Here is a 115,343-nt window from a genome sequence, read left to right on the forward strand (position 1 = left end):
ACCTCAAAACTGAGAAGCTGTATATAAATAAGTGTAGGTCAAAAGAAGAACTAGAAGAAGCTCTTGAGGATTACATTTACCATTACAATTACAAACGCAGACAAAAGAAACTAAAGAAACGCGCGCCGATAGAATATCGACACGCGCTCACTGCTTAGCTTTTTATGTTGTCTACTTGACAGGGACAAGACCAACTCGCCTGAGTTTTTTTTGTAATTATTACACTTGAGGTTCGTCACTGACTTTGCGTTTTTCTTTAACAGTATGAATAACGCCTTTTTCTTTCAGTTCCTTGCCTTTCCATACTGCCCAAATCTGTGCTGCAAGGAAAATGGAAGAATAAGTACCTGCTATTAAACCAATAAGAAGTGCAAACGAGAAGTTTCTGATTGATTCACTTCCAAACACGAGCAGAGCAACAACTGTAAATACAACTGTTAAAACAGTATTTACAGAGCGGCCAAGTGTTTGGCGCAGACTTTTGTTTACAACATCCGCAATATCTTCAAATGACTTGAGCTTTTTCTTTTTCTGCATATTCTCACGCATCCGGTCGAAGGTTACAATTGTATCATTTATGGAGTAACCGACCACTGTCAGAATCGCTGCAATGAAGGTAATATCCACTTCAAGTCGTGTAAAGCTAAATACTGCGATAATAAAGAAGGCATCATGCATAAGTGCAAGGACTGCAGGAATGGCCATTTTTATTTCAAAACGGATGGTTACATAGATAACAATGCCGATAGAGGCAATTGCCAATGCAATCAGCGCATTTTTAGCAAGCTCCTTCCCAACAGTAGGGGAAACCGTACTGACATTTGGATCTGCACCGAATGTCTCATGGAAATGAGTTTTCAAATCGGCGATTTCATTTTTTGTCATTACACCTTTTAATCTTGCAACACCGATTTCTTTATTATCACCAGAAATGACAATATCATCAGTCTCTAATCCTACAGCTGATAATTCATTTTGGAGCTCTTCTTTCGTTAAAGGTTTATCAGCCAGCTGCTCGATGCGCGTACCGCTTGCAAAATCAATTCCGAGGTTCAGCCTGAATATGGATACAATGATAATTCCCACTGCAATTAATACAGCAGATAGAATGAAAAACTTCCTTCTGTGCCCTACAAAATCAAACTTATCGAATTTGGTTGGCAAATCAAGCGTATCGTAATTTTCAGCAATATTTTTAATCTCGCTTTTCTTAACTCCAAACCAGCCTGGTTTTTTATCAAGAAATTTACTATGGACCCACAGTCCCATAAGAAGCCTTGTGCCGTAAACAGCAGTAAGAAAGCTGGCGAGGATGCTTATAATAAGCATGGTTGCAAATCCCTTTACAGAGCTTGTCCCATACATGAATAATACGGCTGCTGCTAAAATCGTTGTGATATTCGCATCAAAAATTGTGGAAAGTGAGTTTTTCTCCCCGGCCTGAAAAGCAGATTTAATTGATCTGCCCACTTTCATTTCCTCCCGGACTCTCTCGTAGGTAATGATATTCGCATCAACAGCCATACCAACCCCGAGAATCAGTGCGGCGATGCCAGGCAGCGTCAATACACCATTCATCCAATCAAATATTAGTAATATCAGATAAATATAAAATGATAATGTGAGTGTCGCAATAAATCCAGGGAAACGATATACAGCAATCATGTAAATAAAGATTACCAATACCCCTATTATTCCCGCAAGTATGGTCGTTTCCATTGCCTGCTCACCGAATTTCGCACCTACCGAAGTTGAATACACTTCATCGAGCTCCACAGGAAGGGATCCTGCATTCAATAAATCCGCCAGTGTTTTTGCTTCTTCAATTGTAAAGTTCCCAACAATGGATACGGTATCCTGATTAAAGATTTGGCTTACCTGTGGAGCAGATAAGTATTTGGGATCTTGTTTTGCTGCCTCGGCCTGGAAAGAATCCTGGCCCTCTTCAAAATCTAGCCAAATGACAAGCAAATTATTGGGCGCACCCATATTGACTATTTTTTGAGTTACATCTTTAAATTTGGCGGCACTTTTTAGCTTCAATGAAACACTCGGTTTTCCATTTTCATCAAATGTCTGTTTTGCGCCATTTTGAGCAAGGTCTGAACCGTCCATCATCAACTGATCATTTACATCTCTAAATGATAAGTTAGCTTCTGTAGACAAGATTTCCCTTGCTTTATTCTGATCTGTTACACCAGCAAGCTGAACACGGACCCGTTTATCTCCCTCAATCTGAATATTCGGCTCACTGACTCCAAGAACATTGATCCGCCTGTCCAGTGCTTCAGCAGTACTTGCAAGGACCTCTTTATTTACCTTCTGGCCATCTTTTGGTGTGACTTCATAGAGAACCTCAAATCCGCCCTGCAAATCAAGTCCAAGCTTAATATTTTTTAAGATGTTGTTCGTCGTTGCTCCAGCCAGGCTTCCCAGTAATAAAACAATCAGGAAAAAAGCAACGATACGGCTGCGCTTTACCATTCTGAATAAATCCTCCTTAGCTATCGCCCGCTATCAGATATAACAGGCACCCCATCAGCGGCGTGATGCATTATTTACCAAACCTTCAGGCTGCATGACTTATAGGTATGCCTGCCCGTTAATAAAGACTGATGTTTGAACCACTAGTTCCTAAATTTCATTCTATGTATGACGATGACATGAAAAAAAGACCATTTACTACGCTTTTCATTATGAAACAGATTGTAAAACCTGTCAATTTGTCTTAAATGATGTTAAACAAGATGAAAACTGGAAATGTCTAGTTACTTTAATAATTTTCTGCGCTCTTCTTCATTCTCTAATGAAAATTCAGCTTCTTTAAAAGCCTCCATGGTAGCATAGTGAATGTATTCACTCACTTTTACCTCCATTACTTCTTCCACAATTTCGAATAGCCTGACATTTTCTTTTGGTTTTTTCCACTTTTTCATTGTCAGATATCCCCAGAGCTCCTGTTCAGACACTTTTTTATATCCCAGAAGCCGAAATTCATCCAATTTGCTTTCCAATGCAGGTTTTACCGTAGTGCGAAAATAATCATATTCATGGCCGATTTTCATATTCAGCCGCCTCCCCGCCATTAATAACATGGAAATTATGATAGCTTGTCATGCTTTGTCCTCTATCTTGCATATAGATAATTGTATATGATATTACCCATTTTGAGAAGGCAGGGAGTTGAATGTCCAAATTTCTGAAAGGTACCATGATCCTGCTCGCTGCAGGGCTTGTGACCAGGGTCCTTGGCTTTATTAACAGAATTGTCATTGCCCGATTTATTGGAGAAGAAGGTGTTGGCCTTTATATGATGGCCTTTCCCACCATGATTCTTGTAGTCACCATCACACAGCTTGGGCTGCCGGTTGCTATTTCTAAAAATGTAGCCGAGGCAGAGGCAAGAGGCGATACAGCAAAAATAAAGAAAATATTAATCGTTTCCTTAGCGACGACCATCTCGCTTTCCATTGTTTTCACTCCCGCTTTAATTCTGCTTGCTCCATTATTATCAGAGACACTCTTTACTGATAACCGGACCCATTTGCCTTTAATGGCAATTGCTCCAATTGTGCCAATCATTGCAGTTTCCTCTGTTATTCGGGGTTATTTTCAGGGCAGACAGAACATGAAGCCTGCTGCCTATTCCCAGATGATTGAGCAGATAGTCCGAATCAGTCTGATTGCTTTAATGACTAAGGCATTCCTGCCATATGGAATTGAATATGCGGCTGCTGGCGCCATGCTGGCAGCAGTCATCGGGGAGCTTGCATCTTTACTTTATTTGATGACCACATTTAAGCTTAAAAAGAAGTTCAGAGTCAGGAATCAATTTTTTAAATATGTGTCTTCCGGAAAAAGTACATTTAACGAATTGATGACCGTTGCTCTTCCAACGACAGGAAGCAGAATGATCGGTTCTGTCGCCTGGTTTTTTGAACCGATCGTAGTAGCGCAGAGCTTGGCACTTGCAGGTGTGGCAGCAGCTGCGGCTACGAAGCAGTATGGTGCTCTTACGGGCTTTGCCATGCCTCTTCTAATGCTGCCATCGTTTATTACTTATTCTCTGTCAACTTCTCTTGTTCCCGCTATAAGCGAGGCAAATTCCCAAAATAATATGCGGCTGATCGAATACCGGCTTCAGCAGGCCCTTCGTTTCGCATTCATAACCGGGGGCCTGGCAGTGGTGGTTCTTTACATCCTTTCCGACCTGTTGATGGAAGTGATGTATGGCTCCTCAAGCGGCTCTCATTTTATTAAACTGATGGCTCCGTTTTTCCTGTTTTATTATTATCAGGGACCTCTTCAGGCAACTTTACAGGCATTGAATCTTGCCCGGGCTGCCATGATTAACAGCTTGATTGGAGCAGTTGTAAAGACGGCCGTTATCTTTCTCCTTGCCAGCCAGCCTGCATTTGGGATAAATGGCGTTGCGATGGGGATATTGACAGGCACAGTCCTGGTGACAATGCTTCACTTCGCAACCGTTCTGAAAGCTATTTCTTTTACTTTTTTCATAAGGGATTATCTAAAAACGTTTATAGCAATGATTGTATCAGGAGGCTTAGGGTTATGGACGCTAAAAGACATCCTTGCCCCAGACATGAATACAGCATTAAGGGTTATTTTGATATCCACAGTTATCACAATTGTCTATATCATCCTTTTATTAATCTTAAAGCTTATTAGAAAGAATGACTTAATTCGTATTCCAGGTATAGGCAAAATGATATCCAGACTGGCATTTAAATAATGTTTAACAGGTCAGCCGGGGCTGAGCTGACCTTGTTATTTTCTTTCATCAAATAGATCCACATAAAATTGGCCATTTTCATAACTGCAGAATGAAATATCGGATATCTCTTTATACCCCTCTTTTCGAAGTTCCTGACGCAGCCAAAAGTCACTTTTATTTATCGTTTCAAGATTCGTTTTCTGAATCGTGCCATCTATAATTAAAGGGATTGTAATCCCCCCATCTTTACTGTCTTTTCTTTCAAACACTGACAGCGTACCGGAGGATTCAAGGATGGCAAACTCCACATCAGAGATTTTTGCAATATCTTTTTCTCTCAGCTGCAGGAGAAGGTCATCAAAGTTATACCGCTGCTTCCTCATGGCATTTTCATCTATTTTTCCTTTATTAATAATAATAGTCGGCTTGCCATCAACTACATCCCTGAATGTTTTGCTTTTCAGGGAGAATATAGCCAATACAATTTGTACAACCATCAAGAGGAGCATGGGAAGCACATTTTTTAAAATATTTGAATCCGGAGTTTCTATCGCGACAACTGCAAGTTCGGCAATCATGATATAGACGACCAGATCCAGGATGCTTAGTTCTCCAATTTCCCTTTTGCCCATCAATCTAAAAATGAGAAGAATGACTGCATACAAAAATAAGGTTCTTACAACGATGATTAGATATTCTTCCACTTCAACAGCACTCCTTTTGATGCAATCCTTTCTATTCTTCCGCATATTGGAACTTTTATGAGTATATGTGATTCTTCTTTGAACAATTTCGATTCTATTTTTTCATTGTCTGAATATGCTTGTACTAAGGAAAAGGCTGGCTGCCTCAACTCAAAGGTCGAAAGCTGTTCCTGTTCACTCATTAAGAAGGGAGATGGTCCATATAGAAGAATCAAAGAACTTTGGAAGCGCTGTACTTTATGGTATTATTGCGATTTTTGCCATTGCCGTTGCCGGCAGTCTCATTTTTTCACTGCTCCTGAGGTTTACATCATTGCAGGAGTCATCCTTGCAGTATATTATTACTGCTGTTTCATTCATTTCTCTATTTGCAGGCGGGTTCATTTCCGGAGGCAAAGGGAAGCAAAAAGGCTGGCTGCTCGGCGGCTTAACCGGCCTTGTGTACTCAATCGTTATTTTCCTTTTTCAATATTTGGGACATGACAGTTTATTTAATATGGAACAAATGATATACCACACCTGTTTCACACTTACGGCAATGATGGGCGGTATATTGGGAGTGAACCTTAACACCAAAAGAACCGCATAAAAAAGAAGGTCCTGCTCAGGACCTTCTTTTTTTGATATTAAGGATATTAAGCTTTTGCTAATGCATCGCCAGTTGCCTGCGTTACTTCGCGGATCGCTGCACGATCGTATGTAAGACGACTTCCGTCACCACATTTAATAACCACTTTGTCTTCGTCGATAGCATCAACGAATCCGTGAAGGCCGCCGATTGTAACAACCTTATCTCCCTTTTTCAAATCACTCTGCATTTGCTGAACTGCCTTTTGGCGTTTCTGCTGCGGACGAATTAACAGGAAATAGAATAAAACAAACATCAGCAATAATGGTCCTAATGTTCCTAAAAGCTCCATAGTTTTCCCCCCTTTCAAAGATCAGCCCGATTTAAGGAAAAATCCCCTAAAATGAGCTCAATTTTTTATGATTAAAAGTTCTTCGCGTTAGGTTTATTAAAGCCATACCTTTCGAAAAACTCTTCTCTAAAGTCTCCCAGGCGATCTTCCCTAATAGCCTGTCTAACCTGCTCCATTAATTTTAACAGAAAATAAAGATTATGGTAAGTTGTAAGTCTGATTCCAAATGTTTCATCACAGCGGATTAAATGCCTGATGTAAGCACGGCTGTAGTTTCGGCATGTGTAGCAATCGCAATTCTCATCTATAGGGCCAAAATCTCTTGCAAATTTTGCATTTTTAACAACCAGCCGGCCATTGCTAGTCATTAATGTTCCGTTCCTAGCAATCCTGGTAGGAAGAACACAGTCAAACATATCGATTCCTCTGATCGAACCATCAATCAAAGAATCCGGGGATCCTACTCCCATAAGGTATCTCGGCTTATCAGACGGCATTAGCGGAGTTGTAAATTCAAGCACACGGTTCATAACATCCTTCGGCTCGCCTACCGATAATCCGCCTACAGCATACCCCGGGAAATCAAGAGATGTTAAGTCTCTCGCGCTCTGTTTGCGCAGCTCCTCATATTCTCCGCCCTGTATAATACCAAAGAGCCCCTGATCATTCGGGCGCTTGTGAGCATTTAAGCAGCGCTCAGCCCATCGGGAAGTCCTTTCAACTGACTTCTTCATATATTCAAAAGAAGCTGGATAAGGCGGGCACTCATCAAATGCCATCATAATATCAGAACCAAGCGAATTTTGAATATTCATTGCTTTTTCAGGAGATAAAAACAGCTTGTCACCATTCAAATGGTTTCTGAAATGAACGCCTTCTTCTTCAATTTTGCGGAATTCGCTCAGGCTGAACACCTGAAACCCGCCGGAATCTGTCAGAATGGCCCGGTCCCAATTCATAAACTTATGCAAGCCGCCTGCTTCTTCCACAATTTCATGACCTGGGCGAAGCCAAAGATGATAAGTATTGCTCAGAATAATGCCCGCTCCCATTTCCACCAATTCTTCCGGGGACATGGTTTTTACTGTAGCGAGGGTTCCTACGGGCATGAACACAGGTGTTTCAAAAGATCCATGCGGCGTATGAACCCGGCCCAAACGCGCACCTGTTTGCTTACATGTTTTTATTAATTCATAACGAATTGCAGTCAAGTTGCAGTTCTCCTTCCATTTAATAGCACATTATTCCTGCCCGGGATAGGCAGAATAATATTACAAAATGAGCATAGCATCTCCAAAGCTGAAGAACCGGTATCGCTCCTCAACTGCCTGATTATAGGCATTCAGGACGTTCCCACGTTCTGCCAATGCACTCACAAGCATAATTAAAGTTGATTTAGGCAGGTGGAAATTCGTAATCATGCCATCAATCGCTTTAAAATCATAGCCTGGATAAATGAAAATATCAGTCCAGCCGCTTGCTTCCTCAAAACGGCCATTATGAGCAGAAGCAATAGTTTCTAACGTCCTCGTGGAAGTAGTCCCCACACTGATGATTCTTCCTCCCTGCTCACGCACTTCATTTAATAGACGTGCAGTTCCTTCAGTTACCTGATAAAATTCAGCATGCATTTCATGCTCATCTAAATCCTCCACACTAACAGGCCTGAAAGTTCCAAGTCCAACATGCAGAGTAATAAAAGCAATATGCACACCCATTTCTTTTAATTCTTCAAGAAGCTGTTCAGTAAAATGCAGTCCTGCTGTCGGAGCTGCAGCAGAACCTCGCTCACGGGCAAACACAGTCTGATAACGGTCCCGATCATCAAGTTGCTCCTTAATATAAGGAGGCAAAGGCATTTCTCCCAGTTGTTCAAGCACCTCATAAAATATCCCGTCGTATCTGAACTCAAGCAACCTGCCGCCATGATCTGAGGTTCCAGTGCAGACAGCAGTCAATTTGCCGTCCCCAAAAGTTATTTCAGTTCCTTCTTTTACTCTTTTGGCTGGTTTAATCAGCGTTTCCCAGGTATCCCCTTCAAGCTGTTTAAGAAGCAGCACCTCTATTTTTGCACCAGTGCCCGTCTTTTCTCCAAACAGTCTCGCAGGAAGAACCTTTGTGTCATTTAATACAAGACAATCTCCTGCTTGAAGGTAATTCTTAATATTTTTAAAAACACTATGCTGAATATCCCCGGTGTTTTTATCAAGAACCATCAGCCTGCTGCTTGTCCGATCAACCAAAGGCGTCTGTGCAATTAATTCTTCAGGCAAATGAAAATCAAACCAATCTACTTTCATGATGTCACCCTTCTGTTATTCATATAGACTACCGGAACCTGCCAATAAAATAAAAGATGGCAGAGAGAATAATGCTCATCAAAATCGATGTAACGACTGGAAAATAAAAAGTCGTATTGCCTTTCTTGATCACTATATCCCCAGGCAGCTTGCCAATATTAATAAACTGGCTCATAAACCCTATGGCAAAAATGATCGCACCAATGACCATCAGCCACTTTGATATGCCGCTCAATCAGCAGGCACCTCCATTTGAAAATGGCGGTACACGAGGTCTGTTACAATTCTTCCTCTTGGTGTCCGCTGAAGAAACCCAATCTGCAATAAATAGGGTTCATACACATCTTCAATCGTATGCGCTTCTTCTCCAATGGTCGCCGCAATGGTTTCAAGGCCTACAGGTCCGCCGCGAAATTTTTCGATTATCCCTCTTAATAATTTATGGTCAATATGATCAAGGCCTAAACGGTCAACCTGCAAAAGCTCAAGAGCCTCCTTGGCAAGTGTTTCATCAATTTGGCCATCTGCTTTGACCTGAGCAAAATCCCTGACTCTCCGGAGGAGTCTGTTTGCAATTCTAGGCGTGCCTCTTGACCTTCTCGCCACTTCAATAGCTGCTTTTTGATCTATTCCTGTATCCAGCACCTCAGCTGTACGCACAACAATATTCGTCAGCTGCTCTTCTGTGTAGTATTCAAGCCTGCTTAGTACGCCAAACCTGTCTCTTAACGGAGCTGATAGCGATCCTGCCCTTGTTGTCGCGCCAACCAGTGTAAAAGGCGGCAAATCCAGCCTTACTGATCTGGCACTTGGCCCTTTACCGATCACAATATCCAGACAGAAGTCTTCCATTGCCGGATAAAGAACTTCTTCTATAGACCGGGGCAAGCGATGAATTTCATCAATAAACAGTACGTCACCCGGTTCCAATGCTGTCAGGATCGCAGCCAAATCACCTGGCCTTTCAATTGCAGGGCCTGCAGTAGTTCTGATATTTACGCTCATTTCATTGGCAATAATAGCAGCCAGAGTGGTCTTACCCAAACCCGGCGGCCCATATAGAAGGACATGATCCAAGGTTTCCTCGCGAATTCTTGCAGCTTTAATAAAGATCTCGAGGTTCTCCTTTACTTTATCCTGGCCAATATACTGCTTTAATGTCTGCGGGCGCAGACTCTGTTCAAATGAAAGATCCTGAAAATCAGCTTCACCGGATATTATCCGCTCTTCCATACTTAATCACCTTCTTAATTCAGCATAAAACGAAACGGCCTTCTCCAACGAATTATAGTTTTAAAAGCTTTTGCAGCGCCTTCTTTATGTATTGATCCGTTGTAAGCTTTTCCTTTTTCAGTTCAGGCGTAATCTTTTTAAGTTCCTTTTCTGAATAGCCCAGCACTTTTAGTGCAAGCAAGGCTTCTTCTAAATCTCCTGCAGGCCCGCTCTCAGCCTGAATTCTATCCTCTGAAAACAGATTAGGGAAGAAGTCAGGGACAATATCGGGAAGCTTCCCTTTCAGATCGAGAATCATTTGTCTTGCTGTTTTCTTTCCGACTCCAGGAAACTTAACGAGGAAAGCTTCATCTTCATTTTCAATCGCCTGTACCACCTGTTCAGGTTCCCCAGAAGCAAGAATTGCAAGAGCTCCCTTCGGCCCAATACCTGTAACATTGAGCAGTCTGGTAAACAGCGTCTTCTCCTCACGAGTCTGAAAGCCGTACAATGCCATAATATCTTCCCGTACATAATGATACGTGAATATCCTGACTTCCTGTCCGAACTCCGGTGTATAGCTAAATGGGTTAGGCGTTAAAATCTGGTATCCAATTCCATTGTTTTCAATAACTACATATTCAGGTCCAATAAAATCGAGCCTGCCTCTTACAAATTCAAACAATGCCTTTCTCTCCTCATGATTCAACTGTACCTCATTGTACCATAAACTATTTTGGCACAAAGCATAAAATGCTGAAGAACCTTTTAAAGGAAACGTGTTCTAGGCATCCTCTTGTTCCTTCCTTAGTGCACCTTTCAAATCATCCCTGACACTTGTACTGCTCATCTCCACACTGGAGCGATAAGCAGCACGGCAAATTACATGAGCAGAAATGGGTGCAGTAAGGAATACAAAAAATATTCCAAGCAGTAATCGAATACTGAAAAAATTGTCTGCAAACAGGAAGAACAGGAACGCTCCAAACAAAGTAAACAATACACCCAAAGTGGAACTTTTTGATGCAGCATGGGACCGGGTATACACATCCGGAAGCCTAATAATGCCGATTGCACTTAGAAAACTGAAAATGGTGCCTGTCAGTATTAGAATTGCAGCCACCATTTCACTTGAGACGTTTGCGTTCAATGACAACACCCCTTTCCATAAAGCGCGCAAAGGCAATAGTTCCTATAAAGGAAAGAATGCCAATTAATAAAATGACTTCCATGAAGGCATGCGTATTTAGTAACACCGAGAAAATGGCTACCGCTGAAATTAAATTAATACCCAAAAGATCCAATGCCTGTACCCTGTCAGGTGTCGTAGGCCCTATAACCAGCCGAAAAATTGTTGCCATCATTGAAAGCGCGAGAAATCCTAATGAGAGCATTAAAATAATTTCTATCATTTGCGGGTCACCTTCTTTATCGCCTTTTCAAACCGATCTTTTGATACTATGACAGATTCACTTGATTCCGGAATATCCATGGCATGAATATAAAACACTTTATTATCATGGGAGATTTCCACAACTACAGAACCGGGAGTCAGTGAAAGAAGCAGAGCAAGCAATGTTACTTCAAGCTCTCCTTCAAGCTCCGTATCAATTGTGAAAATCCCTGGTGTAATATTAATCCTTGGCCTTATTACCTGCCGGATTACAAGTATGCTTGAAGTAAACAGTTCCCAGATGAACACAAAAAACAATTTCAGGATGGCAACAAGAGATCTCAAATATAACGGAGCTTTGAAGAATTTCTCTAAAACGATCAAAACAATTATCCCCACCAGATAACCGCTGAAAAAGGATAATACGCTCCAGTCATCTTGAAGAAACATCCATAAAAAAGCTATAAATAGATTAATTAATACTTGAATGGGCAAATTCATAACCCCTTTCGAAGAAAAATCTGTTCATTCCCGGCACTAAGGTGCTGTCCGTCCTTCAAAGACAGCATGAATATAAAGCTCTGGATTCATTAAGGTTTTAACTGCCAGATCCGTATATACTGAGATTCCTTCAGCACCCAGGCCCAGCAGTATGGTCAGCAGGCTGAGACAGGCTATCGGAACCATTACCCCTTTCGTTGTACCTGACTCCATCTCTTCACTTAAATACGTTTCTCCCCAGAAACAATTCATGAAAATTTTAATGACAGAGTATAGGGCCATCAGACTGGTCATCAGACCTATCCCGCCCAGCCAGTAATAACCGGCTTCAAAAGTCCCATGTGTTATAAATACCTTGCCAAGGAAACCGCTTAAGGGAGGAATTCCTGCGAGGGACAAAGCAGCAATAAAAAACATCCATCCAAGATATGGATGATTACGGATAAGGCCGCTCATATCTTTTAATTTCCCAGTGCCTGTAAGACTGATTATTGTTCCGCCTAATAAGAAAATTAGCGCCTTAACAATAATGTCATGGATTATATAGTAGACAGAACCTGTTATACCTTCGATTGAAAAAGAGGCCAAACCAGCAATAATGAAACCAACGCCTATAATCACGTTATAAGCAAGTATGTTCTTAATATCCCAATGGGCAACAGCTCCAATCGCACCCATAATCATAGTTGCCGCTCCCAAAATGCCGATTAAGAGATGTGTAACTTGCGGCTCGTGGTAGAAAACCAGGGTAAATAAACGAAAAATCGCATATATGCCAACCTTTGTTAATAACGCAGCAAAAACCGCAGCCACAGCAGTTGGCGGTGCACTATATGAGCCTGGGAGCCAAAAGAATAGAAAGAGGGCAGCTTTCAGGCTGAATATGACCAGCAATAAAATAGATACTATGGTCAATAGCCCGCTCTGGCCCGTTTCTGCAACCCTCAATGAAAGGTGGGCAAAATTTAAGGTTCCTGTAATCGCATAAATATAGGCGATTGCTACGAGGAAAAGAAATGACGAAACAATATTGGTAAGTACATATTTAATGGACTCCCGAAGCTGCACCTTAGTGCCTCCCAATGAAATCAATACATAGGAAGAAATGAGCATAACTTCAAAACAGACAAACAGATTAAATAAGTCCCCGGTAATAAAAGAGCCATTTACTCCCGTAATCAGGAATAAAAATAAAGGATAGAAATAATGGCTCTCCCTTTCTTGCCCTATTGATCTGAAGGCGTAAAGCAAGCAGCAGAGAGATACAATACTTGTTATTAAAAGCAGCATGGAGGAAAACATATCAGCGACCATGCTTACCCCGAACGGGGGCTCCCAGCCGCCTAAATTCAGGGTCTGAATCCCATCGATTTTATTTTCGCCCATTAACAAGGCTGCAATGATCCCTGATGCAGATAATGCTGTGAGGCTTAAGATTTTATGAAGTTTTATATTCTTCCTAAAAATCACCATGACCATTCCTGTAATCAGAGGAATGATTATGGGCAAAATAATTAAATTATTCATCATGATTACCTCTCATTTGATCCGTATCGTCTGTGCCCAGCACTTTATATGCACGATAGCTCAACACTAAGAAAAGGGCTGTTGTTGCAAAATTAATAACAATCGCTGTTAATATAAGTGCCTGAGGCAGCGCATCGGTAAATGGAAGGTCCTGCAGCCCCAATAATGGAGGACCTCCCGTTTTCAACCCGCCCATCGTGAGAATAAGCAAATGAACACCATGACTGATAATGGATGTTCCCAGGATGATTCTAAGTAAACTCTTGGTTAAGATTAAATAGGTTCCTATAGCAAAAAACAGACCGACAAGCAGTGACATTAAAGTTTCCATTCTTAGTGATCATCACCTATACTCAGAATTATGGACATCGATGTCCCAATAACTGCCATCGCAACCCCAATATCGAAGAGCACTGCGGTAGCCAATTCAGTTTTCCCGAAAACCGGAATGTCGAAATAATTAAATGCCTGTGTTAGAAAAGGCGCCCCAAAAACAATGCCCCCTACTCCTGTAAATACAGCAATTAATACGCCAATTGCTGTGAGCACTTTAAAATCAACGGGAATGTTTTGGCGGACTGTTTCAATATCAAAAGCCAGAAACAGAAGCGTCAGAGCAGCTGAAAACCCTAAACCTCCGATGAATCCTCCGCCAGGGTTATGGTGTCCTGAGAAGAATAGGTTAATCGAAAAGGTAAAAATGATAACTACTGCAACCTTTATAACAGCATGCAAAATGATATCATTTGGTTCTTTCACTTCTATCCCTCCCCGATATTCTCAGTTTTACAAGTGTGTACACCCCTAAGGAAGCTATGCCAAGAACAAATATTTCAAGCATTGTATCTATTCCCCGGAAGTCTACAAGGATTGCATTAACGATGTTTCTTGCCCCTGCAAGTTCATATGAATTTTCATAATAATAGGCGATAGGCTCGAATAACCTCGTTCCATTAGCTGATAGTGCAAGAATCGCCACTATAGCCCCAACGCCAAGAGAAATCACTAAATTAGTCATTCTGAATTTCACTCTGACTGCTTCCCTCCGTATTTCGGGCAGATGGTAAAAACATAAAAGGAAAAGGGCAGTTGTTACTGTCTCAACCACCAGCTGCGTTAAAGCTAAATCCGGTGCGCGGAAAATGACAAAGAAAAGTGAAACAAGGTATCCAAGAGCTCCTACTGCTACTATAGCGGTCAGCCTTGATTTGGAAAATAGAACGGTTAAGGCTGCTGTTATCATACTAATGATCAGCACACCTTCATATATGCTGACTGGTGCATTATTACCGGCATCAAAGGCTGCTCCATCCAGGAACAACATAGAACCGCCAATAATAATAATCAGAAAAGTGAAGACATAAACAAAATAGTCACGTATAAAGCCTGTCATATAACTCTTTGTTAAAGTAAGGGACATATCTTCTATTTTTCCGAGCCCTTGATTATAGAAGTTATTGAAGGTCATGCTATACGGATAGATTGAATAAATGCCAATCCACTTTTTTAGATATAGATATAGAAAGGTCCCTGCTCCGACGACCCCTAAAGTCATAAATAATTCTGTATTCCAGCCATGCCAGGCACTGATCTTGATCTCAATTTCCCCTGGCTGAGAATAGGCAGGCAAAACGGCGCCCATTGCGGGCTTAAGAATGTATTGAGAAAGCACATTAGGAAAAAAGAAAATAATAATAACCAGGGAAGATAAAATAACTGGAGGCACTAACATTCCAACTGGTGCTTCGTGGGCTGCCTTTTCCAGTTTTTTCGGCTTATATTTCCCGGTAAAGGTCTTAAAGATCAGGATCATACAATAGATAAAAGTAAACACACTTGCTGCCCAAGCGATAACAGGGATAATAACACCTAAGGATTCCATGCTGAATATAGACATATCAGACGCATTCAATACAGCGGTAAAGAACATTTCTTTACTTAGAAATCCATTAAATGGAGGAAGGCCTGCCATTGAAAACCCGCCAATTATAGCCAGTGTAAAAGAAATAGGCATCAGGTGCATCAAACCGCCCAGCCTTCTAATATCCCTTGTTCCGGTTTCATGGTCAATTATTCCCACAACCATGAACAAACTTCCCTTAAACGTAGAGTGATTGATTAAATGAAAGATTGCAGCAAGCACGGCTGCTGCATACATTGACGCTTCATCACCTGTACCGTAATACAGGGACGCCGATCCCATGCCAAGCAGACTCATGATCAGCCCGAGCTGGCTGATGGTTGAGTAGGCTAATAAAGCCTTTAAGTCTGTTTGTTTTACCGCGGTAAGAGAACCATACAGCAATGTTATAAGTCCGGCACTGGTTACAAGCCAAAACCACTCCGGGGTACCTCCAAAAATTGGCGTCATACGCGCCACTAAGTATATTCCCGCCTTAACCATTGTTGCTGAGTGCAGATAAGCACTAATTGGCGTTGGAGCTTCCATTGCATCCGGAAGCCAAATGCTGAATGGGAATTGTGCTGATTTTGTGAACGCCCCAAGAAGAAGAAGAATCATTGCAGGCAAAAATAAGGAATGCTCATATATAGAGTCAGTCTGATTGATCATTTCACGAATGCTGTATGTTTCTGTCATCATTGACAGCATGATAAATCCGGCAAGCATGGCCAGTCCGCCAAAAATCGTTATATTCATTGATTTTTGTGCCCCATACCGCGACCTTTCCCTTTGATACCAATAAGCAATCAATAAGAAAGATGAAATGCTTGTCAATTCCCAAAAAACATATAAAACAAGAATGTTATCAGAGAAAACCAAGCCAAGCATGGCTCCCATAAATAACAGTAAATAAACATAAAAATTATGCAGCGATTCTTTCAGCTTTGACATGTAATAAATGGAATACAGCACCACCAATGCGCCGATTCCTGTAATAACCAAGCCAAAAACTAAGCTTAATCCATCAATATATGTTGTATAATTTATTCCATAACTTGGTATCCAGGGTACCGAAATAAGAATCGTTTCACCAGTTGAAATAATTGGAATATACATTAGTAAATACAGAAAAATGACTGAAGGCACACTAAGCACAAACCAGCCGGTATGTATGCGGGGTGCAAACACTCTATAAATAAACGGAACAATTATTGCAAATAAAAATGGAATTAAAATCATTATGTGAAGCCAAGACAAATATGTCCCCTCCCTTTTTAAGTTTTCCAGGTCACTTTACTGCTCTAAAATTTCAGGGTGTTTTAATTGGTCTTTTAGAGTATGCTCCCTTAATCATAAAACCATTACCGCAAAACTTGATTAAATTTCTTGAATGACATTGACTGTTCAGGTTGCATAAGCTATAGTCATACATAGTTTAAATTAAGAACAATTCTATTTACCACATCTATTCGAGGTGAGTTTACAGTGAAGAAACTAAATGGACGAATGGACGAAAGCATTCTTGTCTGCGTTTATTACGGCCCAAATGGTGAAAAGTTAATTCGCCGCGGATGCCAAATAGCAAGCATGCTTGATTGTCCTTTATATATTTTGACTATTGATCCAAAACCATTTGATGAAATGGATGCGGAGAAATCACATTACATTACAAGGTGGAAACAATTAGCCGATCACTTTAGTGCTGATGCCTTCATTCTGAAGGATAATGATAAGCGGCCAGTATCCAAAGTAATCACCGAAGTGGCAAGAGAAAAAGGCATTACACAAATTATTCTTGGCCAAACAGCTCAAAGCCGCTGGGAACAAATTGCAAAGGGGTCCATCATCAATACACTTCTCCGTGAAGTTCCATTTGTGGATCTTCATATTATTTCTGTGTCCCGCTACTTGAAAGATCAGGAGGGGCAATTTGAAAAAGGCGTCCGTGCATACCTCGTTAAGGATGGAAGCAACTATCGTGTGACTTTCAAACATACGAAGGATACTGAGTATGAAGGAATCTTCTTTAAAGATCAGGGTACTGACTTTAATAATGGGGTTTTTAAATTTATGAAAGACCAGGAGACACTTCAAGTTATCGTAACTGAAGACATTATATCTGACTTAACTAATGTTGATTTAGATGATTCCTTGAATGATGATGAATAATAATTACTTCCTCCTCTGCTGAAATGCGGAGGGGTTTTTTTTTTGCTTTCAAATCAGACTACAGATTAACATCCACCTTGATTAATTGCTTTTGACCTCTCTCAATTCCTAAATAACGCAATGTTTCTGCTGATGAATGGTGATTATATATGGACATAATGATTGATATGGCAATCCCTTTTCTGTAAGCATGGTAACCAAAGGTTTTACGGAGTGTGTGTGTACCGATTTTCCCCTCTATTCCCGCTTCCTTTGCAGCACTGTTTATGATCCGGTAAGCCTGCTGGCGGGTTATTGGCTGATTATTCTTTTTGGATTTAAAAAGAAAATCGCACTCAGTAAAATCATGCTGGGAAAAATATTTTCTTAATTCTTTTTTCACACTGTTATTTAAAAAATACGCTTTCTGTTGATTGTTATTTTTAGATACAGCATCAATGGTTAAATCATCAATATAAATAAATTCCTTTATTTCTTTCCCATCTGAAACATCACTGATTTTTAAAGAAAGCAGATCACTGACTCTAATGCCTGTATTTATACCTAATACAAACAGCAACAGATCCCGCTGCGATTGCCTCTTTAAAATCTCTTTGATTTTATTTATGCTTTTGATGTCCTTGATAGGATCAACATATTCCACTAGATTCCCTCCTGCATCTAATGTTACTTAATTATATGCTAACAGAAACTAAGTAACATTACAAACAAAACATATTCCTTTGTTGACAACAGAAACATGCAAGAGAAGTATGTTCCCTTGCATGTTTCACTGCTATTTCAATTCGCCTGCTTTTCACCGGCAGTATAGCTTTTAAAGGTTTCCAGGACTTCCACATATCGATCTTTCGAAATAATAGGTATGCCTTTTTTTAATTCTTCACATTTTGTGCCTTCTAATTTTCCTAAATCAATTTGAAAGAATGAATGAATAATATTAGTTTTTTCCGGCTTCCCATTGAAAATAGTAAGGGTCCCATCCTCTGTTATACCGAAGTACCCATTTGCTTTTAGTAGAGGTGATATATCATCCACTTCTCTTCGGAATACTATATAATCTATATCCATATCAACAAGCTGCCATTGATCATACTTAGCCCAGAAATCTTCAAGGGTCCATATGGTTTCCTCTATCGTTTCCTGGCTCACTTCCCCATCCAGATATTCCCTTTCCAAAATGACCTCTAACTTAAGCGGACTTTCAATTTGTTCCTCTGCTGCCTTAGCATATAAAGAAGTTCCGTTAAATAAAAAATTGAATGCGTCCATCTGGAAAAAGAGATAAAAGGAAGCAGCTCCTACTGCCAGCAAGCCCCATATGGTTCTCATGATCGATCACCTCGATTAAATAGTAACTTCTTCACTATCTGCCTGAGCCTGTTTTTCCCAGATCTTTATGATTAGTGTGGCCAAAATTTTCATGTTTATCCTGAAATAATTTTATATGTAAAAAGGGGCAAAGCTCAGTTGCTTTTACCCCTAATTCTGATACGTTATTTTTCCCTGCGGAATAAGTTTTTTAAATCCCAGTCAATTTGCTCTCTTGGACCGCCATCACGAAGATTATTATCAATGTTTCTTAAACGGCTGAAGGTTCCTTCGTCTGTTACCACCTTTGCAGATCTTCCCCGCAGATATGGCTCGACAGCTTTATGAATCGCTTCTTTAGTTTCTTCTTCCTTATCGTAATCAGTGAGGTCTACTGCAATCAAAACATTGCTACCATAGGTAACGGACCTGACATCTTCAACATTTGGAACAGATGCTGCAACGTCGCCGATTTTTTCAGCAAGCTCACCTTCATAAGCCTGATAATAGGAATTTTTAGCTTGTCGCGTATTATCATCGAGATGCCCATGATAATTTGCATCGCTATGGCTAAAACGATTATCTTTCATGAAAAAACTGCGATCTCTATCTGCAATAGGAATAGTAGGGTTTCCGGTATTTTCATTCCGGACTCTTCTGGCATTATTGTCCAACTCGTTATGGCGGGTGTTTTCCCCTTCGCCTCCAAGCGTATGATCCATCATTTCTGTCAGAGGTCCATCATTATCGGTTCCATCTTCCACCCGGGCATTGCCGCCGCGGCTTCCGTGTTTCTCATTCGAGTAATATCCCACTGGCTGGCCAATTTCGTTGCTCCGTTCAACACCTGCATCTTCGTTCGTTCCGCATCCTGTTAATCCCATTGATAAAATAGCAGCCATCGGCAATGCAAGCAGTTTCTTTTGCAAGCGAAAAACCCCCCTCGCTAATATTACAAGCTCTGAGCATTTCTGCTCTTATTTAGCTTGTGAGCGAAGAGAGGCTTTCATTCTGTCCATTTACGTCCAATTTTTTAATGAGCATTATTTGTTTTTGTCATCAGCAGCATATCTAAGATCTTTAATAAAACGCTGTCTTTCAGCAAATTGCCCTACAGTTAAGTCCAGTACAGGACGAATTTTCACGGAATCAAGGTACGTTTTGTCCCTTATTACACGATTCCATTCCCTGAAAATGTCAGTGGGAAATGCCAAAGCATGAAGAAAGCCCTTTTCTTCAAGATTGGATTTTAAGATAGGATATTTTCTCAAATCTTCAAAGGACCAATTCATATAAGGAAGGATGCGATTTGCATACTGCAGATAATCGGAATAGGGAGCCCCTATTGCTATTAAGTCAAAATCGAGCAAATATAAAGATTGATCTTTAACTCTGAGAAAATTATGATGTGCTACATCACCGTGCAGAATTACCTGCTTCCCAGGCTTAAAAAGCCAGGCTTCGTCTTCCATGCCTTTTAAGGACCAATCTGCCCATGCTAATAGCTCATTAATTATTTCTTTTTGGACAAAATATCTTACTACAGGGAGATTATTAAGAAAAAGGGTTGCTCTTTCTCTCCACTTGTCCGCCTGCCTATAAGCCGGCACAACCGTTTGATAGCGGCTGACCAGCTTTTCTGTAGTAACATGGAATTTTTTCAGCAGCTCAAGCCCTTCTAAACGATCTGTCTTCAGGTAATAAGTAAAAATTTCTTTTGAAGGCGGTAAATACTCCAAGCAGCCATAATAGGTCCTGTCAAAAAACAAAGGCGGTTCTTTGGCAACTTCGTAAAAGATATATGTTTTTGAAAATCCTTCCTTCATTAATGAAGAGGTGAATGCTTCCTGGAGCTTTAAACGGTGATAGGATGAAAACCCTTTTAGTATAAAGGACCTTTCCTGTGTCCTAAGCAAATAAACCTTCTTTCGAATTGGCCTTAATTCCTCAATTTTAAATGGCAGCTGATCCTGCAAATAGGAGAGGAGACGATTTTGAACTAAATCGTCTCCTGCATTATTAACCGTCGTATTCACTGCTTTCGTCTATGTTTCTTGGCATTCCAAAAGCCTCTCCGCCCATTGGGCCAAAACTCTGAGCGAAACCTGGTCCCGGACCATAGTCGAATCGCAGACCATACCCCTGCCCTGGACCAAATCCTGGTCCTGGTCCGTAGCCTCCAGGGGAAAATTGAGGTCCTCCGCAGCCGCAATCATCCGAAGCACCCATTACCGAGTTTGGCATCAATGGCTTTTGAGACATGCCTGGGGATTCTTCCATTCCCTGCACCTGTGGCATCTGGTGCGGCATCATTGCTCCTTGTACCTGCGGCATTTGGTGCGGCATCTGTGGCATCATCGCTCCCTGTACCTGCGGCATTTGGTGCGGCATCTGCGGCATCATCGCTCCCTGCACTTGTGGCATTTGGTGCGGCATCTGTGGCATCATTGCTCCCTGCACTTGTGGCATTTGGTGCGGCATCTGCGGCATCATTGCTCCCTGCACTTGTGGCATTTGGTGCGGCATCTGTGGCATCATCGCTCCCTGCACTTGTGGCATTTGGTGCGGCATCTGTGGCATCATCGCTCCCTGCACTTGTGGCATTTGGTGCGGCATCTGTGGCATCATTGCCCCTTGTACCTGCGGCATTTGATGCGGCATCTGCATTCCCATATCTTCTGCGCCCATCACACCCGTTGGCATTTGAGCCATTGGCATAAACGGAGAAGATTCATCATAATCCGGACTTTCTACTCCGGCCATCATACCCATATGCGGCATCTGCGGCATCATTGCTCCCTGCACTTGTGGCATCTGGTGCGGCATTTGCATTCCCATATCTTCTGCACCCATTACACCCTGTGGCATCTGATGAGGCATCTGCGGCATCATTGCTCCCTGTACCTGCGGCATCTGGTGCGGCATCTGCGGCATCATTGCTCCCTGTACCTGCGGCATCTGGTGCGGCATCTGCGGCATCATTGCTCCCTGCACCTGTGGCATCTGGTGCGGCATTTGCGGCATCATCGCTCCCTGCACCTGTGGGAATGGCATTTGCGGGTAACATGGATTATAAGGAAACATCGGCTGATATTGACCTCCTTGATGTGTATTATTAGATAATTCGCTTTCCGGCGATTCAGGGCTTTCTTGATTTGAAGAAGGCTTCACCTCCGGAAGGATATTAACTGGTTTAGGCGGGAGCTGGGGTTGCGGCTTAGATTCTGAAATTGGCAATGGTTTTTGCTGTGGTTTAGTTTCTGCAGGCTTCACTGGTTTTTCCTTTGCTTTAACCTCTTTTGCAGGCAGCGGTTTCTGCTGCTGCGGTTTAACCTCTTTCGCAGGCAGCGGCTTTTGCTGCTGCGGTTTAACCTCTTTTGCAGGCAGCGGCTTTTGCTGCGGTGCCGGCTGCTGAATATTCATCATGTAATAATTATTTATATCAATTTCCGGCATAATAGGTGTTGGCATTTTGGGCTTATAAGGTTTTTTTGGAACTTCCTTCGGTGCCGTTACTTTTGGCATTTCCTTTTTTGGTGCTTCAGCTTTCGGCATGGTAATAGGCTTCTCTTTGGTAATAGGCTGTTCTGCTTTTGGCATTTCCTTTTTGGCACCCAAATTTATTTTTGCTTCCGGTTTTCCTCCAATAGGAGCTTCTTTTTTTATAGAGCCTCCACTTGCAGGAACTTTTATTTTCATACCGGGCATAATCATATCAGGGTTGCTGAGCTGTGTATTCATCTTTTTCAGCTCTTCAAAATTCACGCCGTACTTTTTGGCAATCTTCCAAAGAGTATCCCCTTTCTGTACGATATGGATTTTCACTCTGAATTCCCTCCTATGCTTAAGGTGATGCTTCCATCTTTGATGGCTGGCCTTAGGTCCACATGATGTGAGTCACACAGAATTTGCCGCACGCGCGGCTTTCTCAGTCTGTGCCCTAATCAGCATTTCCGGGCATTTCATCCATTTATGTGAAAGGTGCAGATTAGTGCCCGTTAATCTCGATGAGTCCATATAGTGTATGAAGGATTGGGCAAATTGCTAACAATCTACACAAAAAGATATGCTTTTTTTCCGGGAATTATGATTCATCGCATCATGCAGATACCCGTCAAAGACAATGAGCAGTAAGGCAATAAAAAAATCCTCCTGCAGTGGAGAATTTTTTTATTTGGCTCTTTTCGTATAAATTGTTGTTTTTCGCTTATTAATGTTGTCCGTTGATTGCAGCGAGAGGATGCTCAGCGAACCACGGGGCGGGCGGTGAGCATCCTCGACGCTGCGCGTCTGTGGGGTCTCACTTGTCCCACTACTCCCGTAGGACGTTGAATAGGCTACCTTGAGTAAACACCGCACGAAGAAAATGCGAATGCATTTTCGAGGATCTCGCACCTTCCGCTCCAATCAACTCAGTAAATATATTATAAATAGCAACAAACTTTGCGAAAACAGCCTTTTATTTTGAAATAGCTGCCGTCAGTATTCAATTTTAGTGGCCTGCAGACTTTGCACTACATTTATGGACGTTCAAGCATTCTGTCAAGTGCCAGTTTAGCATACGCCGCCGTAGGCTCTTCAACCTGAACCAGATTTTGGCTTTCACCCTCCCCGATTGCTTCAAGAGACCAAACCAGATGCGGCAAATCAATTCGATTCATGGTCAGGCAAGGACACATATGAGGGTTAAGTGAGATAATTTTCTTATCCTGATGCAGTGCAATAATCCTTTTTACTAAATTCATCTCTGTACCGATTGCCCAAGAAGATCCAGGCTCTGAGTGTTCAATTGCATCGATTATAAAATTGGTTGACCCTGCCATATCGGAAAGCTCCACCACTTCTCTCCTGCATTCGGGATGAACTATGATTTTCATATCTGGATATTGTTCGCGGACTTCTTGGACATTTTGAATAGTAAAGTTTTCATGAACAGAACAATGGCCTTTCCAAAGAATCACTTTTATGTCCTCCAGATCCCCTTCATATTCCAGCTGATCTGTAATAGGGTTCCATACAGCCATTTCTCTAAGAGCTATTCCCAGGTTATAAGCAGTATTTCTTCCAAGATGCTGATCAGGCAGAAAAAGAATTCTCGGCTTCTGCTCAAAGGCCCAGCTCACCATTTTTTCAGCATTCGAAGAAGTAACTGTCGCTCCCCCGTGACGGCCAACAAAAGCCTTTATGGCCGCAGTAGAGTTTACATATGTTAGAGGAAGCATAGTGTCGCCAAACATATTCTGCAGCTTCGTCCAGGCTCTTTCTGTTTGGCTGATATCAGCCATATCAGCCATGGAACAGCCTGCTCGCATATCAGGCAAAATTACCTTTTGACGTGGAGATGTTAATATATCTGCTGTTTCAGCCATAAAGTGGACTCCACAAAATACAATATATTCTGCCTCTGTATTCTCCTGTGAAAGCTGGGCAAGCTTGAGTGAATCACCTGTAGCGTCCGCAAATTGGATGACCTCATCCTTCTGATAATGATGACCCGGAATGAAAAGCCTATTCCCAAATCTATTTTTTATCTCTCTTGCCCGGTCCTCCAGTTCCTTTACACTCATCAACCGATATTTTTCCGGAAGAATACTTGCTTGTTTTTCTGCTATTTGAAAAATATTCATTTTCTCCATACCCCTTTGTCAACAATTTATTCCACAATAACCTTCACACTTATATCAAGCGATTTCACAGAATGGGTAAGAAAGCCGAGAGAAATGAAATCAACCCCTGTATCGCTGTAAGCCTGCAGGTTATCGAGGGTTATTCCTCCGGAGGCTTCAGTCACTATCCCATTAGGTACGATACTGATCCACTCTTTTATCTCTCCCGGACTCCTGTTGTCAAACATGATTACATCAGCACCTGCTTCAACTGCTTCCAGTACTTGCTCTTTTGTTTCCGTTTCGACTTCGACTTTTACCATATGCCCAATTTTTGAACGCACTTCTTCCACAGCTTTCGCAATTGAGCCGGCAAAAGAAATATGGTTGTCTTTAATCATGACTGCATCATAGAGGCCATATCGATGATTAAATCCCCCTCCGGACCTGACTGCATATTTTTCAAACATTCTCAGGCCTGGAGTAGTTTTTCTTGTATCACAGATTTTTGTATGTGAACTGTCCAGAACCCGGACAGCCTCGCTTGTTTTTGTTGCTATTCCGCTCATTCTTTGGAGCAGATTCAAAATAACTCTTTCTCCTTTTAATAAATCCGATACTGGCCCTCGGACTTCAGCAAGGATTTGACCTTTCTCGATCCACTCTCCATCATTTACTTTTATATTGACTTTAGCCGCCGGGTTCAAGACCTTAAATCCTGACCTGACTATTTCTTCACCGCAAAAAATCCCATTGTCTTTTGCCAGAAAAACGACTTTTCCTGTCTGACCCTCTCCAAAAATAAGTTCACTAGTCAGGTCGCGGTCACCAATGTCCTCAAGAAAATATTGTTCAAGTTGCAATCGCAGCTTTAATTTGTTCATTTTCATCATTCCTTTCAGCTTTTCGGCAGTGAATAATCCTTTTTCCAAGCCATTCCGGGCTTTCGAAAGGATAATCCTGCCGGAAATGGCCACCCCGGCTCTCTGTTCGCCTTAATGCAGAGTCTGTGATCAGATAGGCTGCAATCAGCATAAAAGCCCGTGTTATTTCCTCTATTGATAAATGTTCAAGATCTGCTTTTATCCATTCTTAGCCAGGCCATCTGAGCGATAAGCCCTTCCTTTGTTTTGATAATCCCGGCATTTTTCATCATGTTCATTTTAACTTCTTCAATTGAAGGTAAATTTTCTTTATCTGACCACCTAAGTTCACGGTTATGAATTTGCTGTTCTTCAACAGGATCACTATAAGGCTGTTCATTAAGCCAAACCGCAAGCCGCTTGCCGCAATACAGCCCTTCCAGCAGGGAATTACTTGCAAGCCGATTAGCGCCATGTATGCCTGTGCAGGCAGCTTCACCAATCGCATACAGGCCAGGAATGCTGGTGCGACCCAATAAATCAGTCTTTATTCCTCCCATTAAAAAATGGCTTCCGGGAGAAACCGGAATTTTACCCGAACCTAAATCTACGCCGTTTTCTTCGCATATTTTTGTTATGGTCGGAAATCGGGATTTAAAGTTTTCGATTGAAGAGATATCCAGGAACACGGTTTTTCCTTTCTCCAGCGAATGATAAATGGCCTGTGACACTATATGTCTAGGAGCTAAATCCCCCTGTGGGTGAACACCTTCCATTACAAGGCTCCCGTCTTCTGTAATAAGACGGCCGCCCTCTCCCCTTACAGCTTCAGAGATCAGCCCCAGTGCTTTGCCGTTTTTATAGAGAAGTGTGGGGTGAAATTGTATGAACTCCATATCAGCTATCTCTGCCCCGGCTCTGTATGCTAAGGCAATCCCGTCTCCAGTTACGGTGTCGGCATTGGAAGTATATTCATACAGCTGGCCGCATCCCCCCGTAGCGAGCACAACATGTGAGGAAAAGAATCGATAAATGACACCAGCAGAATCTTTTCCTTTTAACCCTATACACCGGCCATCTTTTGCATTTATGAGCAATTGAAAAACAAGGATATCTTCTAAGATTCGAACGTTGGGATTTTGCTTCAACAGCATAAAATCAATGACTGTTTTCCCTGTGCTGTCTCCGCCTCCATGGACAATTCTATTTTCTGAATGAGCCCCTTCTCTTCCTAACGCAATGGATCCTTCAGAATCCAAATCAAACAGACATCCCTCCTGATTCAGCTCTTTTATAAGGGATGGCGCCTCATTGGTCAGGGACAGCACTGCTTCAGAATCATTATGAAACCTTCCTGCTTCGAGTGTATCCATGTAGTGTTTCGATGGGTGATCATTTTTTCCCATGGCAGCTGCAATGCCGCCCTGTGCCATATATGAGTTTCCATTTTTCACAGTCGACTTTGTGAGAATAATCACATTTAAGTCCTGGTGCAGCTTCTTTGCCAACTGCAGAGCGGCTACCCCGCTTCCAATAATTAAAACGTCGGCATTCATGTTTTTTACCTCCTGTTTTTACAGGCGTCTTGACACCTATATTTACACAGATTTAGAATTATGACAAGTGGTTTTCATAGTTTAAGAGGAACTTCTGACTTTTTGAACGATTTTATTAAGAAGAGAAAGCAGGTGGGGAACATTAAATATTTCGATTACGCAGCGACATGCCCGCTCGACCGAGAAGCGGCAAATGCCTATATAAAAGCCTCAACTGAATACTTTGGCAATTCCCGCAGCCTACATGATACCGGGAGCGCAGCAGAAGGGCTCCTTGAAAATTGCAGGCGGGAATTGGCGGGAATTTTAGGCGTTAAGAGTGAAGGAATCTATTTTACCAGCGGAGGTACGGAAAGCAATTTTCTTGCAATAGTTGCGCTGCTGTCTGCTTCTGAAAAATCAGGTAAACATATCATAACGGGACTCGCTGAACATTCATCCATTCATAGCGTTTTAGAGAAATTGCGTCTTGAGAAGGGCTATGAAATCACAAAAATTCCTTTTGGCTCAGATGGCCGTATAGACCTGAAAAAATTAAGTTCCGCCGTCAGGGATGATACCGTCTTAATTACCATACAGCATGGCAATTCTGAAATCGGCACATTGCAGCCTCTCCTTGAGATCAGCGGGATTTGCAGGGATAGACAAATATTGCTCCATAGTGATTGTGTCCATACGTTTGGAAAATCAGATTTAAAAGGAGTCGCCCACTTTACTGATAGCCTGTCCTTTTCTGCACATAAATTTTACGGGCCAAAAGGGGTCGGAGGGGTTTACTTAAAACCAGGCATGCGGTGGAGCTCCTTTATACCCGGAGTGTCACATGAAAATGGATTCAGGCCTGGCACCATAAATCTTCCAGGGATTGTTGGTATGACAGTGGCTGCCCAGAAAGCTTATGTAAATTTAAGCAAGCATAACGGCCACTTCCAAATGCTGCGGGAAGTTCTGCTGAAGGAACTTGAACCTGCACAGGAGAAATTCGTAATATATGATTTTACAGGCTCTTACCAGCTTCCCTCTACGTTGGGACTTAGGCTAAAAGGGGTGGAGGGTCAATACATCATGCTCGAATGCAATAGACTTGGATTTGCCATATCTACAGGAAGTGCATGCAGTACTAGCCAGCAAACTGTCTCTAAAACCCTGGAGGCACTGGGAGTTACAGATAAAAAAGGCAAAGAATTTATCAGGATCTCTTTCGGATGGAATACATCTGCTGAGGATGCAAAGGCATTGGGAGAAAAACTTGCTATCATGGCCAGGGAACTCGTACCCCTCTAATTTTTTCTTCTGCCGTTCCTTATGTTAGAATGAGACATTATCGGATTATAAGGGTGAGAAAATATGAATGAACAAAAAAAGGTGCTCGGAGAAGAGCGGAGGACCTTTCTGCTTCAGTTGCTGAAAGAAAGCGGACAGCCCATTACAGGAGGCGACCTTGCAGCAAAAACGAATGTAAGCAGACAGGTAATTGTTGGGGATATCACCCTTCTAAAAGCAAGAAAAGAGCCAATCATCGCCACAAGTCAGGGGTATATGTATCTTCATCAGGCCTCTCCCGCATCAGCAGCAGAGCGGGTCATTGCCTGTCATCATGACCCTGCTAGGACTGAAGAGGAATTGAATCTGCTTGTCGATCATGGAGTTACTGTAAAAGATGTAAGAATTGAACATCCCGTCTATGGTGACTTAACTGCATCGATTATGGTATCTACCCGCCAGGAAGTCAAGCAATTTATGGATAAAATCACGTCCACAAAGGCTTCTTTCTTATCAGAATTAACAGACGGCATACACCTCCATACTCTATCCGCAGCCTCCGAACGGAAACTCGATGAAGCTGAGAAAGTATTAAAAGAAGCAGGATTTCTTATTAACCTGGAATAGCTTTAAATACAAAAAGGACCCGGATATGTATTTGCCGGATCCTTTTTATTTATTCCTGCAGAACTCTGCTGTTCTTATTCCGAAGCTGAAAATACGGATAGCTGCCCAAAACCTTAACACTGCAGCCCAATGCCTCCAGTTCAGCAGCTGCCCCGGGGATCAAAACGTCATCCATTTTCATATCCACGTCAATGATAAAGAAATAATTTCCCAATCCTGTTTTCATCGGTCTTGATTCAATCTTAGTCAAGTTGAGCTTCCTCCAGGCAAATGCCGAAAGTACCTGATGAAGAGCACCTGACCTGTCTGCAGGCAGCGTCACCATAACAGTCGTCTTGTGCCCTGCAAATTCCTTACGGTCTTCGCTGATTGACAGTTCTTTATTGGCTAAAACAATGAACTTTGTATGGTTATAATCAAAATCATGGATATCTTCTTTGACGATCGCCAATCCATATACTTCTGCAGCTAATTCATTAGCTATGGCGCCTGCGCGCATGCCTGGATTATCTTTTACAAATTGAGCTGCCGCTGCTGTAGATGTAGTACTCTCACAAGGGATACCTTTCAGCTCTTTATGCAGAAATTTATGGCACTGAGCAATAGCATGGGAATGACTATAAACCACATCAGTTTTATCCCACTCCTTAACATGAACTGGATGAACCATAAAATGCTGGCGAATCGGAGCTGTCAGTTCCCCGATAATCGGAAATTCCACTTCATGGATTAAATAGTCCAATGTAATATTCACAGAGCCTTCCAATGCGTTCTCAAGAGGAACTACCGCCAACTCTATTTCATTCTCATTTAAAGCATCAAAACAGGCAGGTATCGTTGGGTAGGCAACGGCTGTCTCATTAGGGAACAAGCTCCTGGCTGCAATATCTGTAAAAGTGGCTCTAGGTCCTAAAAATCCTAACTTCACGGTAATTACCCCCTTCTTTATTCAGACTTATTTTAAATCACAGAAAATTCCCCTTATACTTCATTACTTTAACACATGTATGTGGTTTACAAAATAAAAAATGAAAAAAGGGCAGGGTACAGAGCACATTTTCTCATGCACCCGTTCCCAGCACCTCTACTTTTTCTACAAACTCCAATTTTCTAAGCCTTGCCAATAGTTCCTCAATCTCGATGCCCATTTCAGTTACATTCAGGGAAAGCGTAACATTTGCCCTTCCCTGAAGGGGAATGGTCTGATGTATTGTCAAGACGTTGCACCCCGACGAAGCCACAACGCCCAACAAATGAGATAAAGTCCCCGACCTGTCTTCCAGGTGAAAGAATAAAGTAATCAACCGTTCTTTGACAACAGTATGGAAAGGGAACACAGTGTCTCTATATTTATAAAAAGCACTTCTGCTCAAATCTACTTTTTGGACAGCATCCCAAACCGATTCGGCTTTTCCCCTTTCGATCATTTCCTTCGCATCCAATGTTTTCTTCATGGCTTCAGGCAAAACATCTTCACGAACCAAATAAAATTTCTTATCGAATCTATCTTTTCTCATTTCTCCACCCCGTCAATCGAGAAGGTTAGTCAATAAACTCGAATTCATAATCAAGCAGCTTAACGATATCACCGTCTTTTGCTCCTTTTTCACGAAGAGCATCATCCACACCCATCCCGCGCAGCTGTCTGGCAAACCTGCGGACAGATTCATCTCTTGAGAAGTCTGTCATTTTAAAGAGCTTCTCAATAGCATCGCCTGATACCACGAATACTCCTGCAGGGTCTCTCGTGATGACAAATTCAGTCTGCTCAGATTCATGCTTGTAAAGAACGCGGTGGACACCTGTATCTTCCTCTTCTTCATGTGACAGCGGGAATTCAGGGGTTTCTTCAACCTTATCTGCAACGGTAAATAATAAATCCCTTAATCCTTGTCTCGTTATTGCGGATATCGGGAAAATCGGATAATCTTCATCAAGCTGTTCCTTGAATTTTTTTAGATTTTCCTCTGCATCAGGCATATCCATTTTATTAGCCACAATAATTTGCGGCCTTTCTGTGAGACGCAGATTATATTCTTTTAATTCTTTATTGATCGTTAGATAGTCTTCATAAGGATCTCTGCCCTCAACAGCAGCCATATCGATAACATGAACAATAACCCTTGTTCTTTCAATATGCCGCAAAAACTGATGGCCAAGTCCTACTCCCGAATGGGCGCCTTCAATTAATCCAGGCAAGTCTGCCATTACAAAGCTTCGTCCATCTTCAGTCTCAACCATTCCCAGATTGGGAGCAATTGTCGTAAAGTGATATTCTGCAATCTTCGGTCTTGCTGATGATACAACTGACAGCAACGTCGATTTTCCCACGCTCGGGAAACCAACTAAACCAACATCAGCTAAAAGCTTAAGCTCCAGCACAACATCTCTTTCCTGGCCCGGTTCGCCGTGTTCGGACAATTCTGGAGCAGGATTAGCAGGAGTTGCAAATCGGGTGTTTCCTCTGCCTCCACGGCCCCCTTTTGCTATAACGGCTCTTTGACCGTGCTCAGTCAAATCTGCAATTACTTCCCCTGACTCGGCATCTGTTACAACTGTTCCCGGTGGTACTTTAACAATCATGTCCTTTGAGTTTCTTCCATGCTGGTTCTTGGACATGCCATGCTCACCGCGGGGAGCTTTAAAGTGGCGCTGATAACGGAAATCCATTAACGTGCGCAATCCTTCATTCACTTCAAAAATAACATTGGCACCCTTGCCGCCATCTCCGCCGGCCGGGCCTCCGTTCGGCACATATTTTTCACGGCGGAAAGCGACCATTCCGTTGCCCCCGTCCCCGCCTTTAACATAAACTTTGACTTGATCGACAAACATATATAAATTCCTCCCGTCTGCAGTATGTCCCGATCGTCTGGCATTCAGCCAGATTACCGGCACTGACCGGATCCGCTTCTTATACTTAAGAAGTGCCCAGCCTGCAGAGTTTCACACTTAGTATTGCTATTTTTGACAGAAATCACTCTCTGCCATTCGCAATGAATGGCACAAATAATTCCAGTGTAAGCTCCTCTTCAGCTAATTCCTGAACAGCAGCCGTTATGTCAGTGTTCTTCTTTTTAAAGAACTTCTCCAATTGATCCATATCTGTTAGTATTCCGCTAAAATCAAAAAAGAAACGAGCCCCTTCTTTTTCATGCCTGATGGATACAGATAAATGATTATCATGGTAGGGCTTTACTGATGAGTCCAAAATGGCCAAAAAAGAGCCTGTCCACTCAGAAAGGACAGAGTCATCCAACCGTCCGGCAATGGGATCATCGAGCACCTCATATTCAAGCTGAAGGTAGTGGTTCTCCCAATTATAAGTTAATAAAAGCGAAGCAAAACCAGGAAGATTCATATTCGAAAGTCTTGCCTCCTGCTGTGCTTCCACCACAATTTCATCTATGATTTCCTTAGCCCTGTCTGTCTTATTAAGGGAAAGGTTGCCTTTAATTAATTGTATTTTATTCAGCCAGTCATGCCGTGCATGACGCAGCACTTCAATCATATTCCAGTCTTTTTCCATATATGCACTCCTGTATGGTTATTAGGCTGTCAGAAGACTGTGCTTGCTGTAAGTATATCAAAAAACATAGGTACAGTAAGCAAATTTATGATAAATAAGAAAATATTGCTTATGCGATGAAGAACTGCAGTCTTCAGCCTGCTATAAATTCATCGGATAATATTTGAAGTGCACCAGCGGATTTTTTGCCAAAAAAAGAAAACCCTAACCTTGTGGGCTAGGGTTTTCTCGAAAAGGCTTACGCCTCTTGAGCTGCAGGATATACGCTCACTTGCTTGCGGTCACGTCCAAGACGCTCGAATTTAACAACACCGTCAACTTTCGCGAATAGTGTGTCATCGCCGCCTTTACCCACGTTTACACCTGGGTAGATCTTTGTACCGCGCTGACGGTACAGGATTGAGCCGCCAGTAACGAATTGTCCGTCCGCACGCTTAGCGCCCAGACGCTTAGAGATTGAATCACGGCCGTTCTTTGTAGAACCTACTCCCTTTTTAGAAGCGAACAACTGAAGATCTAATTTTAATAGCATTTATTCCACCTCCTGCTTTTTGAAGGTAATTTGTATATACTTTCCGTAGTCTTCTTCAATCGTCTGCAATGAAACCACCATGCCTTCAATCAGAAGCTGCACTTTCTCATTCATGTCTTCCTGAAGATCAGGAAGAACACAGCGGAGAAAACCTTCTCCATGGCTGATCTCTGGTGTCACGCCGGTTAGGGCATGGACAGCATTAATGGCCCCGATGGAAACGGCAGATACGCCTGCACAGACAATATCCTTGCCTCTGTTTGCAAAGAATGCATGACCGCTTATTTCAAACGAATGAATATTTCCGGAATCTTTACGAGTAATCGTTACTTCAATCATCTTAAATCGCCTGATTAAGCGTTGATTTTTTCAATCACAACTTTAGTGTAAGGCTGACGATGACCTTGCTTCTTACGATAGTTTTTCTTCGCTTTGTATTTGAATACAGTGATTTTCTTTTGACGGCCTTGTTTTTCAACTTTAGCTGTAACAGTAGCACCTTCAACTACAGGGCTTCCTACTTTTACGCTGTCTCCGCCAACGAAAAGAACCTTTCCAAAAGTAACTGTTTCGCCTGCTTCAGCGTTAAGCTTTTCGATGTAGATAGCTTGACCTTCTTCTACACGTAATTGCTTTCCGCCAGTTTCGATAATCGCGTACATGAACTGCACCTCCTCTTAGACTAAGACTCGCCATCCCAGGCGCCGACACGATATGCGGGCTTATGTACCTGTTCTGTGCGGTTGTAGCACGGGTGCGCTACAAACATAACATGAAAATACTATCATATAATGATTAATCATGTCAATAAGAATAATATGATTCTCTATGTTTGCACCTGAAAGTAACTCTTTTGCGTGCCTTTACAATTATAATGCTTATGGGGCAATTAGGGAAGTGGGAAATACTGCACTAGAAAAGCAGGCGGGTCGCTTAACCCAGCCTGCTTTGAACTATCCGAGCTCATTAGCACTGCCAAATTTCCGGATTTGATAAAATGGCTTGCTATTTTCCTTAATGGAAAAAATAATTTTCAAGCCAATGCTGTTTTCGATTCTTTTTTTATGGTCACCATTTTGCCCTGAGAATATCTCGGCTGTGTCTGTAGTGGTTTCGATCAGGACAGCTTCATGGTCATTGCCCCGATGTTCCCACAGTTCTCTTTCCAGCCTGAAGGCAATGGTCTCAGCGCTCAGCACTCTTCCGGTTCCCTCGCACACTTGACACCTTTCAGTAAGTGATTCGGATATGGCGGGTCTCGTTTTTTTACGGGTCATCTGAAGGATCCCAAGAGGGGAGAATCCAACAAGATTCGTTCGTCTTTCATCTTTTTTCAGCGCGTTTTCCATTGTGGCAAGAATTTGCTTCCTGTCGGATGCTTCTTTCATATCAATAAAATCGATTAGGATCATGCCGCCAATATCCCGGAGACAGATCTGCCTTGCAGCTTCTTCGGCCGCCATTTCATTGGTTTTTAGCACAGTGTCCCTACGGTCCTGTTTACCGGCGAACTTCCCTGTATTGACATCGATGACCGTTAAAGCTTCTGCTTCATCGAAAATAAGATATGCGCCATTATCAAGCCAGACAATTCGTTTCAGCGCTTTATCAATTTCAGCTTCAGCATTAAAAGCAGCGAGGATATTTTCCTTGCCCGTGTACAGCTGAATTGGCAGGCCTGTGTTTTTCATGAGCACATTCTTCAGTGATAAATCGTCCACGGCGATTTCACCGTCAGCCATTTTATTCGCCTCTTCGATAATTTCCTTAATAAAGGAATCCGCTTCATACACTTTTCCCGGCTTCTTTTTCATTTCCGCTTCCCTTAAAAGGTCCCAGTACTCAGCCCTGAGTTTTTCCAACTCATCCATAAGCTCATTCTCTTTCCTGCTGACGCAGGATGTTCTGAAAATCAGACCTTCATTCTCTTCTTTAGCTCGATAGCCAAATTGACGCCAGCCTTCTCTTGCTTTACTATCCTCAATTTTCTTGGAGACAGCAACATATCGGCCGTTTGGCATATAGATCAGTGATTCTCCTGAAAATTCAATTAAACCAGACAACCTTGGTCCTTTCGTGCCCGCAGCGTCCTTTTCAACTTGAACAAGTATTCTTTCTCCCTGATGAACAAAAGAAGAAATGCTCCTGTTTTCCTTTAAATGCAAATCCTCAGCAGAACAAACATAAGATGCCAGTTTGTCCCTGTGAAGGAATCCGCTTTGATCTTCACCTATCTCTACAAAAGCTGCATTCAACCCAGGCATTACCTTTGCAACGGTGCCTAAGTATATATCACCAACTGATGAACGATGCTTCGGCTGGTCAATAAATAGCTTTTCGACCCTATTATCTTTTAAAAGCACAAACCGTCGCTCTCTTGATGCATAATTTACAACTAACTTATTCAAAACGATTTCCTCACTTTAAAACATTATTTATTCATGTTAATGCAAATTTGCTCTTCAGTAAACATAAAGCAAATCACCTATTTTAGCTGTCAGCACTTTTTCTGCAAAGCATGCATGCAGCAGTTCATTTTCATCTAATGCACCCTTTTCTTTCCCGTCCTTTTCAACAATGATGGGGTGCTTGCATCCTCGCTGAAACCTTTCCAGCACGTCAATAACCAATTCTTCTTCCCGGACAACGATTGGCTTCAATGTCCGAAAGTCGCTGTGCTTCCCATAATACCTTTCGAGAAGAAAACGGATAAACACGAATCGGCTCTGCTTCCATTCATGATATAGCGAAAACACTAAAAAAGCGAGGATTACCCAAATATTCAAATTAACCGGAGAGGTCAGCAAAGTTAGTATAACGAAACTGATTAGACCCGCAGCCGAAATGAAAAGTGTTTTTCTGTGCGCTTCCGGAAATGCTTGATTAAGAGAAAGCCATAAGAAAACAAGTTTTCCTCCATCCAATGGCCAGACTGGGAGCAGGTTAAAAATTAATATCATTATATTAAATTGAATAAACAGATGAAACATATCAGCAGACAGCCAGGAAAACTCATAAAATAACAGCGCCGCCCCCATCATCCATATATGCTGAAGCGGCCCTGCTATAATGACTATAATCTCCTCTTTCAGCGGCCGGTTCCCGTGTTCATCCATTTCCGCTACACCTCCAAATGGCAGGAGGGCAATCTTTTTTATTCTCCAGGAATAAAGGGATGCAGCAACGGCATGCCCCATTTCATGAACAAATATAATCAGGAGCAGCATACATAATTCTATAAAATGGGCTGTCACAACAGACAGTCCGATAATCGCCCATAACAAAGGATGAATATGAATATGTGTGATTAACCCTGTTATTTTATTCAAATGGGATCACCTGGATCGGATCTATAAAATCATCATCTTTTTTAATCGCGAAATAAAAAGAGCCTTTTTCAGAATCGCCGGCGTCACCCGCCGTACCGATACCAGTTCCTTTTTCGACGTATTGATATAAATTCACATTAATTTCAGCCAAATTGCCATACCAGGACTCACTTTTATCACCATGCTGAATAATAACTGTATTTCCGAAACCATCCTTCTTTCCAGCGAACCGCACAAGCCCTTCACTCATTGCCTCAATGGAAGCTTCCTTTCCTGTTTCGATTGTTATTCTCTGTCCATTATCATCAAATTCTTCCAGTATCTTTGCAGAAGCAGGCAATGCATATTCGCTGTTTTCATCAGCATTCTTCTCATTGCTCTTTCCATCTGAAAATGGAAGCAGGGCAAGCGGTTTACCAAATTGCTCTTCATACCAGCCGGAAACTGCGGCGAATTGAAAATCCTTCTCCATGGCTGTCTTTACAAAATCTCTTGCAGGGTCAAAAGTCGCTGCCTGGTTTTTAAAAAGAATGGCAGCGACTAAAAAAATACAGGCAGAAGCAAGCAATTTGAAAAGAAATAGTTCCTTGCGAAATAAAGGGTGGTTTCCCTCTTCAATCTTACTCTCGTATGAGGGCAGCTTATTAAACCCGTACCGCTCTTCATCTTCTGTCCAAAGAACCGTTGAATCTTTCTTTTTCGAGAATCTTTCTTTCTCCTTTTTTCTCCGCTCGATTCTCTTGCGTATTTCATCCGCTCTTGAATTCATATCATCCCCACCATTTCTATATAACTCTATTTGTACAAGTTTATGAGTTGTCCAAATAGAGTATGACTTGAAGTGGTGTCCCTAATAAAAAAATAAACCGGAGATGGCTCCCCGGCTTTGGTTCAATAGATATTATTATTTTACTCCAAAGAACTTTTTCAGTTTTGAAAATACACCTTTATTCTCTTCTTCAAGAGGCTGAAGGGGTACAGCTTCACCAAGGATTCTGCGGGCGATATTACGGTAGGAAACCGAAGCTTTGCTGTTCGGGTTTAAAGCAATAGGCTCACCATGATTCGATGCCTTGATTACTTCATCATCATCTGCCACAATTCCAATTAAATCAATCGACAAATGCGCAGTTATTTCATCAACATCAAGCATATCGCCATTTTTCATCATATGGCTTCTAATTCTATTTATTATCAGTTTAGGAGCCTCTACATTTTCTTCTTTCTCAAGCAAGCCGATAATCCGGTCGGCATCACGCACAGCTGAAACTTCCGGAGTGGTTACAACAATTGCTTTATTTGCACCGGCCACCGCATTTTTATACCCCTGTTCTATTCCGGCAGGGCAGTCAATGACAATATAATCATAATCCTGCTTTAATTCATCGACCAGCTTTTTCATCTGTTCGGGTGTAACAGCCGTCTTATCACTTGTTTGAGCAGCAGGAAGCAAATACAGCAGATCTTCAAACCGTTTGTCTTTAACCACAGCCTGATGTATTTTACACCGGCCTTCCACGACATCGACCAGATCATAAATGATGCGGTTTTCTAGCCCCATTACCACGTCAAGATTTCGAAGGCCAATGTCTGTATCCACCAGGCACACTCGTTTTCCCTGAAGGGCCAGGGCAGTACCTACATTTGCGGAAGTGGTCGTTTTTCCGACTCCGCCTTTTCCGGACGTAATGACAATCGCTTCTCCCATCCTAGCTTCCCCCTTGCAATCTAGTTATATTAGGTCTCAGATGCATCAAAACTTGTAATCTATCTATCGTAATTTGATCATTTTCATCAATGTAAGCACATTCCATTTCCCGTTTTTCTTCCTCCTGATCATTATCAGGGGCACGGTTAATACAATTGCTGATTCTTAACTGAGCCGGCTTCATAAGCGAAGCTACCACCACTGCTTCATTGTTCCCATGGCATCCGGCATGTGCAATGCCTTTTAGAGCCCCCATCACAAAGATGTTCCCTCCTGCCATAACAGTGCCTCCTGGATTTACGTCTCCGATGAGAAGCAAATCACCAGGAGTTTCGAGAACCTGTCCCGAACGAATTACCTTCGCAACCGATACAATTTCGTTTTCTTCCTTCTGTTTTTCCGCTTCTTCTTTGGTAATGACATTGGAGCTTATAGACTCAACGATCAGGTTCTTCTTTTGCCTGATTAACTCCTTCACTTCTTCCTCCTGCTCTTCCGTGAGATAACGGTTGCCGACTTGTACCCTAACGGAAAGAAGCCGGTCTTCAACAGATCTGGAGTTTTCTGAAAGCTTTCTGTCAAGCTCTTTCTTCAGTTCTCCATAAGAGCAGGAATCATCAAGATGCAATGTCAGTCCATCCTTCGTGCCTTTTATAGTAACGTTTTGGTTTTTTTTCATTTCAAGATGTTCACCTCAATGATAAGAAAACACATTCGTGCTGATGCACTCTATTTTTTAGCAGGCTTTTACTTCAAATAAAGCCCATGGAGAGAATTTATTAAAAATATGTCGATTTTCTATATCCTTATTTATCCACAAAGGTAGAATTCGACAGAAACCTTCTAAATCCTTTTTTACTGAAGGCTCTTTTCGTATAAATTGTTGTTTTTAGCTTATCAATGTTGTCCGTTGATTGCAGTGAGAGGATGCTCAGCGAACCACGGGGCTCACCTGTCCCGCTACTCCCGTATAAGTCTCGCACCTTCCACTACAATCAACTCAGTAAATATAATATAAATAGCAACAAACTTTGCGAAAACAGCCTTCCTGAAACATTATTTATTTAAAAGAAACCGGAGTAATCCGGTTTCTTTCACTGCATTTTTTGAAGATTATTCGATTAAGCTATCTGCAAATTTTTCAGAAAGTCTTTTAAATGGGTAGACAGCTATAATAATAAAAATGGCATTCAATATCAGAGTAGGCAGGAGACGGGACGAAAGAAAGACTGCAAATGCCATATCTGTATGGTGAATTAGTAAGTTCATCTGATAAACACCGGCCTCAAGCAGAGTAATGCCCAATAGCACAATTATGGAAGCCACGGCCATATTCATATGAAGAATTCTCATTAGTTTGGTTGTAATAAAAGCAATGACCGGAAATAAAAACAAATAGATGCCGATAATTTCAACATACACAATATCAAAAAGCAGCCCGAACAATAGACTATAAAGAATTCCGTGCTTTTTTGAACCAAAAATAGTCAATAAAAGCAAGGCACCCATCAGAAAACGGGGAACTGATATTTTTCCGCTTCCTAATAAGTCATGCGGAGTTACTTGTACAAATATGCTCTCACCGATAAATATGGCCAGGAGTATGAGAGGAAGAAGGAATCTTCTCACAGTTCCTCCTCCTTCTCATCAACCATCTCCATTAAATCAGGCTGTAACGCACCTCTTTTAACGACCATTACATGTCCAATATCATAGAAGTCTGCTCCCGGCTTAACATATGCGGTCTGAGTCAGACCAAATTCATCTGGAACAACATCTACAACCTTCCCAATCGGAAGACTCTCAGGGAAAACACCGCCAAGACCTGATGTAATAACGTTTTGATCTTTTTTAACCTTAGCATCATAAGGAATTCTCTTAAGCAGAAGAAGACCTTTTTCTTTATCATAGCCTTCAATCAGACCGAAAAAGTTATTCTCGCCTGCCTGAATTTTAGCTGAAATGCGATTGGTGGGATCCATGGAGCTTAGAAGCTGAACCGTTGAAGTAAATGTGTTGCTGCTTTTTACTTTCCCAATCAGGCCTTTTGATGTAATAACAGCCATGTTGGGTTCAATCCCGGCATTTTTCCCCTTATTGATAATAAGCATTTCATGCCATCTGTCGGGATTTCTTCCTATTACAGTTGCCTGCTTTGGCTCAAACTCACTTAAAGAATCTTTCTTATCCAAAATCTCACGAAGTTCTGTATTATCCTTTTTTAGCCTCTGAACCTCAGACTCAAGTCTTGCAAGTTCATCCAGCCTTGTTTTTAGATCTTTATTTTCTTTATATGTATTTTGCAAGTCTTCAACATTTTCAAAGAATCCCGCCACATAATTCACAGGGCTGGAAACAGCATTTTGTATAAACCCGGTAGTATCTTTTAAAAATTGTTCAGGCCAGGTCAAATTTTCTCTATCCTTTAAAGAAAATCCAATCAATGCCACGAGAATAATAATGCTGACAAGCAAAATAATCAGGCGTTTGTTCAGAAAGAACTGTGGCATTCTTTACACCTCGAATAGTATTTTTTCAGGAAATCCTGCGCCATTTCGGCACTGCTCAACAAAATATAACATATATCTGTAAAGATATCATTTTATGCTCAATAAAAAACCAAATTTGAGCCCATACACTTGAGAGAAGTGAATGGGCTTTATTATTTTACTTATTCAGACTCTGTTACCGGGATTCTTTAGCTTTTGTTTTGAATAAATCGATATGGTCAAGCGCTTTTCCGGTCCCAATTGCAACACAGTCCAATGGATTTTCTGCAATAAGGACAGGCATTTTCGTTTCTTCGCTTATCACCTTGTCCAGATTGCGCAGAAGCGCTCCTCCGCCAGTCAGGACAATACCCCGGTCCATAATATCTGCTGCCAGTTCAGGAGGGGTTTTTTCAAGAGTATTTTTTACTGCATCCACAATAGCATATACTGTATCATTCAAAGCTTTTGAGATTTCTTCAGCAGTAATTTCAATTGTTTTTGGCAATCCTGTTAACAGATCGCGTCCGCGAATTTCCATGTTTTCGACGCCTTCCGGATCTCCCGCAGAGCCTACCTCCACTTTAATAGTTTCTGCTGTCCGGTCACCGATCATCAGATTGTAGTTTTTGCGGATATAATTTATAATCGCATCATCCATTTCATCACCCGCAATGCGGATCGATTGGCTTGTAACAATTCCTCCCAGAGAAATGATGGCTACTTCAGTAGTCCCTCCACCAATATCAACTACCATGCTTCCTGTAGGTTCCCAAACAGGAAGATTAGCTCCGATTGCTGCGGCGAACGGCTCTTCAATGGTATAAGCATCGCGGGCGCCTGCCTGGCGGGTTGCATCGACAACAGCGCGCTCTTCAACGGCTGTAATACCTGATGGTACACAAACCATTACATATGGCTTCCCTGAGAAGAAACTCTTATTTTTATTGGCTTGTTTAATATAATATTTCATCATGACAGCAGTGGTCTCATAATCGGCAATAACGCCATCCTTCATGGGACGCAGCGCAACAATATTGCCGGGAGTACGGCCGATCATATTTTTAGCGTCATTACCGACGGCAACAATATTTTTAGTATCTGTCTGCAGTGCTACTACTGACGGCTCTCTGACAACAATTCCTTTTCCTTTAACATAGACAAGTGTATTAGCTGTTCCTAAATCTATTCCAAGGTCTCTAGTACCGATTCCAAACATAAATGGTATCTCCCTTTCTGATACAAATTGCTCATTTTCCTAAGTAAGGTTTTTTAATGTAATTTTCTTTTATTTTTCTAGTACAATCCGCCTCCAAAAATGCAAGGCGTCTCAAAAATCATAACCAATATTATATCTTAACGTCAAACAAAAACATAGTGTTATAAATACCCTTTTTCCTTTAAACTGACAAATTTATTTTCACCGATGATCAGATGGTCTAGCACATCGATGCCGATTATTTTCCCGGACTCTGCCAGTCTTTTGGTTACTTCAATGTCTTCCCTGCTTGGAGTCGGGTCGCCGCTCGGATGATTATGAATACAGATGATGGACGCAGCCGATCTGCGAAATGCCTCCTTAAAGACCTCTCTTGGATGAACGATTGAAGCATTCAGGCTCCCAATAAAAATGGTCTGCTTATGAAGCACCTGATTTTTTGTATTTAAATAAAGGCATACAAAATGCTCCTGAGACAAAAATCGCATTTCATGCATGACATAATTTGCCCCATCCTCAGGCGAACGGATACTATATCTGTCATCATATGTGAGCTTTGAAATTCTACGGCCAATTTCAACTGCTGCCAGCACCTGAATTGCTTTAGCCGACCCTATTCCTTTAATGGCGGTTATTTCATCCAGGGATGCATCCTTTAACAGCCGAAGTCCTTCAAAATGGGTAAGAAGCCTATTGGCTAATTGCAGAACTGATTCATCTTTCGTGCCAGTTCGTAGTAATATTGCTATCAGTTCATGATTGGACAAGCTCTCTGGACCATTTTGGATAAAGCGCTCACGAGGGCGCTCATCCTGAGGAAAGTCTTTAATTAAAAGAGAATCTGTTTGCATATTGTCCTCCCTAAACTCTGGGCTCAGGGAGCTGAAGATGAATGAAGTATATTAAGGAAGCGAATATCCCGCTTTCCTCAGTTCACGAACCGTTCTGGAGACAGGAAGACCGACAACAGAGAAATAATCTCCGCTTATACTTTTCACAAGCATGCAGCCAATGCCTTGTATCCCATATGCCCCTGCCTTGTCAAAGGGTTCACCGGTGCCAATATAAGAGTTAATTTCTTCATCTGTTAACTCCCAGAACACCACATCAGTTTTTTCGTAAAATGTAATGGCATTATTTTCAGGTGTCAGGATAGATACACCTGTGTAAACAGAATGAATGGCTCCAGACAGATTTTTCAGCATAGTGAAGGCTTCCTTGCTGCTGTCTGGCTTTCCTAAAACAGTGCCGTCCTTAACAACAACTGTATCGGATCCAATAACATATGAATCAGGGTGCTTATTAAATACAGCCTTTGCCTTTCTATGGGCAAGCTCCTTCACGATCTCTCCTGGTGTCAGCACTGGATCAAAACTTTCATCGACATCACTGCTGGAGACTTCAAATTGCAAATGAAGATTTTCAAGAAGTTCTTTTCGCCGCGGGGAAGAAGAGGCTAAAATGAGGTTTTGCATGTAATCACCTTACCTTTATGTATCATATTGGGAGATACAGGTTAATCGTATCAAAAAATTGCCAGACAAACAATTTTAAAGAAGATATTTCGATAATTTCCTATCAAAAAATGACAAAAAGAAAGAGTCTGTCTAAATTTCCCGAACAGACTCCGCTTAATATGCGATATTTCCCAGAAAATATTCGAATCTTATAACCTTATGGCACAATATGCCGGGTCCTTACTGTCCTCCTGACTGAAGCAGTGACTGATAAGCGGCAAGAAACCCAAGCAGGTGCTCCTGAATTTTACCTGCTGATGCAGCATCACCTGACTTCTGGTAAGTTTCCAGTTGTTTTGAGGCATTCAATAGTTCTTCTCTAACCGAAATCAGGCTTTTATTTTTAATTTGATCCGCTTCCAGTTCATTTACTGTCTTTCTGTAGCTTTTTATTTTTTCAGCCGTTTCAGGAGTGATGGAACTGCCGAGAGTAGCACTGGCTGCACCTTCTGACAGGCTTTGATATAAAGCAGGAGCAATTTCAGCCAGTTTTTTCTCTTCCGCATTTACTCCTTCAATTGCTTTGCCTTCAAAGGTTACTTCTTTAGCAAATACATCAATTCCCTTGCTTTTAAGATCAGCTCCTATTTTCTTCGCCTCATCAAGGCTATCTGATACCCCTAAGAAAAGAAAAGTCTGCTCACCCATTGTTATGGATTGGCTATAAACCCCCTTTTGAGAGTTTGCATCCTCGATTTGCTGTGCTGCCTCGCTGTTTGAAAAAACGCCACCTTGAACTACATATGTTGCAATCGTTTCTAAACCTGCAGATCCTGCAGAAGTCTGCTGACTTGCTTCTGTCGGATTTTCATTGATTGGAGACGCCGTTGCTGTTTCAGCTGCCTGATCTGTAAATACAAGCTTCAGCATGATGAATCCGAAGCTTGTCCCAAGAAGGACCGCAAAAAAGACAGCGAGAAAAATGGATGTTAAGAATCCCTGCTTATTTCTTCCACGGAATTTCCCGGCAAGTGTACTCAGACCATTCTTAGCTGGTGATTTAGGAGGAGCTGCTATTTTATATTCCTTTATATCCGCATCTTCTGTTTCCTCAGGCAGAATCCAATCAAAGCTGTCATCCGCCTCTTTGCCGGCCGCTGTTTGTATGGAAGCAAAAAATTCAGTTTGATCCTGCTTTTTCTGTCTATCCAGCTGTCTCGGATCCCAGGGTTTTTCCTTCATATCTTCCTTTTTCTCCTGAAACGGACGGTCTTTGCCATTAATCTTTATCGTGATTGTTTTTTCGCTTTTAGGCTTGTCCACATCTTATCCTCCTTTCCGCACCGTTTCCTGAATTGTTTCCATCCTAACATAATGAAAAAAAAAAATAACAAGACTTTTGTCGTCTTGTTACGTAAGGATTTCGTCAAATTTTTCATAAGGATTTCCGGCTAATTCTCAGTAATGAATTCCAGATCCAATTTATTTATGGGAATACCTTCATTGCCATTTGAGTAGCATAAACTCCGCTTTTCTCCTCTAAAGCAAATAAAGGCTATCGATTTCCCGCTGACAACAGCATAGGTACTCTCCGAAGGCTGAAGCAGGTTTTTTGTATCAGGGTCCCTGATAGGTTCAATGAAGTCAGCATCAGCGAGCATTGAATATGTTACTTTTTCCGGCAGCATACTTCCACTGATGATTTCATTTCTTATATAAAGCTCCGCTGATTCCTTTAATGCAAGAGCATTTCCCACAAATGCCTGATCTTTCACCCTTTGAACGACATTATTAACTGAAATGATAGCAATTAAACAAATGATGCCCAATATGACTATGACAGCCAGCACTTCAATCAATGTAAATCCCTTATGGTTTAGTCTAGCAGCAGTTATCATATACTAGACCTCTCTTCGTTTTTGGTTAAGGTGTCTGATTATTCTCCTCAGCTTCCAGTTCAGAGAAGCTGCTTAATGGATTTTTTTTATTGGATATTCTCGGTGTATCCAAAGGTGGAAGCTCCTTCTGCAGCTCTGCCAATTCAGGGTAGTAATAGGCCGCTATCACCAATTCAAATTCAACCATCTGGACTTCCTGCATGACACTCACAATTTCATCAAAGCCCGTATATTTCAAGCTTTCCACCTTAAGGACCCTCTTTAAATTCAATAAATTCTTAATAAAACTTTCCATCTCAAAATAAGTATCTGCTTGCCCGTTTAGGACAATCGATATCTTTTTAATGCCATTTGGCAGCCTCTCTTCTATCAATGGATCTATTTCGGAGTTTTCTTTCGAATCCTCCGTTTCAGTCCTCTCCTTTTCAGAATTTTCTTCTTGAGACTGATTTTCTCCTTCTTTAGATAGGTCGATTTCTTCATCACTTTCAGTACCATTCATCTTCATTTCTATTATATTAACATCTGAAATAATTTCAGATTTTTCGATATCCAAAAGAAGCTGATCCAGAAGCCTTTTGACAGGAACCTGTTTTTGAAGCTCTACTGTGCTCAATACATTCTGCTCATTCAGCTGCTGAAGATTATTCTCGATAATGGATAATTGCTGAGTGGCCATTTGCAGCTCAGACTGCTTCCTGTCCATTTTTTCGTTCGCCGGCTTTATCAAGAGATAATAACTTCCAAATCCTATTCCCGATATAAAAATTAATGCAAGCAAAACATATACAAGCCGTTTCTTTGAAATTTCGCGGTTCACGGAGAATCAGCTCCTTCCTCTTGCTGAGCGGAGGAATCCTTCTCCTCTGTACCTTTTGTTTCATCCATATTGGCGGCCTCATTAAGCACTGCCGGGTTTATTCTTAATTCAAATTCTGCATAATACCTCGGCTGTATGTTTGCCTGTTTTCTAATTTCAGCAGATTCGTCTTTTAAGATGTCTGCAGTTTTAGCTTCGCTTATAATCGCTTCATCGACCCACGGCAATTCTGTCAGACTATGCAAATAATAGGCAGCCTCGCTTTTCGAGTCAAATTGGACAATCTGTTTGACCTTATCTTCTTCATCCAGCTCAAACTCAATTACGAATCCTCGTTCAGGCAGAAGCCTGGTGAACTGTTTCATAAGGAGGACCAATTCGAATGGCTGCTTTTCTGCCCATTCAATGGCAATTTTCAGCTCTTCTGCCGCATTGGAAGATTGGTAGTCTGCAAGTTTTGCCTGCTGAGCTTCAAGAATTCCATTTGTTTGGGTTATTCTCTTCTCAATTTGAAGAAGCTCAGTGTTTTTCTTTTCAACTGTTAAATATACAAACAAGAATGCAGCAATAAGCAAGACAACAATAAGACCTGAAATTATATAAATGTTTTTGGTTCTTTTTTCCCTTTGAGGAAGAAGATTAATGTCAACCTGCATACGCTATCCCTCTTTTAAGCCAAGTCCAATATTCACATGGAAAGCTGATTGCTTCAGCAGCTCATGCTGTCCGCTATTCAGGCAGTCCCGGAAAGAAACAACTGGCACTTCCATTCTGTTTTTTATATCCCTTTGAATCGTTTCAAGCCATGGGTGATCGCCAGTTACGATGATCCTGCTAATTTGCCGCTGTCCCTGATTTAATGAATACCGGTAAAAATTCATTACTTTTTCAATGTCATTGTAAATATCCAATAGGGGATGCAGCACTTCTTCTTCGTTGCCGCTGTATTCCAGCTTCTTTTCCCCGTTAGACATTGTTGCTGTTCCCCACTTGGTTAAGTCTGTCTCAATCGGAATGTTTCTCATAAATACAGGGATTTCGGATTCGAAAATGCTGCACACTGCTGAATTTAGGTCAATCTGAATGAGCATATTAGCTTCCGATTGCTGTTCTTCAAAATAGCTGCAATAAAGACGAAACACTGCGAGAGAAGAAATATCTGCAGCTGCGGGACGGAGTTTGGCATCCTCAAATAGTTCGGTATATTCCATAACAATTTCTTCAGGAGCAGCAAATAGCAGGATTTCGGATGAATCCTTCTGATTAGAACTTAGAACATGATAATCAAAAACAGGCTCTTCAAAAGGCAAATGTATACTGGAGCCGAGTTCCATATACAAATAGCCTTTAATCTCATCCTCCTGGACATCCTCCGGTATGATCAGCTTTCTCAAAACAATAAAAGGATCGGGTACAGTAAAATATACCTGCCTGTTTTTTATTTTCCACTCATTGACACATTCTTCAAGGATAAGAGCAAGTGTATCATAATCCAGGATCTTCCCATCCTTAATAATCCCTGGCGGCAGAAACCGTTCATCCCATTTTGCCAAATTCAAATCACGCTGACTTTTCATTTCTGCATAACGAATAACATGATCTTTGATAATTACATTTACATGCTTCTTTTTTCCGGGAAGATATCGTATTGCCATGAGGAAAAACTCCTTAATTATGTTAGATTTGCCTAGGGAAAAATAAGAGCCGGAATAGTCCAGCTCTTATTTCAAATTGTACTGCCTTTTATAGAAACGAATGAAAATACCATTCAATCAATTCACTACCGCAAAAATAAGCCAGTAAAGTCCCAATCCCAATGAATGGGCCAAAGGGAATAGGCTTGCCTTTTTGGACAATTCCTAAAATCATGCCAAGGCCACCAATGGCGGCACCAAATAATGTAGCAAGGAAGAATGAAAGCAAAACAAGCTTTGCGCCTAAAGCAATGCCAATGACGGCATACAGCTTGATATCTCCTCCGCCCATACCGCCTTTGCTGATGACAGCTATTAGAAGCAGAAGAAAGAAGCCTATTACTGCACCTGCGAAGCTGTCCCACCATGGGGAGAGCGGTATGAAAATGCGTTCTGCTATTAAGACAGCAGCAAAGAACAGCAAAATCTTATCTGGGATAATCATATATTTGAAATCTGATACAAACACAATGATTACAAGAGAAATTACCGTCCAGGCAATAAACAATTCAGCAGTCCAGCCCATTATCAGCGGTGCAGCAGCAAACAGGATTCCTGTCGAAAGCTCAACAGCCGGATACAAGGCTGAAACCGGCGCCTTGCAGCGCCGGCACTTTCCGCTCAGAAATATATACGATAAGACTGGAACAAGTTCCAAAGGTGATAAAGTATGATTACAGTGCGGGCAATGGGACCGCGGTAGTGACACAGACTGGTTTTGCGGAATTCTTAGGCCTGCTACGTTGTAGAAGGAGCCTAGAATGGTGCCTAAAAATAATAGAATAATATATATGCTCATTATTTATTATTCTGTGTCTTTTTCCTCAGGATCATTGCCACTGAATTGAAGTAATTCATCCTCGGTTACAGTATTACTATCATTTACTATAGTTGAACCTTCATGACCAACTAAAGAGTATGAAAATTTTCCACTAGTATCATTTTTTGTAACCTTAACAGTAAAAGATTTGTATTTCACTTTTTCTAAGTAAGATTTCAAATCATTAAAGGTTAAGTCTTGTGCTTTTGGATTTGTTGACACATATAATTTTGCTGCATTTACAATTTGTACTGCCTCTGCAACCTTAGCATCCTCTTTTGTCTTATTAATCAACCCACCAATACTAGGCACAGCAATCGCCGCAATAATCCCCAAAATAACAATAACCGCAAGCAATTCAATCAATGTTAAACCTTTTTGGTCATTAAGCCGTTTTCTTAAATTCTTAATCATCTTTTCTCTCCCTCTCAAACTAGTGGTTTATTTTACCTTTAATAGGACTATTATACTATATGCTCTATCTATGAACAGTCGAATTTTTTAATATTTTGTAAATTTTTATCCAACATGCTGAAAGATTTCAAACATCGGCACCATAATTGATGTGACTATAGTCCCAACAATGCTGGCCAGAAAGACAATCATGAGCGGTTCAATGAGTGATTTTAACCTGTCTGTGGCGCTTTCTACTTCTTTTTCGTAAAAGTCAGCTACCTTCCCGAGCATCGCATCCAGTGATCCGGACTCTTCCCCGATCGCAATCATTTGCGATACTAGCGGCGGGAAGACCCAGTGTTTCTTCATTGGTTCCGTCAAAGACTTTCCCTGCTCCAGTGAATCTCTAGATTTCGCAATCACTTTTGCCATTACCTCATTTTCGACAATGCTTTCGACAATGCTTAGAGCCTGCAGAATCGGCACAGAGCTGGAAAATAACGAGCTTAAGGTTCTAGTCATTCTAGCTATGGCTGCTTTCTGAAGAATCTTCCCAAATATCGGCATTCTCAGGAGGAAATAATCAAGATAATATCTACTGGCTTTATTGTTGCGAATAAACACAATTCCCATAAAGAAAGCCAAGAATAAAATGATGACAAACCACCAGTACTGCTGCATAAACTCACTGGAACTGAGAACAAATTGTGTAATGGCAGGGAGTTCCCCTCCGAAATCTTTAAACATTTCCACAAAGGTAGGCACAACGGAGACAAGCAAAAAGATAACTACTGCAATAGCAATTATGCCGACAGTTATAGGATAGGCAAGTGCTGATATGATTTTCTGCTTTGTGTAATGCTGCTTTTCAAAATGGACCGCAAGCCTTTCGAGCGTTTCGTCCATGTTTCCGCCTGCTTCTCCTGCTTTGATCATATTGACGAACATTCCGCTGAAGATTTTTTTATGCCTTGATGCAGCATCTGAAAGCGGAAGTCCATCACGCAAATCCTGTTCGACCGCTATTAATGCCCTCTTGAGTGCTTTGCTTTCAGTTTGCTTCGCAAGTATAGCGGTTGATTCTACAACTGTGACCCCCGCTTTCAGCAAGGTGGCAAACTGGCGCAGATAGATGACAAAGTCCTGGAGCTTGACCGGATTACCGATTGTTATTTCTTTTGTTAAAAACGTCTCCGCAACTTCCTGAATTTCCTGAACTCTAATACCGCTTTCCTTCAGCTGAAGCATGGCTTCCCTTTTAGAAACAGCTGTCACGATTCCAGTTTTCTTCCCTTTGCGGTCACGCCCGTTGTATTTATAGCGGGCCATGATGAGTCACCATTTCCTGTATGTATGGCAATGCTGATTCTTTGGCGATTTTTCCGCTCTCCAATAGAGAAGCAATACTTGTCTCGAGTGTATGCATTCCCTGAGCGCGTGACGTTTGCATCACATTGATGATCTGGTGGATCTTTTCATTTCTGATCAAGTTTCCCACAGCAGAATTATTCATTAGCACTTCTGTAGCTGCATGACGGCCCTTCCTGTCTGCGGTGAGAAAAAGCCGCTGCGATATAATCGACACTAATACAGAAGCTAGCTGTATTCTTATTTGCCCCTGCTGTGAAGGCGGAAATACATCGATAATTCGGTTAATCGTAGCTGGAGCACTTGAGGTATGCAGTGTGCCCAGCACCAAATGACCCGTTTCAGCCGCTGTTATGGCTGTTTGGATAGTTTCCAGGTCACGCATTTCCCCTACAAGTATCACATCCGGATCCTGACGCAAAGCAGCTCTTAATCCATTTGCGAAATGCTTTGTATCAAACCCAACCTCCCGCTGATCAATAATACAATTTCCATGCTTATGAAGATATTCAATCGGGTCCTCGAGCGTAATAATGTGCTTTCTCATCGTCTCGTTCATATAATGAATCATTGAAGCTAATGTCGTTGATTTTCCGCTTCCCGTCGGCCCTGTGACGAGGACCAGCCCCTGCGGCTTTTCCGCCACATTCTTTAAGACTGGAGGTAGCCCCAGTTCTTCTAAAGCAGGTATTCGTGTAGGAACAACACGGATAGCCAGTGAGATGCATGACCGCTGAAAATACACATTAACCCTGAAACGGGATAGCCCCGGTATTCCATAAGAAAAATCCAGCTCGCCATTCTCCTCAAATTTTTTCCATATGTTCTCAGGAATGATGGCTTTAGCCATACCCTCGGTATCTTCCGGACGCAAACTTTCTTTCCCATATTTTTTTAAATCACCATTAATCCGTATGACAGGAGGAACCCCAACAGTCAAATGCAGATCCGAAGCCTTCAGCTCATACGCCGCCCTCAACAGATAGTCAATTTTTATCTTCATACCGTACTCCTAATCAGGTATAGCTACCCGTAATACTTCTTCAGTAGTTGTAATCCCCTGTTTTACTTTTAGCAATCCATCATCAATAAGAAAAACTGTTTTATTTCTTATTGCGTAATCCCGGAGTTTTGTAAATGATTCACCATTCATAATGATTTTTCGCATCTCATCATTAATAACCAGCACTTCGTGAATGGCTATTCTACCTTTATATCCAGTCATATTGCAGGAGGAACAGCCTTTCCCCCGCACAACCTTCTCCAGTTTTATGCCTCGTTTTGCAAAAATCTCAATTTCCCGCTTAGCCGGCTGCTTCTCCTCGGAACAATCACGGCAGACTTTCCTTACGAGCCGCTGTGCCACGATTCCGCTCAAAGACGATGCAACAAGGAATGGTTCAACACCCATATCCAGAAGACGGGTGATGGAGCCTAATGAATCATTTGTGTGAAGGGTACTGAGCACAAGATGTCCAGTCAGTGATGCTCTAATGGAAACTTCCGCCGTTTCCCTATCCCGGATTTCCCCTACCATAATGATATTGGGATCCTGACGCAAAATGGCCCGCAAACCTTTTGCAAACGTCATCCCGACATTGGAATTTACTTGAATCTGATTAATTCCTTCAAGCTGATACTCAACGGGATCTTCAACCGTAATAATATTTACTTCTTCACTGTTCAGGCGATTTAAAGCTGCATATAAAGTAGAAGATTTTCCGGAACCGGTAGGACCGGTTATTAAAACAATGCCTGTAGGCTTTTCAACCATTTCTATAAATCTCTGAAGATTTAATTTATTGAAGCCAAGTTTATGGATATCATTCAATGCACTGCTTAAATCCAGCAAACGCAGCACAATTTTTTCGCCGTACACCGTGGGCAATGTGGAGACCCTCAAGTCAACAGGATGAAAATCAATATTAATCTTTATTCTTCCATCCTGTGGAATTCTGTGTTCAGTAATATCCAGATTGGACATGATTTTTATGCGGGCAGAAAGCACACTCTGCATATGCTTAGGAAGAACACGCTCCGTTCTTAGGACACCATCGATCCGGTATCTGATCAGCACCTTTGTTTCCTGGGGATCAAGATGGATATCACTTGCCTTTAAAGCAGCTGCACTGGCAATGATCTGATTGACAAGCCTGACGACAAGCGAATCTTCATCAGCCATCTGATTCTCTTCTGCTGCATCCAGATTCCCCGCTGTTCCCAGCAGTTCCTCAAACCCTTCATTCATATCGTAATATTTATTAATTGCCCTGAGAATGTCATCTTTGGTGGCGATGGCTGTTTCAATTTGAAAGCCTGTTGATAACCGCAAATCATCAATTGTGTAAAAGTCCATAGGATCTGCCATAGCGACAAAGAGCTTCTCTCCGTCTTTCTTTAATGGAATGAGGAGATTTCGCTTCGCCACATCTTTTGGCACAATGCTGAAAAGCTTTGTATCAAAGGGATAGCGATATAAACTGACATGGGGAATCCCAAGCTGAAATTCAAGAACCTCAATTAGCTGCTGTTCTGTAATAAATCCTTTTTGAAGCAAAACATCTCCGAGCTTTTGATTGGAATCCTTTTCTATTAAAGATGTTTGCAGCTGTTCCCCGGTGATAAGGCCGGCGTCAACCAGCAAATCTCCCAGTCTCTTGCGCATCTGCTTCATACCCACCACTGCCTTACCTTTTTATTTGACGGCTTCATCTTCCAGTCCCCAAAGATCTTCATCATGTTCATTTGCATTCTTACCGGTTCCTTTATTGCTGTCTGTTTCATTTTGCTTATTGTCAGGTTTCTGTTCAGCTGACAATTTTTCATCATCTGATTCTGATTTCTCATCCTCATTGCTTACACTGTTTTCAAACTCAATTTCCGCAGGATCAGCGTCCGCCTTATCTTTTTTAATAGCAAGACTGTATACGAGAACCTCATGTACTGGCGGATAGAAGTCTTCCGCTATTTTTTCGGTGTTTATTATTTTTCCAGCCTCGTCTAACTGATCGCGAAATACATTTATCAGGATGCCCTCTTTGCCTTCAGCTCCGATTCGTTTTTGTCCAAATGGCAGCTTGGCATCTATTTGAATAATCGTTTTCGGCTTAAAAGTCTGCTTATCTTTAAGAGAAGGCTGATACGTGTATATCGTCTTTGGCCCCTTAACAGAAACATACAAAAGCTTATCAAGCTGCTGAAAAGTAATCACATATTTATGATCATTTGGATTAGTAAAAATGAAATCCATTTGTTTCTCAAAGTCCACTCTGGCCTCAAAACCCGGTTCACTATATCCCGGAAGCAGCCTTCCTGTATGTCTTTCGGTAATCATAAAGTTAGTGCTCAGAAGAGCTTTATATAGAGCAGATGAGATGATGCTCATTTCGTCCGCCTCAAACTGCAGAACCCCTCTTTCTTCAGCCACATCAAGAAAAGAAATCTGCGAATGAGGAGCAACTTCGATACTGGCCTCATTGCCTTCCCACATATTGATAACGTTTTCTCTTCCGGAGATTTTAGCTGAAGATTCAGCAATCACCCCATCCTTAATAAGGTCTCCGGGTAAATAATTTTGCAGTTTTATCATATGATTGCCGCTTTTATGCAAGGATGCATACAACAGAAGGTCAGCTATAAGTGCCTCGCGGTCGAGGCCCTCTGCGTATAACTCCGGGAGTATTTCTAATAGAATAGCATCAAGCTTTTCTTCATCTATTTTTGCAATAAGCGGATTTTTTTTACCTGGCAGCGCCAGAGAGATACTTTGTTCTACATCAAATTGATAGAAAGACGCGATGTCCTTGACTTCTTTTGTTACTTCCTGAAATTGCATTGACAAAGCTGTTTTATTAACCCATTGGGCCAGTTTTTCAGATATATTAGATAACGCCCGGGACTTGTCCATACCTGTTACATCTTCATTTCCGATAAAAGTTCCGGAATCAAATTCGCTTTGATCAGAAAAAATCTTTCCGTATGCTGCAGTTCCAAAATATGAAAAGCTAAATAAAAACGAGGTACAGAGTGCCGTAATCAAAAACAGCTTAATAATCTGAGGATTCCTCACATTGAGCTTCCTCCTTCAATTATGCGTTCACATTCATTGACAGGTTTACAACAACATTGGGGCCTGCTTCTTGTGCCTTTTGTACATCCTGCTCGGATAAAACCCGGCCGTAAGGAAATAGTATATTTCCATTTAAGTCATATATATCTGCTTCTAATTCTTTGCCTACTAATAATTCCATTTGTTTGTTTTTTAATGATTGAAGGTGATCCATGTTTTCTCCTTCGCTTGTAAGAACTTCATTGCTCATTACAGGGTCCAGCAATGATACACTGTTTAGAAATCTTTCAGATGCGTCTTCTTTAACAATAAGGATATCCTTACCAAATGTTAAAATTTCTTCTGCAGTTAATACTGAAGAAGCATCTGTAAGCTGAATTTCAACACCCAGAATATTCCCTGTATCTTCATCTGTGTAAAACTCCGATGTTTCCCCCAATAATTGCCCTTTACGTGTCATCACCTTAGTTTGGGTAATACGAATCTTTTTGTTTACCAGCTGATTTGCAATTGGGATTTCATTTAAATCAATTACTGCACGGTCACTTTCCACTGTTACCGCGTATTCTCCAATACCAATAATTTTTTTAAATGGAATGGCCTTTACACTGACTTGCCAATCTTCGTGCTCGATTGTTAAAAAATCGATTGAACCTTTTTCAGGATTTATGACTAATGCTTTCACTGTCCCAATTTCCTGGCCTTCCTGAATAGAGATAATAGGCAGACCTGTAATTTCTGTGCTTTTTTTCATCTTAACATCACCTTATTTATAGTTTTTATCTTGGCTGGGCAGCATAGGTTTTCTGGATAAATCTGATTTCCTCAACAAGGACAGGATAAGCGGAAAATCTGTTTTCAAGACCTCCGGCAAATTCCACTAATTTATCAAACTCTTTATGAATGATATAGTGATCAAATAGTAATCTCGCAAATGTGTAATAATCAGAGGGCTGCATATTAGGGTTAAGGCACCCAATCATTAACATTTCGTAATTATCTTTATCCAGGTTATTCCGGGCCAGCTCAAGCTGTGGTGCAATCAGCTGGAACATCTGATTCTGGAATCCTGCTCTATTTTCCTGATCGGAAGCCTCCGCTTTCCCTTCCAAAGCCGTTTCCCGCTCATGTTCATCATCTATTTTGACTTCGGCTTCAGCAGTAGACGCTGCTTCATCAATATATAAGGAAGAGTCATTTTTACCTGAATTGAATTCATGTTCTCCAGCCGGATTTACAGATCTGGATTCATCTGAATCGTCAATCTGATTACGACTTTCAAAGTATTCTTCAAACACATTACCGGAACCCTTTATCTCATCTTGAACAGCCAGATCTCCTGTTCCATTTATTGCCACATCAGACTGAACAGCATTCTCTATTTCTTCATTCATCATATCTTCCAGTTCTGCCAGATAATCAATCTCCGGCATGGCTGGATCCAATGTGTTCTCCTCTGTATCTTTTACATCTATTTGCAGAGCATGATCCTCATACGCTCCTTCTAACAGCATAATCTCGATTTCATCCAAATTTAGATCATCATGATTATTTTCTTCTTCTGAAGGATCTGCAAAACTAGTTTCTTTAATTAAGTCAATACGACTATTCGTATCCTCTTCGCTGCTAAAATCTATTAAGTCTAATTCTGCAGGACCTTCTTCTGATTCGGGCTGTACCAGCGTACGCAAAACTGGTTTATCAGACTCCTCAGATGTACTTTTTTCATTCAAATTCTCATTTCCATTTACTGGTTCCATCTTGACTGTAGAGAAAGCACCTGTTTCTTCACCTGTATGAAATAATCCTGTGATTTTATTATTAGCCAGATAGGTACCTGTCAATAAAAGCAGCAAAAGAATAAGTGCTGCCTGCCATTCAGAAAACAATTCTTTTGCTGACAGCCCAAACATGCCCAGAAAAATGGTAACCACCATGACATACATTTTTCCTTTATTAGTTAAGCCCGAAGGAATGAAATAAACAGCAGGAATAATGAAAACTAACGATGCCAATGCGAAACCAAGGGTGACCATTCCACCGTTCCTTTCTTTTTAAGACTTAATACCTAAACTTTTCAAAAAATGAATAATTGGACCTATAAATACAAATATTTCTATTAATTATTGTATAATATAAATAGGTATTTTGAAAGAAGGAGTAGGCTATGAAATTAAAAAAAATATTTACTAGTTCAAAAGGCTTAACCCTTGTGGAAGTACTTGTTTCTCTAACGATATTAGGGATAGTTCTAATGGGAACCATGAAGTTTTTTTCTCAGGCATACACTTATAACCATATGAATGAAAAGAAAACGGCAGCTGTCAATGTTGCAAGAAATGCTTTAATGCATATTGAGAAAGAAAATTTTATAGAAGTAAGAGAAAAGTTTAGAAATAATAAAGAGGCTTCCCTGAATCTTTTAATTTGTGATAATGCTTATAAAATATTTTGGAATGGTGAACCTCCTGAACCAAGCTGCAGTCCAATTATAGTCAATAATATCGGTTACAATGTAACTATTAATTTACCGAAGAACGAAGATGCCAATACAAACGACTCCAAAGGGGAACACTCTTCCTTTTTTGTGCCCCTGGAAGCGAAAGTTTCATGGGAGATCAACGGAAAAGAAGAAAATACAAAAATAGAAGGAGAAATTAAAAGTGAAGATCTTCGATGAGCGCGGGGCCACTCTATATGAATTGCTTGCTGTCCTGGTAATCAGCAGCATTATTCTTCCGATTATTTATGGAGTATTCACTTCGGGGTACAAGCTCTACAATAAGATTGGCATTGAGGGCCAACTTAGGGATGATGCCGACTATGCAGCAACAATGATCATGAACACATTTTATTCTGTTCCTTTTGACTATGTCAGAGAATGCAGCGAAAAAAATTGCATTGAGCTGGTAAATTCATCAAGTACATCTTTAACTAAACAAGAGAAAGAACAGCAGACTTTTTATACCATAGTTCAAAATGCTGCGAATGAAGAGGAGCAGGTAATCAGGATTGAAATAACTGATTCTGATAATGACAGCAGACAGAAAGCAATCTCAATTGATAGCGCTGAGATTACTTCTGCAGCTGATTTCAGCGAATCTGCATTAGAAATCTCTTGTTATGAGTTTATTAATAAAAATGAGGAAGAATGTTCACAGGGGATGATTGATTTAATGCTAAAACTCGATCATGAAAGGCTTGAAGAAAAGTTAGAGCTTAATAGTAAGTTTGGATTTTAAGAGGTGATCATTTGCTGAAAAATGAGCGAGGCAATACCCTTATTACTGTTTTATTAATGTCGCTTATATTTACCGTATTGGGAATGAGTATTCTGGCAGCTTCTCTCGGAGGGGCCAAAAGAACAGAAACAAGGGAGAGTGATATCTCCATAACCTATGATTCTGTGAAGGTAATCGATCAAATGACCTCCGAATTGGCCGGAATACTGCGGAACCTTCCTCTTGAAGATTACCGGAGAAAGAACACTGAAGGAAAACTTTATGTACAGAGTAAATTTGATATAGACCTGAAGAATAAGCTGAAAGATGATTTAATCGCTCCTTATAGGACAAAGGAAAATATAAGCTGTTTGAATATTATTGACCTGTCAGGAAACAGTGCAAGCTTTATCGATTCTTCCGCACCTTGCATTGATGACATATCTGATTATGATACATTCAATATTGAAATGGGAAATGATTTCACAAGAGTATTAGATATTATTATAGTTACTAAAAATCCTGTTGAAACAGAAGGTAAGATTACACGGACTCTCAGAAAGAGGCTCATCCTGTCTCCCCTTCCTAGTTTTTTGAAATATGCTGCCGGCTCTTTTTCTGATAATAATGGCTCTGGGCTATTTTTAAATGGTTCAGCAAACTTTTCCGGGAATGTGTATGCTAACCGATTAACAATAAACGAAGATGCTGAATACGAATTGCGTAATGGAACCATAAAGAAACAAGATACGAATATGTCCTCAATTAATGGAGATTTATATAGTTCAACAGCGAACCTTCTTCCGCTGCTCAAAGAAAAATATTTCTATAAAGACCATGTACCAGAGCTTAAGCATGACAGCCAGTTTATTAATATCGATTTTGAAAAAACGATGAATGAAGAAGCCAATGAATTGCTATCATCGAATGGGATTCCTGCTTTCAGAACTGGAAATGGACGTACGTTTTCAGAAGAAATAAGGTCCGGAATTCTTTCTTCTTTCGCTATAAATATTGTGATTGCGGAACAAGTCAAAAAGCAATCCGGTCTTCCCGAAATTTTGCAGGAAATAGTCAATAATAATGAAGCGGATTTTAAAAGTTATCTTATAAACAAACTAGAAGATGCTTCCATGCTAAACGGCCTAATTCATGGAGATGTGGTGATTATGGCAGAGGAAACTTCTCTTGAATTGAATGAAAAGCTGATTGTTGATGGCGACCTTTATCTCGTGAATTTTGAGGATTTAACAATAAATGAAGATATATTAGTAACAGGGAGAACTCACCTTGTCAATTTTAACGGCAAGCTTGAGATCAATGATGATCTTCTTTCGGCGAAGGATATAATTATAGAGTCCTATGCTCATAATAATGGCGCACTTTCCAGTAAAGGCATTAAGGTCAAAGGGAATCTATTGTCAGGCAAAAACACAGCTATTAATGCTCTTAATACTTCGATTGAAATCACGGGAACCATAATCTCCAATGAATCATTTACAATAAATGGGGATGAAACCGGTGAGCCTTCAGAAAATGATCAGGTAATCTTTGATTCGGTTGTGTATGCAGGCAAGCGTGCAAATATATCGAATGTAAATATTTTAGGGTCGGAAAATAACACAAAACAGCTTGTTCTGATGGCTAAAGATGATCTGCTGCTCACACGCATAAATGAATTCGGCAATTTCGATCCTGATGAAGAGGATGGAATGCCATATATTCCTGAAGATGAAATAATAAAACCTTTAAAAGGATTTTTCTATACAGAAAAAGATGCAGAATTATATGGGGTAGGTTCGCTGTTTTATATCAATGGAGGCATTTTTGCTAAAGAAAAGCTGATAATTAACGCTATTCGCGGTGAAGCAGACTCCATCGAAAATCTTCCATCGAAATCATCACAGCTGGATAAGTATTCCCGTTTTATAGTGAACTACGATCAAAATGTACTTTTGCAGCGAATAGATACTCTTCCAATTGTACAACATCTTCAAATATTTTCTGATGAACTATTAATAGAATGAGAAAAAGGTGCTGACATGAGCACCTTTTTCTTTTACCATTTACCCTCTCCAGAAGGACCATCATCAGTTTGTTCATCCTCATTCACTACTTCAAATAGAGCTGAGGCTTTCGGCTGCTTTCCGTTTTTTTGTTTTTTTGCAGCTGCCGTTACCCTAGAGTATCCTATTTCCATACCCTCAATGTACCAATCAGATCCGTTTTGAACTGCTCGGACTTTATCAGGCATCTCAGAGAGTAATTCAACAATTTCCTGATCTGTGGCATTAAAAGGATTGAAGATCAGCAGTCCTTTTAATGCCATCCTGTCTCCCTTGGCAATTTTATATACGGCTTTATTAAACTTTATTTCATCTAAAGCAATATAAGGATCGGTTACCATCACTTTAATTTTCTGTTCAATATTTGAGCCGTCCCTGGTTCTGACAATTAAATACGTTTCACCCGCAGATTTTCCAAAAACTGAATAACTATCTGTTAACGCAGCTATAGAGGTATCTTCAATGAGCACCTCGAGTTCTTTATTGGATGCATCTGCTGGCGAGGTTTCCACTATAAAGGATATTGACTTTTCAACATTAACTTCAATTGGATCTGGAGCTACAGATATGCTTTCAATTCTTTTATTGACTGTAATTGTCTTTGAGATTCCATTTCCAATCGTGAATCCTCCAGTTGCTATAACCTTAATTGTATATGTTCCTGGAGCATCTATAAGTACACTATCATTAGCGTCAAAAGACTTCCATTCCTCTTTCTTTCCGTCTATCTCAACTTCGTAGTAATAAGTTACATCTTTACCTGCAACCAGTTTACTTAAGTTGAAGGATATCGGTTCGTATACAACATCCAAATGGGACAGGACCTTTCCTGTAACCTGGCCTTTCATCTCAAAATCTGGTTCAAAATAAAGCATTGCACTACTATCATCGCTGTATTCAATTTTAAGGCCCGATACTTGAGTTTCTGAAAGAAAATACAAATTCTTTGCAGGTTTATTCTTCAGACCATAATTATTCGGAAACTCCGTCTGGGTTAGTTTTCTGCCGTTATTATTTAAATCAATTTTGGAGATAATGCCTGACGCATCTCCGTCATAAGCAATATTGTTAAAACTATATAATCTCACCTTTGCATCAATTACTTGGCTGGAAGCAGCTATGCTGGTTGATTGAGGCTTATCCGGGAATCTGCTGTCAGTGTAAAACACTTGTGCACGCGGCATTGTTAGTCCATAGAAAGCTCTATCGGCTTTTAAGGCTATTTTTGCAGATAGATGATCCGGGATGAAAGCACCATTGTTATAGCTGGTTTGCTGATTTACCAAAGTAAGGACTGCATGCCTTTGACCATTAATTATTTCTTCTTTAACAGAAGGATCTGCAATGAGAATCCCATCTGGAAGAGGCTGTTTAATCACCACATTTCTGAGGCTGCCTTCCACTCTGCTATCCGGAATACCTGTCGGCTCCAAATTATACTTAATATTAAACTGGTTTGATTTTGTATTTGAATTCATTTCCTTGATTAAGTCACGTAAATCATTTTGCCCTTTTTCCAACAGCATGGTTCCTTTAAATGATGCCGGGGCATCATCTTTCACTTCAATTTGCAGTTCAGGATGGACTAATACTTGTTCTTTATTATTCAAATCCTTGTATTTTAACTTTATATTCTCTTTAAAAAGATACTTTCCCTCTTGCGCAAAATTTAGTGGAATACTGAAATCCAATTCGCTAATTATTTCTTTCCCAATATCATATTTGAAATTGACCTGTTTGGTTATAATGTTATTTTCAGTTAAAATGGCATTCGAGCCTTCCGCCAAAGAAACCTTTCCATTAAAGAGATTTAAATCAATTTGTATCTCTGCAGTAATTGAAGGTTTCAGAACACTGCTTGAAATTCGTTCAAGTATATCCCCAATATTTCCTGTGCCTGCCTGAATGGCTGTTTCTCCAGTATAGTCGGACATCTCGTTCAGGAAATTCATATCGATATCATTATCACTGCCAAATCCGATTGAATATAGCTTTATATTACTAGCAGTAAGTTTTTTTACTTCATCAATAATAGCTTTTCTAATAGAGGTTTGAGTCGATGCATAGTTTTCACTATTATCTTTCACAGTATAACTCCGATTATTATTATCTAGAAAATATTCATCGGCCAAGTATTGATAAGGGATATAAGGATAAAAGGTCCCATTTTTTGAATAGCCTTTCGTTAGAAGTTCTTCGATATAAGTTACCTCTTCTGTTACTTTATTTGTCTCGCAAAATATTAAGAAACAGGATTTTTTATTAAAAGTTCTTATTTGTTTATTCTTAGAATATGTAGGCACACCATCAGTCAGGAAGATAATATTATTATTCGCATTCCCGCCTTTTAAAAGCTCTTCCGCTTTTTTTATCGGGTCCTTATAATTTGTTCCATTGATTGCTGACAGAATCTTGACTTTTTCTTTTATCATTCCAAGATCATTTAGTGCATTTCCAGTTGGATAAAAGAATCCCTCTTGCTCGCTGATTTTTTTATTGAAGGGGATTAGATAGTATCGGTCTTTGGAATTTGCAGTCTCTAAAAAATGGTCGAGAGCATTTTTCATTGCGGCTTTAGCGCTGTCAAGTTTACCGGCATCATTCATTGAACCGGAAATATCCATAATAAAGACAATATCCATTGGTTCTCTATTACTATCTGACGCAGTTCCGCTTTGCTTTACTCTGAAGTCAAGATTAGCTGCTGCCGGCTTGCCGGCAGGTTTAACGATTATATTCTGGGATGGCTGAACGGTGAAGTTTAACTTGGCATTATTCAATTTAGATGCCATTGAAGGTTGTATAGATAGGGAGCATATAATAAGAGCGGTTAGTAAACTAAACAGCATTTTCTTTGCCATTATAGTTAATCCCTCCTTTACCAGTATTATGCATTACCTCAATTATACCAATTTACCTATAAAAACTATATATTTAATAGGTCTAAAGTTTTGTTTTTTAATAAAAAAATCCTTTTGGTATTCAAAAGGATTTCACTTAACATATTCCGCAACCTTATTCCTCCCAGCCTGCTTAGCTCCAACATATAACGCTCTGTCTGCATGGCGTATGAGGGCCAGAGAATCATCGGCATCTTCTGGTGCAGCAGCTACTCCAATAGAAGCGGTAATATAAACTTTTGTACTGCAGCTTCTTCCATCGATGGTCTGTTTGAGTATGAAAGGCCGATTGGCAATGATCTGTCTGATAAGCTCAGCCCAGCCTATTGCATCTTCCTTGCTGGTATCAGGCATTAGGACAATAAATTCCTCGCCGCCATATCGGGCAGCAATTCCAGCCGTATCAATCAGATTTATCAGCCGATCAGCCAGTTCGCAGAGGATTTCATTTCCGCTCTGATGTCCATACGTATCGTTCACTTTTTTAAAATGATCGATATCGAGTATGATGAGCGAGAGGAGATGCCTTGAACCGTTTTGCAATCTGCTGAATTCTTCATTCAGTTTCTCTTCTATATAGCGGTAATTAAATAGTTTCGTTAGCGCACAGCGCTCGCTTTTAGCTTTTGTTTCTTCATAGTGCCTGGCATTCTCAATGGCTATTGCAAAATGCGAACATAATATATCGACAATCATAAGCTGTGACTTTTCATATGCACTCTTTTTCGTGGATGAAAGCAGCAGAATCCCCAATATTTCATTACTTCGGACTATTGGAACACAAATGATGCTCTCCGCATCTTCCGGTAAAAATTCCTTAGCAATGTTTTTCCATTTCTTTTTCGAATGAAAAAGAACCGATTTTCTGGTCGCTAAAACTAATCCGCTGATTCCCTCATTTTTATTTGTTGGTATAAGATCATTAGGCTTAATCAGTTCATGCTCTTTACGGTAAAGGGAGTGAAGTTCACCATTGTCTTTGATATCAAGGATATAAGCATAATCAACAGGAACCATTTCGCTCAATTTCAAAATAAAAAGCTCCATAACCTCATTAACATCAAGGTGCTCGGCCATTTTATGACTAATTTCTGAGGCTTTTTGAAGGTAATCAATCACCTTCTCACTGGAGTAATAAAGATGAAGTATAATTGAGAGACTTACAAATGGCACACCTACAATCAGGAGTGCTAGAATTCCTACTTCAGCATAAAGAATGTAAAGGATAAGGCCAATCGGGAATGTTATGAGTGAAGTGACGGTTTCCCAAATCAGGTCTTTTTCCAGAAAGGAGACTCTCCTGCCGTACAATGCAGCCTGTATTACACTGATTAATATCTGATTTAGTGTAAAGTGAATGACCGGATAGGCGGCCGCAACCCAGAAATACTGGGGTTCAGCAATCAAATCTATGCCTGTTTTGCCTCCCATTGCAAAATAAGCCAGCCCGCTAAATAAAGAGACCGTAAAGAATAAAAGTGAGTTAAGCGGCAGACGGAACATCTGGTCTTTTTGTACTTTAAGCCTTATGAGAAGTACCAGGACACCCACCTGAACCATAATGATTTCAGCAAGAAGACCAAAGGTTAAAAATACAACCCATTGAATCAAAAAAATTGGTGTATTATTGACAACCATCGGCATGGAAGAAACGAGAAACATTAAAATAAAAAACGCAAACAAACTGATTCCCTGACCTGAAAGGTCGGGAGGGTAAAAATGATAGGTTAGCATGAAACCTGCGGGAAATAACCATATCCATAATAACCATATTGTTTTTTTGGCTCGTGAACTAACTATCTTTTTCCCCCTCCTCCAATTTAATTAGGAAAATAGTCTGATATTAGAAATATTTTATCAAATTTTCTAACTTTTGTCATTTTTTCATTGTCTGTTTTCCAAAAGTTTCAAAAGAGCTGGCTTCACTTCTGATAGGAAGTAAAGGGATCCGGTTATGACAAGGACGCTATTATTTTTACCTGATTCGCACACTTCTATCTTCAGTAGCTCTTTCCAATCTGTATTAAATAGTTTCCTGCTGTTTTCACTGAGATTATATAAATCTTCAGCTGATGCTGCTCTCGGAAAGTGAAATTCTGTAAAAATGATTGAGTCTGCTGCAGAGTCAAGCATTTTGATCATTTTATCAAGCTTTTTATCAGCCAGTGCAGCAAATATAATCTTTTTCCTTCGATCTCCAAAACGCTTATCCAGCTCAGCAGTTAAAGCAGATATCCCTTCTTCATTATGTGCCCCATCTATTACCACCAGCGGGTCATGAGACACAATTTCAAATCGGCCGGGCCAGAAGGCTGTTTTCAATCCGGCTTTTATGTGTTTCTCCTCAATAATGAAAGAATAAAACTTATTTAATAGCGCTGCTGCCATTACAGCCAGAGATGCATTTTCAGTCTGGTGTTTCCCGCTCATCCCTGTCTCAAGATCATGGAACTCCTGAAAGACTGTCTCCAGGGAAAAAAACTCACCCTTAACCAGGGATTTATGATCCGAAATAGCAAATTCCTTCTCCAGCTGATAAACCGGGGACTTTAAGCCTGAAGCTTTATCATGGATAACAGCGAGGGCTTCTTCCTGTTTGACAGCTGTAATAACACTGGTTCCAGGTTTAATGATTCCCGCTTTTTCGAAAGCGATTTTCTCATATGTATCCCCAAGTATGGCTGTATGATCGAGCCCGATACTTGTAATGATTGATAACATGGGATAGATGATGTTAGTGGAGTCATATCTGCCGCCAAGTCCCACTTCAAACAATACAAGATCCACAGGTTTTACATGACCAAAGTATTGAAAAGCCATGGCAGTAATAATTTCAAACTCAGTTGGGCCGCCAAGTTCTGTCTGTTCCAATTCAACAGCCAGCGGATATATATCATTGGCAAGCTGAACAAGATCTTCATCCCCAATTGGAGTTCCGTTAAGAGAGATACGTTCATTAAAATTCTCAAAATACGGTGATGTAAAGGTCCCGACCGAATAACCCGCCTCTTGAAGAATGAATCTTAAAAACGTAACTGTTGAGCCTTTTCCATTCGTTCCGCCAATATGAACAGACTTAATCCTTCTCTCGGGATGACCGAGTTTTTCCATCATCCATTCCATTCGCTGCAGTCCCGGCTTCATCCCCAGCCTCAGTCTTGAATGAATCCACTCCAATGCTTCTTCATAAGCAGTAAACATATATCTGCACCTCCGTTATACAGGAAGGAAGACGAATCCTTGATGTGGACCCGCCTTCCCAAACTTTAATTATTCTCCTTTTAGCTCTCTAATGCGAGCTTCTACAGCTGCTCTCTTCTCGCTGTAGTCTTGTTCTTTTGCTTTTTCTTCCTCAATTACTTTTTCCGGTGCTTTTTTAATAAAGCCTTCGTTTGAAAGTTTCTTTTGAACACGTTCTACTTCTTTATTTAATTTTTCCCATTCTTTCTGCAGTCTGGCCACTTCTTCTTCGATATTAATCAGGCCCTCAAGCGGTAGAATAATTTCTGCTCCAGTTACAACTGCTGTCATCGCCTTATCAGGTGTCTCAACCTCTAAAGCCAGCACAAGTTCCTCAGGGTTACAGAAGCGTTCAATATAGCCACGGTTATTTTCCAGTGTAGAAAGAATTTCCTGGTCTTTAACCTTTACCATCATTTTAATCTTCTTACTCATTGGAGTGTTTACTTCAGCACGGCTGTTGCGGACAGAACGGATGATTTCAACAAGCAGCTTCATTTCATTTGCAGCCTGATTGTCTGTGTATTCATCCTTTACTGCCGGCCACTGGGCAACCGTAATGGATTCACCTGAATGAGGAAGGTTCTGCCAGATTTCTTCCGTAATGAATGGCATAAATGGATGAAGCAGGCGCATTGTGTTATCTAGAACATATGCCAGGATGGAACGAGTTGTTTTCTTGGCAGCATCATCTTCACCATACAGCGGAAGCTTCGCCATTTCGATATACCAGTCGCAGAAATCATCCCAGATAAAGTTATACAGCACCCGGCCAACCTCTCCAAACTCATAGCGGTCAGACAATCTCGTAACAGTCTCGATTGTTTCATTCAAACGGGTTAATATCCACTTATCTGCAACAGATTTTTCACCGCTTAAATCAATTTCTTCGAATGTTAATCCATCCATATTCATTAAGGCAAAGCGAGATGCATTCCAGATTTTATTGGCAAAGTTCCAGGTTGCCTCTACCTTTTCCATACTGAAACGAAGATCCTGTCCCGGCGAACTTCCTGTAGAAAGGAAATAACGGAGTGAATCAGCACCATATTGGTCTATTACATCCATTGGATCAACGCCATTTCCAAGGGACTTACTCATCTTGCGTCCCTGTGAATCACGAACAAGACCATGAATTAATACATCCTGGAATGGACGCTCTCCAGTAAATTCGAGACCTTGGAAAATCATTCGTGATACCCAGAAGAAAATGATGTCATAACCTGTTACAAGAGCTGCTGTAGGATAGTATCTCTTAAAGTCAGCAGAGTCAGTATCCGGCCAGCCCATCGTTGAAAACGGCCATAATGCAGAACTAAACCATGTGTCTAATACATCTTTATCCTGTTCCCAGTTTTCACTATCTTCAGGAGCTTCATGACCTACGTAAACCTCACCGGTCTCCTTGTGATACCAGGCCGGAATCCGGTGTCCCCACCAAAGCTGGCGTGAAATACACCAGTCGCGGATATTTTCCATCCAGCGCAGATACGTTTTTTCAAATCGGTCCGGAACAAAGTTCACTTTTTCTTCTTTATTTTGAAGTGCGATGGCTTCATCTGCAAGAGGTTGCATTTTTACAAACCATTGTGTTGAAAGGTATGGTTCAACTACTGCACCGCTGCGCTCTGAATGGCCCACGGAATGCATATGCTCTTCAATTTTGAAAAGAACTCCTTCTTCCTGAAGATCCTTTACGATCTGCTTACGGCATTCAAAACGGTCCATACCCTGGTATTTACCTGCTCTCGTGTTCATCGTCCCGTCTTCATTCATGACAAGGATTCTTTCAAGATTGTGGCGGTTTCCGATTTCGAAATCATTTGGGTCATGAGCCGGTGTGATTTTTACTGCACCTGATCCGAAATCCATTTCTACATAGTCATCCGCTACAATCGGAATTTCCCTTCCTGTGATCGGCAATTTAACTGTCTTGCCGATTAAATGCTTATAGCGCTCGTCTTCCGGATGTACTGCAACAGCAGTATCCCCAAGCATCGTTTCAGGGCGAGTAGTGGCAATTTCGATATGTCCCGAACCGTCTGTCAGTGGATATCTCATATGGTAGAATGCGCCTTGAATATCCTTATATATAACTTCTATATCAGAAAGAGCTGTTTTCGTAGACGGATCCCAGTTGATGATGTACTCTCCGCGGTAAATTAGACCTTTATTATAAAGTGAAACGAAAACCTCTCTGATGGCTTTTGAAAGACCTTCATCCAAAGTAAAGCGTTCACGGCTGTAATCAAGCCCTAATCCAAGCTTTGACCATTGCTGGCGAATATGGCTGGCATATTCCTCTTTCCATTTCCATGTTTCTTCCACAAATTTTTCACGGCCCAGATCATAGCGGCTTTTTCCATCATTGCGAAGTTTTTCTTCAACCTTTGCCTGTGTGGCGATACCTGCATGGTCCATTCCTGGAAGCCACAAAACATCATAACCTTGCATACGCTTCATACGAGTGAGGATATCCTGCAGGGTCGTATCCCATGCATGGCCAAGATGAAGCTTTCCTGTTACGTTTGGAGGCGGGATTACAATTGTATATGGCTGCTTCGTTTCGTCATCTTTTGCTTCAAAGAATTTCCCTTCCAGCCACCAGTCATATCTACCCTTTTCAATCGCCAGCGGATCATATTTCGTCGGCATTGTTAATTCATTATTATCCATATGTCATTCTTCCTTTCTAAAAAGCAATCAGCAAAAATAAAAAACTCCACTCGCCATAAAAGGACGAATGGAGTTTGTTTCGCGGTACCACCTTTTTTTCAATCACAAAAGAAAAGCCCCACAGACAATTCCTATAGTGATTGACACTTATGCAGATAACGGATTTCCCGTCTTTTACTACTTGGCTTAAGCCTTTCGCAAAAGATGCTCTAGGGCGACCTTCCAACGGTTCTGCCTGGATAACCTTTCAGCTGCTGGTTTTCCTCTCTAAAAGGCAAATGGCCATTGTACTCTTCCCTGTCTTAGCATCGATATAAAGTTATTATATAAAATATACTACCGAAAAAAGACTGTTATAGTCAATAAGGATATCCCAGTTTTTTATATATTATTCACTGTCTCCATTGAAGTGAGGATCAATCTGCCTTTATTCATTGCCGGGTGCGTGAACGTTATAAGGGAAAAAAATGAAATTAGGCACTTTACGTAAAAAAAAATCATAGGATATATATAAGAACATTGGGAAATGGGGTATGCATAAATGAGAAGAAAATATAATCCATACACACTGCCTCCATGGTTAAGAACTTTCAGGAATATATGTGCACAATTCATTATCCCGTTCTGTGTGTTTCAAGGTATAAGAACCATATTATTGCCTACTACCTTCGATGTACTGCTGCTCTCGCTGTTCATTCTGATCGCTATCGCCTTTCACCTTCAATTGGTTTAGGAGCCCGCATTCTTCAGCTTTGGGCTCCTTCCTGTGTCTGAGCTTCTGCTTCTGCTGCCGCTTTTGCTTCCTGCTTTTGCCTTTCAATCTCATCAATTCTCATAACGGCATATTCAATGTTTTTTAAAAGCCAGTACTGCCTTTGCAGATGCTGAACCGCCTTTCGTTCTCCTCTCTTTCCTTCCCCTTTATAATATTGTTCGCAAGCTTTGATAATCGGACCCGGATGAGCAAAGTAGCTTAGAAACAGCAACATCTCGTCGTCCCTGAAGGGAAAGTATTTCATATAAGTATAAATCCATTCTACACACTCCTCCGATCTTTTTGGATATGTTTTCAGTGTCCTTGATAAGAACGGCAGTAAATCATGAAGCGGCGATCCCTGTCTTGCATTCTCGAAATTTGTGAAGTAGCCATATCCCCTATCATCGTATAAAAAATGTTCGGTGGAAACTTTTCCATGAATAATGACCGTACGTGCTTTTTCACTTTCCTTTGTTTTTTCATACCAATCCTTAAATTTGGTTGTGGAGAATTTCAGTGCCTGGCTGACATCATGGTAGTATAGGGAAAACATTAGCTCAAAAGGTGACATATACTCTTTTCTTTCGCAGGCCTCGATGAATCCTTCCAAAAACTCCTCTTCCTTCCCCCATTCCTGAAGGGTGTTTTCGTAATGTTCAGTACGGTCTTCTTTTTTTATAGGAACTTCCCGTGAGGACAATGTGTGTAGTCTTGCCAATTCCCTAATCATCTGCTGATGCCGCTCAAATCTGTCCTCCTTTTCTTCATTCGACATCCACGGCATTAAATAAAATAATTCATTTTGATGGAGCACCGCATATCTTCCGTCCACCGTTGGGTAAATAGGCACTATTCTGTTATAGCCTTTTTGAAAGAGTGTTTGTACATGCCTGATAAAATCTGCTCCACGTTGAGGCTTTATTTTCTTCAAAGCAAACACGCCTTTACTGCTGTAAATCTTCTGAACTCTCCCAAAATCCTCTACAAAATGCGGCTCTAATGAATAATGCTTTAAAATGGGAGAGACTTTCTGCAGCCGATTTTTTTCTTCCACCTTAACCACTCACTTTCCAAAATGAAAAAATATATTGCTGAAAACGAAAATAGCTGAGCGGGTTATCAATACCTGCTCAGCCTTTTAACCTTTTAATGGGCTACCGCAACAGGAATGTACAGCACTTGCCCTTCATAAATATCCTGATTAATCTCCAGATGATTCACCCTTAAAAGTTGCTGAGAAGGTATGTCATACCTTTCAGCAATAGCATCAATCGTATCGCCGTTCTGCACAATGCAAACCTTGAGTTTAACATGTTCTTCTGATTCTTCCTTGCGGGCAAAAAACTCAGTTAACGACATGCTTTTCTTTTTGGAGAGTTTCTTTTTCTTAGCTTCCTGTTCTGAAGAGGATGATTCCTCTGTTTCCTCACCAGTTTCCTGTGCAGCTGCCTTGACAGGCTTCTTTTCAAAAGAGGGGCTATCCGATTCCGGTGCTTCCGTCATTTGGAAAATTTCCTGTGCAGTTGGCGGTTTTTCCTCTTCACTTCGCTGAGAAGAGAAAGATACTTCGGGCGCAGTTTTCTGCGTCTGTTCTTCTTGTTGCTGCTCTTGAGTTACTTCAAGCGCGGCCGGCACTGCAGGTTTGATGACTTCCTGCTCATCGGCTTCAGGCTGCTTTCTTGCTTCTGCCTCAAATGGAATATATACCTCAGCTGTCTCCGTCTGCTCTTCCAGTTGTTCCTCTTCCCGTATATTTTCCTCGGCATCAACGATTACCTGTTCTGTGGATACCTGTTCCTCTCTTTCTTCCTCCTGTTCCTCTCTTTCTTCCTCCTGCTCCTGTTCTTCCTGCTGATAAGACGGCCATTCCTGCAGAATCGGCTCTTCTTCCTCTGTTTCCTCCACCGCTTCAGGAGATCTGTACAGAGGCTCTAAGTCCTCCATTTCAGGTTCTTCCTCCCACACTTGAACAGGCACATGCTGCTGATCACCATATAATCCTGTAATGGTTAAATTAGCTGTCAGCTTCATACAGCTTCTTTCCGGCAGAACGTAATCGAAGGACTCTACCGCAACGTCAATATCGTAAATACTTTGGATTCTATTATTAGGAATGGTGATATCGACAGGAAAGTAATGTTTGAATTCAAAAATTCCTTCTCCCCGTTCTTCAATTGTCTGAACGAACTTGGTTACTGTAAAATCCTCTTGTTCTTCCTCAGGTGCTTCTTCTTCGCTGCGTCTATACTCACCTGCCAGTTCCAATGCTCCCTGGATTGTTACATATTGATCGCTTTCCTGAATTGTTATATTGGGGTCTAACGAGATGGAAATCAGGTCTGATACTTCCTGTCCTTTTTGAAACCATACTGATTCTTCTAAAGAAAATCGTAAGCACGATGGATTCCCCTGAGACAAAGCGACTCCTCCCTTCGAATCTTTGTGTTTAATCACTATGTCATTAACAATCCTATGAAGGATGAGGGTACTTTATGATTAGAAAAATCACGCTTTAAGGGAACAAAAAACACTCATCCAAAATGATGAGTGTCAGGTTTTACTTATTTTAATTTGGAGAAAGCCTTCTCAGCAGCACTGATTGTTTTTTCGATATCCTCATCTGTGTGTGCAGTTGATAGGAAAAGACCTTCGAATTGGGATGGAGGCAGGAAGACTCCCTGGTTTGCCATTTCCCTATAATATTCCGCAAAAAATTCAAGGTTGGATGTTTTAGCTTTTTCATAGTTAGTAACGTCTTCATTTGTAAAGAAGATGCCAATCATGGATCCGGCACGGTTGATGGTATGCGGGATATCATATTTTTCAGCAGCTGCCTTAAGTCCTTCTTCCAGTCTGTCTGCTTTTCTTTCAAATTCTTTGTAGGAATCCGGTGTCAGCTGGCTTAAAGTCTCGAAACCTGCTGTCATGGCAAGAGGATTTCCTGATAATGTTCCTGCCTGGTAAATTGGACCGCTTGGTGCAATCTGCTTCATTATTTCAGCTTTTCCGCCATATGCACCGACTGGGAGACCGCCGCCAATAACTTTGCCAAGGCATGTAATGTCCGGTTTCACCCCAAAATAGCCCTGCGCACAATTGTAGCCAACGCGGAATCCGGTCATTACCTCATCAAAGATAAGCAGGGATCCGTTTTGCTCTGTAATTTCTCTTAAGCCTTCAAGGAAGCCCGGCTGAGGAGGAACGACTCCCATATTTCCAGCTACCGGCTCCACAATCACACCTGCAATATCATCTCCGAATTGCTCGAAAGCATATCTTACGCTTTCAAGATCATTGTAAGGAACTGTGATGGTGTTTTTAGCAACACCTTCAGGAACTCCCGGACTGTCAGGCAGTCCCAGAGTTGCTACACCGGAGCCCGCTTTTATTAAAAGCGAATCGCCGTGGCCGTGATAGCAGCCTTCAAATTTCATGATTTTATTTCGACTAGTGTATCCTCGTGCAAGTCTTAAAGCACTCATGGTAGCTTCTGTTCCGGAAGAAACCATCCTAACCACTTCGATTGAAGGAACGCGCTCAATAACAAGCTTGGCAAGCTCATTTTCAATTTCAGTTGGAGCTCCGAAGCTTGTCCCCATTTCAGCAACTTTCTTAATACCCTCGACCACACGTTCGTTTGTATGACCTAGAATTAAAGGGCCCCAGGACAAAACATAATCGATATATTCATTGCCATCGATATCGTAGATTTTTGATCCGTTTCCGCGTTCCATAAAAATGGGATCCATATTAACCGATTTAAAGGCACGTACAGGAGAGTTTACTCCTCCAGGCATCAATTCGCTTGCCTCTTTAAAAGCCTTTTTAGATTTTTCATAAGAGCGCATGTCATCCCTCTTTTCTATTTAATAAGGAGTTTCATTAACTAATGATCTGCAGTTTTATTCTTGTTCTTTAATCCACCTTGCCGCATCTTTGGCATGGTAAGTAATGATTAAATCACTTCCAGCACGCTTCATGCCTGTAAGCATTTCCATGACTATTTTTTGTTCATCTATCCAGCCGTTTTGTGCCGCAGCTTTAACCATTGAATATTCACCGCTTACATTATAAATCACAATTGGCAAATTGATGTTGTTCTTAACGTCCCGTACAATGTCCAAATAAGGCATTCCCGGCTTAACAATGAGGAAGTCTGCCCCTTCCATTAAATCAGATTCAGCTTCGCGCATGGCTTCCATTCGGTTGGCAGGATCCATCTGATACGCCTTCCGGTCGCCAAATTGCGGTGTACTGTCAGCTGCATCCCGGAAAGGGCCATAGAATGCAGATGAATATTTAACCGCATAAGACATAACAGGGATATCTTCAAATCCTGCTTCATCGAGACCTGCCCGAATGGCTGCTGTAAACCCATCCATCATATTGGATGGCGCAATAATGTCTGCTCCTGCTTTAGCCTGGCTTACAGCCGTCTGCACAAGCAGTTCCAGAGATGCATCATTCAGCACTTCCCCATTTTCAATTAAACCGCAGTGGCCATGATCGGTATACTCGCAAAGGCAAGTATCAGCAATAATGATAACTTCCGGAAATTTAGCTTTAATAAATCTTGTAGCTTCCTGTACGATTCCATGATCATGATAAGCCTGCTGCCCGCATGCATCTTTCTCTTTAGGAATTCCAAATAAAAGAACGGATTTTATACCAAGAGAAACGACTTCGTTCATCTCCTCTTCGAGATGATCCAGTGATAGGTTGAAGATGCCTGGCATTGAAGGTATTTCTCTTTTAATGCCTTCTCCTTCTGCCACAAAAATCGGATAAATTAAATCCTCTGTACGCAAGAAGTTTTCACGGATAAGCGCTCTCATATTCGCACTTTTACGAAGACGTCTATGCCTGTTAAATTGAAGATCCATTATATTCCCCTCCTGGTTTCTGCTAAGTATCTAATAATGCTCTTAAGCATGCTATGTACTGTATATTCTTCCGGAACTGCATGTACCTGCAGGCCATACGCCTCTGCACGTTCTTTTGTCACAGGACCTATGCAGCCCACCACACTGTCTTTTACAGCAGTCAGAAATCCAAGTTCCTTAACAGCCTCCATAAAATGATCCACTGTTGATGGACTGGTAAAAGGAAGAATGTCTAATCCTTTTCCTGAAAGCTGGTCTTTTAACAGATTGATGCTTTTACGCGGAAAAACAGTTTTATAAACAATAATTTCATCTACTCTTGCACCCTTTTCCGAGAGAGATGCTGCGATATAGCCACGTGCCAGATTTCCTTTAGGGATCAATATCTTCATCCCTTCTTCTACTAATGGCAAAAAATCCTCAACAAACCCTTCAGCAACATATTCTCCGGGTACAAAGTCCACCTTTAATCCCTTGTCAACAAGGAATTTTTTAGTATTCTCACCGATCACCGCTATTTTAGGGAAGGAGCTGCTCAGACTAAAATTATCAAAAAAAGCATCCACAGCAGTTTTGCTGGTGAATATCACCCAGTCATAAGTATGAATCTCCTTATGGGCCTGAACTAAAGCTTTATTCCATAATGGCTCGAAAGCAATCAGGGGGATCTCAACCGGCATCCCCCCATAGCTTCGTATAAGCGCTGAAAAGGACTGAGCCTGTTTTTTCCCTCTTGGCACCAGAACATTCATGCCTTCTAAAGGGGAAGTCCCTTTCATTGCCCGTCAAGCTCCTCTTTTACCCTGTCGATAAGTGCTTTAGCTCCCTGGCCGGTTAACTTAGCAGCCACCTTATCACCAAGTTCTTCAGGTTTTGAACCTTTTAGGGTCTCCTTATAAACCACTTTACCATCAGGAGAGCCTACGAGTCCTGTTAACTCCAATTCCCCTGTTTCATTCATTGTGGCAAACCCTGCAATCGGAACCTGGCAGCCGCCTTCCATCTTATGCAGGAACGCACGCTCTGCACGCACAGTCTGGTTCGTCTCAGGGCATGTGAATTTATCCAGCAATGCCCGAAGCTCCTTATCACTTTCACGGCACTCAATGGAAAGTGCTCCCTGGCCCACAGCCGGCACACAGATTTCCGGCTCCAGGAATTCAGTAACAACATCCGATGCCCAGCCCATCCTGGATAGACCTGCAGCCGCAAGAATAATCGCATCATATTCTTCTGTTTCCAGTTTGGATAATCGGGTATCTATGTTTCCTCTGATCCACTTAATCTCGAGATCCGGACGCTGCGCCAGAAGCTGCGCCCCTCTGCGCAGGCTGCTTGTTCCAATTACAGATCCCGGTTTTAGGTCATTCAGTTTGATATGCCCTTTTGAAATCAGTGCATCCCGATGGTCTTCTCTTTCCGGAATACTTCCAATAATCAAACCTTCCGGAAGAACAGCCGGCATATCCTTCATGCTATGTACAGCCATATCAATTTCCTCATCAAGCATGGCCTGTTCGATTTCCTTTACGAACAACCCCTTTCCTCCGACCTTTGAAAGGGTAACATCAAGAATTTTATCACCTTTTGTGACAATTTCCTTTACTTCAAACTCAAAGGATGGATCAATGTTTTTCAATTGGCTAATCACCCAGTTCGTCTGAGTTAATGCCAGCTTGCTTCGTCTTGAACCTACAATTATTTTTCTCATAACAGCCTCCTGCAATTATGTCTGGCAGCGAACATCCGCCTCCGCTTTTTTTTCCAGCTTCGGCTCCTAGCCCCTCGAGGTCATAAGCTGTTCTGCTCTGCGGCATACTGCGCCGCGGCCGCAGACCATCTTATGCTTGTCGGGGCTGCTCAGTCGCCTCCGCTTTTCTTTGTCCAGCTTCGGCTCCTAGCCCCTCGAGGTCATAAGCTGTTCTGCTCTGCGGCATACTGCGCCGCGGCCGCAGACCATCTTATGCTTGTCGGGGCTGCTCAGTCGCCTCCGCTTTTCTATGAATACCAAAAATGGAAAGATGAAAGTTTGCCGAATAAAAAGAAGTTAATTAATACAATTAAAAATGATGCCGAATTCCAGAGTGCTAATGATTTTCCATATAAGCCCTTTCCGACTTTCATATAGAGATAAATACTATATAAAGCCAGGACAATGAATGAACCGATTACCTTGGAATCATACCAGACCATATGCGGCAGCTTAATGTATGCCCACTGGATGCCTAAAATTAAACTTATCATCAGCATAGGTACACCAATTACATTTAATACATAAGACATATGTTCAAGCTTCGACAGATCCGTAATCCTGAGCAGCCTAGTTCCCCACTTTTTCCGTTTCAGCAAATCATATTGAATAAGATACAGCAATGAAAAAACGAAGGAAAGAGAGAACGCTCCATAAGAAAGGATCGCAACTGTTATATGAATCAGCAGCAGTTCAGATATGAGCTGCTGCGCTTTTACAGCCGAATCAATCTGCACAGGTGCGAATGTATGGATCGCCATTATGATGAAGCCAAGAACATTTGTAAAAAAGACGATAAAATCAACTCTGAGCAGCCTGTTAATTCCCAAGGAAAGAGTGATAAGCACCCAGGCATAAAAATACAGGCCCTCAAAAATGGTTAATACGGGAAATCTTCCTGTATTAATCATATAAAGTATTAGAAATAACGTTTGAAGCACCCATACAAATGCAAGTAACCAGAAGGCAACTCTATTCGCCTTCCGGTTATGATGAAGAAAATCAATAAAATATAACAAGACACATAAGGCATACAGAACCACCGTGAATTCATGCAGCCGCGTCATATAGATGTCAAACATGGACAGAACCCCTTTTATGATTGAAAGGAAGTCTGCTGTGATTGAGCGAATGCGTGCTTTGGTTTAGTTGCTGGGTGCACGTTCTGCTGATCTGAAACAAGTTCTTCTATATTAAAGATTTTTACAAATAAATCTAATGCCTGTTCGGAATCTTTCTGCCCAGCCATTTCTTTAGCTTGTAAAATAGGATCTTTTAATAGCTGATTAATAATGCTCTTTGTATGCTTGTTCAGCACTTTTTTATCACGATCACTCAAATGCGGCAGCTTTCTTTCAATGCTTGTCATTGTTTCACTCTGTATAGCCAATGCTTTCTCACGCAAGGCGGAAATGACCGGAACAACACCAAGCAGGTTCAGCCATTGCTTGAACTCAACAATCTCTCCTTCAATCATCAGCTGAATCTTTTCGACTGCCTTTTTACGCTCCTGAAGGTTCGCTTCAACAATGCCTTCAAGATCATCGATATCATATAGGAAAACACTGTCCAGGTCTGCGAGTTTCGGATCAAGGTCTCTTGGAACAGCAATATCAACCATAAATAGAGGCTTGCCTTTGCGCATTCTTTCTGCGTAAGCCATCATATCTTTTGTGACAACAAATTCTTTGGCCCCTGTAGAACTGATTAAAATATCAGCTTCAACAAGAGCACATTGAAGCTCATGCAGTGTTTTTGCCTGGCCCGCATAACGGCTTGCAAGATTCTGTGCTTTTTCAAATGTACGGTTAATAACCGTTACTTTGCTGGCTCCGTTGGCATGAAGATTCTGGATTGCCAGCTCACCCATTTTACCGGCTCCTAATATTAGAACATGTTTATTTTCAAGTGATCCAAAAATCTTCTTTGCCAGTTCCACAGCTGCATAGCTGACAGAGACTGCATTTGCCCCTATTTCCGTTTCGGAGTGTGCACGCTTAGCAATCGTTACTGCCTGCTTAAACAAGTGGTTAAATACAGTACCGGTTGAATTTTCCGATTGAGCTCCCAGAAAACTGGACCTTACCTGTCCTAAAATCTGTGTCTCTCCAAGGATCATGGAGTTTAGGCCGCATGCTACTTTGAATAGATGCTCTATGGCCCCATCCCCTTCATAAATGAATAGGAATGGCGAAAATTCATTCTGATCCATATTGAAATGTTCTGCCAAAAATTCCTTAATATAATAACGGCCAGTATGAAGCTGGTCCACAACTGCATAAATTTCGGTCCGATTGCAAGTAGACAGAATGACATTCTCTAAAATGCTTTTTTTGTCATTTAAAGTCCTCATTGCCTCGCCCAATTGTGAAGGATTAAAGGTTAGACGTTCACGGATTTCAACAGGGGCAGTTTTATAGTTAAGACCGACGACTAAGATATGCATTGAAATTGACACCCCCAGAATTATTGCCTAGTTCATTAATATTAATTATATCATTTCTATTTTTTCAATTAATGCTTAAATGTGAACAGATAATGAACACATATGATAATATATTTTAAACAGGAGCCTTATATATAGACAAATATACCCTTATGTAGAGTAACAAAAAAACTTGTCGGATTCAAGTGAACCTTATTGGAAGTGGTGTTTTTCATGAAAAATCAGCGTATATTTCCTGGAATTATTTTACTAGGATTTGGAGCCTACTTTTTTCTCCAGCAGAGTGGCTTTACTGCCTTACAGTCTTTTTATTCCTGGCCGACTCTTCTCATTATCGTCGGAGCAGCTTTTTTAATTCAGGGATATGGTGCAAGGGATTATGATTCCATATTGCCTGGGGTCATTTTAACCGGATTTGGCCTGCATTTTCATGTGGTGAACCGCCTTGAAATTTGGCCGGATCATATTGGTACATTCATTTTAATAATTGCTCTCGGCTTCCTCCTTCGTCATCAGAAAACAGGTGCAGGATTCTTCCAGGGTATCTTATTCTTAATTCTTGCCGCTTTGCTGCTGTTTTATGACAGAGTAGCTGAGTGGATGGGACTTCTTGAAAATGGAGTCTCGGATGTTTGGCAGTTTTGGCCAATCCTGTTAATGCTAATTGGATTGTATTTTTTATTATCAAAGAAAAAATAAAAGACAGGGATATTTTACTTTTCCCTGTCTTTTACCATTCAAACTGTTCAGAGAACCGAATCCAAAAAGTTTTTGGTCCTCTGCTCTTTTGGATTATTAAACAAATCCTCTGGATGTCCCACTTCTACAATTCTTCCGTCATGCATATAGACAGCCCAGTCTGCCACTTCTCTTGCAAAGCCCATTTCATGCGTGACGACAACCATTGTCATACCTTCGAGGGCCAGTTCCTTCATTGTGGAAAGCACTTCCCCCACCAGCTCCGGATCCAGTGCCGATGTTGGCTCATCAAAGAGCATGATATCAGGCTTCATAGCCAGTGCCCTTGCAATGGCTACACGCTGCTTTTGTCCGCCTGAAAGTTTTGATGGATACACATTCTCCTTGTCAGAAAGCCCAACTTTTTTTAATAGATCCTGGGCATCTTTTTTCACTTGGTCCTTAGGAAGCTTTTTCACATGCAAAGGTGCTTCCATCACATTTTCGAGAACAGTCATATGAGGAAATAAATGAAAATGCTGAAAGACCATTCCTACTTTTTCTCTTACTTTATTTAGGTCATGTGTTTCATTCTCAACCTTTTCACCCTCAAAAATGATATTGCCGCTATCCTTTAATTCAAGAAAGTTTAAGCATCGGAGCAGTGTGCTTTTTCCGGACCCGCTGGCACCAATCAGGCAAACAACATCACTTTCCTTCACTGTTATGTCAATATCTTTCAGGACATGGAGATCCCCGAATGATTTGTTCAATTTTTCTACCTTAATCATGTACGATTTACTCATTCCTCATCCCTCCTCAATCACTGCTTGCCATTCTTTTCTCAATCACATTTACAAGGATGGAGAAAATAAGCACAAGTACTAAATAGTAAACAGCTACGATCAGCAAATAGCTCATGTAGTCATATTCATTGGAACCATATGTTGTAGCCACGTTAAAGAGCTCGTACATACCGATGAAGGAAGCCAGTGAGGAATCCTTCAATGCAATAATAAACTGATTCCCAAGAGGCGGCATAGCCCGGCGGAATGCCTGAGGAAGAATGATTCTTCTCATCGCAAGGCCGGCAGTCATACCCAGTGAACGTCCTGCTTCCATTTGACCTTTGTCGATGGATTGAATGGAGCCCCTGAAGATTTCGGCTATATAGGCACCGTTGTGAAAAGCAAGTCCTAGGACAACCGACCAAAACTGTGAAATATCCAGCGCTGTCAATCCGAAATAGAATATAAATATCTGGACAACAAGAGGCGTTCCCCTTACAAGAAAGATATAGATATCTGCAATCCATTCAAGAACTTTCACTTTTGATATCTTTAAAAAGGCAAAAAACAACCCTATAAAAATAGCAATAAACACTGATACAATGGTTAATTGAAAGGTTAAGAGCATCCCCTTTAAAAATACGGGATATGTATCCATAAACTTTGTAAATAAATCCACAAAAATCCCCCTTCAGATGGCAATTTCAATTTGTGCCAAAAAAACAAAACAGGCGAATGTCTGATACACATCCGCCCGCAATGTTATTCCTTCTCAGGATCAACTGTTATATCTTCACCGATATATTTTTTGCTGATTTCTGTAAGTGTTCCATTCTCGCGAAGTGTTTTAAGAGCTTCATTAACTTTTTCGAGCAGCTCTTTATTATCCTTTGCAACTGCAATTGCCTGCTCACTACGGCCAAGCAGCTCCTTGCCTTCAATTTTTATTCCGGCGCCAATTGCTTCTTTGCCTGTAACAAAATCAGTAATAACAGCATCATGTTTTCCCTTGCTCAATGCTTCCAGGGCGACCACATCACTATCATAAAACTTAATGTTGTCTGTCACTTCCTCTGCATTCGAAGTATATGTGGATCCTTTTGATACTGCTATCTCCTTGCCTTCAAGCTCTGACAGTGTCTCAACCGTGCTATCCGGTCGCACATATATTTGCGGACCTGAATAGTAATATGGAGTTGAGAAATTGACTGCTTTCAAACGTTCCTCGGTAATGGTGTGGCTGGCTACCGCTGCATCAAAACGGCCTGATTTAACTCCCTCCACTATACCACCGAACTTAAATTTATTCTGAACCGGTTCAAGTCCGAGTTCTTTTGCTACAGCCTCTGCTACATCAATATCAAAGCCACTCATACTTCCATCATCATTTGTGTAACTAAAAGGTTTGAACTCTCCCGAAGCCGCATATGTAAATTTATCTTCGTCTACTAGATCCATTCCGCTTTTAGACGCTTCCTCTGATCCGCATGCAGCCAGGACCAATACAAAAGCAGCTGCCATGATTCCTTTTAACCAATGTCTCACTAGTATAAATTCCCCCTTCAGTATCTCTCTTTTTTATGTGCCCTTTAACTCTATCACTATTTATGAATATTCTCAAAATTCATATTTTGTGATAATTCATGAAATAAAGGTAAATAAGCACTTCTCATTAAGTGGTACTCTATAAACTCCAATATAACCCCTTTTTCTACCGTATCCTTTAAATTCCTTACCATTCGACAAAAATAATATACAGTTAATTCCAAAAGTATAGTGATATACAGGATATCTCAAATGCCCTTTTCTAGGATGAAAGACCCTAATGCAGAAAACAAAAAATCCCGCTGCAAACTGCGGGATTTTTTGTTTACATATAGCTTTTTAATGCCGACCAGGCCTGCTCTTTCCCATAGCCTGTTTCAGAAGAAAACATAATGATTTGATCATTCGGATCGATATCCAATGTTTCTTTCGTTATTTTCATATGCTTTTGCCACTTAGATTTCGGTATTTTATCCGCTTTAGTGGCAATCACCACACATGGAATTTCATAATGCTTTAAAAAGTTGTACATCATGACATCGTCTCTTGAAGGGGGATGGCGCAAATCAACAATCAGCACAACTGCTTTCAACTGCTCTCTGTTTGTTAAATATGTTTCTATCATCTTTCCCCAAGCTTCACGTTCCTTTTTGGATACCTTTGCATACCCGTAGCCCGGAACATCAACAAAGTGGAGCATTTCGTTAATAAGGTAAAAATTCAGGGTTTGTGTCTTCCCCGGCTTAGAGGATATTCTGGCAAGTCCTCTTCGATTAAGCATTTTATTAATGAATGAAGATTTGCCGACGTTCGAACGGCCTGCCAGGGCAAATTCGGGCAAATGACTTTCAGGATATTGATCAGGCTTAACAGCACTGATGACTATTTCTGAGCTAGTTACTTTCATGCTTGTGCACCGCCATTCAGGGCATGTTTCAAAACTTCGTCCACATGTGATACCAAAACGAAATCAAGTTCTTCCCTGATGCTTTCAGGGATATCTTCTATGTCTTTTTCATTATCTTTAGGGAGAATGATCTTTGTCAATCCTGCACGATGAGCGCTCAAAGATTTTTCTTTCAAGCCGCCAATAGGAAGCACCCGGCCTCTTAACGTAATTTCCCCTGTCATTCCCACCTCTTTACGGATGGGTTTTCCTGAAAGAGCAGAAACCAGGGCAGTTGTAATTGTTATTCCGGCAGATGGGCCGTCTTTCGGGACTGCACCTTCAGGAACATGAATATGAATGTCATGCTTTTCATGGAAATTCTCATCAATGCCAAGTTCTTTTGCTTTTGAACGAACATAACTGAATGCCGCTTGAGCAGACTCTTTCATCACATCCCCCAGCTTGCCTGTAAGAACGAGCTTTCCTTTTCCGGGAGAAAGGGAGACTTCAATTTGAAGGGTATCGCCGCCAACTGTTGTATAGGCAAGACCGGTGGCGACGCCAACCTGGTCTTCAAGCTCAGCCTGACCATAGCGGTATTTTGGCTTTCCAAGAAACTCTTCAGCATTTTTTGTGTTGACAATCACTTTCTTCTTTTCCCCGGATACGATAATTTTAGCCGTTTTTCTGCAGATAGTAGCCAGCTGGCGTTCCAAACCGCGGACTCCGGCCTCACGAGTATAATAGCGGACTACCTTCTGAAGTCCATCCTCGCGAATCTGAAGCTGGGATTTTGATAGACCATGCTCTTTAATTTGCTTAGGCAGCAAGTGGTCTTTAGCTATGTGGATCTTCTCCTGCTCCGTATAGCCTGCAATCGTGATAATTTCCATTCTGTCCAGCAGCGGGCCAGGAATTGTGCCAAGATTATTGGCTGTGGCTATGAACATGACCTTTGAAAGATCATAGGTTTCTTCAATGTAATGATCACTAAAATTATGGTTCTGCTCCGGGTCTAAAACTTCCAGCATCGCTGATGAAGGATCCCCGCGGAAATCAGAGGACATTTTGTCGATTTCATCAAGCAGGAATACAGGGTTAATCGTCCCTGCCTTTTTCATGCCCTGAATGATACGGCCAGGCATGGCACCAACATAAGTTCTTCTATGTCCGCGAATCTCAGACTCATCCCGGACTCCGCCAAGGGATACACGGACGAAATTGCGGTTCAGCGATGTTGCAATAGAACGCGCAAGACTTGTTTTACCGACACCTGGAGGCCCTGCCAGGCATAGGATTGGTCCTTTAAGGGAGTTCGTCAGCTTTTGCACTGCGAGGTATTCCAAAACCCGTTCTTTTACTTTTTCCAGGCCATAATGGTCTTCATTCAGGATTCTCTCGGCCCTCTGAATATCCAGGTCATCTTCTGTTGACTTCGACCAGGGCAATGTGACAAGCCACTCAATATAATTGCGGATAACCGCGCTTTCGGCTGAACTGGATGGAACTTTTTCATAGCGATCCAGTTCTTTTAATGCGGTAAGCTGCACATGCTCAGGCATGCCGGCGTTTTCAATCTTTTCGGTCAGCTCAGCGATTTCTCCTGTCTTGCCTTCCTTATCCCCAAGTTCTTTTTGGATTGCCTTCATCTGTTCACGCAGATAATATTCCTTCTGCGTGCGTTCCATTGATTTTTTCACACGCTGGCCAATCTTTTTCTCGAGGTTCAGAACTTCTTTTTCATTATGGATGATTTCAATAACCTGATTCATGCGCTCTTTTACATCAATGGTTTCAAGTATTTCCTGTTTTTCCTTCAGCTTTAAAGGCAAGTGGGAAGAAATGATATCTGCCATACGTCCCGGCTCTTCTATATCTGTTACAGAAGAATAAGTTTCAGCTGATATTTTCTTCGATACCTTTATGTATTGCTCAAAATATTCAAGCATTGTCCTCATCAATGCTTGATCTTCTACGTCCTTTTTCTCAGGATCCTCAAAAACCTTCACACTTACAGAATAATGTTCAGTTTCGTCCTGAAAATCAATGATTTCCGCTCTCTTAAGCCCTTCAACAAGAACACGGATTGTACCGTTTGGAAGCTTGAGCATCTGCTTGACACGTGTGAGCGTGCCCATTCCATATAGATCATCTTCTGATGGTTCATCTATAGATATATCCTTTTGTGTTGTTAAGAAAATTAAATGGTCATCTACCATTGCTTTTTCCAGAGCCTGAACCGATTTATCCCGGCCTACATCCAAATGCAAAACCATGGTCGGATAAACCAGCAAGCCCCGAAGCGGCAGGAGGGGGACGATGATTTCTTTCTTTTTCGCCATTCCATTGCACCTCCAAAATGCATCTTTTTAACCCCATTATTGCTAATAATTTCTTTGTACAATTCTATCGCATTTAAATAGCAGTGTCTATTAAAGAGAAAAAGCTGTAATTCAATGATATTCATTTATAATTACACTTTATCCTTCTTTACGCAAATAAAACTTCGGTTTGTAGCCTAAACTGCAAACCGAAGTTTCTGACCGCGATTAGCGGAGGCGTTTATACAGCGGGCTTTCAGCAACTGCAGACCGGGCCACACATTATATGCTTTCTTTTTTCTTTAATTCAATTGAAGCAGTTACAGCCTGCTCTTTGAGATACTCTTTGTGAAGGGATGCCTCAAATACCTCATTCAAATGAGATACCGGAATGATCTTAATTCCTGTTATCTCCTTTAAGATGGATTGCATATTTTCTTTTGGGATGATTACTGTCTTTGCTCCCGCTTTCTTGGCTGCCTTCACCTTTGGATAAACGCCACCTATTGGCTTGACATACCCATGAATGCTGATTTCCCCGGTCATGGCAACTGTATTGTCAACTGGCCTTTTATAAATGGCAGAATAAATACCTGTCGCCATGGCAATGCCTGCAGAAGGTCCGTCAATTGGAACTCCGCCAGGGAAGTTGACATGAATATCATATTCGTCGGCCGGAACGCCCATCGATCTCAGAACGGTAATAACATTTTCAATTGAACCCCTGGCCATACTTTTTCTCCGTATTGACTTTCCTTGACCGCCAATGCTTTCTTCTTCCACTATGCCTGTAATATTAATGCTGCCCTTTTCTTTTGCCGGAATCACAGTAACTTCAATATCAAGCAACGCGCCTGTGTTCGGCCCATATACCGCCAGACCGTTGACAAGACCTACAGCAGAATGGGAATTGATTTTTCTCTCCATTCTCGGTGAAAGCTGACTCGATTGGACAACCCACTCAATATCTTCATCTTTTATGTAATCACGGTCCTCAGTGATTGCCAAACCCGCAGAGATTTGAATCATATTTACCGCTTCCCGTCCATTTCTTGCATAATTAGCAAGAATGCCAAGGCCTTTTTCACTAACAGCGACATTGACCTTTGCAGCAGCCTTTCCAGCTACAGCTATGATCTCTTCTTCAGCTAATTCCCTGAAAAATACTTCCATGCATCTGGAGCGAATGGCTGGCGGAATTTCATTAGGAGTTCTGGTAGTTGCACCGATCAGGCGGAAGTCCGCAGGCAGGCCATTTTTAAAAATATCATGAATATGGGTTGGAATTTGAGTGTTTTCTTCATTATAATAAGCGCTTTCCAGAAAGACTTTCCGGTCTTCAAGCACCTTCAGGAGCTTGTTCATCTGAATAGGGTGAAGCTCGCCGATTTCATCAATAAAAAGCACACCGCCATGTGCATTTGTCACAGCACCCTGTTTAGGCTGCGGAATTCCCGCCTGTCCCATCGCCCCTGCCCCCTGATAGATAGGATCATGAACAGAACCTATCAGGGGATCCGCAATACCTCTTTCATCAAATCTCGCAGTAGTGGCATCCAGTTCGATAAAAACAGAAGCTGCCTTAAAGGGTGATTTTGCATTTTTCTTGGCTTCTTCCAGAACCAATCTGGCCGCAGCCGTTTTTCCCACACCCGGTGGACCATAAATAATAACATGCTGAGGATTGGGGCCGCACAATGCTGCTTTTAGAGATTTAATTCCATCTTCCTGCCCTACAATGTCAGCAAAACTGGAAGGACGAACTTTTTCTGATAAAGGTTCAGTTAATGAAATGGAACGCATCTTTTTTAATACATCCATTTCCTTCCTTGATTCACGGTCGATAGAAACTTTCTGTGTACGCTGGCTCCTAAGCAAATTCCAAAAATATAGCCCAATGACAATTCCAAAAAACAATTGGATAAATAAAGCGATCCCCGTCCAACTCATTGTGTTCCCTCCTGCATTATTGTTCTCGTTAATAATGCTAGTATCTCCCTGACTGAGTTGGAATAAACAAGGAATTCATTTAAAAGTAAGGTAAGAAAAAGGACCAGAAAGGTGCAAAAAAATGGCCATGCCCCGCCAGGGACTGGCCATTTTTTTTAATTACGCTGAAGTCTTGCGCTCTTCTTCTACGACTGTACCGTCCTCCAAAACAAGTTTGGGAGAACCGTTATCGATAACCGTTTCTTTCGTAATAATGCATTTTTTAATATCTTCGCGCGAAGGAAGATCAAACATTACATCCAGCATAATGCCTTCAATAATGGAGCGCAGTCCCCGGGCACCTGTTTTTCTTTCGATTGCTTTTTTAGCAATTTCCTCAAGTGCGCCTTCTTCGAACTCAAGCTCAACATCATCTAATTCAAGCATTTTCTGGTATTGTTTCACAAGTGCATTTTTAGGTTTAGTTAAAATCTCAATTAAAGCCGCTTCATCAAGCTGTGAAAGGCTTGCAATAACTGGAAGACGTCCAATAAATTCAGGAATTAATCCGAATTTCAGCAGGTCTTCAGGAAGCACTTTTGCAAGAAGATCCTTTGGCTCGATTTCTTTTTGATTCTGGTCGGAACCAAAGCCAATTACTTTTTGGCCTAAACGGCGTTTAATAATTTGCTCAATGCCATCGAAGGCTCCTCCGCAAATAAAAAGGATATTGGTCGTGTCAATCTGGATAAATTCCTGATGAGGATGCTTGCGACCGCCTTGTGGAGGTACGCTTGCAACTGTTCCTTCAAGAATTTTCAGCAGCGCCTGCTGCACACCTTCACCTGATACATCTCGAGTGATGGATGGATTTTCCGACTTACGTGCAACTTTATCAATCTCATCAATATAGATGATTCCTTTTTCGGCCTTTTCCACATCATAATCTGCTGCCTGAATAAGCTTTAGAAGGATATTTTCAACATCTTCCCCGACGTATCCGGCTTCAGTTAAAGATGTCGCATCTGCAATGGCAAATGGAACATTAAGAATACGCGCTAATGTCTGAGCCAGCAAGGTTTTACCGCTTCCAGTCGGCCCGATCATGGCAATATTACTTTTAGATAGTTCAACTTCATCAATTTTGCTGTTGGAATTGATGCGTTTATAGTGATTATATACTGCAACGGACAGCGATTTCTTCGCCTGCTCCTGGCCAATTACATATTCATCCAGAATATCGCGGATTTCAGCCGGTTTTGGAACATCTTTGAACTCCACTTCTTCTTCTGTTCCCAGTTCTTCTTCCACAATTTCAGTGCAAAGCTCAATGCATTCATCGCATATATATACTCCAGGCCCAGCAACAAGTTTGCGGACCTGATCCTGTGTCTTTCCACAGAAAGAACACTTCAATTGCCCTTTTTCATCATTAAATTTAAACAAATCCTTCACCCCTTGAAAAAACTTCAAAACGATATATAAAGCTTGCGAAATCACATGCAATTAGTTCTTTATTCAGCCATAGAAAGGTTAGTAGTTAGAGCGGACGATGTGCCATTGCAGTTGCAGACAGGCCTCTTTAATCACTCACTCTTTTGAAAAAATCAAAACCTTCAGCAGTTATGTATTGCATTGTAACACATTTTCACAGTGGACAGGAAATGATAACTCTTAAAACATTTCAATTATGTATGCATGCATGTGATGGGATTTCACAAAGATAAACCAGGCTGAATTTTATATGTACTTTCATAAGCTTAACCAAAAATGGCTAAATTAAGTCGGCCCTCTGGACCGATAATTAAATTATCTATTTATATGTATTTGTATTCCTGTCCATGTGCAATATGCTGTAAAACTTTTCACCAGACAAAAGGTACAAGGGAGGTTTTCATTATGTATAGTCTTGATGGTATAAAACAAGGCACGATAAACTCGCGCCTTGTTTATTACTACTTTTATTATGCAACAGTCTTGCTATTTTCCACAAGGAAATCTACTGCTTTTTTAATTTGAAGATCTGTTTTTAGACCTTCAAGGCTTCCAAGAGCTTGTGTGATCTGGTCAGCAGACATGTTGTACATTTCTGTCATTTTGTTCAGTTCTTCTGAAACTTCTTCATCGCTTACTTCGATGTTTTCAGCTTTTGCGATTGCTTCAAGAGTCAGGTTAACGCGAACGCGCTTTTCAGCTTCCTCTTTCATTTGCTCGCGTAATGCCGCTTCATCCTGTCCGGAGAACTGGAAGTATAGCTCAAGGTTCATGCCTTGCATTTGAAGACGCTGTTCGAACTCCTGCATCATGCGGTTAACTTCAGTATCAACCATTGCAGCCGGGATTTCCATTTCTGCATTAGCAGCTGCCGCTTCAACAACAGTGTCGCGGACATGGTGCTCAGCTTCATGCTTCTTGCTTTCCTCTAAGCGAGTTTTAATTTTTTCTTTTAATGCATCCAAAGTTTCAACTTCTTCGTCTGCATCTTTAGCAAACTCATCATCCAGCTCAGGAAGCTGTTTTGTTTTGATTTCATGTACAGTTACTTTGAAAGTTGCAGGCTTACCAGCTAGCTCAGCTGCATGGTATTCCTCTGGGAAAGAAACTTCAACATCCTTAGATTCTCCAGCAGCAGTACCAATCAGCTGCTCTTCAAATCCAGGGATGAATTGTCCTGAACCAAGTTCTAAAGAGTAGTTCTCAGCTTTTCCGCCTTCGAAAGCTTCACCATCAACGAATCCTTCAAAGTCCATAACAACTGTATCGCCGTTCTCAGCTTTGCCTTCTTCTTTAACAGCCAGCTCAGCTTGTCTTTCCTGAAGGGAAGTTAACTCATTGTTAACATCATCTTCTGTAACGCTTGTTTCAAGCGGTTTAACTTCAAGGCCTTTGTATTCGCCAAGCTTCACTTCAGGCTTAACAGTTACTGTAGCTTTAAAGATAAGGCTTTTGCCTTTTTCGATTTGCTCTACATCGATTTCAGGGCGATCAACAGGCTCAATGCCAGTTTCATCAATTGCATTAGCATATGCTTCCGGAAGAAGATAATCAACTGCATCTTGGTATAAAGACTCAACTCCGAAACGCTTTTCAAACATTCCTCGAGGCATTTTCCCTTTACGGAATCCAGGTACATTTACCTGCTTAACTACTTTTTTGAATGCAGCGTCCAAACCTTCGGTTACTTTCTCTGCATCTACTTCAATTGTAAGAACCCCGCGGTTCCCTTCTAACTTTTCAAATTTAGCAGACATACAATCATTTCCCTCCAAAAATCTATTATCATTTCATTCATGACAGAATGTTATGAATATCTCTTGTTTTTTCAAGCCATATCCATTTAAAAAAATGTATATATACACATAATACAACCATTATATTATAACATACACTCCCTGTCTTTCAACATTGAAGGCTAAATATTGGGATAAGAAATTTCTTCTATCTTTCTTATAAAGGCAAGAGCCTCTTCTATTTCCTCTTCAGGAGCATCATAAATATCACCCAGCATGCTTATCGAATTGTTTAAGCCATGATACTCATTTGAAAGCATATGGTATGCCGCAGCCCAGGACGCAGCATTCTCCGGCGGGACTTCATACGGATAAAGCAGGAAGAAGTGTCTTTCTGCAATGCTCTTTGTATTTTCAAATAGTACCGGATCTTCCTGTTCGAGCTCATTCTCCAGTTTATTGACTATCTTTAACAGCATGGGCTGCTGATGAACAGGTGGCAGTTCAGCAGGATTTACCAGCAGGCTCTTATCGAACTTCCGAATCGTTACATCTTTTTCATACCCGTGCTCAGAAAGTACATTTAACAGCATCGTTTTAAAAAAAGGATTCCCATCCTCCGCTTGCAAATAGGCTTTAATATCTTCGAGATAAGGCTTGATGTTATGTTCTGCCAGCTGTGCAGCAATCTTCATTTGTTCATGCTGATCCTGGTAGGAAAACAGGTTGAGTTTCTTTCTGTTAAATTCCTCCAGATCGGGTGCTTCGATCTCAGTTTCAGAAGGTGAAGCAGCCATTTTTCTGCTGAACTCAAGCATTCTGCCAAAATGCTCAAATTTCTCCTTCGGGATCTCCCTTTCTTCAAGCAAAACCTCGATCGTTGCTGCAATCTCCCTGTATTGGTGCAGCTGCACAAGGATCATTAAATAAAGATCCATTACTTGTATGTAATCCCCTATGCCTGTCTGGAGCATTTTATTGGCCAGTTCTTTTGCCTTTTCCAAAGCTCCGGCTTCATAATATGCCAAAACGAGCCCAATATGAACATCCGTATTCTCAGGCTCCATATCCAGAGCTTCTTCAAAGAACCGGATTGATTCTTTATACCTTTTCTGCTGAAAGGACTCAAGACCCTTTTCCAGCAGCCGTTTCTCAAGGCCGGGAAATAGAATGATTTTATTTTTTTGTTTTTTCTGTTCCCGCTTTCCCATGCTAATACCGCCTCAACTATTATTTTTGAAGTTAGTGTAGCATGAAATAGCTCAAAAACAAAAAGATTCATGGTTTAATGCCATGAATCTTTCATATGTGCCTACTGCACCGCAAACCGTTTTTCTTCGAAACTTAATATGCTGCTTTCCAATTGAAGAGTAATTTCAATTTCATCCCAGCCGTTTATCAGCATTTTTTTCCAGTATTCATTAATTGTGAATGATGCTGAAAAATTATATTCATCTTCAACTATTCCATTCTGCAAATCAACCTTCAAATCATACGGCGGTTTTTGGGCTCGTTCGAGCAAATATTCGACTGTTTCTGCCGGCAGAGTGATTGGCAGCAGTCCATTTTTCAAGCAATTTTGATGGAAGATGTCAGCAAACGAAGGTGCAATAATTACTTTGAAGCCATAATCCCCTAAAGCCCATGGCGCATGCTCCCGGGAAGATCCGCAGCCGAAATTTTCATTTGCGATAAGGATGGAAGCACCCTGATTTTCCATCTTATTCAGCTCAAACGCCGGGTTAGGCAGCCCTTCTTTCGTATATCTCCAGTCATAAAAAAGATATTTTCCAAATCCTGTTTTCTCAATTCTTTTTAGAAATTGCTTGGGAATTATCTGATCCGTATCCACATTGGCTCTATCCATTGCAGCTGCTTTTCCCTGAAGTGTTTTGAATCCGCTCATTTATTTCTCCTTCTTCTTAATGGACAGTCTCTGCACTTAGCAAAGCACCTACGTCCACAAAATGTCCGTATATAGCTGCCGCTGCCGCCATTAAAGGGCTGACAAGGTGCGTCCTGGCGCCTGACCCCTGTCTTCCTTCAAAATTACGGTTTGATGTCGACGCACAATGCTCGCCGTTTGGCACAATATCATTATTCATGCTCAAACACATGCTGCAGCCTGATTCCCTCCATTCAAACCCAGCCTGCTTAAAGATAAGGTCCAGCCCATCTGCCTCTGCCTGCTTCTTGACCTGCTGCGAGCCTGGTACAACAAGTGCGCGGACATTGGGGTGAACCTTTTTCCCTCTAATGACTTCAGCTGCAAGTTTCAGGTCTTCCAGACGGGAATTCGTGCAAGACCCGATAAAAACGTGCTGAATTTGAATGTCTTCAATTTTTTGCCCTTCCTGCAGTCCCATATACTCTAAAGCTCTTGATAATGATTTTTGTTCAAGGTCGTTTTTGCATTCCTCAAGTTTTGGAATTTGTTCATTCACCTTAGAAGTCATTGATGGATTTGTGCCCCAGCTGACCATAGGAGCAATATCTGCAGCATCAATTTGAATGGTTTTATCGTATTGCGCATCATGATCAGATACAAGCTCTCTCCAATTCCCGACTGCATTCGCAAATCCGTCTCCTTTTGGCGCATACTTTCTTCCTTGAAGATACTCAAACGTTTTTTCATCAGGACTCACAAGCCCTGCTTTTGCGCCTCCTTCAATGGACATATTGCAAATCGTCATTCTTTCTTCCATTGACATTTTTGCAATTGTATCGCCGCAATATTCAATAATATGGCCTGTGCCAAAACCAATTCCATTTTTAGCAATAATATAAAGGATGACATCTTTAGCAGTGACACCTTTTTTCAGCTCGCCGTTTATCTCAAGTTTTAATGTTTTAGGCTTGCTCTGCCATAACGTCTGAGTTGCCAGGACATGCTCAACTTCACTTGTGCCGATGCCAAAGGCTATTGATCCAAAAGCTCCATGGGTGGATGTATGGCTGTCCCCGCAAACAATTGTCATGCCTGGCTGAGTAAGCCCCAGCTCCGGCCCAATCACATGAACAATCCCCTGTTCAGGACTATCCAGCCCAGCAAGAGGGATGCCAAATTCCAGACAGTTTTTTTCCAAAGTGGTCATTTGGTTTAATGCAACAGGATCATTGATGACTTTTCGGTTATCAGTAGGAACATTATGATCAACTGTAGCAAACGTTTTATCCGGCCTTCTCACTTTCCTGCTTTTCATTCTTAAACCGGAAAATGCCTGAGGGGAAGTAACTTCATGTACTAAGTGGAGGTCTATGTACATCAAATCCGGCTTTCCTTCTTCCCTGTGGACTACATGCTTTTCCCAAATCTTATCTATTATTGATTTTCCCATTCTGTTCCACTCCTTTTTAAAAGAAACACGGCCGATGATGGCCGTGTCTCAAGTTTAAAATCAGCTGAACCAGTGCCCAGCAGTCAGCACTTATGCATAAGCACCCATAATATTGAGAATAGCCTCGTTATCCAAAAGGGTAGCCTTTACCTCTTCAATCATTTCAGAAGTAGTGACAACCTTTTTTCCAAATGAAAAGATATCTCTCGTACGATAGCCGGCTTCAAGAACTTGATTAACAGCATTCTCAACTGCTTCAGCTTCCTCTTCCATTCCGAAGGATAGACGGAGCATCATGGCTGCCGATAAAATCATGGCAATTGGATTAGCTGAATCCTTTCCTTGAATATCCGGTGCGGAACCATGAATAGGTTCGTATAAGTAAGGCCCGTTTTCCGAAATGCTGGCAGAAGGAAGCATTCCCAGAGAACCGGTCAATACAGAGGCTTCATCACTCAGAATATCACCGAACATATTTTCCGTTACGACAACATCAAATCTTTTCGGGTTTTTAATCATTTGCATAGCGGCATTATCAACAAGCATATGTTCAAGAACAACATCAGGATATTGCTTTGCAATGTCCTCTGCAACCTCTCTCCACATTCTGCTGGATTCCAGGACATTGGCCTTATCAACAGAAGTTACCTTGCCACGCCGCTTTCCTGCAAGTTCGAATGCCAGCTTAATGACACGGCGCATTTCTTCTTTTTGATAAAACAAAGTGTCCACTACAGCATCTTTTCCGTTTTGCTGTGTCCTTTCGCTTGGCTTTCCAAAATAGAGTCCGCCGGTTAATTCTCTGACCATCAGCATATCCACGCCTTCAATTACTTCATTTTTTAACGGAGACGTATCGGAAAGGCTTGAATAATATTGAGTTGGCCGCAAATTGGCATATAGATTTAATTCCTTGCGGATCATTAATAGACCCTTTTCCGGACGAAGGTGGGGAGGCTGCTGGTCCCATTTAGGTCCGCCAACCGCTCCCAGCATGACCGCATCGCTTTCTTTGCAAAGCTCCAGTGTTTCATTAGGTAGCGGAGTTCCGACTGCATCAATAGCAGAACCGCCGATTTTGCCATATGAAAATTGGAATTGATGTCCGAACCGTTCACCAACAGCCTGCAGGACTTCAATTGCACCCTTCACCACTTCTTTGCCGATCCCATCTCCTGGAAGTACTGCGATACGTTTTTTCATTTTTAATCCCTCCGTCTGATTTATTGTTTTATAGATTTTCTTCCTATTATAATTCTGCCGCACATTTGTTTTTGGGGGGAACGACAGTAGACTTTCCCCCTCTGTGATCCAAATCTCCCGCTTTAGATCAATTTACCTCTACCGCCTGCGCTTTTTCTTTCATATATATGACTCTATTAACGGCATTCAAGTAAGCTTTTGAGGAAGCCTCAAGCACATCCTGGGCCAAACCGCGGCCGCTTGTTTCCATTCCTTCATAGTTCAACTTTACATAAACCTGGGCTAAAGCGTCTCTCCCGGCCCCTACAGATTGGATACGGTAATCCAAAAGGTTAGCTGTTCCATTCAGGCATTTTTCCAATGTGTTATACAGCGCCTCTATGCTTCCTGCTCCAGTCCCTGCTTCCTGGACCACTTCGTTGTTTGACCCTGACAGAGTAACAGTTGCTGTTGGAACAGAGTTGGTGCCATACTGGATTTGGATTCCGATTAAATCATAGAATCGCTGCTCCTTGGAGAGCTTCTCTTCAAGTACGATGGCTGCAAGGTCGTCGTCTGTCATCTCTTTTTTGCGGTCGGCCAGATCTTTGAAAACTGTGAAAAGCCGGTTTGCTTCTTCATCTGCTACTTCAAGGCCCAGTTCACTCAGGCGGTTTTTAAATGCATGGCGCCCGGAATGTTTTCCAAGTACCATGGAATTGGATTGGAAACCGACTAGATCAGGGGAAATAATTTCATACGTTGATTTTTCCTTCAAGACCCCATCCTGGTGGATTCCAGATTCATGTGCAAAAGCATTCCTGCCAACAATTGCTTTGTTGGCTGGCACCACCATACCTGTCAGCTTGCTGATCAAGCTGCTCGTTCTGCTGATTTCCTGAAGATTCAGACGGGTGGAAGCCTGATAATGATCATTCCGGATATAAAGGGCCACCGCCAGCTCCTCAAGTGCCGCATTCCCGGCTCTCTCACCAATTCCATTAATCGTGCCCTCAATCTGTGTTGCCCCATTTTCTATAGCTGACAGTGAATTCGCTATGGCCATTCCCAAGTCATCATGGCAATGTGCTGACAAGGATACTTTATCAATAGAAGGAACATGATTTCTTAAATATTGAAAAATTTCACCGTATTCCTGTGGTGATGCGTATCCAACCGTATCAGGAATATTAATAATTCGTGCACCCGCCTGGATGACCTTTTCAATGATCTCTGCAAGAAAAGGTAGTTCTGTCCTGGTAGCATCCTCTGCAGACCATTGGACGATAGGGAATTTTGAAGCAGCATACTTAACAGTTTCAACTGCTGTTTCAACCACTTCTTCCTTTGTCTTCCTTAACTTATACTGCCTGTGGATTGGAGAGGTTGCCAGGAATGTATGTATCCTCGGCTCAGCTCCATCCTTTAAAGCTCCCCATGCAGCATCTATATCAGAGATAACTGCTCTTGCCAATCCTGTGACCGAGCAATTTTTAATCGTCTGGGCAATATTCTGTACGGATGCAAAATCCCCTTTCGACGCTGCAGGGAAGCCCGCCTCAATAATATCAACGTTCAAACGCTCCAGCTGCCTGGCGATTTCCAACTTTTCCGAAAAGTTAAGGTTTACACCAGCAGATTGCTCGCCATCTCTTAGTGTAGTATCAAATATTTTAATTATTGCCACTTACGACCACTTCTTTCTTCTTGCTGCTATTAACAAACGGCATCATTTTGCGGAGTTCTCTTCCCACCTGCTCGATTGGATGCTCATTCTCTCTCTGATTTACCGCATTGAATACCGGTCTATTTGCCTGGTTTTCCAAGATCCACCCTTTTGCAAAATTCCCTTCCTGGATATCTTTGAGCACCGCCTTCATTTCTTCTTTCACTCGTGCGTCAACTACCCGCGGACCGCTTACAAAATCTCCCCATTGAGCTGTATCTGAGATGGAATAGCGCATTCCTTCAAGACCGCCCTCATACATAAGGTCAACAATGAGTTTCAGTTCATGTAAACATTCAAAGTATGCCAGCTCCGGCTGATAGCCTGCTTCTGTCAGAGTCTCAAATCCTGCTTTCACCAAGGAAGTCAGTCCCCCGCACAGCACTGCCTGTTCACCAAACAAATCTGTCTCGGTTTCTTCCTTAAAAGTCGTTTCCAGAGCACCTGCACGAAGAGATCCAATGGCTTTAGCGTAAGCAAGAGCCAGGTCCTTCGCTTCCCCTGTAACATCCTGATGGACTGCAAACAGGGCAGGAACACCTGCATCCTGTTCATATGTTCTTCTGACTAAATGGCCAGGTCCTTTCGGTGCCACAAGCAGTACATCACACTCTTTTGGAGGTACGATCTGATTAAAATGAATATTAAATCCATGGGCAAACATTAATGCCTGGTTTGATAAATTAGGTTCGATTTCTTTCTTGTATACTTTTGGCTGCAATTCATCCGGCAATAGGATCATCACTACATCAGACTGCGCTGCTGCCTCACCGACCGGATATACTTGGAAACCGTCTTCTTCTGCTTTTTCCCATGACTTCCCTTTCCGAAGGCCGATGACAACCTCAACCCCGCTGTCCCTCATGTTTAACGCATGTGCATGTCCCTGGGATCCATATCCGATGACCGCTACCTTCTTCCCGTTTAAATACGCTGCATTAGCATCTCCGTTATAATACATTTTCGCCATGTTTTATCTCCCTCTCCGAATAAGTTTTTTATATTTATAATAGTTTATTTAAACGATAGAGTATGACTTGGACTGCTGGGAAGTACGCTGTGTTCCTCTAGGGAATGCCGTTGTTCCTGTCCTTGCAAGCTCTTTGATTCCATATGGTTTAATAAGTTCAATGAATGCTTCAACCTTATCAGATTCACCTGTAATCTGAACGGTCATGCTATCCTTGCTGACGTCTATCACAGATGCTCTGAAAGGTTCAATTAAAGAGTAAATCTCATTTCTTGTATATGGGACTGCCTGAACTTTAATAAGGGCAAGCTCTCTTGCGACAATTGACTGATCCGTGATATCCGTTACTTTTATCACATCGATTTGCTTATTCAGCTGTTTCGTAATTTGTTCACTGGCACTGGAGTCCTCAACATGGACCACACAAGTGATTCGCGACATCCCTTCATGTTCAGACAGGCCGACTGAAATGCTTTCAATATTAAAGTTTCTTTTAGAAAATAGATTAGTAATTCTGTTTAGAACACCCGGCCGATTCATCACAGTCAGGCATATGATTCGTTTCATGGTTTTACACCTGCCATTTCATGAAGTCCTTTTCCTGGTGCGATCATCGGATACACGTTTTCATCGGGATCCACCCTGAAATCGATAAGCACAGGTTCGCGGTTATGAAGCACTTCATCCAATACCTCTTCAGCCTCTTCTTCAGATTGGATGACATATCCTTTTATCCCATAGGCTTCAGCCAATTTCACAAAAGAAGGCTGTAACGGAATTTTACTGTGAGAGAAACGGGATTCATAAAAGATCTCCTGCCACTGCCGGACCATGCCTAGGGCCATATTATTGAAAATAATAATTTTTACCGGCAGATTCAGTTCCTGAATGATAGCAAGCTCCTGAGTTGACATTTGGAATCCTCCATCTCCGCAAATGGCGAGTACGCATGCTTCCGGGTTAGCCAGCTGAGCCCCGATGCTTGCCGGGAAACCAAATCCCATTGTTCCAAGTCCGCCTGATGTCACCCATCTATCTGCATTATTAAAGCGATAGTATTGGGCTGCCCACATTTGATGCTGTCCTACATCAGTTACGACGATGGCATCCCCTTCCGTCTTTGAATGAAGCATTTCCATGACTTTCTGGGGTTTCAGCTGTACGGATTCTTTATCATAGTAATATGGATATTCCTCCTGCCACCTCGAGATGGTTTCCATCCATTCTTTATGGGCAGGCGGCTTTCCATCCTGCAGAATCAGCTGCTCTAGAGCTTCTTTTGCATCCGCCACAATCGGGATGGACGTTGGAACGTTTTTGCCGATTTCAGCAGGGTCAATATCAATATGGGCGACTTTTGCATGTGGTGCAAAATGCTGTAAATTCCCAGTTAATCTGTCATCAAAACGGGCTCCAATATTAATCAGCAAATCGCATTCTGTAAGGCCCATATTGGCTGCATAACAGCCATGCATACCAGCCATACCAATGAATAATGGATGACTTGCAGGAAATCCGCCGAGGCCCAGAAGTGTGTGGATAACAGGTATTTGCTGCTGCTCCGCGTATTCTTTCAATTCTTTGGATGCTCTTCCATGAAGCACTCCGGCACCAGCCAGGATGACAGGCTTTTTCGATCTGCTGACTGCTTCAGTTAATTTTCTTATTTGAAGGTAATTTGGTTTTAATGTCGGCTGATACCCCGGCAGATTCACTTCCGTTTCTTTCTCGGGCTGATCTGAAACTCCTGCAGCAATGTCTTTGGGGATATCAATCAGCACTGGTCCTGGCCTGCCGGTTGAAGCTATATAAAAAGCTTCTTTAACGATTCTCGGAATATCTTCAATGCTGCGGACCTGATAATTGTATTTTGTAATAGGAGTGGTTATCCCCAGGATATCTGCCTCCTGAAAGGCGTCTGACCCAATGACTCCCGTTGCTACCTGGCCAGTAAATACAATCAGCGGAAGTGAATCCATCATTGCGTCTGCAAGACCGGTAACAATATTAGTGGCTCCTGGTCCTGAAGTGGCAATTACGACACCAGGCTTTCCCGATATACGGGCATACCCTTCAGCAGCATGAATTCCTCCCTGTTCATGACGCGGCAGCACATGAAGAATCTTTGAATGATACAGCTTGTCGTAAAGTGGAAGAACAGCTCCTCCAGGATAACCAAAAATCACTTCAACATTTTCTTTCTCCAAGGCTCTTAATAACAGATCAGCGCCGGTGACAGGATATGTCTCCGTTTTTGTTTCTGTTAAGGCAGCTTCCTGCAGCATTTGTTGATAACCTCCTCATGTTTTAATACTCCAATATAAAAAAGCCCTTCCACCCCTAAAGAAACCTAACGATTGTAGGTATAAGGGATGGAAAGGCTTTGATCACCTGTTCCACGGTACCACCCTGATTCACGCTTATGATGCGTGCACTCATGAACAGCGGATTTGCTGTTCGTTTTGATAACGGGTGAAGAACACCCGGCAGCCCCTAGTCGATTCACTTTCAGGACTGCGCTCAGAGGTGAGTTCATTTTAAGAGGGCATTACCGGTTTTCAGCAGATCCGGCTCTCTGGGAATGCCTTTCATAAAACTACTTATCCTCTTCTACGCTTTTCCTATTCTAAGATTTAACCTTAATACAATAACGCTTTAAATCATTGAATTGATAGATTAAAAAAAACCGAATTTCCATATAGTGAGATAGATTTCACTGGGATGAAGTTTATAGTTGCTTGTGTAAATTTCTTATATTGAGGACTATCTTACGCCCATTTTTATCAGCCGTCAACACCCTTTTTATGAATTATTTGATAATTTAGATTAATCTGTTTTTGTGAATCCGCTTACATTGTTGATATATTCACATTTCATATGACAAAAATTTTTTTATATTTTTTTAATAAGGGAGATAACAAGAGCTGATGAGGTTTATAGAGGGAATTTAAAAACAACTGGCAGGTTCCTGCAATTAAAAATTAAAAACAAAAAAACCCACCAAAAAGGTGAGTAAAAATTCGGTAAGATATGTAATGTTTCCAGATGTGTAAATGGCGTCCCAGGAGAGATTCGAACTCCCGACCGACGGCTTAGAAGGCCGTTGCTCTATCCGGCTGAGCTACTGGGACATTTTGAAATTATTTACGTGATTGAGATTTATTAACTCAACGACAAGATTTATTATATTAAACAAATGTTAAGAAGTCAACACTTTGTAAATTTTTTTTTATTTTTTGAGGGAAGACCGGGCTTCCCTCAATTATTATATTCCAATTAATCGCTTTTTACCAGTGAAAATCTTTGGGTCAGATCAGGAATCTTTCCATTGGAAAAGTCATACACATCCAGTGTAACATCTTTTCCCCTGTTTTCCAGTATGACATATGTCCTTTCATTTCTGCCTCTGGGGAGCCTTATGCTTCCAGGATTGATAAATAATATCCCCTCAGACATTTCAGCTCCCAGACTATGTGAATGGCCAAAACATACGATATCTGCCTTTAATTCACGAGCCCTGTATGACAGATTCATTAATGTGGACTTAACGGAATATTTATGACCGTGTGTGACGAAAAAGCGGAATTCTCCAGCCTCTTCTATTCTGTCCTCCGGAAAGTCTGCGTCAAAGTCACAATTTCCTCTTACTGCAGCGTAGCCCTTTAGTGATTCATCACCCGCTTGAAGCTCCGAATCTCCGCAGTGAATCATTAGATCCATATCAGGATGTGTATGACGAATTTGGCTGAGTTCAGAAGTTAATCCATGGCTATCGCTGACAATCAAAACTTTCATGAGTTTTCAGCTCCTGCCAAGAAAGAAGGCAGCAACTCCTCAAGCTTTTGAAGAGCATTCGCTCTGTGACTGATCTGGCTTTTTTCCTCAGGCATTAATTCAGCCATTGCTTTGCGTTTTTCTTCTGCAAAGAAAATAGGATCATAGCCAAATCCATTAGTCCCTCTTCTTTCTCTTAAAATATGCCCTTCACAAGTTCCTGCAACGGTTGCAGTCGTTTTACCGGGAGCAGCAATGGCAAGAGCGCAATAGAACCGTGCCCGCCGGTTGTGATCCGGAACTCCTTCGAGCTCACCGAGAACTTTGTCCATATTTTTCTGATCGTTTTTTTCCTCTCCTGCATAGCGGGCGGAATAGATGCCCGGCTTCCCTCCAAGCGCATCAATGATCAAGCCTGAATCATCTGCTATGACCATTCTTCCAAAAGCTTTGGACACGGCTTCCGCTTTAAGAATGGCATTCTCTTCAAACGTGCTGCCTGTCTCCTCAACGTCCTGAAAATCTGGATAATCCAGCAGGGTTTTCACCTCAAAACCAAGAGGCGTGAACATCCGCTCAAACTCTCTCGCTTTGCCTGCGTTGTTAGTAGCGATTATGACTTCCTGCATATTATGCCCTCCCCGCAACCTTGTCTCTTTTGCTTTGAATGCTTCCTGAGATATTCTCTCCCAATGCGGATTTCTGAAGTTCAAGCAGCTCTGATATCCCTTCCTGTGCGGCACTAAGCATTTCCTGCAGCTGCGCATAAGAAAAAGTCGCTTCTTCTCCAGTTCCCTGTAGCTCTACAAATTCCCCGCTGCCGGTCATAACGACATTCATATCCACTTCAGCAGAGGAATCTTCAATATAATTTAAATCTACAACAGCCTGCTTATCAGTAAGAATCCCCACGCTTGTGGCTGCAAGGAAGTCATTGATTGGATAGCTTGAAAGCTTCTTATTGCTGTAAAGCTTATCCATCGCCTGCGCCATTGCAATAAAGGCTCCTGTTATGGAAGCAGTCCGTGTCCCTCCATCCGCCTGTATTACGTCGCAATCAAGCCATACCGTTCTTTCGCCAAGTGCATCAAGGTCCACTACTGCGCGGAGTGCACGGCCGATCAGGCGCTGAATTTCCATTGTTCTCCCTGAAATTTTTCCTTTTGCTGATTCCCTGATGTTTCTCTGCTCTGTAGCTCGCGGAAGCATGGAATATTCAGCTGTTATCCATCCCTTCCCCTGTCCTCTCATAAAAGGAGGGACCCTTTCGTCAATGCTTGCTGTACAAATCACCTTTGTGTCTCCCACCGTAATGAGTACAGAGCCCTCAGGATGCTTTAAATAATCAGTTTCAATATGTATTGGCCTAAGCTGCTTTGGTTTACGTCCATCTGCGCGCATAAGCTGATTTCCCCCTTCATTTCCTTATACTGAACCTGGGCATTTGCCCAGTAATATTGGCATGCCTATTTTACCAACAAAGAAGAGGCGGCATTATATGCCAACCTCTTTTTCCCGTTACTATATAGTATAACAAAATCTAATATATTAAAAACTTCCTGTATTCACATTTTCAGGGCGTGTTACAGGCTCTGATAGTTTTTCCCCATCTTCATTAACAATCTCTGCTTTGCCATCCACAGTAACAGCCACGCTTTCGATGTCCTTTTGTTCAGTTAGGGAGAGGACAAGTGCATTCAGCAAATGCTTGGAGATCATTTTCTCTTCAAAGCTGCTGAACACATTTTCATTGAAGTTTAATGTAACTTTTCCTTCTACAATTTTAGGAGCTTCAAGCAACTCTACATCCGGAAGGAAATCTGTCACCAGATTGGAAGCATAGTTCGGCCCTTTAATCAATTCGGATACAACCGCTTCAACTTTATTGCCCACGTCGTTGCTTACACGCTTGGTAACGGGCACGTAATAATAATTTTCTTCATCCCCGCCCAGATAATAAACGGTTACCGGCTTTGTATTCGTGATATCTACTACTTCCGTTGTATCCATGTTTATTCCATTTGCTCTCGTTAAAGCCGAACTGACCGGAGTTCCATTCACTGGCATCTCTTTTAATTCATGTCCGTTTAATGTCAGCTTAACTTTATCAATGGAATCAAATTGTGTGAGTGTCCAGGTAACGGATTGAAGAATTTTCTTTTCATCTTCAGCTGCATATTCCTTAAATTCTTTTGAGAAATCGACGGTTGCCACTTTATCTTTAATATTTACAGAGACTTTAGTATCAGCCGGAAGGACTGCTCTGAAATTATTAGGAAGAAGCTCTGTAACAGGACCGTTCTCCACAAGGTACTCCAACGCCTGAGTAGCAACTGAGTTCGTTTTCGGTAGATCAATCGTCTGGGAAACAACATACCCATTTTTATCAATCAAGTAAAGCTCTGTTTTAAGATTTGCCGTAACACCCTCTTCATTTTCGGCTGTTTTTTTTCCTGTTGTTTCTTCAGCTACACTTTCGCCTTCATCGGTGTAAGATACTGCTTTTGGCGGATCGACCTTTTCTTTCCCTTGGCTTCCGAACAATCCGCAGCCTGATAACAATACAGATGAAACCAGCACAGCTGACACTATCGACGTTTTTTTATTTATAGACATACATAATCCCCCCTGAGACAGTTTGTACTACATGTATACGAGCCTATCTGTAATTTAGACCGTCTTTTGGGATAAAAGTGTGAATAGATTTTTGACAAATTTGGACAATCTAATATTCGACTGCCATAAAACATAGAAAAAAAGCCCCAATAAGGAGCTTCAATATTGCTTCTGCAGTTCGTCTTTTACCAGGACAGCTTTGATTTTAAAATAATCTATTTCATCCGGAAGTTCTTCTTTAATCGGCTTAAGCATATCCCTTCCAGTTTTTTCAGCTGCCTGTAAAATAAGCTTTTCTTCCATTTCATTGAAAATATCTGACCAGTCAATCGCATTCCCTTCTTTGATCGAGCGGAAAATATGCTCCTGAATCGTTATAGGGGAAAAGTTTCGCTTTTTGGCTATTTCCGTTATAGTATTTCCATTCTTATAATAATCAAAGGAAATCTGGTAGCTTGGACGGTCATCTTGTATTTCATCTGACATTGAAGGCGTATCCGCTGCAGGCATAGGGCGAATATTATGTTCTTCAGCAAATTCTTTGATTGCCTGAATAAAATATTCCCCATACTTATCAAATTTCATTTGCCCTACACCTTTAATATTTAACATCATGTCTTTGCTCACGGGAAAATAACGGCACATTTCTTTTAATGCGGTATCGGCAAATACAACAAAGGGAGGAACATTTTCTTCATCTGCAATCTTTTTCCTCAGCTTCCTCAGGATCTCAAAAAGTTCGATATTTTCATCTTCTTCCTGAACAGATACAGGGACACTAATTTTCATAGATAGTTTTTTCTGTCCTTTTAAGACAGGAATTGCATTTGCTGACAGCCTTACGGTCGGATATTTTCCATCTGTTAAAACCAGATAATCCTCAGCCAGCAGATAGTTGATCATCTCGGCAATCTCTTTTTCTTTGCGGTTTTTCATCAGCCCAAATGTGGAAAGTTTATTAAAATTAAGCTCGCGGATTCTTTTATTATTTGATCCTTTCAACACCTGTGCAGTCAAAGTAACGCCAAATCTTTCTTCCATCCGCTTAATGCACGAAAAAATCATTAAAGCTTCCTGAGTAATATCGATGCTTGTCCGTTCATCCAGACAGTTGCTGCATTTGCCGCAGAGGATAGGTTCGCCAGTCTCATCAAAATAATCAATGATATAGGATTGAAGGCATTTCTCTGTGTGGCAGTAATTAACCATATCCTTTAGCTTGCTGTATTCCTGCTCCATTTTCTGCGGATCCAGACTGCTCTCCTCAATCAAAAATTTCTGCAGCTGGATATCCTGAGGAGCAAACAGCAAATAACATATGCTATCCTCTCCATCTCTTCCTGCCCTTCCCGCTTCCTGATAATAAGCTTCAATGTTCCGCGGAAGATTATAGTGGATCACATATCTGACATTGGATTTATCAATCCCCATTCCAAAAGCATTTGTTGCGACCATAATATTTGATTCGTCATATACGAAGGCATCCTGTGCTTTTTTTCGTTCTTCTTCCTTTAAGCCCGCATGGTATTTAGCAACTGAGCAGTTCTTGTCTTTTAAGAACTGGTACAGTTGGTCTGTCTCCCTGCGGCTTGAAGTATAAATGATTCCCGCTTCGCTTTTATGTTTGTTTATGGTCTGCAATAGAAAATCTCTTTTGTTAACACCTTTCACTACCTGAAAGGAGAGGTTGTCCCTTGCGAAACCAGTTATAAACGTATTTTCCCCGGCGATGTTTAGAAGTCTGCGGATGTCCTCTGCAACATCCTGTGTTGCTGTTGCAGTCAAAGCAGCGATTACAGGTTTCTGGTGCAGATTGCTAAGCTCTGAAACAACGGAACGATAGCTCGGGCGGAAATCATGCCCCCACTGTGATATGCAATGGGCTTCATCAAAGACGATCGCATTGATTGAAATATCGTTTAACAATTGCAAAAAGGCCATGGAACCAAATCGTTCCGGCGCTACATACACGAGCTTATATTCTTCATTGCGTATTCCAGCCACAATGTGCTGATACTCTGCAGAAGACAGCGTGCTGTTTATATAAGCCGCCGGTATGCCCGCAGCGCTAAGGGCATCCACTTGATCTTTCATCAGGGAAATTAAGGGAGAAATCACAATGGCCGTTCCGGGGAGTACAAGAGCGGGTATTTGAAAGCAGATTGACTTTCCGCCTCCGGTTGGAAGAATTCCAAGAGTATTGGTTTGTGAGAGGATATTTTGAATAATTTCCTGTTGGCCGGGGCGGAAAGAAGTATATCCAAAATATTTCTTTAAATAGTTTTCGGCTTGTGCCAGCAAATTGACCACCAACTCAATTAAGTATAGTTTTTCTTTCAACTTCATGATACCAAAGCTTTTTTAAAAAGTAATCTAAAAGTACATGCCAAAATATTTAAAAAACACCTTCCGAAAAGGTTCAGAAGGTGTCTGCAGTTATTAAAACGAAATTTTTTCAACATCATTTACAGAGAACCCAAGCCACTTTGAGGCTATTTTAGAAAAAATGGCCGTGGAACCAGTTGTACAGAATTTATATTCCGGATTTTCATCCACAACTTTAAGCAGTCCATGGTGGTGCAGAATGGTACTGGCTTCCCTTGCTGTTTCCTCACCTGAGCTGATGACCTTTACTTTTTTACCCATTACATTTTTAATAATCGGTTCTAATAAAGGATAATGGGTACATCCAAGAATGAGAGTATCCATTCCTTTTCCTTTTAAAAACTGAAGCGTCTCAGCCACTATTTTTTTGGCAACTGATCCTTCGTACTCCCCGCTCTCTACTAGAGGAACGAATTTTGGGCAAGCCAGACTATGCACGACAGACCTGCTGTTTATCTGGATCAGCGCATTTTCATATGCCTTGCTTTTGATGGTGCCCTCTGTGCCAATGACACCAATTATATGATTTTCTGTCACTTTAATTGCAGTTCTTGCGCCTGGGAAAATGACACCGATAACCGGTATCGGCAGTTCCCTGCGTATTTCCTCCAGTGCGACAGCAGTAGCTGTATTACAGGCTATAACAAGCATTTTAATGTTTTCTTTAAGCAGGAACTCCGTCATTTTCCAGGTAAAGGATTTCACTTCTTCACCAGGCCGCGGGCCGTAAGGGCATCGTGCTGTATCTCCGAGGTATACAATATCTTCATTTGGCAGCTGCCTCATGATTTCTTTTGCAACAGTTAAGCCCCCCACTCCGGAGTCAATTATTCCTATAGGTTGTTTCAAAAATACCGCCTCATTCTCCGCGCATATCATGGTGTAATTTCATTAAGTTATCTTTTAAGAACAAGACCTCATTATGTGAAGAATTTTTAAGGACCTCTTTTAGGTAATCCTGGCGTTTTTTAATAACTTCTTCAATAATCCGTTCTCCTTCATCAAGCAGATGAATCCGGACTACTCTTCGGTCATTTGGGTCTTTCACTCTTTTAACTAGGCTGTTTTTCTCCATTCGGTCAACAAGATCGGTTGTCGTGCTGCAAGCAAGATACATTTTGTTTGACAGCTCGCCAATGGTCATATCGCCTTCTTCAAACAGCCATTGCAATGCCACAAACTGAGGAGGGGTAATAGTAAAGTCACTTAGAATTTCCCTTCCTTTTTGCTTAATAATGCCGGATATGTACCTCAAATCTTTTTCAATATCAGCTACAACATCATTTATTTCATTTGTTTTAGGATCTTCCAGCTTCATTCATAAACACTCCCATTTAAGCTTTTACGATGTTTTCTGCCCTTGTGCATTTATTTTCACCTTTTTCCGGATAAATTTCAAGACAGAAATAAATCCAATAATGAAATATTACCTATATAAATGTGATAACCGGCCTCCCAGAAGGATAGCCGGTCTAAATTAAAGTTCTAGCTCTCCCATTCGAAGGAGCTCTACAACAGCTTGTGATCGCCCCTTTACACCAAGCTTTTGCATGGCATTAGAAATGTGGTTCCGAACCGTTTTTTCACTTATAAACAATTCACCAGCGATTTCCCTTGTTGTTTTATCTTGTACTAACAATTCGAATACTTCTCTTTCTCGTTTGGTGAGTAACGGCTTGTGAGTATATTCATTCTCCTTCAAGTATTGTAACCCTCCTTGCCTTTCGCCAGCTATGAACCGCGGGATGGGTATATATTTAGTCACCATATCATATGTCAGCAAAACAGCCGAAGTGACTATATTTAGTGAAAGGAGAAAGTTATTTTCAGGAAATGTGCCATTGTGCCGCTAGGCTTGGACTTTAACCCCGCTTTTCAGCATTTCTTTCATATTTTCGGTCCAAGGCACACCCTTGCCCGTCACCTTTGATATCTGCACCATCGTCCCTCTGCCGGTGAAGCAAACTGAACCGTCTGATTTCCTGCCCATATAATGAAGATCAACAGAAGAATTCCCTATTGAAGCAGCTTTTACGTATATTTGTATCTCTTCATCAAAGAAAACCTGGCTGATAAAATCGCATTGGAGGTCTGCTACGACTGGTATGGTTCCACTATCATGCTTTACCCAGTCCTGCATGAGGCCCTTGCTTTTGAAAAATTCTATCCTTGCTTCTTCATAGTATGTAAATGGGATGGTATTGTTCAAATGTCCAAACATATCAGTTTCAGAAAATCTGACTTTTACTGGATGAAAGAAAACGAATTCTTCTTCCCATTTTTTAAAATCGTCAATATAGCTCAATTTTTTCATGCTGGTTCCTCCCGGTTATTTATGAATGACCATTCACTCGTTTTATTTTATTATAGTGTTTTTTTGAATTGTTTGAAAACCTTTCATCATGTAAAATAAAGGATTTTTTTAGATTGTTGTTCTTTGGTTTATGAATTCTGTCCGTTGATTTACGCTGCAGGCAAGCAGCAAACCCGCGGGAGAGATGCGAGCCTCCTCTGCTTCGCTTGCGGGGTCTCACACTTCCTCTCCTCCCGCAGGACATTGAATAAACTAGCTCGAAACAACACCGCACGAAGTAAATGCGTTAGAATTTTAGAGGATCAAGTGCCCACAGGGAAAACATCTCAGCAAATTAAACTAAACTATGAAAAAAACCTAAATAAAAGACTATGCAAATATAGACTAAAACCCCTCTCCGAAAGGAAAGGGGTTTTATCAATTTTAGATCTGGTCGCTTCCAAAGAAGTTTTTGAAAGACTGGAATGTTGTATCGCGGTTTAGTGCCGCAATGGATGTTGTTAAAGGAATGCCTTTCGGGCAGGACTGTACGCAGTTTTGAGAGTTCCCGCAATTGGCAAGTCCGCCATCACCCATGATTTGCTCCAGACGTTCTGCTTTATTCATTTCACCAGTTGGGTGAGCATTAAACAAGCGAACCTGTGATAAAGGAGCCGGTCCAATAAAGTCAGATTTGCTGTTAACATTCGGACATGCTTCCAGGCAAACACCGCAAGTCATGCACTTTGAAAGCTCATATGCCCATTGGCGCTTTCTCTCAGGCATACGCGGTCCAGGTCCCAAATCATACGTGCCATCGATTGGAATCCATGCTTTAACTTTTTTCAGGGAATCAAACATACGGCTTCTGTCGACCTGCAGGTCACGGACCACCGGGAACGTGCGCATTGGCTCAAGACGGATCGGCTGTTCTAGCTGATCTACAAGTGCCGTACATGATTGGCGAGGCTTTCCATTAATAATCATGGAACAAGCACCGCAGACTTCTTCAAGGCAGTTCATATCCCATGTGATTGGAGTAGTATCTTCACCCTTCACGTTAACCGGATTACGGCGAATCTCCATAAGGGCTGAAATAACGTTCATGTTCGGACGGTAATCAATTTCAAACTCTTCCTGATAAGGGGCTGAATCAGGAGTATCCTGGCGGCTGATTACAAAACGGACTGTTTTAGTTTTTGTTTCTTGCATGTTTTAGTTCTCCCCTTTCTTTTTTGAATAATCACGCTTACGAGGTGGAATTAAGCTTACATCAATTTCTTCGTAATGGAATGCAGGTGCGGAATTTGCATCAACAAACTTCGCCATTGTTGTTTTCATGAATTCTTCATCATTGCGTTCAGGGAAGTCCGGCTTATAGTGTGCACCGCGGCTTTCATTACGATTATAGGCACCAATTGTAATAACACGTGCCAGTTGAAGCATATTTTGCAGCTGACGCGTAAAGCTTGCACCCTGATTGCTCCACTTCGCAGTATCATTAATATTAATGTTTTTATAGCGCTCCATAAGTTCAACAATTTTTTCATCTGTTTTCAACAGCCTGTCATTATGGCGGACAACCGTTACATTGTCTGTCATCCACTCACCAAGCTCTTTATGAAGGACATAGGCATTCTCTGTGCCATCAAGAGACATGATATTATTCCATTTTTCTTCTTCCTGTTTTACATGGCGGTCAAATAGTGATGATGGCAGGTCTTCTGCACTCTTATCCAATCCGCTGATATACTTGACTGCATTCGGGCCAGCTACCATACCGCCATAAATGGCAGATAGCAGTGAGTTGGCACCAAGACGGTTTGCACCATGCTGTGAATAATCACATTCACCGGCTGCAAACAAGCCAGGAATATTTGTCATCTGATCATAGTCAACCCATAATCCGCCCATTGAATAGTGGACAGCAGGGAAGATTTTCATTGGCACTTTACGAGGATCTTCACCTTGGAATTTCTCATAGATTTCAATGATTCCGCCAAGCTTTATATCAAGCTCTTTTGGATCTTTATGGGAAAGATCAAGATATACCATGTTCTCGCCATTAATGCCAAGCTTCTGGTTAACACAAACGTCAAAAATTTCACGTGTTGCAATATCACGAGGCACCAGGTTTCCGTAAGCCGGATATTTCTCCTCAAGGAAGTACCAAGGTTTGCCATCTTTATATGTCCATACTCGTCCGCCCTCACCGCGTGCAGATTCACTCATTAGGCGAAGCTTATCATCACCAGGGATGGCGGTTGGATGAATCTGAATAAATTCTCCATTTGCGTAATAAGCGCCCTGCTGATAAACAATTGAAGCCGCTGAGCCTGTGTTTATGACAGAGTTAGTGGATTTTCCGAAAATAATTCCCGGTCCGCCGGATGCCATAATAACGGCATCTGCAGCAAAAGACTTAATTTCCATAGTAGTCAGGTTCTGGGCAACGACACCCTTACAAGCTCCATCATCATCAATGACAACTCCCAGGAATTCCCATCCCTCATACTTTGTCACTAATCCTGCCACTTCATGGCGGCGGACCTGCTCGTCCATTGCATAAAGAAGCTGCTGTCCAGTTGTAGCACCGGCAAACGCAGTACGGTGATGCTGTGTTCCACCAAATCGGCGGAAGTCCAGCAGACCTTCGGGTGTACGGTTAAACATAACACCCATACGGTCAAATAAATGAATGATACCAGGTGCAGCCTCAGCCATTGCTTTTACAGGCGGCTGGTTTGCAAGGAAGTCCCCACCATAAATTGTATCGTCAAAATGAATCCAAGGAGAATCGCCTTCCCCTTTTGTATTTACCGCTCCGTTGATGCCGCCCTGGGCACAAACAGAGTGAGAACGTTTAACCGGTACCAGAGAAAATAATTCAACCGGAGTCCCAGATTCTGCTACTTTAATTGTCGCCATCAAACCGGCTAGTCCGCCGCCGACAACTATAACTTTTCCTTTACCCATTGTGACTCACTCCCTTAATACTTGTATGAAAAGCGCCAGCAACCGCTTACCGGTACCCTTGAGGCCTTCCGATGGCGTTTATTCTGCAAAAATGCTGATTTTGCCTTTGCGCTTTCAATAATGCGGAGCCGGGCAGCTGCCCAATTCCTTTTTATCCGATCAAATCTAATAATCTTTCATGTCTATTAAATAAATGCTGTAAGAGCACGTACGCCAACAATAGATAGTGCGATGAAAATTCCGATGGTTACGTAAGTGGAAATAACTTGTGAACGAGGAGATACTGTAAATCCCCAGCTGACAAGAAATGACCAAAGCCCATTAGCAAAGTGGAAAATTGCTGAAATGACACCAAAAATATAGAACCAGAACATAAATGGATTCGACAGGATGTTCTCCATCATCTGAAAGTTAACTTCTGCTCCAAAGGCAGCCTGTACACGTGTTTCCCAAACATGCCATGCAACAAAAACGAGCGTAATAACACCTGAAACACGCTGAAGCATAAACATCCAGTTGCGGAAATATCCATATTTACTTGTGTTATTTTTCGCAGTAAAAGCAATATAAAGGCCATAGATTGCGTGGAACAGCAAAGGTAAATAGATTACAAACGTTTCAAGGAATATTCTAAATGGAAGACTTTCCATAAAATGCGCTGCATTATTAAAAGATTCCTCTCCCCCTGTTGCAAAATGGTTCACTACAAGGTGCTGCATCAAAAACAATCCAACTGGTATTACGCCAAGCAATGAATGCAATCTGCGATTAAAAAACTCACGATTACCTGCCATAAACTTTCCCCCCCTGATTTTTAAAAAATGATGCTGAGCCCCCGCTCAGGACATCATCTCGAAAATGTTATTCATTTTCTTACAATTATGTGACATGTCCATTTTACTCCCAAGATAATAGAGCGTCAAGAAAACGGATACATAAAATGTTCCCTATTAATAAAATTTTTAAAAAATATTAAAGCCGGAAAAAACATAAATTATTCTGCGGTTCAATATGACCTAATTGCCGGTCTGCAATATACTGAAATAGTAATTATTTCTATGCAAATCGTTCTATTTTTCCCCGAATTGATATTAACTCCCACTGCATATTGTATATAATAGAATCATAGAAAGAGGGGAGACTATTGAGCGAATTAGCATCTGCGAAATCCACTAATGAAGATCACATACAGACAGTTCCGATATTTGGCTATGAACTAATCCGGGAAGTTCTTTTGCATGACCTTTTAGGAAATGAGGCACCGGAAATTTTATATTGGGCCGGAAAAAGGATCGCACGCATGTATCCTCTTGAAACAGCCGGCCAGATTGCCGAGTTTTTTATAAACGCCGGCTGGGGAAACATTTCCGTCGTAAACGAATCAAAACATGAAATTGAAATGGAATTATCAAGTCAACTGATTGAAGACCGGTGCAAAAAGAACAATAACTGCACCTTTCAGCTTGAGGCCGGTTTTATAGCCCAGCAGATTGAATTTCAAAAAGAAGTTATTTGTGAGGCATTCGAACATACCCGGAAAAAAAACGGCAAAATCCTTATTACGGTGAAGTGGGATAAAAAAGACCCTGCTGAATAACATTTAATATGTACAAACGATAAGCTATCAACTTATGATAGCTTATCGTTTACAGCTTCGAATTAAGCCTTAACCGCAGAAACAGACAGCTTGAATGCCTCATGTAAAGCGTCAACAGCATCAATCATTTTACTGTTTTCCACTACCGCTGATACTTTAATTTCTGACGTACTTACCATTTTTACTTGAATTTCATTCGCTGAAAGCACTTCGAACATTTCTGCAGCCACCCCCGGATTTGAAATCATACCTGAACCGACGATTGAAACCTTTGCAAGCCCGGATTCCCACTCAATGCGGTCATAATTTAATTGATCTCTATTCTTTTCCAAAACTTTCACTGTATCTGTCAGGTCTTCATTCTTGATTGAAAATGACAGGTTAGTAGTTTGGGCTTCTGTCATACTCTGAATAATGATATCGACATTAATGTGGTTTTTGGCGAGCGACGAGAAAATAGTAGACAGCCCAGTCAGTGAATTAGGAAGACCAATGATTGTTACTCTTGTTATGTCATCTTCAAAAGCTACACCGCGCACCACTAAATTTTGTTCCATTTTTACTTCCTCCTCAATGATTGTTCCGGCTTCCTTTTCTAGGCTTGAACGCACTTCAAGCGGAAGTCCAAAGTTTTTAGCGAATTCAACTGCTCTCGGATGGAGCACTCCAGCCCCCAAATTGGCCAGCTCAAGCATTTCATCATAGGACACAGAATGTAACTTTCTGGCATTCTTTATAAAGCGTGGGTCGGTTGTAAATACACCGGTAACATCAGTATAAATATCACATTTATCAGCCTTAAGGGCTGCAGCCAGTGCAACAGCTGTTGTATCAGACCCGCCGCGGCCAAGTGTGGTGATGGAACCATCTTCTGTTACCCCTTGGAAACCTGCTGCAACCACAATTTTCCCCTGATTTAATTCCCTCTGAATGGTACCTGGATCAATATTGACTATCCTCGCATTTCCATGGACTGCTTCTGTTTTAATACCTGCCTGCCACCCTGTAAAAGAAACGGCGGGATGTCCTTTTGCATTTAATGCCATTGCTAATAAAGAGATGGTCACCTGTTCGCCGGTTGTAAGCAGCATATCCATTTCCCTTTTATCTGGCGATGGGGAAATCTCCCTTGCCATGCCAACCAACTGATCAGTCGTTTTGCCCATTGCCGAAACAACAACAACAACATCGTTCCCACGGTTTTTTTCCTCAATTACACGATTAGCGACATTTTGTATTCTGTCGACAGTCCCCACGGAGGTGCCTCCGAATTTCTGAACTATGATTCCCACAGCTTTCCCTTCTTTCTAAAGAACTCGTAATTTTATGATTTGCCGTCCTTTGTAAATGAAGCAAGATATTCCACTCGTCTGTATTTGACAATGGCCTTAAATCTAAAAATACCCCTTTTGGGCAATAAAAAAAGCAATGGAATAGTTTAACTATCCCATTGCTGTGCAGCCAAAATGTATAAGTGAGCAAACACAGTGAGATAGCTCTCCAGGACGGCAATGTCCTGACAATCCTGCATTTATTCAATGCAGAACCAGCAGAAAAAATGATGAGATTTTCCCCACTTCGGCGAACATACCCTTTCAAAGCTTTTCATGGAAGCTCATTCTTCTCCAAGCTTTTACTGATGAAGTTCGCACCTCTACCTTCACTTAACGATTATGTCCGATAGTTCAGTTTAACTATATGGACATGCGCTTTATCGCTATAAAGTGATATTGATATAAAGTTTCAATTAGTATAACATGTCTGATTTTTTCTGTCTATATCCGTTTAAGACTTGGAGTTTCCATTTTGTTCCTCAAGTTTCTGCTTTAACTCCTCAGCAACATTTGAAGGAATGCCTAGTTTTCTAAACTCCTCAATTGGTGCCTCTTTCATTTTCTTAACAGATCCAAAGGCCTTTAGCAGCTGTTTCTTTCGCTTTTCACCTATACCCGGAATTTCATCCAGAATAGACTGAAAGGCACTTTTCCCGCGAAGCTGACGGTGAAAAGTAATCGCAAAGCGATGAACTTCATCCTGAATTCTCTGCAGCAAATAGAATTCCTGGCTGTTCCTTGCAAGCGGAATAATCTGAAGCGGATTACCATATAAAAGCTGTGAAGTTCTATGCTTCTCATCCTTCACCAGGCCTGAAATTGGAATATCCAGACCAAGCTCATTTTCAAGCACATCCCGTACAGCTTCAACATGCCCTTTTCCTCCATCAATCAAGATTAAGTCAGGAAGCGGCAATCCTTCTTTCAGTACTCTTGTATATCTGCGGCGGACGACTTCTCTCATCGATTCATAATCATCAGGACCTTTGACGGACTTTATTTTATATTTTCGATACTCTCTTTTCTCCGGTTTGCCATCAATGAAGACGATCATGGCAGAAACAGGGTCCGTCCCTTGGATATTTGAATTATCAAACGCTTCAATCCGGTGAGGAGTATAAATTCCAAGCTGATCACCCAGATTTTCAACAGCTTTAATAGTCCTTTCTTCATCACGTTCTATTAAAGAGAACTTCTCCTGGAGAGCAATTTTTGCATTTTTATAAGCAAGCTTCACCAGGTCCTTTTTTTGCCCGCGCTGCGGCTTTAGCACTTTCACATCAAGAAGCTGTTCTGCCATGACTGTATCAACGGAATCGGGTGCCAATATTTCACGGGGTTTAAAGTGATTTGCTTTAGTATAAAACTGGCCGAGAAACGTTAAAATTTCTTCTTCCGGCTCATTATAAATCGGAAACATCGATACATCCCGTTCGATGAGCTTGCCCTGCCTGATGAAGAAGACCTGGACACACATCCACCCTTTATCAACTGCATAGCCAAATACATCCCGATCTGTAAAGTCTGTCATCGTCATCTTTTGCTTTTCCATAGTTGCATCTATATGGGCAATTTTATCTCTTAGCTCTGTTGCTCGTTCAAAGTCCAATTCTTCGGCTGCGGCAGTCATTTTTGCAGTTAGGTCTTTTTTAATCTCTTTGTATCCGCCGTTTAAGAATCTCGCAATTTCATCTGTCATTTGCTTATATTGTTCTTCACTTACTTCCTTTACGCACGGTGCAAGGCATTGGCCTAAGTGATAATAAAGGCAAACTCTGTCCGGAAGAGTTGAACATTTCCGAAGAGGGTAAATACGGTCGAGCAGCTTTTTTGTTTCATTGGCAGCCTGCACATTTGGATATGGGCCAAAGTATTTTCCCTTATCTTTTTTTACTTTTCTTGTTGTAATTAGACGGGG

109 protein-coding genes, 1 tRNA gene, 1 riboswitch and 3 other annotated features (1 of these 114 running past the window's edge) are annotated in these 115,343 nt (G+C 41.4%); of the genes, 12 read left to right on the top strand and 98 right to left on the bottom strand.

The annotated features are described in order from the left end of the window. A partial coding sequence (locus M3205_RS25875) for an IS3 family transposase (RefSeq protein WP_396104985.1) occupies positions 1-158 on the top strand: 158 nt, incomplete at its 5' end. Positions 159-219: 61 nt separating this feature from the next. Here M3205_RS25875 and secDF read toward each other — a convergent pair. Together secDF and M3205_RS01530 are read right to left on the bottom strand one after the other, a co-directional pair. Continuing rightward, entirely contained in the window at positions 220-2,484 is a 2,265-nt protein-coding gene (gene secDF / locus M3205_RS01525) for a protein translocase subunit SecDF (RefSeq protein WP_251168312.1), read from the bottom strand. Between the two features lie 284 nt (positions 2,485-2,768). Then, positions 2,769-3,065: a post-transcriptional regulator gene (locus M3205_RS01530; protein ID WP_251168313.1), complete on the bottom strand. Its 297-nt coding sequence runs from the start codon at positions 3,063-3,065 to the stop codon at positions 2,769-2,771. 122 nt (positions 3,066-3,187) lie between these two features. Between M3205_RS01530 and spoVB the strand changes: the two genes are divergently transcribed. Continuing rightward, positions 3,188-4,753 (top strand): stage V sporulation protein B, encoded by a 1,566-nt coding sequence (gene spoVB / locus M3205_RS01535; RefSeq protein ID WP_251168314.1) that lies wholly within the window; start codon positions 3,188-3,190, stop codon positions 4,751-4,753. A 35-nt stretch (positions 4,754-4,788) separates the two neighbouring features. On the opposite strand, the gene M3205_RS01540 is transcribed toward spoVB, so the two are convergent. Further along, on the bottom strand, positions 4,789-5,439 hold the full coding sequence (locus M3205_RS01540; RefSeq protein ID WP_251168315.1) for a DUF421 domain-containing protein: 651 nt from the start codon (positions 5,437-5,439) through the stop codon (positions 4,789-4,791). Positions 5,440-5,641: 202 nt separating this feature from the next. Here M3205_RS01540 and M3205_RS01545 point away from each other — a divergent pair, with 202 nt between their 5' ends. Continuing rightward, on the top strand, positions 5,642-6,028 hold the full coding sequence (locus tag M3205_RS01545; RefSeq protein WP_076257463.1) for a TIGR04086 family membrane protein: 387 nt from the start codon (positions 5,642-5,644) through the stop codon (positions 6,026-6,028). A gap of 46 nt (positions 6,029-6,074) precedes the next feature. Here the strand turns inward: M3205_RS01545 and yajC are convergent, their stop codons facing one another. The 13 genes from yajC to M3205_RS01610 all read right to left on the bottom strand — a co-directional run bounded on the left by yajC (position 6,075) and on the right by M3205_RS01610 (position 16,452). Beyond that, the gene (gene yajC, locus M3205_RS01550) at positions 6,075-6,359 is read right to left on the bottom strand and encodes a preprotein translocase subunit YajC (protein WP_095245954.1); all 285 of its coding nucleotides are present in this window, start codon (positions 6,357-6,359) and stop codon (positions 6,075-6,077) included. Positions 6,360-6,430: 71 nt separating this feature from the next. Then, positions 6,431-7,570: a tRNA guanosine(34) transglycosylase Tgt gene (gene tgt, locus M3205_RS01555; RefSeq protein ID WP_251168316.1), complete on the bottom strand. Its 1,140-nt coding sequence runs from the start codon at positions 7,568-7,570 to the stop codon at positions 6,431-6,433. A gap of 60 nt (positions 7,571-7,630) precedes the next feature. Continuing rightward, positions 7,631-8,659 carry a tRNA preQ1(34) S-adenosylmethionine ribosyltransferase-isomerase QueA gene (gene queA, locus M3205_RS01560; RefSeq protein WP_251168317.1) on the bottom strand — a complete coding sequence of 343 codons (1,029 nt, stop codon included), beginning with the start codon at positions 8,657-8,659 and terminating at the stop codon, positions 7,631-7,633. Between the two features lie 28 nt (positions 8,660-8,687). After that, positions 8,688-8,894, bottom strand: a complete 207-nt coding sequence (locus tag M3205_RS01565; RefSeq protein WP_251168318.1) for a DUF2905 domain-containing protein — start codon at positions 8,892-8,894, stop codon at positions 8,688-8,690. Further along, on the bottom strand, positions 8,891-9,892 hold the full coding sequence (gene ruvB / locus M3205_RS01570; RefSeq protein ID WP_251168319.1) for a Holliday junction branch migration DNA helicase RuvB: 1,002 nt from the start codon (positions 9,890-9,892) through the stop codon (positions 8,891-8,893). The genes M3205_RS01565 and ruvB overlap by 4 nt, the downstream gene beginning before the upstream one ends. A gap of 52 nt (positions 9,893-9,944) precedes the next feature. After that, positions 9,945-10,556: a Holliday junction branch migration protein RuvA gene (gene ruvA / locus M3205_RS01575; protein WP_251168320.1), complete on the bottom strand. Its 612-nt coding sequence runs from the start codon at positions 10,554-10,556 to the stop codon at positions 9,945-9,947. 99 nt (positions 10,557-10,655) lie between these two features. Continuing rightward, on the bottom strand, positions 10,656-11,021 hold the full coding sequence (mnhG, locus tag M3205_RS01580) for a monovalent cation/H(+) antiporter subunit G (protein WP_251168321.1): 366 nt from the start codon (positions 11,019-11,021) through the stop codon (positions 10,656-10,658). Further along, on the bottom strand, positions 10,999-11,283 hold the full coding sequence (locus M3205_RS01585) for a Na(+)/H(+) antiporter subunit F1 (RefSeq protein WP_251168322.1): 285 nt from the start codon (positions 11,281-11,283) through the stop codon (positions 10,999-11,001). The genes mnhG and M3205_RS01585 overlap by 23 nt, the downstream gene beginning before the upstream one ends. Continuing rightward, a complete protein-coding gene (locus tag M3205_RS01590) occupies positions 11,280-11,759 on the bottom strand; it encodes a Na+/H+ antiporter subunit E (protein WP_251168323.1) in 480 nt (159 codons plus the stop codon). Before M3205_RS01590 ends, M3205_RS01585 begins: the two co-directional genes overlap by 4 nt. A 42-nt stretch (positions 11,760-11,801) precedes the next feature. Further along, complete coding sequence (locus tag M3205_RS01595) at positions 11,802-13,292, bottom strand: Na+/H+ antiporter subunit D (RefSeq protein WP_251168420.1); 1,491 nt, start codon at positions 13,290-13,292, stop codon at positions 11,802-11,804. Then, on the bottom strand, positions 13,285-13,623 hold the full coding sequence (locus M3205_RS01600; RefSeq protein WP_048011602.1) for a Na(+)/H(+) antiporter subunit C: 339 nt from the start codon (positions 13,621-13,623) through the stop codon (positions 13,285-13,287). The genes M3205_RS01595 and M3205_RS01600 overlap by 8 nt, the downstream gene beginning before the upstream one ends. 2 nt (positions 13,624-13,625) lie before the next feature. Continuing rightward, the gene (locus tag M3205_RS01605; RefSeq protein ID WP_251168324.1) at positions 13,626-14,051 is read right to left on the bottom strand and encodes a Na(+)/H(+) antiporter subunit B; all 426 of its coding nucleotides are present in this window, start codon (positions 14,049-14,051) and stop codon (positions 13,626-13,628) included. Beyond that, on the bottom strand, positions 14,035-16,452 hold the full coding sequence (locus tag M3205_RS01610) for a Na+/H+ antiporter subunit A (RefSeq protein ID WP_251168325.1): 2,418 nt from the start codon (positions 16,450-16,452) through the stop codon (positions 14,035-14,037). The genes M3205_RS01605 and M3205_RS01610 overlap by 17 nt, the downstream gene beginning before the upstream one ends. Before the next feature lie 228 nt (positions 16,453-16,680). On the opposite strand from M3205_RS01610, the gene M3205_RS01615 reads away from it, so the two are divergent. Beyond that, positions 16,681-17,364: a universal stress protein gene (locus M3205_RS01615; RefSeq protein WP_251168326.1), complete on the top strand. Its 684-nt coding sequence runs from the start codon at positions 16,681-16,683 to the stop codon at positions 17,362-17,364. Between the two features lie 58 nt (positions 17,365-17,422). Here the strand turns inward: M3205_RS01615 and M3205_RS01620 are convergent, their stop codons facing one another. The 9 genes from M3205_RS01620 to nadB all read right to left on the bottom strand — a co-directional run bounded on the left by M3205_RS01620 (position 17,423) and on the right by nadB (position 26,697). Then, a complete protein-coding gene (locus M3205_RS01620) occupies positions 17,423-18,007 on the bottom strand; it encodes a tyrosine-type recombinase/integrase (protein WP_251168327.1) in 585 nt (194 codons plus the stop codon). 137 nt (positions 18,008-18,144) lie between these two features. Continuing rightward, entirely contained in the window at positions 18,145-18,693 is a 549-nt protein-coding gene (locus tag M3205_RS01625; protein WP_251168328.1) for an intercompartmental signaling factor BofC, read from the bottom strand. 164 nt (positions 18,694-18,857) lie between these two features. Continuing rightward, complete coding sequence (locus M3205_RS01630; protein ID WP_251168329.1) at positions 18,858-19,601, bottom strand: YhcN/YlaJ family sporulation lipoprotein; 744 nt, start codon at positions 19,599-19,601, stop codon at positions 18,858-18,860. 114 nt (positions 19,602-19,715) lie between these two features. Next, positions 19,716-20,708 carry a phosphotransferase gene (locus M3205_RS01635; protein WP_251168330.1) on the bottom strand — a complete coding sequence of 331 codons (993 nt, stop codon included), beginning with the start codon at positions 20,706-20,708 and terminating at the stop codon, positions 19,716-19,718. Then, a complete protein-coding gene (gene safA, locus M3205_RS01640; RefSeq protein WP_251168331.1) occupies positions 20,692-22,497 on the bottom strand; it encodes a SafA/ExsA family spore coat assembly protein in 1,806 nt (601 codons plus the stop codon). Before safA ends, M3205_RS01635 begins: the two co-directional genes overlap by 17 nt. 695 nt (positions 22,498-23,192) lie before the next feature. Continuing rightward, positions 23,193-24,299, bottom strand: a complete 1,107-nt coding sequence (gene nadA / locus M3205_RS01645; protein ID WP_251168332.1) for a quinolinate synthase NadA — start codon at positions 24,297-24,299, stop codon at positions 23,193-23,195. Positions 24,300-24,325: 26 nt separating this feature from the next. Continuing rightward, positions 24,326-25,162 carry a carboxylating nicotinate-nucleotide diphosphorylase gene (gene nadC, locus M3205_RS01650; RefSeq protein WP_251168421.1) on the bottom strand — a complete coding sequence of 279 codons (837 nt, stop codon included), beginning with the start codon at positions 25,160-25,162 and terminating at the stop codon, positions 24,326-24,328. Then, positions 25,131-25,313: a hypothetical protein gene (locus M3205_RS25790; protein ID WP_311315686.1), complete on the bottom strand. Its 183-nt coding sequence runs from the start codon at positions 25,311-25,313 to the stop codon at positions 25,131-25,133. Before M3205_RS25790 ends, nadC begins: the two co-directional genes overlap by 32 nt. 34 nt (positions 25,314-25,347) lie before the next feature. Beyond that, positions 25,348-26,697 carry an L-aspartate oxidase gene (nadB, locus tag M3205_RS01655; protein ID WP_311315687.1) on the bottom strand — a complete coding sequence of 450 codons (1,350 nt, stop codon included), beginning with the start codon at positions 26,695-26,697 and terminating at the stop codon, positions 25,348-25,350. A gap of 60 nt (positions 26,698-26,757) precedes the next feature. Here nadB and M3205_RS01660 point away from each other — a divergent pair, with 60 nt between their 5' ends. Together M3205_RS01660 and M3205_RS01665 are read left to right on the top strand one after the other, a co-directional pair. Continuing rightward, positions 26,758-27,981 carry an IscS subfamily cysteine desulfurase gene (locus M3205_RS01660; protein ID WP_251168333.1) on the top strand — a complete coding sequence of 408 codons (1,224 nt, stop codon included), beginning with the start codon at positions 26,758-26,760 and terminating at the stop codon, positions 27,979-27,981. 63 nt (positions 27,982-28,044) lie between these two features. Continuing rightward, a complete protein-coding gene (locus tag M3205_RS01665; protein ID WP_251168334.1) occupies positions 28,045-28,587 on the top strand; it encodes a transcription repressor NadR in 543 nt (180 codons plus the stop codon). Between the two features lie 49 nt (positions 28,588-28,636). On the opposite strand, the gene pheA is transcribed toward M3205_RS01665, so the two are convergent. From pheA to M3205_RS01815, 30 genes are all read right to left on the bottom strand, one after another. Next, positions 28,637-29,515 carry a prephenate dehydratase gene (gene pheA / locus M3205_RS01670; protein WP_251168335.1) on the bottom strand — a complete coding sequence of 293 codons (879 nt, stop codon included), beginning with the start codon at positions 29,513-29,515 and terminating at the stop codon, positions 28,637-28,639. Positions 29,516-29,648: 133 nt separating this feature from the next. Further along, positions 29,649-30,104 (bottom strand): ACT domain-containing protein, encoded by a 456-nt coding sequence (locus tag M3205_RS01675; RefSeq protein WP_053434259.1) that lies wholly within the window; start codon positions 30,102-30,104, stop codon positions 29,649-29,651. Positions 30,105-30,129: 25 nt separating this feature from the next. Then, positions 30,130-31,422, bottom strand: a complete 1,293-nt coding sequence (obgE, locus tag M3205_RS01680) for a GTPase ObgE (protein WP_251168336.1) — start codon at positions 31,420-31,422, stop codon at positions 30,130-30,132. Positions 31,423-31,564: 142 nt separating this feature from the next. Further along, the gene (locus M3205_RS01685) at positions 31,565-32,116 is read right to left on the bottom strand and encodes a sporulation initiation phosphotransferase B (protein ID WP_251168337.1); all 552 of its coding nucleotides are present in this window, start codon (positions 32,114-32,116) and stop codon (positions 31,565-31,567) included. Between the two features lie 238 nt (positions 32,117-32,354). Further along, positions 32,355-32,648 (bottom strand): 50S ribosomal protein L27, encoded by a 294-nt coding sequence (gene rpmA / locus M3205_RS01690; RefSeq protein ID WP_009333115.1) that lies wholly within the window; start codon positions 32,646-32,648, stop codon positions 32,355-32,357. Then, the gene (locus M3205_RS01695; protein ID WP_251168338.1) at positions 32,649-32,987 is read right to left on the bottom strand and encodes a ribosomal-processing cysteine protease Prp; all 339 of its coding nucleotides are present in this window, start codon (positions 32,985-32,987) and stop codon (positions 32,649-32,651) included. A 14-nt stretch (positions 32,988-33,001) separates the two neighbouring features. Then, positions 33,002-33,310: a 50S ribosomal protein L21 gene (gene rplU, locus M3205_RS01700; protein ID WP_095245084.1), complete on the bottom strand. Its 309-nt coding sequence runs from the start codon at positions 33,308-33,310 to the stop codon at positions 33,002-33,004. A 13-nt stretch (positions 33,311-33,323) separates the two neighbouring features. After that, positions 33,324-33,403: a sequence feature (ribosomal protein L21 leader region), on the bottom strand. Positions 33,404-33,601: 198 nt separating this feature from the next. Beyond that, positions 33,602-35,056 (bottom strand): Rne/Rng family ribonuclease, encoded by a 1,455-nt coding sequence (locus M3205_RS01705; RefSeq protein WP_251168339.1) that lies wholly within the window; start codon positions 35,054-35,056, stop codon positions 33,602-33,604. Between the two features lie 54 nt (positions 35,057-35,110). Continuing rightward, a complete protein-coding gene (locus tag M3205_RS01710) occupies positions 35,111-35,977 on the bottom strand; it encodes a M50 family metallopeptidase (RefSeq protein WP_251168340.1) in 867 nt (288 codons plus the stop codon). After that, entirely contained in the window at positions 35,970-36,746 is a 777-nt protein-coding gene (locus tag M3205_RS01715) for a M23 family metallopeptidase (protein ID WP_251168341.1), read from the bottom strand. The genes M3205_RS01710 and M3205_RS01715 overlap by 8 nt, the downstream gene beginning before the upstream one ends. A gap of 135 nt (positions 36,747-36,881) precedes the next feature. Further along, positions 36,882-37,685, bottom strand: coding sequence for a septum site-determining protein MinD (gene minD, locus M3205_RS01720; protein WP_095245080.1), 804 nt, complete (start codon positions 37,683-37,685; stop codon positions 36,882-36,884). A gap of 1 nt (position 37,686) precedes the next feature. Continuing rightward, on the bottom strand, positions 37,687-38,364 hold the full coding sequence (gene minC / locus M3205_RS01725; protein WP_251168342.1) for a septum site-determining protein MinC: 678 nt from the start codon (positions 38,362-38,364) through the stop codon (positions 37,687-37,689). Positions 38,365-38,798: 434 nt separating this feature from the next. After that, a complete protein-coding gene (gene mreD, locus M3205_RS01730) occupies positions 38,799-39,314 on the bottom strand; it encodes a rod shape-determining protein MreD (protein ID WP_251168343.1) in 516 nt (171 codons plus the stop codon). After that, positions 39,311-40,195, bottom strand: a complete 885-nt coding sequence (gene mreC / locus M3205_RS01735) for a rod shape-determining protein MreC (RefSeq protein ID WP_251168344.1) — start codon at positions 40,193-40,195, stop codon at positions 39,311-39,313. The genes mreD and mreC overlap by 4 nt, the downstream gene beginning before the upstream one ends. Positions 40,196-40,370: 175 nt before the next feature. Further along, positions 40,371-41,393, bottom strand: coding sequence for a rod shape-determining protein (locus M3205_RS01740; protein ID WP_095245076.1), 1,023 nt, complete (start codon positions 41,391-41,393; stop codon positions 40,371-40,373). A 161-nt stretch (positions 41,394-41,554) separates the two neighbouring features. Beyond that, positions 41,555-42,244, bottom strand: a complete 690-nt coding sequence (gene radC / locus M3205_RS01745; RefSeq protein ID WP_251168345.1) for a RadC family protein — start codon at positions 42,242-42,244, stop codon at positions 41,555-41,557. Between the two features lie 51 nt (positions 42,245-42,295). Further along, positions 42,296-42,868: a Maf family protein gene (locus M3205_RS01750; RefSeq protein ID WP_251168346.1), complete on the bottom strand. Its 573-nt coding sequence runs from the start codon at positions 42,866-42,868 to the stop codon at positions 42,296-42,298. 222 nt (positions 42,869-43,090) lie between these two features. Then, the gene (locus M3205_RS01755; protein WP_251168347.1) at positions 43,091-44,173 is read right to left on the bottom strand and encodes a hypothetical protein; all 1,083 of its coding nucleotides are present in this window, start codon (positions 44,171-44,173) and stop codon (positions 43,091-43,093) included. 128 nt (positions 44,174-44,301) lie between these two features. After that, positions 44,302-44,748: a type II secretion system protein gene (locus tag M3205_RS01760; protein ID WP_251168348.1), complete on the bottom strand. Its 447-nt coding sequence runs from the start codon at positions 44,746-44,748 to the stop codon at positions 44,302-44,304. A gap of 25 nt (positions 44,749-44,773) precedes the next feature. Continuing rightward, positions 44,774-45,568 (bottom strand): pilus assembly protein PilO, encoded by a 795-nt coding sequence (locus M3205_RS01765; protein WP_251168349.1) that lies wholly within the window; start codon positions 45,566-45,568, stop codon positions 44,774-44,776. Then, positions 45,565-46,224, bottom strand: a complete 660-nt coding sequence (locus tag M3205_RS01770) for a fimbrial assembly protein (RefSeq protein WP_251168350.1) — start codon at positions 46,222-46,224, stop codon at positions 45,565-45,567. Before M3205_RS01770 ends, M3205_RS01765 begins: the two co-directional genes overlap by 4 nt. Positions 46,225-46,227: 3 nt before the next feature. Then, positions 46,228-47,223, bottom strand: coding sequence for a type IV pilus biogenesis protein PilM (gene pilM / locus M3205_RS01775; RefSeq protein ID WP_251168351.1), 996 nt, complete (start codon positions 47,221-47,223; stop codon positions 46,228-46,230). A gap of 88 nt (positions 47,224-47,311) precedes the next feature. After that, entirely contained in the window at positions 47,312-48,061 is a 750-nt protein-coding gene (locus M3205_RS01780) for a prepilin peptidase (RefSeq protein WP_251168352.1), read from the bottom strand. A 6-nt stretch (positions 48,062-48,067) separates the two neighbouring features. After that, a complete protein-coding gene (locus M3205_RS01785) occupies positions 48,068-48,496 on the bottom strand; it encodes a type II secretion system protein (RefSeq protein ID WP_251168353.1) in 429 nt (142 codons plus the stop codon). A 105-nt stretch (positions 48,497-48,601) separates the two neighbouring features. Then, complete coding sequence (locus M3205_RS01790; RefSeq protein ID WP_251168354.1) at positions 48,602-49,807, bottom strand: type II secretion system F family protein; 1,206 nt, start codon at positions 49,805-49,807, stop codon at positions 48,602-48,604. Further along, positions 49,794-50,849, bottom strand: a complete 1,056-nt coding sequence (locus M3205_RS01795; protein ID WP_251168355.1) for a type IV pilus twitching motility protein PilT — start codon at positions 50,847-50,849, stop codon at positions 49,794-49,796. Before M3205_RS01795 ends, M3205_RS01790 begins: the two co-directional genes overlap by 14 nt. 9 nt (positions 50,850-50,858) lie before the next feature. Further along, positions 50,859-52,520 (bottom strand): GspE/PulE family protein, encoded by a 1,662-nt coding sequence (locus M3205_RS01800; protein ID WP_251168356.1) that lies wholly within the window; start codon positions 52,518-52,520, stop codon positions 50,859-50,861. A 21-nt stretch (positions 52,521-52,541) separates the two neighbouring features. Beyond that, complete coding sequence (locus M3205_RS25795; protein ID WP_251168357.1) at positions 52,542-53,915, bottom strand: VanW family protein; 1,374 nt, start codon at positions 53,913-53,915, stop codon at positions 52,542-52,544. 19 nt (positions 53,916-53,934) lie between these two features. Continuing rightward, positions 53,935-54,669, bottom strand: a complete 735-nt coding sequence (locus M3205_RS01810) for a PRC-barrel domain-containing protein (RefSeq protein WP_251168358.1) — start codon at positions 54,667-54,669, stop codon at positions 53,935-53,937. A gap of 25 nt (positions 54,670-54,694) precedes the next feature. Then, positions 54,695-55,951 carry a hypothetical protein gene (locus M3205_RS01815; protein ID WP_251168359.1) on the bottom strand — a complete coding sequence of 419 codons (1,257 nt, stop codon included), beginning with the start codon at positions 55,949-55,951 and terminating at the stop codon, positions 54,695-54,697. Positions 55,952-56,082: 131 nt separating this feature from the next. On the opposite strand from M3205_RS01815, the gene M3205_RS01820 reads away from it, so the two are divergent. From M3205_RS01820 to M3205_RS01830, 3 genes are read left to right on the top strand one after another with little or no spacing between them, the layout of a single operon-like run. Continuing rightward, the gene (locus tag M3205_RS01820) at positions 56,083-56,595 is read left to right on the top strand and encodes a type IV pilus modification PilV family protein (protein ID WP_251168360.1); all 513 of its coding nucleotides are present in this window, start codon (positions 56,083-56,085) and stop codon (positions 56,593-56,595) included. After that, on the top strand, positions 56,579-57,157 hold the full coding sequence (locus M3205_RS01825; RefSeq protein ID WP_251168361.1) for a hypothetical protein: 579 nt from the start codon (positions 56,579-56,581) through the stop codon (positions 57,155-57,157). The genes M3205_RS01820 and M3205_RS01825 overlap by 17 nt, the downstream gene beginning before the upstream one ends. A gap of 11 nt (positions 57,158-57,168) precedes the next feature. Continuing rightward, positions 57,169-59,163, top strand: a complete 1,995-nt coding sequence (locus M3205_RS01830) for a hypothetical protein (protein WP_251168362.1) — start codon at positions 57,169-57,171, stop codon at positions 59,161-59,163. A 32-nt stretch (positions 59,164-59,195) separates the two neighbouring features. Here M3205_RS01830 and M3205_RS01835 read toward each other — a convergent pair whose 3' ends face one another. The 4 genes from M3205_RS01835 to M3205_RS01850 all read right to left on the bottom strand — a co-directional run bounded on the left by M3205_RS01835 (position 59,196) and on the right by M3205_RS01850 (position 68,018). Next, positions 59,196-62,063 carry a VWA domain-containing protein gene (locus M3205_RS01835; protein ID WP_251168363.1) on the bottom strand — a complete coding sequence of 956 codons (2,868 nt, stop codon included), beginning with the start codon at positions 62,061-62,063 and terminating at the stop codon, positions 59,196-59,198. Positions 62,064-62,195: 132 nt separating this feature from the next. Next, on the bottom strand, positions 62,196-63,836 hold the full coding sequence (locus tag M3205_RS01840) for a sensor domain-containing diguanylate cyclase (protein ID WP_251168364.1): 1,641 nt from the start codon (positions 63,834-63,836) through the stop codon (positions 62,196-62,198). Positions 63,837-63,986: 150 nt separating this feature from the next. Further along, on the bottom strand, positions 63,987-65,303 hold the full coding sequence (locus M3205_RS01845) for a bifunctional folylpolyglutamate synthase/dihydrofolate synthase (protein ID WP_251168365.1): 1,317 nt from the start codon (positions 65,301-65,303) through the stop codon (positions 63,987-63,989). 69 nt (positions 65,304-65,372) lie between these two features. Then, positions 65,373-68,018 (bottom strand): valine--tRNA ligase, encoded by a 2,646-nt coding sequence (locus M3205_RS01850; RefSeq protein ID WP_251168366.1) that lies wholly within the window; start codon positions 68,016-68,018, stop codon positions 65,373-65,375. A gap of 56 nt (positions 68,019-68,074) precedes the next feature. Then, positions 68,075-68,331: a binding site (T-box leader), on the bottom strand. A gap of 228 nt (positions 68,332-68,559) precedes the next feature. On the opposite strand from M3205_RS01850, the gene M3205_RS01855 reads away from it, so the two are divergent. Then, entirely contained in the window at positions 68,560-68,751 is a 192-nt protein-coding gene (locus M3205_RS01855) for a hypothetical protein (RefSeq protein ID WP_251168367.1), read from the top strand. 13 nt (positions 68,752-68,764) lie between these two features. Here the strand turns inward: M3205_RS01855 and ysxE are convergent, their stop codons facing one another. The 8 genes from ysxE to hemA form a co-directional block, all read right to left on the bottom strand. Continuing rightward, positions 68,765-69,829: a spore coat protein YsxE gene (gene ysxE / locus M3205_RS01860; protein ID WP_251168368.1), complete on the bottom strand. Its 1,065-nt coding sequence runs from the start codon at positions 69,827-69,829 to the stop codon at positions 68,765-68,767. A gap of 92 nt (positions 69,830-69,921) precedes the next feature. Continuing rightward, positions 69,922-71,193 (bottom strand): stage VI sporulation protein D, encoded by a 1,272-nt coding sequence (gene spoVID / locus M3205_RS01865; protein ID WP_251168369.1) that lies wholly within the window; start codon positions 71,191-71,193, stop codon positions 69,922-69,924. Positions 71,194-71,336: 143 nt separating this feature from the next. Further along, positions 71,337-72,623 (bottom strand): glutamate-1-semialdehyde 2,1-aminomutase, encoded by a 1,287-nt coding sequence (gene hemL, locus M3205_RS01870; protein WP_251168370.1) that lies wholly within the window; start codon positions 72,621-72,623, stop codon positions 71,337-71,339. A 54-nt stretch (positions 72,624-72,677) separates the two neighbouring features. Further along, entirely contained in the window at positions 72,678-73,658 is a 981-nt protein-coding gene (gene hemB, locus M3205_RS01875) for a porphobilinogen synthase (protein ID WP_251168371.1), read from the bottom strand. Next, positions 73,658-74,437, bottom strand: a complete 780-nt coding sequence (locus M3205_RS01880) for a uroporphyrinogen-III synthase (protein WP_251168372.1) — start codon at positions 74,435-74,437, stop codon at positions 73,658-73,660. Before M3205_RS01880 ends, hemB begins: the two co-directional genes overlap by 1 nt. Continuing rightward, complete coding sequence (gene hemC, locus M3205_RS01885; RefSeq protein ID WP_251168373.1) at positions 74,434-75,369, bottom strand: hydroxymethylbilane synthase; 936 nt, start codon at positions 75,367-75,369, stop codon at positions 74,434-74,436. The genes M3205_RS01880 and hemC overlap by 4 nt, the downstream gene beginning before the upstream one ends. Positions 75,370-75,656: 287 nt before the next feature. Beyond that, complete coding sequence (locus M3205_RS01890) at positions 75,657-76,490, bottom strand: cytochrome c biogenesis protein (protein WP_251168374.1); 834 nt, start codon at positions 76,488-76,490, stop codon at positions 75,657-75,659. A 14-nt stretch (positions 76,491-76,504) separates the two neighbouring features. After that, positions 76,505-77,854, bottom strand: a complete 1,350-nt coding sequence (gene hemA, locus M3205_RS01895) for a glutamyl-tRNA reductase (RefSeq protein WP_251168375.1) — start codon at positions 77,852-77,854, stop codon at positions 76,505-76,507. Between the two features lie 213 nt (positions 77,855-78,067). Between hemA and M3205_RS01900 the strand changes: the two genes are divergently transcribed. Continuing rightward, positions 78,068-78,553, top strand: a complete 486-nt coding sequence (locus tag M3205_RS01900; RefSeq protein ID WP_251168376.1) for a LiaI-LiaF-like domain-containing protein — start codon at positions 78,068-78,070, stop codon at positions 78,551-78,553. A 47-nt stretch (positions 78,554-78,600) separates the two neighbouring features. Here the strand turns inward: M3205_RS01900 and M3205_RS01905 are convergent, their stop codons facing one another. The 29 genes from M3205_RS01905 to M3205_RS02045 form a co-directional block, all read right to left on the bottom strand. Then, on the bottom strand, positions 78,601-79,338 hold the full coding sequence (locus M3205_RS01905) for an amino acid ABC transporter ATP-binding protein (RefSeq protein WP_285885942.1): 738 nt from the start codon (positions 79,336-79,338) through the stop codon (positions 78,601-78,603). A 13-nt stretch (positions 79,339-79,351) separates the two neighbouring features. Continuing rightward, positions 79,352-79,978 (bottom strand): amino acid ABC transporter permease, encoded by a 627-nt coding sequence (locus M3205_RS01910; RefSeq protein ID WP_251168423.1) that lies wholly within the window; start codon positions 79,976-79,978, stop codon positions 79,352-79,354. Positions 79,979-80,082: 104 nt separating this feature from the next. Beyond that, positions 80,083-80,865 carry a transporter substrate-binding domain-containing protein gene (locus M3205_RS01915; RefSeq protein WP_251168377.1) on the bottom strand — a complete coding sequence of 261 codons (783 nt, stop codon included), beginning with the start codon at positions 80,863-80,865 and terminating at the stop codon, positions 80,083-80,085. 325 nt (positions 80,866-81,190) lie between these two features. Further along, on the bottom strand, positions 81,191-81,772 hold the full coding sequence (gene yihA / locus M3205_RS01920) for a ribosome biogenesis GTP-binding protein YihA/YsxC (RefSeq protein ID WP_251168378.1): 582 nt from the start codon (positions 81,770-81,772) through the stop codon (positions 81,191-81,193). After that, entirely contained in the window at positions 81,769-84,096 is a 2,328-nt protein-coding gene (gene lon / locus M3205_RS01925) for an endopeptidase La (RefSeq protein WP_251168379.1), read from the bottom strand. The genes yihA and lon overlap by 4 nt, the downstream gene beginning before the upstream one ends. A gap of 261 nt (positions 84,097-84,357) precedes the next feature. Continuing rightward, positions 84,358-86,025 (bottom strand): ATP-dependent protease LonB, encoded by a 1,668-nt coding sequence (gene lonB / locus M3205_RS01930; protein WP_251168380.1) that lies wholly within the window; start codon positions 86,023-86,025, stop codon positions 84,358-84,360. Positions 86,026-86,184: 159 nt separating this feature from the next. Then, positions 86,185-87,450 (bottom strand): ATP-dependent protease ATP-binding subunit ClpX, encoded by a 1,266-nt coding sequence (gene clpX, locus M3205_RS01935; protein ID WP_076257323.1) that lies wholly within the window; start codon positions 87,448-87,450, stop codon positions 86,185-86,187. A gap of 518 nt (positions 87,451-87,968) precedes the next feature. Next, positions 87,969-89,255 carry a trigger factor gene (gene tig, locus M3205_RS01940; RefSeq protein ID WP_251168381.1) on the bottom strand — a complete coding sequence of 429 codons (1,287 nt, stop codon included), beginning with the start codon at positions 89,253-89,255 and terminating at the stop codon, positions 87,969-87,971. 161 nt (positions 89,256-89,416) lie between these two features. After that, complete coding sequence (locus M3205_RS01945; RefSeq protein WP_251168382.1) at positions 89,417-90,445, bottom strand: tetratricopeptide repeat protein; 1,029 nt, start codon at positions 90,443-90,445, stop codon at positions 89,417-89,419. A gap of 101 nt (positions 90,446-90,546) precedes the next feature. Next, the gene (gene leuD / locus M3205_RS01950; RefSeq protein ID WP_251168383.1) at positions 90,547-91,140 is read right to left on the bottom strand and encodes a 3-isopropylmalate dehydratase small subunit; all 594 of its coding nucleotides are present in this window, start codon (positions 91,138-91,140) and stop codon (positions 90,547-90,549) included. A 16-nt stretch (positions 91,141-91,156) separates the two neighbouring features. After that, positions 91,157-92,572 carry a 3-isopropylmalate dehydratase large subunit gene (leuC, locus tag M3205_RS01955; RefSeq protein ID WP_251168384.1) on the bottom strand — a complete coding sequence of 472 codons (1,416 nt, stop codon included), beginning with the start codon at positions 92,570-92,572 and terminating at the stop codon, positions 91,157-91,159. 90 nt (positions 92,573-92,662) lie between these two features. Continuing rightward, positions 92,663-93,775: a 3-isopropylmalate dehydrogenase gene (gene leuB / locus M3205_RS01960; protein ID WP_251168385.1), complete on the bottom strand. Its 1,113-nt coding sequence runs from the start codon at positions 93,773-93,775 to the stop codon at positions 92,663-92,665. Between the two features lie 127 nt (positions 93,776-93,902). Further along, the gene (locus M3205_RS01965; RefSeq protein WP_251168386.1) at positions 93,903-95,441 is read right to left on the bottom strand and encodes a 2-isopropylmalate synthase; all 1,539 of its coding nucleotides are present in this window, start codon (positions 95,439-95,441) and stop codon (positions 93,903-93,905) included. Then, a complete protein-coding gene (gene ilvC, locus M3205_RS01970) occupies positions 95,428-96,450 on the bottom strand; it encodes a ketol-acid reductoisomerase (RefSeq protein WP_251168387.1) in 1,023 nt (340 codons plus the stop codon). The genes M3205_RS01965 and ilvC overlap by 14 nt, the downstream gene beginning before the upstream one ends. Positions 96,451-96,498: 48 nt before the next feature. After that, entirely contained in the window at positions 96,499-97,017 is a 519-nt protein-coding gene (ilvN, locus tag M3205_RS01975) for an acetolactate synthase small subunit (protein ID WP_251168388.1), read from the bottom strand. Continuing rightward, complete coding sequence (gene ilvB, locus M3205_RS01980) at positions 97,014-98,735, bottom strand: acetolactate synthase large subunit (RefSeq protein ID WP_251168389.1); 1,722 nt, start codon at positions 98,733-98,735, stop codon at positions 97,014-97,016. The genes ilvN and ilvB overlap by 4 nt, the downstream gene beginning before the upstream one ends. Before the next feature lie 80 nt (positions 98,736-98,815). Further along, positions 98,816-99,072, bottom strand: a binding site (T-box leader). 432 nt (positions 99,073-99,504) lie between these two features. Continuing rightward, positions 99,505-99,581: transfer RNA gene (locus M3205_RS01985), tRNA-Arg, on the bottom strand. 145 nt (positions 99,582-99,726) lie between these two features. Then, complete coding sequence (locus M3205_RS01990) at positions 99,727-100,245, bottom strand: metallophosphoesterase (RefSeq protein ID WP_251168390.1); 519 nt, start codon at positions 100,243-100,245, stop codon at positions 99,727-99,729. After that, complete coding sequence (locus tag M3205_RS01995) at positions 100,242-100,853, bottom strand: XTP/dITP diphosphatase (protein ID WP_251168391.1); 612 nt, start codon at positions 100,851-100,853, stop codon at positions 100,242-100,244. The genes M3205_RS01990 and M3205_RS01995 overlap by 4 nt, the downstream gene beginning before the upstream one ends. Position 100,854: 1 nt before the next feature. Continuing rightward, positions 100,855-101,625, bottom strand: coding sequence for a ribonuclease PH (gene rph / locus M3205_RS02000; RefSeq protein WP_251168392.1), 771 nt, complete (start codon positions 101,623-101,625; stop codon positions 100,855-100,857). 147 nt (positions 101,626-101,772) lie between these two features. Continuing rightward, positions 101,773-102,840: a GerMN domain-containing protein gene (locus M3205_RS02005; protein WP_251168393.1), complete on the bottom strand. Its 1,068-nt coding sequence runs from the start codon at positions 102,838-102,840 to the stop codon at positions 101,773-101,775. Between the two features lie 159 nt (positions 102,841-102,999). Further along, positions 103,000-105,186, bottom strand: coding sequence for a DNA helicase RecQ (gene recQ, locus M3205_RS02010; RefSeq protein WP_251168394.1), 2,187 nt, complete (start codon positions 105,184-105,186; stop codon positions 103,000-103,002). 93 nt (positions 105,187-105,279) lie between these two features. After that, positions 105,280-106,074, bottom strand: coding sequence for a glutamate racemase (gene racE / locus M3205_RS02015; protein ID WP_285885944.1), 795 nt, complete (start codon positions 106,072-106,074; stop codon positions 105,280-105,282). A gap of 10 nt (positions 106,075-106,084) precedes the next feature. Continuing rightward, complete coding sequence (locus M3205_RS02020; RefSeq protein ID WP_035330244.1) at positions 106,085-106,543, bottom strand: MarR family winged helix-turn-helix transcriptional regulator; 459 nt, start codon at positions 106,541-106,543, stop codon at positions 106,085-106,087. A 159-nt stretch (positions 106,544-106,702) separates the two neighbouring features. After that, a complete protein-coding gene (locus tag M3205_RS02025) occupies positions 106,703-106,927 on the bottom strand; it encodes a helix-turn-helix domain-containing protein (RefSeq protein WP_009333184.1) in 225 nt (74 codons plus the stop codon). Positions 106,928-107,074: 147 nt separating this feature from the next. After that, entirely contained in the window at positions 107,075-107,539 is a 465-nt protein-coding gene (locus M3205_RS02030) for an acyl-CoA thioesterase (RefSeq protein WP_251168396.1), read from the bottom strand. 423 nt (positions 107,540-107,962) lie between these two features. After that, positions 107,963-108,730, bottom strand: a complete 768-nt coding sequence (gene sdhB, locus M3205_RS02035; protein WP_251168397.1) for a succinate dehydrogenase iron-sulfur subunit — start codon at positions 108,728-108,730, stop codon at positions 107,963-107,965. Positions 108,731-108,733: 3 nt separating this feature from the next. Beyond that, positions 108,734-110,494: a succinate dehydrogenase flavoprotein subunit gene (gene sdhA, locus M3205_RS02040; protein WP_251168398.1), complete on the bottom strand. Its 1,761-nt coding sequence runs from the start codon at positions 110,492-110,494 to the stop codon at positions 108,734-108,736. 185 nt (positions 110,495-110,679) lie between these two features. Then, positions 110,680-111,288 (bottom strand): succinate dehydrogenase cytochrome b558 subunit, encoded by a 609-nt coding sequence (locus M3205_RS02045; RefSeq protein ID WP_251168399.1) that lies wholly within the window; start codon positions 111,286-111,288, stop codon positions 110,680-110,682. 350 nt (positions 111,289-111,638) lie between these two features. Here M3205_RS02045 and M3205_RS02050 point away from each other — a divergent pair, with 350 nt between their 5' ends. Beyond that, entirely contained in the window at positions 111,639-112,091 is a 453-nt protein-coding gene (locus tag M3205_RS02050; protein ID WP_251168400.1) for a YslB family protein, read from the top strand. Between the two features lie 62 nt (positions 112,092-112,153). On the opposite strand, the gene M3205_RS02055 is transcribed toward M3205_RS02050, so the two are convergent. Both M3205_RS02055 and uvrC read right to left on the bottom strand, forming a co-directional pair. Then, positions 112,154-113,383: an aspartate kinase gene (locus tag M3205_RS02055; RefSeq protein ID WP_251168401.1), complete on the bottom strand. Its 1,230-nt coding sequence runs from the start codon at positions 113,381-113,383 to the stop codon at positions 112,154-112,156. 193 nt (positions 113,384-113,576) lie between these two features. Then, positions 113,577-113,756, bottom strand: a riboswitch (Lysine riboswitch). A gap of 120 nt (positions 113,757-113,876) precedes the next feature. After that, positions 113,877-115,343 carry the 3' portion of an excinuclease ABC subunit UvrC gene (uvrC, locus tag M3205_RS02060; RefSeq protein WP_251168402.1) on the bottom strand. Its footprint extends 327 nt past the window's final position, so 1,467 of the gene's 1,794 nt are visible here — the last part of the coding sequence; its start codon lies off the right edge, out of view — the gene reads right to left on this strand; its stop codon occupies positions 113,877-113,879.

Origin of the sequence: Cytobacillus firmus (assembly GCF_023715565.1) — a bacterium.
Lineage (GTDB): Bacteria > Bacillota > Bacilli > Bacillales > Cytobacillaceae > Cytobacillus > Cytobacillus firmus_C.

What these genes read in the sequence shown, in the direction of transcription:
- obgE (WP_251168336.1), bottom strand. Translation starts at nt 31,422, where the DNA reads ATGTTTGTCGATCAAGTCAAAGTTTATGTTAAAGGCGGGGACGGGGGC.
- ilvC (WP_251168387.1), bottom strand. Translation starts at nt 96,450, where the DNA reads ATGGCGAAAATGTATTATAACGGAGATGCTAATGCAGCGTATTTAAAC.
- leuB (WP_251168385.1), bottom strand. Translation starts at nt 93,775, where the DNA reads ATGAAAAAACGTATCGCAGTACTTCCAGGAGATGGGATCGGCAAAGAA.
- ilvB (WP_251168389.1), bottom strand. Translation starts at nt 98,735, where the DNA reads ATGCTGCAGGAAGCTGCCTTAACAGAAACAAAAACGGAGACATATCCT.
- M3205_RS01770 (WP_251168350.1), bottom strand. Translation starts at nt 46,224, where the DNA reads ATGCAGGTTGACATTAATCTTCTTCCTCAAAGGGAAAAAAGAACCAAA.
- M3205_RS01740 (WP_095245076.1), bottom strand. Translation starts at nt 41,393, where the DNA reads ATGTTTGGAATCGGTACTAGAGACCTTGGAATAGATTTAGGAACAGCT.
- M3205_RS02045 (WP_251168399.1), bottom strand. Translation starts at nt 111,288, where the DNA reads ATGGCAGGTAATCGTGAGTTTTTTAATCGCAGATTGCATTCATTGCTT.
- yihA (WP_251168378.1), bottom strand. Translation starts at nt 81,772, where the DNA reads ATGAAAGTAACTAGCTCAGAAATAGTCATCAGTGCTGTTAAGCCTGAT.
- M3205_RS01750 (WP_251168346.1), bottom strand. Translation starts at nt 42,868, where the DNA reads ATGCAAAACCTCATTTTAGCCTCTTCTTCCCCGCGGCGAAAAGAACTT.
- M3205_RS25790 (WP_311315686.1), bottom strand. Translation starts at nt 25,313, where the DNA reads ATGCTGATTGCAGCCTATCTGATCACAGACTCTGCATTAAGGCGAACA.
- M3205_RS01530 (WP_251168313.1), bottom strand. Translation starts at nt 3,065, where the DNA reads ATGAAAATCGGCCATGAATATGATTATTTTCGCACTACGGTAAAACCT.
- M3205_RS01785 (WP_251168353.1), bottom strand. Translation starts at nt 48,496, where the DNA reads ATGATTAAGAATTTAAGAAAACGGCTTAATGACCAAAAAGGTTTAACA.
- sdhA (WP_251168398.1), bottom strand. Translation starts at nt 110,494, where the DNA reads ATGGGTAAAGGAAAAGTTATAGTTGTCGGCGGCGGACTAGCCGGTTTG.
- M3205_RS01855 (WP_251168367.1), top strand. Translation starts at nt 68,560, where the DNA reads ATGAGAAGAAAATATAATCCATACACACTGCCTCCATGGTTAAGAACT.
- M3205_RS01995 (WP_251168391.1), bottom strand. Translation starts at nt 100,853, where the DNA reads ATGCAGGAAGTCATAATCGCTACTAACAACGCAGGCAAAGCGAGAGAG.
- M3205_RS01585 (WP_251168322.1), bottom strand. Translation starts at nt 11,283, where the DNA reads ATGATAGAAATTATTTTAATGCTCTCATTAGGATTTCTCGCGCTTTCA.
- rph (WP_251168392.1), bottom strand. Translation starts at nt 101,625, where the DNA reads ATGCGCGCAGATGGACGTAAACCAAAGCAGCTTAGGCCAATACATATT.
- M3205_RS01715 (WP_251168341.1), bottom strand. Translation starts at nt 36,746, where the DNA reads ATGAATTCAAGAGCGGATGAAATACGCAAGAGAATCGAGCGGAGAAAA.
- M3205_RS01625 (WP_251168328.1), bottom strand. Translation starts at nt 18,693, where the DNA reads ATGAGAACCATATGGGGCTTGCTGGCAGTAGGAGCTGCTTCCTTTTAT.
- M3205_RS01685 (WP_251168337.1), bottom strand. Translation starts at nt 32,116, where the DNA reads ATGGAAAAAGACTGGAATATGATTGAAGTGCTGCGTCATGCACGGCAT.
- M3205_RS01795 (WP_251168355.1), bottom strand. Translation starts at nt 50,849, where the DNA reads ATGAAGATAAAAATTGACTATCTGTTGAGGGCGGCGTATGAGCTGAAG.
- spoVB (WP_251168314.1), top strand. Translation starts at nt 3,188, where the DNA reads ATGTCCAAATTTCTGAAAGGTACCATGATCCTGCTCGCTGCAGGGCTT.
- M3205_RS01945 (WP_251168382.1), bottom strand. Translation starts at nt 90,445, where the DNA reads ATGGGAAAGCGGGAACAGAAAAAACAAAAAAATAAAATCATTCTATTT.
- ruvB (WP_251168319.1), bottom strand. Translation starts at nt 9,892, where the DNA reads ATGGAAGAGCGGATAATATCCGGTGAAGCTGATTTTCAGGATCTTTCA.
- radC (WP_251168345.1), bottom strand. Translation starts at nt 42,244, where the DNA reads ATGCAAACAGATTCTCTTTTAATTAAAGACTTTCCTCAGGATGAGCGC.
- secDF (WP_251168312.1), bottom strand. Translation starts at nt 2,484, where the DNA reads ATGGTAAAGCGCAGCCGTATCGTTGCTTTTTTCCTGATTGTTTTATTA.
- sdhB (WP_251168397.1), bottom strand. Translation starts at nt 108,730, where the DNA reads ATGCAAGAAACAAAAACTAAAACAGTCCGTTTTGTAATCAGCCGCCAG.
- M3205_RS01810 (WP_251168358.1), bottom strand. Translation starts at nt 54,669, where the DNA reads ATGAAAAAAAGCACAGAAATTACAGGTCTGCCTATTATCTCTATTCAG.
- M3205_RS01780 (WP_251168352.1), bottom strand. Translation starts at nt 48,061, where the DNA reads ATGAGCATATATATTATTCTATTATTTTTAGGCACCATTCTAGGCTCC.
- lon (WP_251168379.1), bottom strand. Translation starts at nt 84,096, where the DNA reads ATGGCGAAAAAGAAAGAAATCATCGTCCCCCTCCTGCCGCTTCGGGGC.
- mreC (WP_251168344.1), bottom strand. Translation starts at nt 40,195, where the DNA reads ATGCCACAGTTCTTTCTGAACAAACGCCTGATTATTTTGCTTGTCAGC.
- hemA (WP_251168375.1), bottom strand. Translation starts at nt 77,854, where the DNA reads ATGCATATCTTAGTCGTCGGTCTTAACTATAAAACTGCCCCTGTTGAA.
- pilM (WP_251168351.1), bottom strand. Translation starts at nt 47,223, where the DNA reads ATGGCAATACGATATCTTCCCGGAAAAAAGAAGCATGTAAATGTAATT.
- M3205_RS01790 (WP_251168354.1), bottom strand. Translation starts at nt 49,807, where the DNA reads ATGGCCCGCTATAAATACAACGGGCGTGACCGCAAAGGGAAGAAAACT.
- M3205_RS01820 (WP_251168360.1), top strand. Translation starts at nt 56,083, where the DNA reads ATGAAATTAAAAAAAATATTTACTAGTTCAAAAGGCTTAACCCTTGTG.
- M3205_RS01835 (WP_251168363.1), bottom strand. Translation starts at nt 62,063, where the DNA reads ATGGCAAAGAAAATGCTGTTTAGTTTACTAACCGCTCTTATTATATGC.
- queA (WP_251168317.1), bottom strand. Translation starts at nt 8,659, where the DNA reads ATGAAAGTAGATTGGTTTGATTTTCATTTGCCTGAAGAATTAATTGCA.
- M3205_RS01880 (WP_251168372.1), bottom strand. Translation starts at nt 74,437, where the DNA reads ATGAAAGGGACTTCCCCTTTAGAAGGCATGAATGTTCTGGTGCCAAGA.
- M3205_RS01840 (WP_251168364.1), bottom strand. Translation starts at nt 63,836, where the DNA reads ATGCTAACCTATCATTTTTACCCTCCCGACCTTTCAGGTCAGGGAATC.
- M3205_RS01665 (WP_251168334.1), top strand. Translation starts at nt 28,045, where the DNA reads ATGAATGAACAAAAAAAGGTGCTCGGAGAAGAGCGGAGGACCTTTCTG.
- hemB (WP_251168371.1), bottom strand. Translation starts at nt 73,658, where the DNA reads ATGGATCTTCAATTTAACAGGCATAGACGTCTTCGTAAAAGTGCGAAT.
- M3205_RS01990 (WP_251168390.1), bottom strand. Translation starts at nt 100,245, where the DNA reads ATGAAAGTTTTGATTGTCAGCGATAGCCATGGATTAACTTCTGAACTC.
- tig (WP_251168381.1), bottom strand. Translation starts at nt 89,255, where the DNA reads ATGTCTGCTAAATTTGAAAAGTTAGAAGGGAACCGCGGGGTTCTTACA.
- yajC (WP_095245954.1), bottom strand. Translation starts at nt 6,359, where the DNA reads ATGGAGCTTTTAGGAACATTAGGACCATTATTGCTGATGTTTGTTTTA.
- M3205_RS01815 (WP_251168359.1), bottom strand. Translation starts at nt 55,951, where the DNA reads ATGGTCACCCTTGGTTTCGCATTGGCATCGTTAGTTTTCATTATTCCT.
- M3205_RS01600 (WP_048011602.1), bottom strand. Translation starts at nt 13,623, where the DNA reads ATGGAAACTTTAATGTCACTGCTTGTCGGTCTGTTTTTTGCTATAGGA.
- M3205_RS01760 (WP_251168348.1), bottom strand. Translation starts at nt 44,748, where the DNA reads ATGATAACTGCTGCTAGACTAAACCATAAGGGATTTACATTGATTGAA.
- rpmA (WP_009333115.1), bottom strand. Translation starts at nt 32,648, where the DNA reads ATGCTATTAAAATTAGATCTTCAGTTGTTCGCTTCTAAAAAGGGAGTA.
- M3205_RS01595 (WP_251168420.1), bottom strand. Translation starts at nt 13,292, where the DNA reads ATGAATAATTTAATTATTTTGCCCATAATCATTCCTCTGATTACAGGA.
- M3205_RS01845 (WP_251168365.1), bottom strand. Translation starts at nt 65,303, where the DNA reads ATGTTTACTGCTTATGAAGAAGCATTGGAGTGGATTCATTCAAGACTG.
- M3205_RS01850 (WP_251168366.1), bottom strand. Translation starts at nt 68,018, where the DNA reads ATGGATAATAATGAATTAACAATGCCGACGAAATATGATCCGCTGGCG.
- rplU (WP_095245084.1), bottom strand. Translation starts at nt 33,310, where the DNA reads ATGTACGCGATTATCGAAACTGGCGGAAAGCAATTACGTGTAGAAGAA.
- M3205_RS01890 (WP_251168374.1), bottom strand. Translation starts at nt 76,490, where the DNA reads ATGTTTGACATCTATATGACGCGGCTGCATGAATTCACGGTGGTTCTG.
- M3205_RS02005 (WP_251168393.1), bottom strand. Translation starts at nt 102,840, where the DNA reads ATGTCTATAAATAAAAAAACGTCGATAGTGTCAGCTGTGCTGGTTTCA.
- M3205_RS02020 (WP_035330244.1), bottom strand. Translation starts at nt 106,543, where the DNA reads ATGAAGCTGGAAGATCCTAAAACAAATGAAATAAATGATGTTGTAGCT.
- M3205_RS02030 (WP_251168396.1), bottom strand. Translation starts at nt 107,539, where the DNA reads ATGAAAAAATTGAGCTATATTGACGATTTTAAAAAATGGGAAGAAGAA.
- hemL (WP_251168370.1), bottom strand. Translation starts at nt 72,623, where the DNA reads ATGCGCTCTTATGAAAAATCTAAAAAGGCTTTTAAAGAGGCAAGCGAA.
- nadA (WP_251168332.1), bottom strand. Translation starts at nt 24,299, where the DNA reads ATGAATATTTTTCAAATAGCAGAAAAACAAGCAAGTATTCTTCCGGAA.
- nadB (WP_311315687.1), bottom strand. Translation starts at nt 26,697, where the DNA reads ATGAATGCCGACGTTTTAATTATTGGAAGCGGGGTAGCCGCTCTGCAG.
- M3205_RS01800 (WP_251168356.1), bottom strand. Translation starts at nt 52,520, where the DNA reads ATGAAGCAGATGCGCAAGAGACTGGGAGATTTGCTGGTTGACGCCGGC.
- ilvN (WP_251168388.1), bottom strand. Translation starts at nt 97,017, where the DNA reads ATGAAACGAATCATATGCCTGACTGTGATGAATCGGCCGGGTGTTCTA.
- M3205_RS01900 (WP_251168376.1), top strand. Translation starts at nt 78,068, where the DNA reads ATGAAAAATCAGCGTATATTTCCTGGAATTATTTTACTAGGATTTGGA.
- lonB (WP_251168380.1), bottom strand. Translation starts at nt 86,025, where the DNA reads ATGAGTTGGACGGGGATCGCTTTATTTATCCAATTGTTTTTTGGAATT.
- M3205_RS01675 (WP_053434259.1), bottom strand. Translation starts at nt 30,104, where the DNA reads ATGAGAAAAGATAGATTCGATAAGAAATTTTATTTGGTTCGTGAAGAT.
- M3205_RS01695 (WP_251168338.1), bottom strand. Translation starts at nt 32,987, where the DNA reads ATGATTGAAGTAACGATTACTCGTAAAGATTCCGGAAATATTCATTCG.
- leuD (WP_251168383.1), bottom strand. Translation starts at nt 91,140, where the DNA reads ATGAGCGGATTCAAAACACTTCAGGGAAAAGCAGCTGCAATGGATAGA.
- minD (WP_095245080.1), bottom strand. Translation starts at nt 37,685, where the DNA reads ATGGGAGAAGCGATTGTCATTACGTCCGGAAAAGGCGGAGTCGGAAAA.
- recQ (WP_251168394.1), bottom strand. Translation starts at nt 105,186, where the DNA reads ATGAAGTTGAAAGAAAAACTATACTTAATTGAGTTGGTGGTCAATTTG.
- hemC (WP_251168373.1), bottom strand. Translation starts at nt 75,369, where the DNA reads ATGAGAAAAATAATTGTAGGTTCAAGACGAAGCAAGCTGGCATTAACT.
- M3205_RS01660 (WP_251168333.1), top strand. Translation starts at nt 26,758, where the DNA reads ATGACAAGTGGTTTTCATAGTTTAAGAGGAACTTCTGACTTTTTGAAC.
- nadC (WP_251168421.1), bottom strand. Translation starts at nt 25,162, where the DNA reads ATGAACAAATTAAAGCTGCGATTGCAACTTGAACAATATTTTCTTGAG.
- minC (WP_251168342.1), bottom strand. Translation starts at nt 38,364, where the DNA reads ATGAAAAAAAACCAAAACGTTACTATAAAAGGCACGAAGGATGGACTG.
- leuC (WP_251168384.1), bottom strand. Translation starts at nt 92,572, where the DNA reads ATGGGAAAATCAATAATAGATAAGATTTGGGAAAAGCATGTAGTCCAC.
- M3205_RS01910 (WP_251168423.1), bottom strand. Translation starts at nt 79,978, where the DNA reads ATGGATACATATCCCGTATTTTTAAAGGGGATGCTCTTAACCTTTCAA.
- M3205_RS01905 (WP_285885942.1), bottom strand. Translation starts at nt 79,338, where the DNA reads ATGAGTAAATCGTACATGATTAAGGTAGAAAAATTGAACAAATCATTC.